The following is a 115,071-nucleotide window of genomic DNA, read 5'->3' as shown; positions in this document are numbered from 1 at the left end:
GGCGTACTTTCGGTAGGGGCTACCAACGGCAAGCTTTGGAACCGCATCGGTTACAGCAGCGTCGGGCCGGAGTTTCTTTCATACGTGAAACCGAATGTCTCGTGTTTCTCTTTATACGGAACATCACTTTCTGCCCCGGTGATTACCGGCTTTGCAGCCTGCTTGCTGCAAGCCAATCCGCAGCTTTCGAACAAAGAACTGATCTCGCTGATCGAGAAATCGTCGCATTTATATCCTTACGGCAATAACTACGTAGGTTATGGCGTACCGCAGGCCTCCCGCGCGCTGGCGCTGGCGAAGGCCCCTTATTTGCCTAACAACTCCAAGTTGGTAACCGCCAAGGGCCGTACTTGTGAGGTAGATGTTACCAGCCAGGAACCAATGGTCGCTATTTACCGCAAGAAAAACGAAAAAGACGTGATCGCGCAGCAAGTAGCGAAGGTTCAGAACGGCAAAGTATCACTCAAACGCCAGAATAACGAGAAATTTACCACCATCGACCTTCGGGATTACGTGGTGGAAGTGGAATGGAACTAGGGCGACCTGCGGAGCCTTGCTTCTTCGAGATCAAGTTCGTGTTCTTTGGTCTTGATGAGCTCGTTGGAGCAAGTTCTTTCCTGCCTTAGTTTCAGGATTTCCTCTCTTTTTACCTCGATGATTTCCAGCAGCATTTTGCGGTATTTCCGCACGTGGCTGACAGACGTGTCATCATCCGAATGCAGCAGCTTGTAGTCAGCCATTTCAATGATCTTTTCATAGCGGTCTTTCAACAGCCTGAATGGCTCGAAATCCTGTATTTCGCCGTCATAATTGGATTTCATATAGTCCAGACTTACCGTGGCCAGGCGCGAATTCATCATCGCATTCTCCTTTTCAAGGCTATCATCGACTTCAATTTTGAGCCATTTGATCAGATAGGGCAGGCTTAGTCCCTGAAATACCAGTGTGAAAAGGATCACTACGAATGTGATAAACAAGAACAGGTCGCGGTGCGGAAATGCCTTACCATTTATCAAAAGCGGAATAGCCAATGCAGATGCCAGCGAAACCACGCCGCGCATCCCGCTCCAGGCCACAATAAATACCGGCTGCCAGCCGGGCCTTACCTCTTTTCTACGGATCGATTTGAAGAGAATACGTGGAATGTAGGTGCTGGGAAAAACCCAGATAATGCGGATCAGAATCGTAACGACGCTGATAATGACCGCATAAGTCACCACTTCGGTAATGGTGTATTCATGCAACCCTTTCATGACCTCGGGTAATTGCAGGCCGATCAGAATGAACACGATCCCATTCAGCAGAAATACCACTGTTTGCCAGACATAGTTGGTCTGCATTCTCGACTGGTAGGTAAACAGTTCGTGCGCGCGGAAGCTTAGGAAGAGCCCGCCGCTTACCACCGCCAATACACCCGAATAATGAAAGTGCTCGGCTGCGATGTACATTAAATAGGGTGAAATGAATGTAAGCGCCGTATCGATGCTGGGTGTGGTCGGGAAAAAGCGATGTACCACGTACAGCACATGTGCGATCGCAAGCCCGATGAGGATACCCATAATGGCCACCATCAGGAAGTCCGCACCCGCTTTCCAGAGTACGAAATTGCCGGTCTCGATCGTCGCCAGCGCCACACGGAATACGATCAGTGACGACGCGTCGTTTACAAGGCTCTCGCCCTCGAGAATGGTGACGACTCGTTTAGGTACCTTTAATCCATGTAGAACAGAAGTGGCTGCAACCGCATCGGGAGGGGAGATGATCCCGCCTAGTACAAAACCCATTGCCAACGTAAAACCCGGAATGAGCGCATGGGTAATATAAGCTACGGCCGTTGCGGTAAATACAACCAGTCCGATAGACAGGAGCCCGATCGCCCGCCGGGATGCCCAGAAATCTTTCCAGGACGTATTCCAGGCCGCTTCGTAGAGCAGGGGCGGCAGGAAGATCAGGAAAACCCAGTCCGGTTCGAGTTGGATGTGGGGCATTCCGGGAACGACGCCGATCAGCAAGCCCGCAATGACCAGGAAGATAGGATAGGAAATACCAATTTTTTCGCTCAGCATCGTGAGCATCGAAACCACAAAAAGGAGTGATATAATGAGCAATAAATTCTCAAGGACCATATTCAGGAAACAAACGTTCGGAGATATAAAACTACATAAAATGTCAACTTAACATATCTTAACTTTTGTGTGTGGTCGAGCACGCAAATGGAAATTTTGGTTTATATTAGCAGGAAATATTGAGGTTTTGCATTAACTTTAATGCCTTCAAGATCCTCGATCACTGGCTTAATCAACAGAAAATTCAATAAAAACAGTCATTCCATCACCTAATCCTTAATTGACAATGAGTACTTCTCGGAGAGATGTTTTGAAAATGGCGGGAGTTGCATTGGCAGGCAGCACATTGCCGACCTTCGCAATTCTGAACCCCAATCGCGCCTTTGCAGGCGTAAATGCCGACACCCTCAAAATAGGTTTGATCGGTTGCGGTGGCCGCGGCTCCGGTGCGGCTAACCAGGCTTTGAAAGCCGATCCGAACGTAGTGTTGTGGGCAATGGGCGACATTTTCAAGGACAAAATGGACGCGTCGCTTGAAAACCTTACCAAAGTGCACGGCCCGAAAGTGAAAGTGGACGAAGGACGTAAGTTCATTGGTTTCGATGCTTTCAAAAAAGTATTGGATTCAGGAGTGGATGTAGTACTGCTCGCCACACCTCCGCACTTCCGTCCAGAGCACCTTACTGCCGCTATCAATGCAGGTAAGCACGTTTTCTGCGAAAAACCTGTGGCGGTGGATGCTCCCGGTGTCCGCAAAGTGCTGGACGCAGCGAAATTGGCGAAACAAAAGAACGTATCCCTGATGTCGGGCTTCTGCTGGCGTTACCATGAGCCGAAACGTGCGAGTTTTGCACGCATCCTCGATGGTGCAGTGGGCGACATTACGGCTATCTATAACACTTACGACACCGGTACGCTGTGGTCGTTCCCACGCGTTTCGGGCTGGACGGATGCGGAATACGTACTTCGCAACTGGACTTACTACACCTGGCTCGCCGGTGACCACATTGTGGAGCAGGCTGTCCACAGCATCGACATGATGGCATGGGCAATGGGCGGCAAGCTGCCGGTTTCGGCGGTAGGTACTGGTGGCCGTCAGGTTCGTACCGATTCACTGTTCGGTAATATCTTCGACCATTTCTCGGTTGTTTACGATTACGACAATGGCGTGAAAGGTTTCCACCACTCCCGTCAGCAGGCCAATTGCGAAAACAGTTACCTGGTGCAAACACTCGGTACCAAAGGGTCGGCGATGGTGAACTGTGCGCGTAACGTACACGAGATCACCGGCGCCAATCCATGGAAATACGAAGGCGTACAAAACGATATGTACCAGACAGAGCACAACGAACTGTTCGCGTCTATCCGTAGCGGTAAGCTGATCAACGACGGTGAATTCATGGCGCACAGCACATTGACCGCCATTATGGGTAGAATGGCCGCCTACACCGGCAAACGCATTACGTGGAACGAGGCATTGAACTCTACCGAGAAACTGGGCCCTGATACTTACAGCTTTGATATGAAACCACCGGTTGTTGAGGTGGCCAAACCAGGTATCACTGCATTCTCCTGATACCTTATGCAAAGAAGAGATTTCTTGAAAAACACCGCCATGGCAGCATCTGCCGTGGCGGTGGGCTCTTCGGTGCTGGCTGGCACCGAAGCAACTGCTGCTATGTCTGCTGCCGCCGGATCGCCGGCGGCACGTCCGATGGTAAAGAAAAGCCTTAAATGGGGCATGGTGAAAGAGGATTTGTCGATCATGGACAAATTCAAACTCCTGAAAGACCTTGGCTACGACGGCGTCGAACTCGATTCGCCCGACAAGCTGGATATGAAGGAAGTACTGGCCGCCCGCGACAAGACGGGCCTGGAACTGCCGGGAACCGTGAACTCCATGCACTGGAAGCTTCCGTTGTCCGATCCGGATCCCAAAAAGCGCGAAGAATGCGTTAAATCCATTGAAAAAGCATTGTACGACACCAAGCAATACGGCGGAACGACTGTTCTTGTAGTACCGGGCGTCGTGAATGCGAATGTGACCTACGCGGAAGCATACGAGCGCTCGCAGGCGGAGATCCGGAAGTTGTTGCCCGTGTGTGAAAAAACAGGTGTCAAAATCGCGTTCGAAAACGTTTGGAACCAGTTTTTGCTCAGTCCGCTGGAAGCAGCCCGTTATGTGGATGAATTCAAACACCCGATGGTAGGCTGGTATTTCGATGTAGGTAATGTGCTGCGTTACAGCTGGCCTGTTTCGTGGATAGAAGCATTGAATAAGCGCATTCTCAAACTGGACTTGAAGGAATACAGTTTTAAAAAACAAAACGACCTGGGCCTCTGGAAAGGATTCGATGTGGAGTTTATGGAAGGCGATTGCAACTGGGCCGAAGTGAACAAGGCATTGCAGAAGGTTGGCTACTCGGGCTGGGCTTCCGCGGAAGTTTCCGGCGGCGATCGCAAACGTTTATTGACTATCCGTGAGAAGATGGACTTGGTATTTAATGCGTAATTACACTTCTTACAAATGCAGAAAAGGCCCGGGCAACCGGGCTTTTTTTGTGCCTTGTTTGTAGTATAGAAATGTGGTTGAAAATTTTCAACTTGCGATTATATCAACACACTATATCATATGTATTACGAGTTCATATCCTCCCTGAGTGAGATCCTGCCTGTCGAAGACCAAACAAGGGTCCTGTTTCAGCAAAAACTTAAAATTGTGAAAGTTCCGAAAGGACGGGTACTGCTCTCGGACGGTGAAACATGTGATAAACTCTCGTACCTGCAATCCGGCCTTGTGCGTGGCTACCATTTCGCAGCCGAAGGACAGGGCAATTTCCGCGACGTTACCGACTGGTTTGCCAGCGAGGGCGATTTCTTCCACGCCACCGACAGTTTCGTAAAGCAGCTCCCTTCCCGCGAATACATCGAGACGCTGGAACCCTCCGTACTCATTTACATTACCAGGGCTGACCTCTATGAGCTTTATATGAACCATCCCCAGGCCTGCTGCATCGGCCGCATCATCGCCGAGCGCCTGTTGCTGAAACACCAAGATCTGCTTCGCGACATGCGCACGCTTTCCGCACCAGAGAAGCTGGAATCATTCCGGACGCGCTCCCGCGAACTCTTCAATCGCGTGCCCCAGAAGTACATTGCATCTTACCTCGGCATCTCCGAAAACTACGTCAGCAAGCTCCGGGCGAGGCGCTGAATTTCCTTCCTTTTTGTAGGTCAGAACCTTCCTTTTCCCAGAATTGGTGTGGTGGGTTCTCATTTTATTTGTACAAAAAACATAAATAATATGAAAAAACATGTTATCTACTTGTCCTGGCCCTTTTCGGGCTGCTTGTTTCAATGCAAAGTGCTTATTGTCAGGAGCAAAAGAAGCCTCCGGAAGGAATGACTAAGAATCATTCCAGTACGAGTTATAAGTGGGATATCAGTTTGGACGCGTATCGGCTCAAGGGCGCCTCGGGCATGAACCCGTTTTTCACGCTAAGATATGCCCCTAATAAGAGAGGGGCTTTTCGGTGGTCAATTGGGGACATTTCATGGTTAAGTGAAAAAGATGCCAGAGGCGCTGATTCGAGCGGGATTTTGCCCGCCGATGCGGAATTCTGGCTCCACCGACGAGTTTTTAACATCGTTACGTCCTTTGGTTATGAGTTCAGACGAAATCTCAAATTAGGTCAACTGCTCTACGGAGTGGACGCCTGGCTTTATTGGAATAATAACTACCAATATTCGTCTCCGGAGACCTGAACGACAATTGTTGATCTGAGCCTGGGGCCATTCATCGGAGCTCTTCCGGCAACTCCCACTGTACTTGAAGCGAACTCCCAAATACAAATCAAGGTCGTGTGGAACAACGCCAACGGTAATGGAACAGTCAAAGTGACGTCTGACAAGCCAAATGCTGGTATTGCCGAATGCTCACAATGCCCCATAGGACTAACGCAAACCAAAACCATCCCCATCCGCTACCTCGGCACGCCTGGCAATATCAAAATCAACGGTGTTGCGCAGAACGGAAGTTACCAGATCAATTGCGGGACTGCGCCGATCAATGTCGCGGTAGATCCGGTGACGAATGCAACTAATTACGTTTGGATTTATCCTCCGGGTTGGACGCTTTCGGGAAGCGGGAATATCGTTACGCTTACACCGAATGCCGGTTCAGGCGGTGTTATCAAAGTTACGACTTCGAGAAGTGATGTGCCTGGTCTGACAACGTCATCGCAGTTGACGATAACCAGACCGGTGCCGTCTAAACCTGTCATCAATTCGCCTGATTTTTTGCTCTGTAACCCTAAAACAATTACCGCTACTGCAAGCAATGCGACAAGCTATAACTGGGTGGCTACGGGCGGTATTACAGCGAATTCGCCCGGCAATACGAATTCGGCGCAGATTAAACCCTTCAGGCAACAGAAAATATGCAACAGCCGCTTTTGAACAAGACAGAACCATCACAATACCAGTCAGCGATTTACCGAGAGGGACTTACTATTTAATGCTCATCAGCCGCGACGGCTCTTCGGAAAATGTGCGCCTCGTTTTAGAATAGAATAGCGCTTATCGAGTGCTATAACTCTCCGTTCCTTACCTTATACCGCGCGCCAATAATATCTTGAATTTCCTTCCTTTTTGTAGGTCCGATCCTGTTTTATCCCAGAATCGGTGTGGTTTGAACTCCCTTTATTTGTACAAAAAAGTATAGATAAATTTCTAACCATAAAGCGCACTATTATGAGAATAGGTTTTAAGAAAGTAGCATTGATTGTTACGCTGGTTTTGGCCTTTCTGGCTTGCGACAGAGAAAAGGATGTGCCAAACGAGTCACAAAGTTTCCTGCAGAAGAAATTCTTTGTTAGTAAAAGTGAAGCGCTGGCATTGGTTGAAACTTTGCAGCGAAACAGGAGAACCACAGAGACAAGCAGTAAGGAAGTAGGCGACATAGCAACTTTTACTGATCGTGCAGGAATGGCAATTTTTTACGTCATCAATTTTAAAGATGATAAGGGGCATCTACTTCTTTCGGCCGACAAGCGTATGAAACCTGTACTAGCATTTTCGGACGCCGGAATCTTTAATCTGGAAACCGACAATCCGGGAATTCAGTTGTGGAAGGATTTTATCGCCGAACATGCAGCAGGTATTCGAACTAAACCGGAGGCAAACATCGATGTCGTCAATGAATGGAGGCAGTTTGAAGTCGGCCAGGGGCCGGGTTTCAAGACAACCGATCAGCCGGTCTGGACACCAGAGGCAAGTTGTGAGTATTTCGTGACACACCCGATTCCAGCTAACGTAACGATTTCACATTTGACACATAATGTAGCTCAATGGGGGCAGGGGAAGGGTTACAATGCGCATTGCCCGAACGGGATTGCAGTTCCCAATTGTACGAAATCAGGTACATTCCCATGCAGCAAAGCACCAGTTGGATGCGGGCCGCTAGCGATAGGAGAAGTTCTACGATACCATCACCGGGCTGTGTCCATTGAAGGTACCAACTATACGGAGGCCATGTTTAACGGAATGCCTTTAACGCACTCTGGTGACTGCGCACCTGTGGATAACACGGGCAATGGAAACTTATCACACCTGCTTCGAGACATAGGCAAAGCTACCGGCGCCACATACAACACGGTTGTACCAGCTTTGGGTATACCAATGTCGGGTTCTGGTTGCCAGACATGGATGGAGCCTGGAAAGACCGATGATTTCTTTGCGGCGCGTGGCTTCATGTCCTATGATCTGGATTTCTTTAATCCGGCAAATCAAACAACAATTAAAAATCAATTGCTGGCTCAGCGACCAGTCATTGTTTACGGATCGAGTTGCAGCGTTTGCCTGAAAAATATGCATGTCTGGGTAATCGATGGCGTCCAGGATTTGCATGCAATTTTTCAGGATCAGAACGGATATTGCTATGAGTATACCAGCTACTATTATCAAATGAATTGGGGTTGGGGAGGTGGCCAGCAAAATAATACCTGGTTTACCTATGATAACATTGTAGGAGATGGCATTCTTTACAACAGCGCCAATATGAAGGCATACATAATAACACCAAATTGATATCCAGATCGGAAGCCCGGGCAATGCGCCCGGCTTCCCTAAACTCACTTACTCACCTTATATCGCGCCCTCGCGTAGTACTTCAAAGTTGAAATCTTCAACTGCTTGTCTTTCAAAGCAATCAGCTTATACTCCTTAAATTCCCCTTGCTTATCCAAAAATCCGACGATGCAGGATTCCTTTTGAGGACCTTTGCGAATTTCTACTTTAGGCATGATGCCGAAATTGGGGATGGTGAGCGTATCTTCCGCTTCCTGCACCATGTATTCGATCTTCATCAGAAATTTGAAGGTCTCTTTTGTTTCGTAAATATCCACCGCGAGGCGCCAGTCGTTCAGCTCGTCTTTGACCTTCTCACTGTAACTCGCCACCGGGCTGTTTTCTACTTTTTCGCGGGTGAGCGGGATGGTGTCGTTGATGGCTTTAGTGGGTTCACCGTTGTTGGCAGCGGTGTTTTCGCCATTGTTTTTGGGTTTGTTGCAGCACAATAGTGCCAAAAGGAGTAAAAAGCTGTAATGCTTCATGGAAAATCGTTGAGGTTTGTTGATAGGTCTACCTGTTTGCAATATACCTTTGTTATTTGCATTAAAAGAAATATTTTACTCAATGCATTATAAACAAATCATTACTAATCCTGCCTTTTGCACCCCTGACCCGATATGGCTTTAAATTACATTTTCGTAGCTTTTTTCGTCATCGCTTTCGTGATCGCGCTTTTGCAATTTGTTTTCACGGGCGATGTTCAGACTTTCAAAGCCATTACAGAAGGAATGCTCACAATGGCGGAAACGGCGGTGATGGATATTGCATTGCCGCTCACGGGTGTGATGACATTCTTTTTGGGGATTCTTAATGTGGGGGAAAAGGCGGGGATTGTCCACGTCATTGCGCGGTTTATCGGGCCATTTTTTAATAAACTCTTTCCCGAAGTTCCCAAAGACCATCCGGCTAATGGCCAGATGATCATGAACTTCTCCGCGAATTTCCTTGGGCTTGACAATGCCGCGACGCCATTTGGCCTGAAAGCCATGCAAAGTCTCCAGGAATTGAACCCAAGCAAGGACACCGCCTCGAATGCGCAGATCATGTTCCTGGTACTGCATACTTCGGGCTTGCAGATCATACCGCTGTCGATCATCGCCCAGCGGGCCATTCTGGGTGCGGAAAGCCCCTCCGATGTGTTCATCCCGTGCGTGGTAGGTACGTATATAACTACGGTCGTGAGCATGATCATTACGGCAGCGTGGCAGAAGATCAACCTTTTTAACCGGACGATCATGCTGGGGCTCGGCAGTGTTACAGCGATGATCGCATTGATATTGTGGTATTTGTCGGGCTTGCCGAAAGAGCAAATCGAGGCCATTTCGATCCTGGTAGGTAATTCGGTGCTGCTTTTTGTGGTAGCGGCGTTCCTGGGATGGGGGATGTTCAAAAAAGTCAACGTTTTTGAGGCGTTCATCGAGGGCGCAAAAGGCGGATTCACGACTTCGGTCACGGTTATTCCTTACCTGGTAGGTCTGTTGGTGGCCATCAGCGCGTTTCGTAGTTGCGGCGCGATGGACTACGTGATCGACGGTTTGAAATGGGCGTTTGCTTCAACGGGGATGAATACCGACTTCACCGACGCCCTACCGGTAGCGCTCATGAAGCCCCTCAGCGGCAGCGGCGCACGCGCATTGATGATCGACGCCATGAAGGAATTCGGACCCGATTCATTTGTGGGAAGGCTGGTGTGTATTTTCCAGGGATCGGCCGATACGACCCTGTACATTGTCGCACTTTACTTCGGATCTGTCGGGATCAAAAACACGAGATATGCTATTGTGGCGGGCCTCATTGCCGATTTGATAGGCGTCATCGCCGGAATTTGGCTTGGTTACCTGTTTTTCCACTGATTTCGAAAGTATCGCGGATAAATCGCCCTTTACCACGGAAATGCAACCGTCCGTACCAAATGGATGGTCGCATTTTGAGGTAAGCACTAATATTGATCATCTAACTCTAAACCGCTTATGTTTCATTCTTTACGCTATTCCGCACTGGTTTTGGCATTGTTTGGTGGAATGACAGTGTCGCAGGCGCAGCAAAATGTGAGTCAGCCGGCCAATACTTACTCGCTGGAAGATTGCATCCGGATTGCCCTGGAAACCAATCCGCAGGTTAAGCAATCGGAAATTACGGTGCAAACCAATGGCAACACCTACGAGCAGTCGAAATGGCAGCGGTGGCCCAGTATCAGTTTCAGCGCCAGCCAGGGTTTCCGTTCAGGACGTAACATCGATCCGTTTACCAACCAGTTTGTTCAGCAGAACGTTAGCTCCAACAACTACCAGCTTGGCGGGCAGGTGACGCTTTTCAGCGGTTTTCAAATCAGCAATAACATCAAATTTAATAATGCCAACTATCAGGCGAGCGCCAAAGACCTCGAAGCGACGCGCAACGATATTATGCTCAATGTAGCATTGTCGTATTTACAGGTAGTGACCAACGAAGAGCTCATTATGGTAGCGCAACGGCAGGTGGACGCTTCGCAGTTACAGGTAGAACGCACTACCAAGCTCGTGGAAGCAGGTACGCTCGCTGAAAGCAACCTGTTGGACCTGAAATCGCAGTTGGCCAATGACGAACTTTCATTGGTAAATGCCCAAAACAACCTCGAAAGCGCGAAACTGAGCTTGAAACAATATATGAACATGCCGGGCAGCGAAGTGATTAACGTGGTGAAAATACCGGTTAAGGATCCGACGATGCAGGCCTATGATGCGTCTATTCAGGAGATTTATGAAACCGCATTGAACAACCTGCCGCAAATGAAGGCTGCCAATATGCGGATCGAAGCGTCCAAAATTAACATTGATCTGGCAAAAGGGGCAGGAATGCCTACGCTGACGCTGAATGGCGGTGTTTATACAGCCTATTCCAGCGCGGCACCCAAGCAGCGGTTTGTGGGCGATGGAACGGGAAATACAACCGTCGATGTCCCTTCCGCGACGGACTATATTATGCTGGACAACAAGCAAGTGCCGGTTATCCAGCGTGTTACCGCACCAAATGGTTCTATCCAGAACTTCCGGTATTTCAACCAGCTCGATTTTAACCGGAACTCGGCGATCAACCTGAACCTCTCGATCCCGATCTTCAATAATTTCAGGACGAAATACAATGTAGCCAATGCCAAGTTGCAGCAAAAGACCTACGAATACCAGGCGCAGCAGGTGCAATTGACGATCCGCAAGAATGTGGAACAGGCATATATCGACATGACAAATGCGGCCAAACGGTACTCTGCAACCGCCAACCAGGTACGTGCATTGCAGGAGACTTTCCGGGTAGCGCAGGTTCGTTTCGATGTGGGGGCGATCAACTCGGTGGAATATAACATCGCGAAAGCCAACCTCGACAGAGCGAACGGCAACCTCGTCCAGACCAAATACGATTACGTTTTCAGGACTAAAATCCTGGATTTCTATATGAACCGCCCGCTCTCTGATTTCTAGAATTCCCGTACTATCAGCAACTATCTTTAAAAAATTGTAATCAAAAAAATATGGCACGTAAATCTTCGAAACAGATCTGGTGGATAACGGGAGGTGTCGTGGTGCTACTCATCGGTGGTTTGTTTGGAGCCAAGCAGGCAGGCTACATCGGCAAGCCCAAAACCACTCAGGTAGAGTACGCGATCGTCAAAAAATCGGATATCATCGAACGGGTAAGTGCGTCGGGAAAAGTGCAGCCGGAAGTGGAAGTGAAGCTTAGCCCGGACGTTTCTGGTGAGATCATTGCATTGAATGTAGCGGAAGGCGATTCGGTGGTTAAAGGACAGTTGCTTTTGAAAATCCGTCCGGATAACTATGAATCGTTAATGGCCCGGGCCCAGGCCGCCGTCAATTCGAGCAAAGCCAATTATGAGCAAACCAAAGCATTGGTAGCGCAAGCAGAGGCGAGGCTCGTCCAGGCGAAGGCCAATTACGAACGGAATAAAAAGCTATTTGCCGACAAGGTAATTTCTTCCGCGGATTTCGAAGGCTTCGCATCCAGCTATGGCGTGGCCCAGCAGGACGTGGAATCGTCGAAAGCGAATGTGGCGGCAGCACTTTTCAATATTAAGAGTGCGGAAGCCAGTATGCGCGATGCGGCAGAAAACCTTCGCAAAACCAGCATTTTCGCGCCGGTGAGCGGCATTGTATCACTACTGAACGTCGAGGCGGGTGAACGCGTGGTAGGAACTTCGCAAATGGCCGGTACCGAAATGATGCGCATTGCCAACCTGGCCGACATGGAAGTTCGCGTGAATGTGAATGAAAACGATATCGTACGGGTGTCGATTGGTGATACCGCCGAGATCGATGTGGATGCTTACAGCTCGTCGGGTCGTAAGTTCAAAGGGGTAGTGAAGGAAATCGCCAATACCGCTGCGGGGCTGGCATCGCTTTCCTCGTCGTCGACCGCAGCAGCGAGTACTTCGGCGGATGCGGTAACGGAATTCCAGGTGAAAGTGAAAATCCTGAATGAATCGTTCAAAGACCTGATGACTGCCCGTTCGAAAAAGTCTTATCCTTTCAAACCGGGTATGACGGCATCGGTAGAGATTATTACAGAGCGTAAAAATGGCGTAGTATCGGTGCCTATCGCCGCGGTTACCACGCGAGGAGGCACTCCGCAGGTGATCCCGGGTTCCGGCGACGGATCGAATAATAATGCGCAGCCGGTCGAAGAGGACGAGAAGAAACCTAAGAAACAGGAAGTGATTAAGGAAGTGGTATTTATCGACGTGAACGGCAAAGCGGAAATGAAGGAAGTGAAGACGGGTATCAGCGATTTTGAGAATATCGAAATCCTTTCGGGTCTTAAACCGGGCGACAGGATTATCTCCGGACCTTACATAGCAGTATCCAAAAACCTCAATAACGGTGACCTGGTTGAAAAAAAGAAGGAAGACCCGAAAAAAGATGGGAAAAAATCAAATGAAAACCCGAACTGATGCGTTGTAAAAAAGTAATAAGTTCGATTTAGTTTAGGTTAAAAAGGAAAATCCTTGCGGCTTTGCTGCAAGGATTTTTTATTTTCAGCTATTTTGGCCCCATATTTCAGCCAAATTCTGACATTCCAGCCGGATGAGTTTTTTAAATCATACTAAAATTGCCGTGATAGGCGGAGGAAGTTGGGCGACTGCCCTGATCAAGATCCTTTGCGAACAAAATCACGTTCAGATCCGCTGGTGGCTCCGGAACCAGAAGGACATCGACCACATCCGGAAATTCAATCACAATCCGAGCTATCTCAGCGACGTGGTGCTTTCACCCAAGAAAGTGAAGGTTTACGAGAAAACGACGGACGCGGTAAAGGGAGCAGACTATATCATCCTCGCGGTTCCTGCCGCGTTTATACAGGAGTCTTTACAGCATTTATCGGCAAAGCATTTGCAGGGCAAGCGCATTGTGTCGGCCATCAAAGGAATGGTCCCCGGCCAGAATGCCCTCGTTACCGACTGGGCCGCCGAGGCATTTGGTATTGAAATGAAAGATACCTGTGTAATCGCCGGTCCGTGCCACGCAGAGGAAGTGGCGTTGGAAAAGCAATCCTACCTCACGATTGCGTCGACGGAATGCCCGGCTGCGGAAGATTTTGCGGAGTTAATGACCTGCCGTTACGTTACAGCCAATGCGTTGGACGACCTCTATGGCGTCGAGTACGCCGCTGTGATGAAAAACATCGTCGCGCTCGCGTGCGGGATCACGCACGGCCTCGGGTATGGCGACAATTTCCAGGCGGTACTCGTGTCGAATGCAATGCAGGAAATCGGGGCGCTGGTTACCGCCCTCGACCCGCGTGAAAGGAACCTCAGCTCCTCCGCATACCTGGGCGATTTACTGGTAACGGCCTATTCGCAATTCAGCCGCAACCGGTTGTTTGGCAATATGATAGGGCGGGGGTATAGCGTCAAGGCCGCGCAGCTTGAAATGAAGATGATCGCGGAAGGTTATTACGCCACCAGGAGTATCCAGGAACTCAACAAGTCTTATCACGTTAATTTACCCATCACCAATGCGGTTTACGGCATTCTCTACGAGGAACAGACTCCCGCCGCGGTCATGAACGAATTGAAGAAGTTGCTCAAATAATAGCCTCTTTTCCGTTTGGACGGGTATTCAGCAAAACATTTAACCCATCATTTAATCCATGCTACAATACAAAAGGCAATCTAAGTGGCTGGCGGCTACTTTGCTGCTGGGCTCCATTGTGATGACATCCTGCGGTTCGAAACAGACGGAAACGGCAGAAGACAAGAAACTGGATTCGCTCGCTAATGACAAAGAATTCGTATTCGGCGATCAGCGCCCATTCCCGCAATGCCATGCCTCCACGCTCGTGCGGCTCGATGACGGGCAGTTTCTCGTAGCATGGTTTGGCGGTACGGAGGAGAAAAACCCGGATGTAGGTATCTGGCTTTCGAAAGGTCGCCCCGGGCATTGGAGTGCACCGATCGAGGTTGCTAAAATCCGCGAAGATGCGCATTGGAACCCTGTTTTGCAGAAAACAGCCGATGGAAAAGTGATTTTGTATTTCAAAGTAGGGAAGGAAATTGCGCAATGGGAAACCTGGGTGAAAACCTCTTCCGATAATGGTGCGACGTGGTCAGAAGCCTATGAACTCGTGAAAGGTGACAAAGGCGGGCGTGGTCCGGTGAAAGACAAGCTGATCGAGCTTTCGAACGGCGACTGGCTGGCGGGTGCTTCGAATGAAGTGAACCGTTGGGAAGTATTTGTAGACCGCAGCACCGATAAGGGCAAGACCTGGACGGCCAGTCCGTATTTCAAGATCGATACGATGGAAATCAAGGGGAAAGGCGCTATCCAGCCTACATTGTGGGAGTCGAAGCCTGGCGAAGTGCATATGCTCGTGCGCACAACGGGCGGCGTGATCGGCCGTAGCGATTCGAAGGACAATGGTAAGACCTGGTCGACCATCAAAAAGACCTCATTGCCTAATCCGAATAGCGGTATCGACCTTGCCAAACTGGCGGACGGTACCCTCGTACTCGCCTACAACCCCGACGATCACAACTGGGGCTCCCGCTCTCCGCTTTCACTGATATTGTCCTACGACGACGGTCAGAACTGGACCGACAAAATCGACATTGCAACCGGTAAGAAAGAGGACGAATATTCTTATCCGGCTGTAATCAGCTGGGGTGACTCGGTGGCGGTTACCTACACTTATAACCGCCGTAAAATCGCATTCTGGACCGGTAGCAAGAAGGATATTGTCGATCTGGCAACTAAGAAGAAGAAATAATTTCAATAGCCCCGCAGCTCGATATCGTAAGATTCCATCATTTCAACGCGCTTACCCATTTTTTTCTGGATAATTTTGAAATGATGGACGTCTTCGGGGCATATCAGGGAAATGGCCTCTCCGGGATTCTCCGCACGGCCTGTCCGCCCGATGCGGTGTACATAATCCTTTGGCGAACGCGGTAATTCGAAATTGATCACGTAAGGCAAAAACTGAATATCGATCCCGCGTGACGCCAGATCTGTCGCCACGAGCACATTCAACTTGCCGGATTTAAACTTGTTCAAAGCCTCGGTGCGCGCGCCCTGGCTTTTTTTGCTATGCATGGCCATGGCGTCGATGCCATTCTTTTTCAGCTTTTCGACGAGGTTATCCGCCGTCCGCGTGGCCGAAACGAACACCAGCACCTGCTTCATTTGCTGTGATTTGATCAAATATCTCAATAATGGCCCTTTCCGATCGGGGTCGACGAAATAACCTGTCTGTTTGATCAGATCCAGGTTCTGTTCTTCCTCCTCGATTTCAATACGAAGCGGGTTTTTCAGTTGATTTTTATTGATTTTATCGACCTCATCTCCCAAAGTAGCGGAAAACAGAATGCTCTGGCGGTTTTGAGGAAGCAAGAAAAAGATGTCGCGCATTTCATCGGCGAAGCCCATATTAAGCATTTTATCGGCCTCGTCGAGCACCAGAATGCGCGTTTCCGACAAGCTGAGCGCTTTGTAAGAAAGCAATTCCAGCAGCCTGCCAGGTGTAGCGACCAGGATTTCCACGTTTTGCAAGGCGATCATTTGCGGGTTAATGGAGACGCCCCCAAACACCGCCAGTGTTTTCACCTTACGCGGCAGCTTTTCACCGAAAGTCTGAAAAACCACACCTATCTGCACCGCAAGCTCACGCGTCGGGACCAGTACCAATGCAGTAATGTGCCGGTTTTTGGCGGGTGGCCTTTTTTGAAATGATTCCAGAATAGGCAGTACAAAACTTGCCGTTTTCCCGGAACCTGTTTTGGCGATGCCGAGCACATCGTTTCCTTTCAAAATGGCTGGAATTGCGGCCTGCTGGATCGGATACGGTTGAGTATAATTCTGTTCAGCAATGGTTTTTAGTAATGGTTCGGACAATCCAAGCGATTGGAAGGAAGTTGCGTTCTCCGGCATGCGGTCATTTGTTTTGTGATCGGTGCAAAGATAGGACTACCTGCGCAAATGCTACCTGTCTACCCGCGAGCCGGTTCGCCGGTTCGCCAGAAATTTTCGATCACCAGCATTCATACAATCATGTCGTACAACCGCAGGGAATTCCTTCAAAAATTAGGGTTTGGTGCCCTACAACTGGGTGTAATCAGCGCTATTCCGGCGTCGGCCTGGGCGTCGTCGCTCAGCTATGGACAGTTGCCGCGCAGCTCGCCGGAAGCGCAGGGAATGTCGGCCAAAGGCATTCTGGATTTTGCCAACGCCGTCGAAACCGACCGGCTCAACCTGCATAGTTTAATGGTGCTACGGCAAGGGAAGGTCGTTGCCGAGGGCTGGTGGGCACCGTATGCACCGGATTTGAAACATACCTTGTATTCGCTCAGCAAGAGTTTCACATCCAGTGCCATTGGCCTGGCCGTGGCTGAGGGGAAGCTGAAAGTCGATGATAAAGTCATTTCGTTTTTCCCGGAAGATAAGCCGGCGACGGTGAGTGCGAACCTCGCAGCAATGCGCGTACGCGATCTGCTCAGCATGTCGACCGGGCATGACAAGGACACTACGGGCAAGCTGCGTGAATCGGGGAGCGATAATTGGGCGAAGTCATTTCTGGCCCAGCCAGTTGAGCACGAGCCGGGGACTTTCTTCGTATACAACAGCGGAGCAACCTACATGTTGTCGGCGATTATTCAGAAACTGACGGGGCAAACCTTGCTTGAATACCTCAAACCGCGACTTTTCCAGCCACTGGCAATCGACGATGTGGATTGGGAGATCGACCCGAAAGGCATTAACACCGGCGGGTGGGGTTTACGGGTCAAAACGGAGGACATTGCCAAATTCGGGCAGTTGTATCTGCAAAAAGGAGAATATAATGGGAAGCGCATTCTACCTGCTTCCTGGGTCGAGGAGGCTACACGCTCGCATATCATGTCGAAAGGCAGCAACCGCAAACCCGAGGACGACGACTGGCAACAGGGTTATGGCTACCAGTTCTGGCGCTGCCGGAACGGGGCTTACCGCGGCGACGGCGCTTTCGGGCAATATTGTATCGTGATGCCGAAGGAAGACATGGTAGTAGCCATTACCAGTGAAACCAGTGACATGCAGGCCATTCTGAACCACGTCTGGAACCACATCCTGCCGACCGTGAAGGCGACCGGCGTGCCGGCTGATAAAGGCATTCAGGGGGAAATGCAGAAGAAACTTGGCTCGCTCGCGCTACCGCTTACACCCGGGAAGCCGGCCTCCGAACTCGCTGCGAAAATGAATGGGAAGGCATTTAAGTTGGCTGATAATGAGCTAAAAATTAATAAAGTATCCTTCGAATTCGATAAGGGCTGGTGCCTTTTCCGGGTAACCGATGATAAGGGTGAGCACCTTGTGGTAAATGGTTTGGGGAACTGGAAAATTGGCCTGACCGACCTGTCGACTATGCCGCTCAAACTGGTACTAACCCCCGTTCCCGGCGAAAAGAAAACAAAAATCGCTGCCAACGGCGCCTGGATCGATGATAGTACCTTCGAAGTGACTTGGCGCTTCATCGAAACCGCGCATTATGAAACCGTGCGGTGCAAATTTGAAGGCGATGGCTTGCAAATCGAGTTTAAAAGAAGCCTTGCGATCATTGGAAATACGAAGGATCCGCGGCCGGTGCTAACGGGTAAGGTAATCGCGTAGAGCGTGCTGATTGTCAGTTCAGGTTTTAATATTTGTATAACCTAATTTAAATACATCACACTATGAGAATAACGGTTGGTTGGAGTAAACTGAAACTGGCAATGGCTGGTAAAAGCAACGCAGATAAAGTCAAGAGGGAGAAACAGGATACTACGGAATACCTGTTGAGTAGCAAGGAAAACAGGGAAAGGTTGCTCAGAGCGATCGAAGACCTGGAAAATGGTGGAAAAAACTTCCATGAAAGGGCGCTTATTGAAGAATGAAGCCAATCTTTCACGATGAAGGGTGGGAAGACTACCTGCATAGGCAGCAAACAGACAAGAAAATTCTGAAAGGATTAACGAATTGATAAAGGATTGCAAAAGATCTCCTTTTGATGGAATCGGAAAACCCGAGCCGTTGAAGGGAGATCTTTCAGGTTATTGGTCCCGCAGGATAGACGAGGAACACCGCTTGGTATATTTCGTAACACCCGATGCGATCAAGATCTTGAAATGCAGATTTCATTACAAAAAGTGAATCTTGGCAAAGCCTTCAAAATCAAAAACTTTTCCTAACATTAGCATTCAAATTCTTAACAAAAACCACAAATATGAAAAAGAACATTTTCCTGGCCCTTTTGATGATGGTGATCGCATTCGGGGCGAATGCACAGAAATTCAGAGGCCTGGATAAAAGCCCGCGGGATATTGCTTATTTCCCGGATCATTTCGCGCATGACCGCAAGGAAGGCGAGAAAGCACTGGTGAAGGTATCGTATAGCCGCCCGTTTCTGAATGGCCGTGAAATCTTTGGAAAAAAGGAACCGTACGGCAAAGTATGGCGTCTGGGTGCAGATGAATCGACGGAAATCAAATTTTATGAAGACGCCACTTTTGGCGGTAAAAAAGTGAAGGCGGGTACCTATTCCTTGTTTGCGATACCAGGCGAGAAGGAGTGGACGATCATCATCAGCTCCGACGTCGATTACTGGGGTGCATTTAAGTACAAGGAAGCCAACGACGTGCTGCGCGTGACTGCGCCGGTAAAAAATGTGGACGCGCCGATCGAGAATTTCTCCATTGTATTTGAAAAGGTATCCGACAAGCAGGCCAAGATGTACATGGGCTGGGAAAAGACCGTCGTAGAAGTACCTGTTTCGTTCTGAGCGCAGTAGGGTGGCATTATTATTGTAAAAGCTGGTCGGGAATGTCATGTTCCTGACCAGCTTTTTACATTAATATCAACAAACATGAAGAAACACCACCTCACAATAGTTGCGCTGCTGGCTTTGGCATCGCTGGCAGGTTGTGGCAATGAAAAGCAAGAAAAAGAAGAGGCTGCGCAAAGCGGCCCCGACTCCGTGGCAACTGCGACCGACAGCCTCACGCTGCCCGCCCCGTTCGCGACGGAATCCGTGGAAAACCGGCCCGAAGAGGCTGGCTGGCCCGACGGTAAAACACCCGTGGCTCCCGAAGGTTTTGTCGTTACCAAATTCGCGGACAAGCTCGATAGCCCGCGCTGGACCTACATCGCACCGAATGGCGACATTTTTGTGGCGGAATCGGCTACACGTAAAAGTGCCGACAGGATTACGTTGCTTCGGGATGTGAATAAGGACGGGACACCCGAAATGCGGGAGATTTTCCTCGAAAAACTCAATAAGCCGCTCGGTATGCTGGTGTTGAAAGGGTTCTTCTACGTCGCTAATACCGACGGCCTCTACCGTTACCCTTACAAAGACGGTGAAACCAAAATCACTTCCAAAGGCCAGAAAATAGTGGATTTGCCCGCCGGAGGTTATAACAATCACTGGACACGGAACTTGCTGGCGAATGCAAACGGTAGCAAAATTTACATTTCAGTAGGGTCTGCGAGTAACGTGGCTGATCATGGCATCGACGAGGAAAAAAGGAGAGCCAACATCCTGGAAATAAACCCCGATGGTTCGGGCGAACGCATTTACGCAAGCGGGTTACGCAATCCCGTGGGAATGGACTGGGCGCCAGGCTCCAATGTGCTGTGGACAGCAGTGAATGAACGCGATAAACTGGGCGACGAGCTCGTGCCGGATTACATTACCAGTGTTAGGGAGGGAGGGTTTTACGGCTGGCCCTATGCCTATTTCGGCCCAAACGAAGATCCGCGACGCAAAGGCGAGCGACCGGACCTTGTCGCCAAGACCATTGTCCCCGATGTGCCGGTCGGGGCGCATACTGCCTCACTCGGATTGGCATTTTATAACAAAAGCAAGTTCCCGGCTAAATATCGTAATGGCGCGTTCGTGGGCCAACATGGCTCCTGGAACCGCTCGACGCTTTCGGGATACAAAGTAGTTTTTGTACCATTTAAAGACGGCATGCCGTCGGGCAAACCGGAGGACTTTCTTACCGGTTTTGTCGAAAGCGAGAAAAAGGTTTTTGGTCGGCCGGTGGGTGTGACGGTCATGAACGACGGATCGCTACTGGTCAACGACGACTCGGGAAACGTTATTTGGCGTGTGAGTGCGAAGTAAGAAATTATTGGCTATGGGAAATAGAACAGCGGCTTGGCGGATAACCAGGCCGTTTTTTATGGATAGCTTAAAAGTTTTTACGATTTTTCTTGCAAAAATATACCGATCAGTATATTTTTGTCGTGTGAATTCCAATTCACGGAAAGGGCCGGGTAAATGCCGGTTTTAATTTTCTCAAATAAAATACCGATTGGTATATTTTAAACTCGAAAACAATGAAAACTACTGGAAATACAATCCTGATCACTGGCGGAAGTGCCGGTATTGGTCTCGAATTCGCGAAAGCATTTGCCGCAAAAGGAAATCATGTAATCATTACCGGTCGCAATGAAGAACGTTTGCAAAAAGCCGCTGCGCAGCTGACCAATGTGACGCCGATCGTCTACGATGTGGTCGATAAACAAGCTACGGATGCGCTCGTTGCCCGCCTGGAAAATGAGTTTCCTGCATTGAATGTTGTAATTAATAATGCGGGAAAGGCAGCTTATTACCACCTGGATGGTGATGAGGACGCTGCAACACTCGCCGAAGAGGAAATCGCCACCAACTATCTGGCCATTATCCGCCTGAACCAGAAATTGCTGCCGTTGCTTCAAAAGGCTGATGAGGCTGCTATCGTGGCGGTTTCGAGCATCGCAGGGCTTGTTCCCAACCACTTTCTACCCACTTACGCTGCGAGCAAAGCTGCATTGCACTCCTACACCCAGTCGCTGCGCATTGCACTAAGTAAATCCTCCAAAATCAAAGTATTCGAAATCCTGCCTCCGCTGGTCGATACCGAGTTTTCGGCAGAAATCGGTGGCGCTACGAATGGCATTCCTGCCAAACAAGTGGCTGACGAGCTCGTGGAAGCATTTGAAAACAATACCTACGAAATACTGACAGGCCGTACCGCCGATGTATTCAATCTCTTTTTGAGCAACCCGGCTGCCGCTTTGCAGGCGATGAATCCGGGTGTAGAGCTTCAAACTGCCTGAGATAAGCTTTCAGGAAAGTAACCTTTAATACACAAAAAACACGGCCGGTATGAGACAGAAAATCGCATTTGCCATGATCATGGGGATCGTTACAACGGGGATAATTTCCTTTACTTTGATCTCTGTAAATATTGGATTTGTTGCCAATTTTTTGGTGATTTGGCTCAAATCTTGGAGCATGTCGTATCTGATCGTCATCCCGGCAATCCTGCTGATTGGGCCGAAGGTGCAGAAACTGGTCGACGACATCTTTAAAGATACACTGACTCAGGAGGTTGACTAAACGCTCCTGATGTCTTGGATCAAATAATTAAACTGTATGAAAAGAGTAGTAGTAACCGGCCTGGGGGTTATTTCTCCGCTGGGGAATTCTGTGGAGGAATTCTGGCAAAATATTGTAGATGGTAAAAGCGGTGCTGCTACCATTACGAAAATGGATGTTTCCAAATTCAAAACACAGTTCGGCTGTGAAGTGAAGGACTTCCATCCCGAAGACTATATCGAAAAGAAGGAAATCAAGAAATACGATTTGCATACCCAATACGCGATTGCGGCGTCGGACACGGCGATTAAGGACGCAGGGTTGGATTTTGCGAATATCGATCTGGAAGACCGCCACGATATGGGCGTAATCTGGGCGACCGGAAACGGCGGGATGGGCACATTTGAAGACCAGTTGCTGGAATTCCACGCATCGGGCGGTGTACCGCGTTTCAGCCCTTTCTTTATCCCTAAAATGATCGTGGACATTGCAGCGGGCGTCATTTCGATCCGTCATAAATTACATGGGCCGAACTATTGCACGGTTTCGGCTTGCGCTTCCTCGAATACGGCGCTGATCAGCGCTTTCGACACTATCCGCATCGGCAAGGCGAAGCTGATGGTAGCCGGTGGTTCCGAGGCGGCGATTATCTACTCGGCATTGGGCGGTTTCAGCGCGGCACAGGCGCTTTCGAAAAGAAATGACGACCCTGCGACCGCTTCAAGACCATTCGATAAGGACCGTGACGGTTTCGTAATGGGTGAGGGTGCTGCCGCATTGATTCTCGAAGACCTGGAATATGCCAAAGCGAGAGGTGCCAAAATATATGCCGAAATCGTCGGTGGCGGAATGGCTGCGGACGCCTACCACCTCACCGGAACTCCTCCGGACGGTATGGGGGCTGCATTAGGTATGCGGAAAGCCTTGAAAGAAGCAGGTATTACACCGGACAAGATCGATTACGTGAATGCGCACGCTACATCCACGGGATTAGGCGATATGAGCGAGCTGCAAGGTATGAAAACGGTATTTGGAGATCACCCGGTGGCCATTAGTGCTACCAAGTCGATGACCGGCCACTTGCTGGGCGCGGCGGGAGCCTTGGAAAGCATCGTTTGTGCTTTGGCGGTGAAGAACGATATCATCCCGGGTACCATCAATACCGAGAACCTCGACGAGGCGATCCCGGAAGGTATGAATATCGTGCTGGGCAAGTCGTTGAACCAGACAGTGAACTACGCGCTGAACAATACCTTCGGTTTCGGAGGGCATACGGCGACTTCCATATTCAAAAAATATACGGAGTAGGGCATTGCCTTACTCCGTGATTTCCGAAAGGACTTCCACAACCCCGTTTTCATCGTTGCTTTTGGCGATGAAACGGGCTATTTTTTTGATATCCGGGTGTGCATTGGCCATGGCGTACGAGTAATGCGCTTTTTGAAGCATTTCGAGGTCGTTCAGGTAGTCTCCGAACACCATCGTTTGTTCAGCCGTTACCTTGAATTTTTCCTGCAAAACCTCCATTGCACGGCCCTTATTGGCTTTTTTGTGCGAAATATCCAGCCAGATCGGCCCGGACACTTTCACTTGCAGGTCCTGCTCATATTTTTTGTAATGCGGATAGCTGTTTACTTCCGAACCGGCCAGGTCGCATAATGTGAATTTCAAAAACTGATCGTCGGTGATTTCGAGCAGGTCATTTACTACTTCGTATCTTTCAAAATAGAGTTTGAGGTGATTGATAAATTCCTCGTCGTCATCCTCGACGTAAGCCTTTTTCTTCCCGCAAATGATCGGGTAGGTATTTTTAATCTTTCTTGAAATCAGGATCAGCTCGCGGGTAATCTCGGGATCGATAGCCTGAATGTGGATTTCTTCGTCCCTGAAAACGACATAACTGCCATTCTCAGCGGCGAAAATGACTTCGTCCTTCACTGCATCGAGGGTTTTGGCGAGGTTGAAATACTGACGACCGCTGGCTGCGACGAAAATGATTCCGTGGTTTTTAAGTTTTCTGAAAACAGGGAAAAAAGATTCGTGGATTTCGTGTTTGGAGTTCAAAAGCGTACCGTCCATATCGGTAGCCACCAGCCGGATGTCGGAAAATGTCATACTTGATTAAATATTGCCTTACTAATCAAGCCAAATAAGCCGACTATGGTTCCTCTTTTACTGCTTTTTTAGAATATTCGGTACTGTACGCCCACGCGCCAGACGCGCATATGAAGGTCGGTAGGGCCACCCGCCCAGCCGTTGAGCCAATTCCGGGTGCCATGTGCGTAGCTGGCGGTGAAGCCCAGCCGTTTGCCGTCCAGTTTGGCCTGGATCCTTGCACGGTGATCGACTTTCTGCACCAGATTATCCTGGTCGGTGTATAAATTTTCGGAGAAATCCGGGATAGTCGTTCTACTCGAACTTTTTAAGCCAAAACCCAGATCGATCCCGCCGGTAACTGTGAGATTAAGTGTTTCATTCAAACGAAAATTGTATCCTGCACTGGGAAATGCATTGACGAATTGATGCCGGGTAATATTTACGCCGTCTGTCTTTACGATCATGTCATCGAGCTGATATTGATCCACCTTAATGCGGGTACGCAATATTTCATATCCAGCCTCAAGGCTGACCACGAAATGACTCTTAAATTCACGCTGGACAATGGCGGAGGCCCCGACGGTAGCAGCGGGCAGATTGCCTAGTGAACTGGCCGCTTGCGATTCACAGTGACAAAATGAGCCGCCGATGGTCAGGGAAGTGGTGCCGTGCGCGCTCGCGCCCGAGAAGCGTGAAATGCCGCTGTTGAGACCAACAGAAAATGTGGTTCGCTGGGCGAAGCCGATCTGGCAGATTAACAGGAAGGGAAGGATGGAAAAAATTTTCATGGACATGGGTTTTGGCATGGAAACTGTCTGGTTGACACGATACGTCAACCAACGGTTGCATAGCTTAAAGGTTAAATTTCAAAGGTAAATGTCCCTGCCCGGCCACATGGTACGAACCTGGTCGCCTTTTTTGCTGTTTCGGAAATAAGGTCCACACCACATCGACAGCCTGATGAAATTTTCGAAGTACTACCTCACCGCATTTGTTTCGTTTCTGATCTGGGGCTTTTTCAGCCTGGCCCTTAAACCGTTGAAAGGATATCCATCGCTTGACATCCTATTTTACCGCGTCTTTATGTGTGCTGCCGTGATGGCGGTGATCAGCTTGTTTGTGCGCGTGAAAGTGCTGAAAGAGAGCGTCGCGGCGTTCAAAGCGATGCCTGTGGCGCGGAAACGGCAGGTCTCATTCCTGACGTTGATCGGCGGTGTGTTGTTGACCGCCAACTGGTTTTTCTTCATTTACGTGATGAACCACATCAGCGTGAAAGCGGCTTCGTTTGCCTATCTCGTATGCCCGATCATGACCACTGTTATCGCTTTTTTCGTGCTGGATGAAAAGCTCAGTAAATGGCAATGGACGGCAGTGATGCTCAGTGTTTTGAGCTGCATTTTGTTGTCATTCAATAATATAGCCGATATCCTGTACAGTCTGATCGTCGCGGCTTCTTATGCGTTCTATCTCGTAAGTCAGCGCAAGAACGCAGGGATCGATAAATTTCTGGTACTCACTATCCAGATCGTTTTTTCTGCGCTGCTGCTTCTGCCTTTTTATCCCGAATATAGCGCGGCGCTACCCACGGAGGCATCTTTTTACATACTCATCACCCTGATAGCGGTTGTTTTCACCATCATCCCGCTGTTTATGAATTTGTATGCATTGCAGGGAGTGACTTCATCTACAATGGGTATTTTGTTGTATATCAATCCATTGATGAACTTCGCGATCGCCTTGTTCTACTTCCATGAGCCGATCAATTCGATGCAGGTCACTGCCTACTCATTGATCTTGCTATCGATCATTATTTTCAACGAGCGGTTTATTTTTGGCCGTCGCCGCACCGCTGTCGCTTGATTTGCGGTATGCAGCCGAACGGATGAAGCCGGAGAAATGTAAAGTTTGGGAAGTCAGGTAATAGTCATGAGAGTCAAAAAGATCTTGCATGTTAGGCAGTTGACTGGCTTCTACATGACTGATATTTTGAAAGAAAACATACATTAACCGTAGCAATGCTTTTTGCCAGATGCGATGCATGCCTTTGTCGATATGGAAGTCGGTGAAGAGCCATAGTGCACCGGTTTTGAGCAAATTATCCAATTTTTGAAAAACCTCCGAGGCACGGGCAGGACTAAAATTGTCGAAAAGAAACGGTGTCATCACCACGTCATAAACAGCCGGCGTGACGTAATCTTCGATAGCCGCATGTGCGAATGTCACGTGGTTGTCCCCAATATCCCGTTTTCGGGCAAGATCGAGCATCTTGGAAGAGATTTCGACATAATCGATCGACAATCCTGACGGGTGAATCCTGGTCATTTCTTCCAGTATCCAACCGGTTCCCCCGCCCACGATAAGTACGCGTGCGGGAGGCGTTATGAGCGGTAGCAATGCCTGCTGCGCACGCACGATTGCTTTCCCGAATATCAGCCTGCTCAATCTGTCGTAGTTTGAGGCAATGCGGTCATAGTTGTTCAGCATGGCTAATGCAGGTTTTGATGCACAAAAAAGCTGCCTGCGATCCCGCATAATGCCTTGACGAGCAACAACCCGTCGATCACGATGAGGTAAAACAAAATGCTTTGCCGCCTCTGCAGCGAAAATGCCACGACCAGCAGGCACACGAACGGCACGATGTTGAAAAGGATCGCCGGAATGCCGAAATGCCTGTAAATGGCAAATGCGAGGAAGGAAACGAGACCAACCAGCAAAAGCGGTACCAGCACGGCGTAAATGGTTTTCTGAAGTCCCATTCGCACGGCAAATGTTTTCAATTCGATATTCGCGTCATCCTCATAATCTTTCATGTCGAACATAATGGCATTGACGGTGCAGAACATCCAGTTTTTGGTAAAAAGCCAGAGCATCAGCAAAGGTTCGGCAACAGTAACGCCCCGCTCGATCCGCAGGGCAGCTACGGGAAAAAGATTGACACATCCTGCCCAAACAAACCCGATCACGAATGCTTTCAGCCAGCCGGTACGCCGCAGATTGAATGAAATGAGCGATTTGGGAAGTAAACCGTAATACAGGATCGCGGCAAGAGGAACAACCGATAAGATCAGCCAGTAGTAGAGCGGCAAATGCATGATCGCATGGAAGTTTTCTACCAGATACCACACTCCCAACAGCCCGCAGATACTGAACAGGAACACCTGGCTTACCCGCACAAACCGGTAATGCAGCCGGTACCATTCCGTCCGGGGATTGGCCGAAACTTTCGGGATAACCGGTCCTGAATACGCGATCGTGTAATAGAATACGGTAGTGCAGAAAAGGAGAATGTAATAGACCGGCGAATTGAGCGGAACGTTAAGCTGGAAGGCAGTTTCCAGCGATAATGCTACCGCCAGCAGTCCGACGAAATAGTTGGCAAAAAATACAAATGCGATAATCCGGTTTAACATATCTGCCTGTGAACCAGCACGCCATTAATGCCTGGTGCCGGAATAATATAATTAAAATATCAATTTAGAATTTTTTAAGAGCGTACGGAAAGCGTCATAGTGATTTCCTACATTGGGTAACGATATTTCTTAAACCACCAATTCCATGAAAAAAATCTATTTGCTCCTGACCCTTTGCCTTTCGAGCCAGGCCGGTTTTGTTTTTGCGCAAAGTAAAGAATCGGTCGGGAAAGATCCTGTTGTTGAAAGCATCGTAAAGGAGGCTAGCGAAAATTCACAACTGGAAAAACTAGGGCATGAACTGATGGACGTGATCGGTCCCCGGCTTGTAGGATCGCCGCAGATGCAGCAGGCACACGACTGGGCGGTGGCCAAATACAAAGGCTGGGGTATCAGCGCCAAAAATGAAAAATGGGGTGAATGGCGTGGCTGGGAACGTGGCGTGTCGCACATCGACATGGTGGCGCCGCGCGTGAAATCGCTCGAAGGCATGCAGCTCGCGTGGAGCCCCGGCACCAACGGCAAAACGGTAACCGCCGACGTGGTAATCCTGCCCGACGTGGCCGATTCGGTGGCATTTCAGAAATGGCTGCCATCGGCGAAAGGCAAGTTTGTGCTCATTAGCATGAACCAGCCCACTGGCCGGCCGGATTATAACTGGCAGGAGTTCGCGACGAAGGAGTCGTTTGAAAAAATGAAAAAGGATCGCGACGCAGAGACCGACGCGTGGGCGAACCGCCTGAAAAAGACGGGTTATACTTCCCGTGCATTGCCGTTGGCATTGGAGAAAGCGGGCGCTGCGGGTGTGGTCATGTCTTATTGGTCAAAAGGTTTTGGGGCTAATAAAATTTTCGGTGCTTATACCAAGACCATTCCGACGGTGGATATTTCACTCGAAGACTATGGATTGCTTTATCGCCTCGCCGAATCGGGGCACACGCCGAAAATCAGCGTGCGCGCAGATGCGAAGGAGACAGGTATAAGCCAGACATTCAATACGGTGGGAGAGATTAAAGGCACCGAGAAGCCGAACGAATATGTGATCCTTTCTGCGCATTTCGACTCCTGGGACGGCGGCAGCGGCGCTACCGACAATGGTGCCGGTACGCTGGTGATGATGGAAGCCATGAGGATCTTGAAAAAAGTGTATCCTAATCCTAAACGGACGATTCTGGTCGGCCACTGGGGAAGCGAAGAGCAGGGGCTGAATGGCTCCCGCGCATTTGTGGAGGACCATCCGGAGATCGTGCAGAATATTCAGGCTGTATTTAATCAGGACAATGGCACAGGCAGGGTGGTTAATTTATCCGGGCAGGGCTTTTTGAATGCCTATGAATACCTCACCCGCTGGCTTTCCAAGGTTCCCGATCCGATCCGTACGCCTATCGAGACTAAGTTTCCCGGCGCTCCCGGGACCGGCGGTTCTGACTTTGCATCGTTTGTAGCGGTGGGTGCACCGGCATTCTCATTGAGTTCGCTGAACTGGTCGTACGGCACCTACACGTGGCATACCAACCGCGATACTTATGATAAGATTGTATTCGACGACGTGCGCAGCAATGCGATATTGGCGGCAATTCTGGCTTATCAGGCGAGCGAAGACCCTGCGAAAACTTCCCGTGACAAGAGCATTTTGCCCCTGGGTGCCAAAGGCGTACCGGGAGCATGGCCTGAACCGCGCAAGCCCACACGTCGCGGCGGACTGGATTAATGCCTGCATAACCCATTTTTTAAGAGCAAAGGCATATATTGTCTTTGCTTTTTTATTAACCCGAATTTCGAATACAATGCAAATAGAGATCATACAAGAGCCTATCGAGGATGTACTGCTCGTCCGCCCGTTCGAACAAGGAGCCGAACCCGCTAACCAGGAAATGTTCAAAGCGGAAAAGGGGGAAATGTGGTGGTATTCTTCAAAGGAGCTATGGTTAGGGCTGGGAAAAAAACCGAAACTCCCGGCTGTTACCAGAATTTTCCGCTCGCTTTTTTTCAAAAGAAAAGATCGCTGGCCCGTGCACATCACGCTCGACGCACGCGGGCGAGAGGGGGAGTGGGTCGGTAATGCGGTAAACGGTATTGCTTTGGGAGGTTACGACCTGCAACTCTACAAAACGGAGCCGAAAGCGGTGAGTGCATTCTTTCAATCAGGTACATTGTCGATTTTGGTAGATGAAGGTTCGGATGTGGAAGAATCGGCGAGGATTGCATTGACGACAGCTTTGGTACAAATCCGGATAATGGATTTGATGAATGCGCCGTCCAACTATAAGAAGCCGGCAACGCTGGCTGAATGGGCCCGGAAATCGGGTGCGGAGCATGGGTATTCGGTTGAAATATTGGAGAAGGCTGCGTTGGAATTACAGGGAATGCACGCATTGTTGGCTGTCAACAAAGGAAGTGATGAGCCGCCGGTGATGATCGTTTCGGACTATCAACCAGCGCATTACGCTAAAACGGTGGCGCTGGTGGGTAAGGGCGTTACCTTCGACACGGGCGGTATCTCGATCAAGCCATCGGCCAATATGCATTTGATGAAAAGCGATATGGGTGGAGCGGCGGCCGTTTTGGGTACTATCGAACTGGCGGCACGGCTGAAACTGCCCGTCCGCATTGTCGGCGTGATTCCTTCCACTGAGAATTCAGTCGACGGTTCGGCTATGAAACCCGGGGACGTAATTAGTTCCTACGCGGGTAAAACGATTGAGGTAATCGATACCGACGCTGAGGGCAGGCTGATTCTTGCCGATGGCCTGCATTATGCCGTCAAACAGTTTGAACCCGACGTGCTCATCGACCTCGCAACGCTTACGGGCAGCATTATCCAGACACTCGGCTATGAAGCGGCAGGACTTTTCACACCTAATGACGAGCTCGCAACGGAGCTCATTCATGCAGCCGACGAAACCGGCGAACGGTTGTGGCGACTGCCGGTTTGGGATGAATACAAAGAAGAGATCAGCTCCGACATCGCGGATGTGAAGAACTATCATGGTAAACCACTGGCTGGCGCTATTGTCGCGGCCAAATTTCTGGAAGTATTTACTGCCGGACATTCCGCCTGGGCGCACCTCGACATCGCCGGAATGGCATTCGGTGACACCGAGTTTGCTCCTGGTCGCGCTGGAACGGCCTACGGCGTGCGGTTACTGATCGCTTACCTGTCGAAACTCGCAGGTTAGCGACAAAGCCCCGGTATAACGGAAATTTAACCGGGGCTTTTCTTGCCAAAATGGTTCTTTTTGCTAGATTTGAGAATATATGCTTTGCGGCATGCCTCGTCCGCAAATGCCGCTACCGTTCACCAAATCACATTTTATGACCCGAACTCTGACTTTTCTCTGCATTTCCACCTATTTCAAGGGCAATGATTTTTTGCAGGCGCTGAAAGACGCTGGTAACAAGGTTTTTTTGATCACCGCGAAAAAACTGGAAGATAAACCTTGGGTCAGGGATGCCGTGGATGAGTTTTTTTATGTGGAAGAGGGGGAGGATGGTACGTATAATATGAACGAGATCATTACCGGCCTTGCGTACGTGATGCGCACGCGCCCGATCGACCGCGTGGTTGCGCTTGATGATTTCGATGTGGAGAAGGCGGCGCATATCCGCGAGTATTTCCGGATTCCCGGCATGGGCCAAACCACCGGCCGCTATTTTCGCGACAAGCTCGCTATGCGTACAAAAGCGTTGGAATCAGGCATTCTTGTCCCGGGCTTTTCGGCGCTTTTTAACGATGATCAGATCAATCGTTTCATCGAAAAATATCCTGGCCCGTGGATGATCAAACCTCGCTCGGAGGCTTCGGCTTCGGGTATTCAGAAGTTAAGCACGGCCGAGGAACTCTGGAACACCATTCATGAACTGGGAGATAAGCGTCACGCCTATTTGGTGGAGCAATACAAGCCGGGTGATGTCTATCATGTCGATTCGATTTCCTACAACGGTATTGTTATATTTTCCTGGAACAGCAAATACCTTGCACCGCCTTTCGACGTAGCGCATGGGGGCGGTATATTCCGCTCCGTTACGGTGCCGCTCGACTCTTCCGAGGAGCATGCATTGCAGACACTCGCCGTGGATTTGCTTAAAGCTTTTGGATTGAAACATAGCGCGTCACATACCGAAGTGATCCGTTGCTATGACGATGGTAAATATTATTTCCTCGAAACGTCGTCCCGCGTTGGCGGCGCGCATCTTTCCGAGATGGTCGAAGCCTCGTCGGGCATTAACCTGTGGAAAGAATGGGCTCGGATGGAAACCGCGGAGGCCAAGGGTGAAAATTACAAATTACCCCCAGTGCGAAAAGAGTATTCAGGCATTATTATCTCGCTGGCACGCCAGGAGTGGCCTGACCTGTCGGTTTTCAACGATCCGGAAGTGGTATGGCGCATGAACGAGCCGCACCACGTGGGACTGGTGGTGAGGTCCAAATCCCGCGACAAGGTGTTGGAGCTGATGGATAAGTATGCCGCCATTGTTCAGAAAAAATACCATGCTTCTGCGCCGGCCCCGAAGAAACCGGCGCATTGATGGTTACTTTTTAGGGGTTGGTACATTGGCAGCCAGGTAATTTTCCAGGCTTTTGAATTGTGTCGTCCAGTATTCCTCGAACATATTGATCCATTGCTGTACTTCGCTGAAGCCATTCTGGTTCAGTACGCAATATCGTTCACGACCTTTCTCCTCGATATTTATAAATCCCGCATTTTGAAGGATTTTGATATGTTTGGAAACTGCCGGTCGGCTAATGTCGAAGTTCTCCGCGATCGCATTGATCGAGCGTTTTTCTTTAGCAACCATCATTAATATCTCCCTCCTTCCCCGATCCGCCAGGGCCTGGAAGGCATCCGCTGTTTCGGGACTCATTGGAAATGTGCTTCGAAAGCCTTTTTGAGTGATTTATTAACGATTTTTTTCCACCCCATTTCCATAATGAAGCTCGTGAGCATGTTTTTCGGGCCTGCAAATCCGGTATGCTCCAGACGGAGTTCGGTGCCGCCGTCTTTCGGCTCCAGAATCCATGTTACAACGGTATCGAGCGTGGTGACACCCGGCTTCGGCCCGCCTTTGAAGCTGTAAGAAAGCCTTTTCAACGGCTCGATTTCCAGGATTTTGTGGTACATAATCCCGTCCCAATTCTGTGCCGGCCGTGGCTTTTGCTGCGTTTGGCATTCAAAGCCTATTTCCGGCTTGAAATCCTTCATAGGGCTCCATTTAGTGAGGATTTCCGGATTAGTAAGGCATTCCCAAATCATCTCGGGTGGATAAGGGTAAAACCATTTGAGTTTGATATCGCGCTTCATGATGTGTAACTTTTTAGTTACGTAAACTTATATGTAGCTTTTTTGTTACGCAATTTTTTGGATGAAAAACTTTGTAGAAGTGTGTGACCGAAATAGAAGGTGAGCGTCTAAATGGGTAGACTTAAACTCATTCGCTATGGACACGATCACGAATAACACGCTATTCAACACCGTAAAAAACCTAATACAGGCTAGTAGGCAGTATATTGCCGTTTCTGTCAATGCGGAAATGAGTCTGTTGTATTGGAAAATCGGAACGGTCATCCGACAGGAAATTTTGAAAGAAGAGCGCGCAGAATATGGAAAACAGATTGTCGCGACACTGTCGCGACAATTGGAGGGTGAGTATGGAAAGTCATTTTCAGAAAAAAGTCTGAGGAGAATGATCCAGTTTGCGGAGCTTTTCCCAGAGGAACAAATTGTCGTATCGCTGATACTACAATTGAGTTGGTCACATTTTATGGAGATCCTACCAATTCTGGACGCAATAAAACGCGAATTCTACATCCAAATGTGCATCCACGAAAAATGGAGTGTGCGGACGTTCCGGGAACGGATTCAATCCATGCTCTACGAACGCACCGCCATCAGCAAAAAGCCTGAGGATGTCATTATCAACGATCTCCAACTACTAAAAACCGAACAAAAACTCAACCCTGATCTTGTTTTCAAAGACCCGTATTTTCTCGATTTTCTGGGCTTAAAAGACGCCTAATCGGAAAAGGACCTCGAAGCGTCGATCATTGTAGAGTTGCAACGCTTCATCATTGAAATGGGCACCGATTTCGCATTCATGGCGCGCATATCGAGCTCATGCAGCTGGGGCAAAGTAACATTCGCGTGGCCGATTACCTGACGGCGTTGCCTTCGCAACAGGTTTTACAGGAAAAGCTGCACAAAGCGGTTGAAATTGCACGGCACAAAATGGAGCAACGCGACTTTTTGAATACAAAAACGGGCCTGCCAAGTGACTAGCAGACCCGTTTGAATGTATTTTGAAGAAGGTTAAACCAGCTTGAATGCCTGACGGCCGAGCAACACCCAGTTTCCTTTCACTTTTTGAAATACCATTAATACGCCGAGCTTCACTTGCGCCGGATCTTTTCCCTTATTATGCGTGTCGCCAAACAGCTTGTGACGAACCAAAGCGACGTCGCCGGAAATGGAAATTGTTTGGTCACTCAAATCGATTTTGGTGAATTTCGATTCTTCGCTCACGAGGGCACGGATGAATTCTTTCTGATCTTCCAAAAGGCCGTTGGAATGACCGTAAGACAGCGATGGTGAAGTCAGTTTTTTCAAATCAGCCTCATTGGCGCTGATGATCGCGGTTTTAAGTTTTTCAACGGTCGCGGCAACGGCTTTTTCATCGGCACTTTGGGCGAATACGAATGCATTACCTATCAAAAGGAACGCAAGGAGCAAAAATGTTTTTTTCATCGATTAATAAGGAATTAGGATAAAACTTCGGCTGTCGGGCTTCAGCAATCGGCTGTCGGACTTCAGCTATGGACTCTCATAAAACGATCAGGTATGATAGCCGACGGCCGAAAGCCGAAGTACTACATATCCACCCTCTCCATTTTTGGCGAGAAAACGTGCATTACTCCCCACGCGAGCAGGTATGCGCACCCGCAGATGATGAAAATGACGTTGTATCCTCCGCCTATGTTTCCGGCAGCTTTGTAGTTGTCGAGAATGATCCCTACCAAAAGAGGAAAGAGGATACCTCCTACTGATCCGGCCATACCACCGATACCGACAACCGAACTTACAGCCTTTTTAGGAAACATATCCGACGCCGTCGTGAAAATATTTGCACTCCAGGCCTGGTGCGCCGCCGCTGCGAGACTAATCAACACGACCGCCTGCCAAATGTTAGTGGTGTACTGAGCCGCCATAATAGGCATTACCAGGAACGCGAAAATGAGCATCGAGGTTTTTCTGGCGCGGAACACCGGCCAGCCTTTTTTGATAAAATAGCCCGACAAATACCCGCCGCCAATACTCCCCACGGTGGTTGCCGTGTATACGATCACCAGTTCCGGACTGGGTTTGGAAAGGTTCAATTTAAATGCTTCCGCAAAATAGGAGGGTAGCCAGTAGAGAAAGAACCACCAGATCGGGTCGGTGAGCATTTTGCCAAACACAAATGCCCAGGTTTGCCGGATTTTGAAAAGTTGGAGCCACTTAACGGGTGCTTCCTTGCTGGTATCGGCTTCGTTGTCACTGTGGATGTAGTCATACTCGGCCTGATTGACGCGTGTTTGCTTGGCGGGAAGCTCGTAATAGCGCCACCAGAATATGAGCCATACAAATCCTAATGCACCCGTGATCAGAAATGCTTCCTGCCAGCCATATGCGCCCAGAATCCAGGGGACCATAATAGGGGCCACAACCGCGCCGATGTTAGCTCCGGAATTGAAAATACCCGTTGCCAATGCCCGCTCTTTCTTGGGAAACCATTCGGCGGTCGCTTTGATCGCCACGGGAAAGTTGCCCGCCTCACCAAGCCCGAGAATGGCCCGCATGAAACCGAAACTGAATGTGCCTGTCGCGACGGCATGCAGCATGGCCGCGATACTCCACACGACCACCGAGATCACGTAGCCTATTTTGGTGCCGATTTTATCAATAATAGCCCCGAAACCGATCAGCGAAAATGCATAGGCTGCCTGAAATGCCATTACAATGTGGCTGAAATCAGATTCCGTCCATCCGAAATCGGCTTCCAGCGTCGGTTTAAGCAACCCGAGCACCTGGCGGTCGAGGTAGTTGATGGTCGTTGCGCAGAACAGGAGCGCTACTACGCGCCAGCGATAGCTGGTCTTTTTGGTCTCCACTTGGAGTTCTGTAGGTTCAGGATTGTGAGAGCGCATATTCCGTTCTTTCTAAAAGCGTTTTAAGTGTTTCAATAATGCCGTTTTGCGCAATGGATTGAAGATGTCCGACAATGGAACTGTGTACAGAATCGATTTTATTCAGGTCACGGCCCCAGATCGACTGTTCTTTTAATATCGCCAGCACCATGTCGGGCAAAGATGCCATTTGCCATTTCTGGTAAAAGAATGGGGCTTTGGGGTCCTGGATCAGGTAAGGAACGCCGTCGAGGCGGCCGTAATAACTGTCGCCTTCCTTTTTCACGGCTTTCATAAAGTGAATGAAAACCGCAAGCCCGAAAGTCATGTATTCGGGCAGATAACTATTTTTTGCCTCATAGTTAAGAAAGGTCGGAATGACCCGGGAAAGAATCTTGGCGGAATAATTTTGGTTGATATTAAACCACTTGTGTAAAATATGCGGGTTGCGGAAACGGTCGGCGACTTGCCGGCTGAATGCCAGCGCAACTTCGGGGCGGACGTCGTATGGAATGGCGGGCGCAATTTCGCTTTCCATCAAATGCGTAATGAATGCGGAAAAAAACGGGTCGTTCATGGCTTCCACCACGGTTTTGAAACCACATAAATGTGCTAACCCGCCCCCGAGTGTGTGGGCGCCGTTAAGCAGGCGGAGTTTGAGCTCGCGGTATTGTTCGATATCCGGCTCGATGACGAGCCCCTCGTCGATGCCGTAAAAGCCGATTTTCTGGCGGATGCGCTCGTCTCCTTCGATGGCCCACAAATGGTAATGCTCGGTGGTGATGAGCAGCTCATCGCGGTAGCCGAGCTCTTCTTCGAGCTCTTTCAGCCGCGCTTCGTCGGGTTTGCCGGGTACAATGCGGTCGACAAGGGAGTTACAAAAGAAATTGCATTGTTCGATCCAGTCGATGAACGCGCCTTCCAGGCCGTTGCGGTGGGCGAGTTCGAGGATAATGGATTCGAGTTTTTTACCATTGTCGGCAATCAGCTCTGTTGGGATAATCACTACTCCAAAATCGGAATTGCCACTGAATGCGACATAGCGCGCGTAAAGAAAGGCCAGCAGTTTCCCGGGAAAGGACACGGGAGGCCATTGGTAAATGTCATCCTGAACGAGTTGAATGCCGGTTTCGGTCGTATTGGAGATGACGAGGGTGACGGCCGGATTTTTGGCCAGGTCCAGTACCAGCGACCATTGTGTTTTGGCTGAAAGCACCCGGCTGATAGCCGAAGAAATGACGTTTTCCTCCTTCGGTTCGCCGTCCTGAATGCCACGCGAACAAATGGTGTAAAGGTTATCCTGTCGCTCAAATGCCTTGGTATCGCCCTGGTCCGTCGATTTAACGACCACGATCCGGCCATTGAAGACACCTTGCCGGTTGGCTTTGTCTATAAAATAATCGGCCAGACCGCGCAGGAACGCGCCCGTGCCGAATTGCAGCACTTTTTCCGGCAGTTGGAATACGGAATCATCGGCCACGACCACGGCGGGTTGGCTCCTGAGCTGGCGAAGGTTTTCCCGGAAGAGATGCCCCATAGCGTTAAGATTTACTTTTTGACAACCTGTTTCAACAACCAACCGGCGAGGTCCTTGCCTGCCTCGAAATTCTCGAAGCTGGTGTCGATCCTCCTGCCGTCAACATATTCATTGTAAAGCCAGGGATCGCCGACGGCGAACACGGTACCCTTACCATATCTGGAAATTCCGAAAATGACGTCGCCCTGGTCGGTCAGCAAGGATTTGGCGGGCGGCGTGATACTCAGTGGCGAAAGCTCTTTGATGTAAATTTTTTCTGTGTGAGGAAAAACAGCCTTCGCCTCGGCGGGGATCATTAGTTTACCCTGCTCGAACTGCGTGCCTTGTACCATATTCCGGTTCTTATTCGTGAACTGCATGCCGAACCGCGCGGCGAGCTTGTTGAAATGCGGGATCTCGCAATTGGCGGTGTCGTTGGCCATCAGCACCAGTACACCGCCTGATTTTACCCATTTTTCAATTTCAGTAATGGCCTTATCGTCGATGAAATGCGGCTCCGAAGTTTCCTTTTTGGTGTCGGGGTCGACCACAATGTAAATGTCGACGTTATTCAAACTGGCAGCTGTCGGTGCAGTGGGCAGTGATATGGTTTTGGCACCCAATTCCCGGAAAGTATTACCCCAAAGCCAGAAACCCGAATGCATCCGGTCTTCCCAGGTATAGTGGAATTGCTCCTGCGCGCCGGTAAGGTCTTTTCGGTTTTCGTGATTGAAATAGTAATCCAGACCGATCGTCTTACCCTTTCCTATGGCATTCTCGGCGGCAATCTCCATTTCAATACTCGCAAAAATGAACGGCCCGATACCTTTCAAATCGTTCTTGCGAATGGGTTCGCTGAGGTAGTATTCGTACGAACCATCACGGTAAGGCGTTCCGCCAAGGCCGCCGACGCTCACGGTTTTATGAAGGCTTAAAGTGCCATTGGCCTCCTTTTCTACAAAATTTCGCAATATTCCCTGATAACCTTTTTGGGCATTTGCCGCAAATTTTTCAGGAATGTAGCCCAGTCTCGCACCCTTCGCGAGCGCATATACGAACATGCACGAGGCCGACGCTTCGAGGTAGTTTCCGGCTCGCTTGCCCTGGTCGATCACCTGGTACCATGCACCGGATTCCGGGTCCTGGTATTTGGCCAAAACAGGGGCCAGTCTTTGCAGATAGCCTATCAGTTGCGGTCTCCCCGGATGTTGCGCGGGCAGGTAATCGAGTACATCCACAAGCGCGATGGCGTACCAGCCAATCGCCCGCGCCCAGAAGCTGGGGGAACGACCGGTTTTTTTGTCGGCCCATGGCTGTTCGCGGCTTTCGTCATAGGCATGGTAAACGAGCCCCGTTTTTTCATCCACGGCATATTTTTCAATCAAAGCGAATTGTTTGACGATATCGTTGAAATGTTCGGGGTGATGAAAAATGAGGCTGTATTCCGCTGCGAACGGCTCGCCCATGAACAGGCCGTCGAGCCACATTTGGTTGGGATAGCGCTTTTTGTGCCAGTAACCGCCTTCTTTGGTCCGAGGTTGCTCTTCCAATTGCTTCCAGAGCAGATCGGCCGCTTTTTTGTATTTCTCTTTATCCGGTAATGATTGCTGGTACAGGGTGAGTAAGACGCGGCCGGGCGGGATGTTGTCAATATTGAATTCGTCGGCGCGGTAGGTGCGAATGCTACCATCGGGGCGAACGTACTGGTCGATGTCCTTCCGGATGTATTCGAAATATTTGCCTTCGCCGGTCCGGTACCATACTTTTTCGATGGCTTTCAGCATTAACCCCTGCTCGTAGTCCCATTTCGTGGCGGTGTTTTTTCCCACCAATATTGAATCCTTATGGTTAGCTATAAAGGAATCCGCCATCCGGCGCGACATCGGCAGCTCCTGCGCAAACACACAGGTAGTCGCGAAGCAGGCGATCCAGAGTGTGAAAGAGCGGAAACGGGGTAGAGAAATGGCCATCAGCAAGGGGTTATACCTTTGGAATACTTACAAAATCTTCCCGCATGGGAGTGAAAATATCGACCAGCATGCCGGCCGAAAGGCACAATGCACCATGCACCACATGTGGCGGGATGTAGTAAACATCGCCCTGTCGTAAAACTTGCTTCCGTTCCCCGATCGTAATCTCGAACTCGCCGCTCTCGACGTAGCTCATCTGCGTGTGGAAATGGCTATGCAACGTGCCGATCCCACCTGTCTCAAATGCGACCTTGACCATCATCAGATTAGCATCGTAGGCCATGATCTTGCGTTTAAGGCCGCCTCCGAGGTCTTCCCAGGCGATTTCGCTATCGGCGATGAATTCCTTTTCTTTGAGTGCTTCCATTATCTGAGATCGCTGATCAGTACCGGGTCCATGTCTGTATAATCCTTGTTTTCACCGGCCATTCCCCAAATGAACGCGTAATTGGACGTGCCGCATCCCGAGTGGATCGACCAGGGAGGCGAAATCACGGCCTGCCGGTTGGCCACCCACAAGTGCCTGGTTTCCGAAGGTTCGCCCATTAAATGTAACACCCTTTGATTTTCAGGGACATCGAAATAGCAGTAGGCCTCCATGCGCCTGTCATGCACATGTGAAGGCATGGTATTCCAAACGCTGCCCGTTTGCAGTACCGTAAGTCCCATCACGAGCTGGCAACTTTGGATGCCGTCCAAATGAATGTATTTGTAAATAGTACGATGGTTCGAAGTTTCCATGCTGCCGACAGTGGCCGGCGTTGCGTCTTCCTTGGTAAAAAGGCGCGTCGGGTGGGTTTGATGCGCAGGCGAGGAAAGCAGGTAGTATGCGGCTGGTTCCGAAGGATTTTTGCTCGTTAGCAACACTTCTTTTGTCCCCTTTCCAACATACACGCAACCCAACTTGCTGATCGGGAAATGTTCGCCATCGGCAATCACTTCGCCGTCGCCGCCGATATTGATAATGCCTATTTCGCGTCTTTCGAGAAAATAGGAGGCTTTTAATGCTTCGAATGTCGGGAGGACTAGCGGTGTCGCCAGCGGAATGGCGCCGCCGATGATCACGCGGTCGTAATGGCTGTATACGAAATGGATCTCGTCATCCCGGAAGATATCTTTCACAAGGAAATTGTCGCGCAGGGTATCGGTATCCATTTGCGCTACTTCTTTCCGGCTGCTTTCAAATCTGATTTGCATGTATGCGGCTACTTTTGAAGTTCTCTGTATAAAATAGGGTATTGATTAACGGCCCATCCATCCGCCATCGACGGTCAGTATGGTGCCATGCACGTAATTCGATGCTTCCGAAGCCAGGAAGAGTGTCGGGCCTTTGAAATCTTCCGGCAAGCCCCAGCGTCCGGCCGGAATGCGGTCTAGGATCGACTTGCTGCGTACGGGGTCGTTACGTAACGCCTCGGTATTGTCGGTATTGATGTAACCCGGCGCGATAGCGTTCACATTCACGCCTTTGCCGGCCCATTCGTTGGCCAATGCCTTCACCAGGCCGCCGATAGCGCTCTTGGAGGCCGTGTAACCGGGTACATTGATGCCTCCCTGGAATGTGAGCAGCGAAGCCGTAAAAATGATCTTGCCTGACCCGCGCCCGATCATTTCCCTGCCTAGTTCGCGGGCGAGTATGAAAGGGGCGTCCAGGTTGATATGCAGTACTTTGTCCCAGTACTCGTCGGGATGACCGGCCGCTGGTTCACGCAGAATAATCCCTGCATTATTTACAAGAATGTCGATGACCGGGTGATCCTTTTTAACCTGAAGAATAAACTGATAAAGCTTTTCACGGTCGCCCAGATCGGCCTGATAAGGGTGGAATTTCCGTCCTGTTTGCCGGATAACACGTTCTGTTTCGTTGTCCGCTTTAAATTCTGAAGAGGCGACGCCGATAATGTCCGCACCGGCTTCCGCAAGCGCTTCGGCCATGGCTTTCCCGATGCCACGATTGCAGCCGGTTACTAATGCTGTCTTTCCGGTCAGATCAAATAGATTAACGGTATTCATTAATGGGTTTATGATTTGTCTTTTTCGGGGTATCCGATAATTTTAGCGTCGGTAGTAAATAGACCCGAACCAAACGATGTTAGACTGAATAATCAGAAAAATCAAATAACGAATTGTCTTTTTTTGTGCAATCGTTATCGGGAACGTTGTCAGTTGGGCCGGATGATTGTAAATTTTAGGATAAATTGGCAGTCCGGCAGAGTGGGGAAGAGGTTGAGAGGATGTTTTGAAACGAATAATAAGTTGGAATAAACCAATTTTTCCATTGGAAACCATCACCATCAAGGATATTGCAAAGGCACTGAATCTGTCGACCTCGACAGTTTCGCGTGCATTGAGAAATAGCTACGAGATTAACCCTGAAACCAAAAAGCTGGTGATGGAGTACGCCGAGCGGATGAACTACCGCCCGAATCCCATTGCGCTGAGCTTGAAGGATAGCAAAAGCAAGTCGATAGGCGTCATTATCCCCGAAATCGCCAATCATTTTTTCTCCCAGCTTATCAACGGTATCGAGTCCATTGCTTATAACCTGGGCTACCATGTGGTGATCTTCCAGAGTCATGATTCTTACGAAAGGGAGGTGGCGAATACCAACTACCTGGTTTCCAGGCGTGTGGATGGGCTGCTGGTGTCACTGGCCAGCCTTACCACCAATCTTGTACACTTTCAGGAATTGATGGAAAAAGGACTGCCAATCGTGTTTCTCGATCGTGTACCTAATGATATCGAGACGCATAAGGTTGTGGCCGACAATTTTACGGGAAGTTACGAGGCTACCGAGCACCTGATCCTGTCGGGGCGGAGGCGTATTGCGCATCTCACGAGCCCTATTTATTTGTCGATTACCACCGAGCGGCTTGCGGGATATAAAAAAGCATTGGAAGACTATGGCATCCCATTCGATGAGTCGTATGTCAAATATTGCCTGTATGGGGGCAAAATAGAGGCCGAAAACGAGGCTGCCATAGAAGAACTGCTCTCACTGCCCGAGCCGCCGGATGCCATTTTCACAGCCAGCGACCGGCTTACGACCGGGTGTATGTCGGTATTTCAAAGGAAAGGCATCCGGGTGCCTGATGAAATTGCGATTGTCGGCTTTACCAATATCAGCGTGGCCAATTTGCTCAACCCGCCGTTGACGACTGTTATGCAGCCTGCGATGGAAATGGGCCAGCAGGCTGTTGAGCTGTTGATCCGGTTGATCGAGCATCCTCAAAAAGACGAGAAATTCGAAACGCGTTCGCTCAAAACTGCTCTGACAATACGGGAGTCTTCTGTGGGAAAAACAGTAGTTTAGTGGAAAAACCGCATTACGGATGATCAGCCTGCGCATCGATGGAGCATTGTTCAATTACAGGGTCGCCGGCGTGGCGGTACTGAATGGCAAGGTGCTTCTGCATAAAACTCCTTCCGACAATTTCTGGACGCTTCCTGGTGGGCGCTGCGAGCTGTTCGAATTTTCAAAAGACACCTTGCAGCGTGAAATGCAGGAAGAAACCGGACTCGACGCCGAGGCCGGCGAAATGCTGTGGGTCTCGGAGAATTTCTTCCTCTATAATGGAGATCAATACCACGAGATAGGCTTCTACTTTGAAATGGAGATTCAAGACCTGCCCTCCCAGGACGATTTTCTCGGTGTGGAAGGGCAGGATGAATTACTGTTTCACTGGCATGATGTGACGGATTTGTATTCGATCCGTGTCTATCCGGAGTTTTTGGCGGATGCTTTGGCTAAAAAGCCACTCGAAAGAGGACACTTCACCGCCGCCTTCCGGGATCTCGACGCCGGATAATTACTTATTTCGTCATAAAGCGCCAGGTCACACGGCCGATGGTATCAGGCTTGCCATTTTCAGGCGCTGAAATGCTGCCTTTCAATTGCCCTCCCTGCCGCTCGACCTTAACGGTACGCCAGGAAAATGCGCCTTTTTCGTAAGCAAATGTCTCACCATCATCGTCGTAGAGATTGTAGCTGGCATTCTTTTCGCCATAATGCCGGATTTCGATGTCCGTTTTTGCTCCTGAACGCGGCGCGTGGAGCAGGGCAGGCATCATGGGAATAATGCCTCCGTCTTTAACAAAAACAGGGATTTGGTCCATTCCCGGGTTAACGGTAATTACCTCCCCGTCGCCTGCCAGTTTGCCGGTGTAGAAGTCGTACCATTTTCCTTTGGGTAAAATCACTTTTCGCGAAGTCTGGCCGGTAAAGAGCGGTGCCACCAGCAGATATTCGCCGGCCATATACTGGTCTTTTACCTCGCGTGTGACAGCTTCCTCGTAAGGGTTTTCATGCAGGTTAGTCGCGGTTTTTTCCTTTTCCATATTTATCCCAAAACCTTCTTCGAGGTTCATTCCGCGGAATGGCGGCGTGCCGTTGTAATGGTATTTGGCGAATTCGGAGTACCAATAGGGCATCATGCGCATCCGCAGTTCCGCCAATGCCTTGATTTGCGGCGCCACCTCAGGGAATGTCCACGGCTGCATGCTGCTCGACCACGCATTGATCATCGCCATGGGGGAGAAACATACCGTCTGGAAGCGCCGGAGCCATTCTTCGGCGGTTTTCGATGCGCGCACCTCGGGTGTCCACAGCACGCCCGCGTAGCCGCTGTTGATGAGCGCGGTAATGAAGTCTTCGTGGCTGTAATTGTCATTATAAATCACATAGGGAAATGATGCGCCGCCTGCGTTGGACGCGCGCACGAGCCCGTACGTCCGCATATTGTTGCGGCGGAACACTTCAAAACTGTGCTTCTGCACGAGTAGTCCGTACGTCTGGCGGATTTGCTCGGATGAGCGGCCCGATGGAAATGTGGCTACATCCGGCCAGAGGTAGGAGTCGAAACCATCCACCTCATCGATCTTGTAGCCGCTGACACCGATTTTGACATGCTCCTTTTCAAACTGGTCAAAGAGAATCTTGCGGGCTTGCGGCATCGAAAGGTCAGGAACGATACCGTTCCAGACAGTATGAGAACCGGTGTAGGGGCTTATCGCCTTGTAAATAGAGGCATCGGGCGAGACATACGGGTTTGTCCAAAGATTGATTTTAACACCCATTTGATCCATATCCTTCACAAAGCCCGCCGGATCGGGGAAACGCGAGCGGTCCCATTCGAACGTGCACGGATAGGACTTGGTTTGCCAGCCGGGTTCAAGACCAATGAAGTCGAGCGGGAAGCCTTTTTCTTCAAATGCTTTGGCTTCCTGCTTGACCTGATCGGCCGTGTAGAGCCGGTGGACGCGCTGTGTAAAGCCCAGCCCCCAGCGCGGCGGCAGGCAACCTCCTCCGCTCAGCAGGTTGAAGCGTTCGATTGCATTGACGGGTTTGGGCCCGGCGAAAACATATATTTCAATGCCCTCGGCAGGTATCAGCATTTCAACGGCGTCGGAATAGGGATGGGCTTCCCAGTTTTTATCGGTGTTGCGGTCCATCACTTTGGGCGGATTTTTGCTGTCCTTGCGTACGCCCGAGCCTGCGTACACGTCGATGTACTTGGCGGAATTGACGAAGACGCCGTAGCCCAGTGACGATACATAAAATGGAACCGGTGCGTGTGTGCGGCCATTGTCCGATTTACCGTAGTGGTCGGCGTGGAGTTGCATAATGCGGCCGCGTTGGTGGATGGTCTGGAAATTCAGTCCGAAGCCATAAAGCTGCTCATTTCTCTGTAACGGTAACCGCAGGTAGGATTTCCCATTGTTCAATTGAAATGCAATAGCCGATTTATCCAGCGGAAAGTCCTGTCTGGACAGTTTCGCAAGTGCGGGCGAGGCGGTAGCTTCTGCCGCTTTGAGCAGGTCGTAGGCATCCGGTTTGCCTGCGGTACCCTTCCAGACACCCGGGTGGATCTCTTTCCAGGTGATAATCTGCCCGAAAAGCAGGGAGGGGAGGAGGATTGAAAACAGGGTCGAAAGGACTAGGTTAAGGTAGCGCATGGGGTTTAGAGGCTCTTGGATCGATGTTATAAGTGGTTATTGATTTTTTATACTAAGAAATAATGGTGGTAAAATAAGTCTATTAAATTTGTAGGATAAATAGGATAATTCTAAATTTGAGCTTCGAACTCAGAAGACCCCTGGCATTATGTACTACGAAATGGAAGACGAACTGGGCAACGTGTCCACCTTACAACTCAAACAAAGGATTGCGGAAGAGCCGATTGAGCCACCCAAAATAGGAGAACTGGCACCGCTGTTTTATCTCCGGAACGAGGAAGGGTTTCCGGTGACGTCGCTGACGGGCACTTCGCCGGACAGCGACCTGAGATCAGTCCTCGATCTGGTCCGTTTCAAGCCGCTTGTTCTCAGTTTTTATTGCAATTGCTGGGGAAGTTACGCGCCCAGGCACCTGGAAGCCTTGAAGGCGCTCGCTCCGCAGACCGAAGCTTTGGGCGGGCAGCTGTTGGTATTGACGAACGAATCTCAAAAGGAAATCGGCCGCATTGCCAGAAAACTGGACACCGGGGCGTTGATTTACCACGATAAAAATTACAATGTAGCACGTTCCTACGGTGTGTTTTCTGAAACTTCCCCGATCTGGGATCGCATTGCAGGGATTTCGGAAGAGGTTTTTACGCCTTCGCTGTTTGTGCTCGGTCGCGACCGCCGGATTGGATACGCATTCGTAGACGAAAATTTTGACAATACGCCAGAGATTAAAACTGTTTTGAAAGCAGTTTACGACGGCAGGCAATAGAAATTACATATTTGGCGCTCATACCGTGTCAGCCAGGCAACCATGCATTATCTTTGGTTTTGCCGCTGACACGGTATTTGTTTAACACCATTTTTGAATATGTTATTGAAAAACAGGTTGCAATCGAAACTTCCCAACATCGGGACTACCATTTTTACCAGAATGTCGGCGCTGGCCGAAGAGCACAAGGCGCTGAACCTGGCGCAGGGTTTCCCGGAATTCGATTGCTCGCCTGACTTGCAGCGGTTGGTGGATAAATATGTGCGGTCCGGCAAAAACCAGTACGCGCCTATGCCGGGTGCATTACCCCTGCGGGAAGCGATTGCCAGGAAGACTTTTGAGGCCTCTGGCCGGGAATACCATCCTGTAACAGAAATTACCATTACCAGCGGGGCTACCGAGGCATTATTTGTGGCAATCAGTACGGTAGTGCATCCGGGCGACGAGGTGATCGTATTCGAGCCCGCCTACGACAGTTACGTCCCGGCGATCGAGCTCAGCGGCGGCATTCCGGTTTTCGTAACGCTCGACCCACAGTACGATTCAATCGATTGGGAGGCCGTAAAAGCATCTGTTACGGACAAAACACGTGCGATTGTGATCAACACCCCGCACAACCCTACCGGCAAAGTATGGGCGGCTTCGGATTTGCAGGCACTGGCTTCCCTCGCGGAGGAGCACGACCTGGTGGTGATCAGTGACGAGGTTTATGAATACATTGTTTTCGATGGACGCACGCATATTTCGGTGGCTTCTATCCCTTCGCTTGCCGGGCGGAGCTTTGTCTGTGGATCGTTTGGGAAAACATTTCATACGACGGGCTGGAAGCTCGGTTATTGCCTGGCACCTCCTCACCTTACCGCCGAGTTTAGGAAAATCCATCAATTCCTGGTATTCAGCGTCGTGACGCCATTTCAATTTGCGGTGGCCGAATACCTCAGTGAACCCGAGCATTACCTGTCACTTTCCGCATTTTACGAGCGCAAACGGGACCTGTTCAACAACGCGATCAAGGATATTGGTTTTGCCCTTAAACCATCCGAAGGCAGCTTTTTTCAGAATGTCTCCTACGCCAACCTTTCCGAAGAAAGCGACCTCGCACTCGCCGAGCGACTGACCAGGGAAATTGGTGTCGCTTCGATACCGGTATCTGCATTCTATGGAAGGGAAACGGACTTCAAGACGCTTAGATTTTGCTTTGCCAAACATGATGGAACCTTGCTGAAAGCCGCAGGATTGTTGAACGCCGCACGTTGGTAAAAAGATTGTTGAAGACTGGATTGACGTTTATAAATTCGAAAAAAGTCGTAACTTAATATGACAAATTTCGGATACATGAAAACGATACAATATCAAAAGTACGATGAAGTAGCTCCGTTGCGGATAGCCCAGGAGCCCGAAGTGTTGTATGTTGCCCGGAAAACGGTCGATATGTTTCCTGTTGAGCGTTTTCAGGTGCTTTCTACGAAGCTGCTTTTTACCCAACAGGAATGGTCAGAGATATTGCATGTCAGCGACAGAACTTTGCACCGGTACCTGAAAGAAGATAAACCTTTCGAGGGGCTGTATGCCGAGCATCTATATCAGCTTGAAAATATGGCGGATCTTGGCCTGGAAATATTCGGCGATGCGAAGACTTTTGAGAAATGGCTTCGCACACCGCGGGAAGTTCTGGGAGAAACACAGGATTTTTCCACACTTCGCTCATTTTGGGGCGTAAAGCTGATATGCAATGAACTCGGGCGCATGGAACATGGCGTGTACATATGATCGCGTACCGCCTGGCTGCGAAGGCCTACATCGATGATTTGTCGGGTTCAGGGGCCAAGTTATTTGGCGGACGGTGGAATCCGGCGGGTTGCCCGTGCATTTATGCCAGCCAAAATCTTTCGCTCGCATTACTGGAAAAATACGTCCATGCGGAATTCCGGGAATCCATGGAACGCCTTGCATTGCTCCGCATCGACATTCCTGATGATGATAACCTGGTATTTCACGTTGATGACCAGCAGTTGAAGAAGAACTGGATAAATGATATTTCCTATTCTCAGTGGATTGGTGAACAGATACTGAGTGACCCGGAAATCATTGCTTTTACTGCACCGTCGGCGATAGTACCCTCGGAAAGAAATGTGATACTGAATCCTTCCGCCCATAAAATCGGCGATATCCGGTTTTTGCCACCTGCTGATTTTTCGACCGACTTGCGGTTGCTTACCAGGCTTTTAGCCAGAAAACCTATTTCTTAAACAGTAATGCCTTGATCGGCTGGATCCGGGTGATGATGAGTGTGGGAATGAGCAGGATGGCGGCTGTGATAACGACTGCGACCACATTGACCATCGCGAAAATACCCCAGTCGAATACGATCGGAACAGTGTCCATATAATAATTGACGGGGTCGAGCGGGATCAGCTTGAACTGGTATTGCAGCCAGCATAGCAGCAGGGCGGCTACGTTGCCGATAATGATGCCCTTACGGAGCATGTCGAGGCCGACCTGGAAAAAGATCATCCGGATTTGCCGGTTAGGGCTTCCGAGCGTTTTGAGCAAGCCGATCAGCGGTGTTCTTTCCATAATGATCACCAGCAGTATCGAAATCATATTAAAGCAGGCCACAAAAAGGATAAGTACCAGAAAAACGGCGGTGTTGCGGTCGAGCAGGACGAGCCAGTCGAAGATTTGCGGAAATAGGCTGGTGACCTTTTGTAGGAATAGCCCCGGTGGAAGCTCGCGACGAAGCTTGTGGGTTACCATGTCGAGATTATGGAAGTCTTTGAGATAAATTTCATAAGTGCCGACGGAGTCTGCACCCCAGCCATTCAGTCGCTGTACGAGGCCGATGTCCCCAATAATCAGGTTATTGTCAAATTCCTCCATTTCGGTTTCATATATACCGACAACGACCAGCTTACGAGGCCTGGGTGGATTTTGAAGCGAATACATGATCACATCATCGCCGGTTTTCAGGCGCATTTGACTCGCTATTTTCCGGCTAATCAGAATTTGGGAAGAGTACCCATATTTAATCGAGGAAGAATCGGTGCGGCTGATCAGCTGGCCTTCCCTGAGGTTGGGTTTGAAAGTTTGCCAATCGTAATCATTTCCTACTCCTTTGAGTATCACCCCCTTAATTTCATCCGGTGTTTTCAGGATACCCGATTTGTGCGCGACAGCCTGCCAGCGTTTGATTTCCGGAATGGTCGGTAATACTTCAGACACTGCATTTTTCGCCGGGAGCGGTGCTTCTTCGTAAGTATTGCCCTGTGAAAAGGCATTTACGTTAATATGTGCACTGAAAAGGAATATCTTCTGCTGGATAGTTTGCTTGAAACCCAGCAGCACCGCAAATGCGATGATCCCTACTGCAATACCAATAGCGATACTGGCCACGCCGATCCGCGAAACCGTAGCAGAAAATGATCCCGCTTCGTTATGGCGTATGCGTTTGGCGATGAATGAGGGGAATTGCAAGAGGAATCTGTTCTTTAAATTAGTTGTTGACAAAAATAGGAAAAAACCTTAGCGGTTCGAGAAAGGCATTTTTTTATTAAGTTTCCTGTCTTGATTTAGCACAACGAAATACCGAATCGAAAAACATACCATCGTCCATGCCATTAATCAAAGTTGCTTCCGGAGTTGTAAACCAGACACCCATGGCCTGGGAGGCCAATACCCGAAATATCGTCGATGCGATCAGGGAAGCGCGGAAACAGGATGTAAGCCTGCTGTGCCTGCCCGAACTGTGTATTTCGGGTTACGGCTGTGACGACTACTTTTTCGCTCCCGATATGGTGGAACAAGCCCAGCATTGCCTGCTCGAAATAGTTGCGGAAACGGCCGGCATGATCGTGGCGGTGGGCCTGCCGTTGCGGCACAACGGAAGTTTGTACAATGCAGCCTGCCTGATTTCCAACAAGCAGATCGCCGGTTTTTACTGCAAACAAAACCTGGCCAACAACGGCATTCACTACGAAGCGCGGTGGTTCAGACCGTGGCAGCCGGGCGTGGTGGAAAGTATCGAGGTTAACCAGATGTTTTACCCGATCGGCGACTTGATTTTTGACGTTGCCTCCGGCCCGATCCTGGGTGGATCGCACGGCGTGAAGATCGCATTCGAGATTTGCGAAGATGGCTGGGTAGCTAACCGTCCCGCCCGCAGGCATTACGAGCGGGGAGTGGATATTATCCTGAACCCCAGCGCAAGCCATTTTGCATTCAATAAGTTTATGGTGCGTGAAAAGCTGGTTGTTGATGCATCCAGATCGTTTTCATGTAGTTATATTTATACCAATCTCCTTGGGAATGAGGCGGGGAGGGCTATTTACGACGGCGATGCAATGATCGCCTCGAATGGGGACTTGCTTGCGTCCAGCCCGCGGTTCAGCTATGAGGATTTCGTGATCACGACTGCGGTGATCGATACGGAATATACCCGGTTAAGTCAGGTGCAAAGCAAAATTGCCCTTCCTGCCAAGGAACGCACGTGGCGTATACCGGCCCGTTTCGACTTCCCCGATATTGAACCGGTGTTACCACAAATCCCGGAAATCGAGCCATTTGAAAGAGGGGGGGCGTTAAAGGAAGAAGAATTCGCGAGAGCAGAATGTCTTGCATTGTTTGACTACCTGAGAAAGAGCCGTTCCAACGGTTTCACCATATCACTTTCGGGTGGGGCCGATTCCTGCGCTTGTACCGCATTATGCGGGTTGATGATCCGTCTGGCTGACGAAAGTATCGGTATGGACCGCTTCAAGCAAAAGTTGTCTTACATTAAGGACATTCAGTCAGCCAAAACGGAGGAAGATCTTGCCAAAGTGTTGATCCACAATATTTACCAGGGAACCGAAAACAGCTCTTCCGATACGTTGGAATCGGCACGATCACTGGCAGAATCGATCGGATCTACTTTTTACAATGTGAATATCAACGGGCTTGTTGAAACATATAAAGGCCTTATCGAGGGCCAGATCGGCCGTAAGCTGACATGGGAACACGATGATATCGCGTTACAGAACATTCAGGCGCGGGTCCGTGCTCCGGGAGTATGGTTGCTGACCAACCTGTCGAACCACCTGCTGCTCGCTACATCCAACCGCTCGGAAGCGGCCGTCGGGTATGCGACTATGGATGGCGACACTTCCGGCAGTATTAGCCCGCTGGCGGGAATCGACAAGCATTACCTGCGCCAATGGCTCCGTTGGCTCGAAACAGTGGGATGTGAAGTGAAAGGCAAGCATATCCGGATTGAGGGTTTGAAGAAAGTCAATAGCCTGCAACCTACCGCGGAATTGCGACCACTCGCACAGACGCAGACGGACGAGGCGGATTTGATGCCGTATGCATTTTTGAATGACCTGGAAGGGCTTGCGATCCGGGACAAAAAGTCGCCTTTGGAATCGTATAGAAATCTTTACGTTCGCTACAAAGGTATTTACAGCGTCGAGCAGCTGCTTGGCTGGACAGAACGTTTCTTCAAGCTATGGAGCCGCAACCAATGGAAGCGTGAGCGTTACGCGCCATCTTTCCATCTCGACGACCGTAACCTCGACCCACGTTCCTGGTGCCGTTTCCCGATCCTGTCCGGAGGGTTTGAAAAAGAACTGACAGAGCTACGAGCGTATGTACAAGGCACAACTGTGCAGAACGGGCGCAAGCGGATTGGGTTTTGATGGAAGTGAGGTAGAATTTAGCTATATTTATTAAAATTAACATTGACGCTATGGCTACGCTAACGGTCGAAGTAGAGGATAATGAGCTCAATTTTTTGCGTGATCTATTAAAGAGGTTTCCCTTTGTTAAGGTAAGTGAAGAAGTCCGCGAGGATTCGGATGAAGAGGTTCGCGCAAATATCAGAGAAGGGATCAGACAGATGACCCTCGTAGAAGAAGGCAATTTACAAACTCGTCCAGCAAGGGAGTTCTTGAAGGAATTATGAGTTTCGAAGTCGAGACCCTCCCGAATTTTGAAAATGAGGCGAAGAGGCTCAGGAAGAAATTTGCATCACTGGGTGACGAACTTCTCGATCTAATTGAACAACTTGAACATAATCCATTTATCGGGACGGCACTTCCCAAAGGCTTTTATAAAATTCGACTCTCCATTAAATCGAAAGGCAAAGGCAAAAGGGGAGGTGCAAGAGTGATTACTCATGTCAAAGTGGCTCGGAACAAAGTGTTTCTGATTTCGATTTATGATAAATCAGAACAATCGGACATTTCTGTCGATGAACTGAACCGGCTTCTTTTGGAAATTCCTGAGAAATAATCTCAAATTTTATTCAAAAACCGGATTCCTGCCTGGAAGCCGATCCAGCCGTAGACTTTGCTGGAACCATCCGGCTTTTGCCCTACCCAAACAGGTGAAAGCCCTTTTTTGCCTTCCGGGTTGATCAAACCGGAGTGCTTCGCGAAGAATGTGTTGACCGACGGGCCTACAAATAATGCGAACCTTGAACCGATTTTTTTCTCTATTCCCAATGCAAATTTGACCAGTCCCTGGCTAATGTCATCCTCGATGTTATTTTCCAGCAGTACGAGGCTTCCTGTGAGGTCCGCATTCGCGCTCCAACCTCTGCCCAGTTTTTGGGCCGTTCCAAAGCCGTAACCGATGGTAAACAGCGGCTTTTCTTTGACCAAACCGCTGAAACCGAGGTTGAAAATGTTATAGAAACGGCTGACCCCGGTTTTAAATGCCGTATTGAAATAATTGAACTCGTCGGTGGAGAATTCGTAGCGGCGGTAGCCGTTACTATGCACCCAGCTGAAAAGCCCGAACGGAACGGTCGCCGTGGAGTCGGCGTAGTTGACGGCCCCGATCTGGTGGCCTTTCTTGACCGTGTGAGCATAGTTATAACCCGTCGAAAACTGATAACCGTGCAGCTCGCCTACCACTACGTTACCCACGCCTGCTACCTGAAAGCCGGTGAAGTTGCGACCGATATAGTTCAGCAAATGTGTTCCCTGAAAACCCGTGAAGTTACCCAGGGTCATGTTCAGCGCATTGGCATATTGAAAGCCGACTACGTCATTACCGACAATATTGCTTACCCCTGCGAATTGAAAACCCGTGACATTACCCCTCACGACATTGATCAAACCACCGAGTTCGAGTTTGGATACGCCCAACGAATACCCTGCGATAAGGTTAATCGAATATTCATTCACAATATTCCCGCTTAGCCCGTGGTTGGTGCCCAAAAATGGCAAAACCGACGCCTGGAAGGGCGCATACAGTGTGTCCTCGATGTTGCGGGTGTGTATGGCTTGCTTTGCCGATGCGAATGCACTGACAAACTTATTCTGAACGCGCCGGTATTTCTTGCGGAGTGCGTTGTAGTCGGCCCAGGTGATGGCTTTGCCGCTTGTGGAGCTGTCGATAAATATGGTATCGCGCGGCAGCTCCGTTTTGGCCACTTCAAATTGCGGAATGGCCACCTTGGTGCGTAGCGAATCCACCTGCACGGGCGTGTGCGTAGCGACCTTCCCGGAAATCGGCTTCAGGGTGTCGGGGTTGAGAGAAATTTGTAAATATGTATCCTTACGCGTGGGAATGGGGATGGATTTGCCGATATAGTCCTCTTTTCTGATCTCCAACCGGAGTGAAGAGCGGGCCGCAGGAAGGCGGATTTTGTAATAACCATATTGGTTACTCACTGCGGATGCCAGTGTCACCGACTCGTAAATACTGGCATTAGCCAGTTTTTTGCCGGTTTTATTGTCGATAATGTAGCCGTTGAGGTCGAAGTTCTCAGGCTTCTCCGGTTTTTCGGTTTCCGGTTTTTTTTGAAGGATAATATAATGGCGACGCTCCTTGAATGTGACCTTGTCTTTAAAGATTGCCACCAGTATTTCCCGGACACTCCGATTCTCGGCCTGGATCGACACACGGCTTTTGACGTCGATCATATCGGGGCTGTACGAGAAACTGAAACCGCCGGCATTCCCGATTTTTCGTAAAGTTTCGTCGAGCGGTTGGTTGGTTACTTTCAAATTAATGCGCTTTTCCAGCAATTCCTGGGCTGAAAGGAGGCCGGGGAACAGGCAAATGCAGGCACAGCAGAAAGTAATTCTGTAAAGTAGTTTCAAAGCAGGATAACATGATGTTTCTATTGGCAACCGTTCCCGTCGAGCCAGTACACCTGTCCTTCTTTCCGAAGATTAAGATCGAGGGTTTCGGCAATGACGGACAATGTGGCGTCTACCGGTTCTTTTTCGAAGCGGATCGTGAGCCGGCATTGCGCGATCTTTTCATTGGACAGCCGGACATCCACATGGTAGCCGTCGCGGATCGAGCTGACGACATCTTGCAGGTCTGCCGCGTTGAATTCGTAAATCTGCGTGCGGTAACTCATCAGGTTCATATTGGCTTGCAGGCTGCGGATCGAATCTTTCAGTACTTCCGCACCTTGCCCTTTCACCAGTTCAACGCGGTGCGAATCTTTGCTCACGCGTACCTTCCCGGTCGCGACATCTACCCGTACAGGAGCTTCATTGTAGGCCTTTACATTAAAAGACGTTCCCAAAACGCGGATCTCCGTGCCGTTTGCCTGGATCACAAACGGGTGCGCGGCATCCGGTTTTACATCAAAAAACGCTTCTCCCTGCAAAGAGACAGTCCGCAGGTCGCCTGTGAAGTTTTCGGGGTAGGTTAGTTTGGAATTATAATTGAGAAAAACCTTGGTGCCGTCGGGGAGGCGTTGCTCGACGGTATTATTGTTTGTTGCGACTTGCAGTGATTCAGGCGCTTTGTCGGAAATCAGGAAGAACCAGCCGAAAGCCATTACCAGAATGGCGATCATCGCGGCCGCCCAGACTATCACCGGTAATCTGCGTTGGCGTACTTCAGGTCGGAATTCGATTGTCCGGGCTTCTTTTGTCCCGGATACAGCTGCCGGTGCCTTGCCGGCTGCCATTTTGCCCTTCATTTTATTCCAGGCAGCATCCGTATCGACTTTGACGCTGCTTTTTTTCATAGCAGCCGTGTGGTCCCAGATCAGCCGGTAAGTTGCCAATTCCCGTGCATGGGCTTCCGATTCGGCCAGCCAGGCCTCCACATTATTTCTTTCAGCCTCCGAGGCGGTATCGGCAAGGTAACGTGCGAGCAGTTCCTCCGATATGTTGGCATGAGATGAGTTCATGTTTACGATCCGATTAACTGTTCAACAATGCTACCACACAACCAAAGCGTAACCGGCAGGTAATCCGCCAGTTCCGCGCGCAGAATTTTCAATGCTTTCCCTATCTGATTTTCCACCGTTTTAATGGATATTCCCAACTGATCTGCTATTTCCTGATATTTCAATTCCTCAAAACGGCTCAGTCTGAATGCTTTCTGACATTGTTCCGGCAAGGTGCTTACGGCTTTTTCAATACGTTCTTCCAGCTCCCCGGCGTGGATCACCTCTGTCACAGAGTCGTACGACCCGCTCGAAACATACATGGTATAATCCCTATGCGCTTCCCGTACATTGGCGTGCTTGAAGCGGTTGAGGCAATGGTTATGCACAGCCCGGTATAAATAGGATTTTAATGAAAGCGTGATTTCAAGCTCCTCCCGCTTCTCCCAGATCGTCAGAAATACCGTCTGTACGACTTCTTCCGACTCTTCTTCATCTTTGAGCATCGTACATGCATAATTGCACAGCCTGGGATAATAGGTCCGGAAGGTCTGCTCAAAGGCCTGTTCATCGCCCCGCCTTATTGCGCTGACTATTTCTGGGTCGGAAGAGTGCACCGTTATCTGTTTTTGATTTTCGGTCAAAAATAGATAATCTCTTTCGATTAGCGGTTCCTGATATAGAAGAGCGGTCATTATAGATGTCCTTTGGAATGTGACAACTTAGCTACCGTACACCCCTATGAAGAAAAAAGATTTTTTTGAATAGGGGGAAAAAGCGGGACACTTGTCCTAGCGTAAACATCATCTTTTAGCCATGAAACAAACTTTTCTAACACTTTCGGTTGCCGCCACCATCGCTTTTGTTTTTCAATCCTGTGTTTACATTAACAAAGATGACGATATCCCGCCGCGCGGCGAGGCCACACGCACTTATGATTTCCGGAATTTCGATGAGCTGGAAGTAAGCGATGCAATCCGCGTCCACGTCGCAGCCGGGACTTCATTTAAAGTGTCCGCCACCGGTGAGCGGAACGACCTCGACGACCTCAATGTATTCGTACAGGACGGCAAGCTGACTGCCCGCTACAACAATTCATGGAGGAAGCGCCAACGAATGGATATCGACATTACCATGCCCGATCTGGCCGAAGTGGATTTTTCGGGCGCTGTTAATGCGGAGATTCATGATTTTGAAAACCTGCCTAGCATAGAAATAGATCTTTCCGGCGCTTCCCAGTGCGATTTTGACGGTAGCGGCACCACATTAAAATTCGATATTAACGGGGCTTCCCGATTAAATGCTTTGGGTAAAATGAAATTTCTCGACGGAGAAGCCTCCGGCGCGTCACAGCTTAATGCGTTCGATCTCGAAACCGAGGAATCAGATCTGGATGTTTCGGGAGCCAGCAATGCGAAGGTTTGGGTGACACGCCTGCTGGATGTTAAGGCTTCGGGAGCGAGCAATGTGCGTTACCGCGGCAACCCGAAAGTGGAAAAGGAAGTAACTGGTGGGAGTAGTGTCCGTGCTGATTAGAATTTTCAGGGGATCATTCCATATTTAGCCCGGGCCTGCGCTTTCGACATGCCGTCGAAATGCCACCATTCCGTGGTATTGACCTTGAATCCCACCTGGGTCATGACTTTACGCAAAAGCTGGCGGTTTGCAACTTGTTTGGCCGTCAGCTTTCCTTTTTGCAGCATTTCCTGTTCCGAACGCGGATAGGCTAGGGGCCCGAAAAAGTCGAATTTGGTGCCCATATCGAGCGGTTTCCCGTCCTCGTTGACCACTGTAAGATCAACAGCGCATCCGAAATTATGGTTTGAACCGATTTTGGGATCGGCGACATATTGGGTTTTGCTTCTCGCGGGGATTTTCAAATGATCCAGTGCATTCCAAAGGTCATACTGGGCCGAATTGGGACGCGCGGCATCGTACACCAACAAGTGGTAGCCTGGCTTCTCCTTTTTTAATAATGCATTCGCTTTGGCAAGTCTTTTGGCCATTTCGGGTTGCAGGTAGGCGCGGGTAAGCTCGCCGTAAACATCACGTCCGATGAAGTTGTCGGTGGTCGAATATTTGAGTTCAACCAGAATTTCGGGGTCAACCTTTTGAATATCGACCAATCCTCTATCGACCATTTTTTGCTCGATGGCGGGAAGGGATTTCGGGGACTGGGCAAAAGTTAGAGAGGCAACGAAACCTGTTACCAGCAGACAAAAAGCAGTTTTAAGCATAAAAAAATATCCTTGCAAAGGCTGCAAAGATATTCTTTTTGCTGAATTCGGGAGGGTCGACTAGTACCGTTTGATATTGATGCTGGTGAGCCCGCCTTCGTAATGTACTATCACTTTCTTGGCTGCGGTGTCGAAGTTCGAGGTGCGGTAAAGCCCGTCGCCGATTTTACTTAACCCGTCCATGTTTTTGGCATTCAAGGCGCCGTCCATGCGCATTTCGCAGCCGATGGATTCGGGGATTTCAAGTGTTACCGAAGCTACGCCTGCCTCAATATCAACATTGGCAGTCGGCATTTTATCACCGAGGCGAATGTCCATATCGGCAACACCGGTACTTACTTTCAGCTTTTCAACTTTGTAGTTACTGAAATCAAAATCACCTTTTCCGGCGCCGATACCCAGATCGATGTTCCAGACCGGCTTTTCATTCAGCTGAATTTTAGCCTGGTTGGATATTTCTCCGTTTTTGATCTTCACATTACCTTCTTCCATTTTCAAAGTAACGGAGGCAGAGTTGTTTAGCTTGTTGACGGACGTGTTGGACCGGAAACCGACCACTGTACTCGTAGTGGCTGCTTCGAACAACTTGGCGGTATTGCCATTCAATGAAAACGAGCCTGCACCACCTTCCAGGTTAAAGTTGGCTTTTTGGATGAAATCTTCCATTTCGTAATTGTAGGTGCTGTTGACAGGCTTGTCGCCTTCTTTCCAATGCTCTCTCTGGTAATCGCTGTCTTTTTCGTCCCCATCGTCGTCATTATCGTCGTCGTGGTGGTAGCCGTATTCATGATCGCCGTCATCGTCGTCGTCGTCCCAGCCGAAATGCCAGTTATTGCCGTGGTCGTCAAACGCCTCGTGCGTTTTATTCACTACACCTCCCAAAACGGCCAGGGTAATGAGCAATGCCACAATGCCACCCGAGCCGCGCTCCCGGCCGGCTGCCATCAAAATGGCACCAGCGATGATCAGCAGCACCGGCCAGTAAGGTAACACCAGATCCCAATCGATATTCAGCAAATTCATGCTTCGAAGCAGCCAGATCACCCCGAGAATGACCAGCAAGCCGCCCCAAACAATGCCACGTGAGTTTTTCATGATCTTATATGTTTGATCGGTTAGTACTGTCGGTATTCAGGAAGTTGCGTAACAGCAGCAACCCGCCGGTCACGATCAGGATAATGGGCCAGAAGAAACGCCCGAAGTCGAATGCGGTGAGCTCCTCCACGAGGAACAGCGAACCGATGACGATGAGGATAACACCCCAGAAAATGTTTTTGAAATTCATGGCTTTATGGTTTATGGTACGATTCAGGAAGGTTAGTTGACTTTGATGACGTCGTCGTCACCATTGTCCGGCTTTTTCAATTCAGGATCTTCGGGGAAATGTGTTTCCGGCGAAGCGCTTGGTGAAAATGGCGTGTAAGGTTGCGGATCGGGGCCCGGGTCTACCGGCTCCACGGGCGGAGGCGTCGTAGGGTATACGGTCGATTTGTTTTCAGTCTCCTTATCGCGCTGGCGCAAGATCAGGAAAGCACCCACGGCAATCAGGACGATCGGCCAGAAGTATTTTTTAAACGACCACCAGATCGGCAGATCGTCTATCAGCATCAACCCACCGAAAAAGATCAGCACGCCACCGAGGATCATCATCGTCTGGTCGGACCTTTTTTTGTCGGATACCGGATCAGATGGTTTGGAAGGCTCGGACCCGAACACATTGTGGGTAGTGTAGACCTCGCCGGCAGGGCCGGTTGGCAGCACTGCCCACAGGATAATATAAAGCAGTCCGGTCATTCCAAATCCGGGAGGCAATATCGGCAGCGCCATGACGACGAAGATCACGCGGACAATTACGACGTCAATTTGCAGATACTGAGCGATTCCCGCACAAACTCCTCCGAAAACTGCCTGGTCAGGTATGCGATGCAATTTCTTTTCCATGATTAGTTTAGTATTTATTTGTAATCAAAGGTAGTAGGTAATGCAAGATACTGTAAACCGGAAAATTATTATCGGCGAAAGGGCGTGTTAAGCGGATATTTTTAGTGAGAATATGTTTTGATTGGGTGAAAAACGGTCTTATTGCTCTTCGAGCGCTTCCAGAATATCCATCATCGAGCCAAAATCCTTATAGCCGGGACGGATTTCCTCGCTTCCGCGCAATGCAATGCCGATATTCGGGAGCAGTTCGGTGAGTGCGCTCACCGTAAACTCGTTGTCAAGCCCGAAGCCTACCAGCACGGGGTAGTCGGCTTCTACGGTACTCAACACCTGCATCCACGACTCGGACAGTTCTGCCTCACTATCGCTTTCCAGCAGGAAATGGGTTACTTCGCCTTCGTAGCGGCTCAGAATGGGAACGATTTCGCCTGCTTCGTAGAGATCGACGCTCACGCGCAAGAGCAGCGGCAATCCCAGTTCGGTACGCAGGTAATTGAGCAAGCCCGGGTCATTCACTTGCACCGCGTGCACGGGATAGTCATTCAGCGCGCTCACGATCGCGTCCGGATCGGTTTTGGAAGTCTCGGCGACGAGCGTCACGCCTGCGAGCCAGGAACAGATATCTTCGAATTTTTTGGGAGAAATATAATTGGGAGAATCTTCGTCAATAGAAAAACCAAGCATTTCAACGCCCATTCCTGCACAATAACGCGCGTCGGAGAGGTTGGTAACATTGCTGATTTTTACGGTTTTAGTAAGCATTGAAACAGTACTGTATATTAAATTATTTGATTAAAACCTTCTCTTCCTGCAATAGCCCGCGAAGACTGATGTCCACGTCGAGATCAGGCCAATGGATGCCGGTTTCTGAGACAATATATTGATCCAGATCATAGTCTTCTGCATTTGCCAGATATGGAAGAGACGACAATGTCCTGGTGATTACACGCTTGTCATTCAAGATGAAAAGTGCCAAGTCAAGATCTCTCGCGAAGCCAAAATGGCGAATTTGCAATCCTTTATCCAGAATCATCTGATCAAGATCATCTGCAATGTCGATGACATCATCGTCACCAGCCTCACTAAGAAGAGTTTGAAGCTGTTTACTTATCAAAGGAGTTATGCCAGGCTTGAATGATTTTTTCATAGTTGCAGACGATTATATCCTTAATCACTCTCATTTCATTTTTCTTGAAACCATGGTTGTAGGAAACCTCTATTTCCGGAACCAGGACAATCCTCGCATTACATTTGCCCTTTTCAACGTGAATGTGAATCGGTTCGTGCTCGTTCATCCAGAAGAAAAACCGAAAGCCATTAATATATAACACGGTTAGCATACCAAAATTAGCTAAAAAGTGGCAGAAAAGAACAAAGGCGAAGACTGGTCGCTGATGCGGCCTGTTCTTCGCCAAGGTTGTAATGAGGAATGTTGAGTCTGCTACTTACTGCGCCGAAAACTTATACTTCGTAGTAGTCTTATACGTCTCTACCGGGTTCAGCGTCGTAGTCGGGAACTGAGGCTGGTTCGGGGAATCCGGGTAATGCTCGGTTTCGAGGCAGAGGCCGAAGCGTTTTGAAAAGGTTGCGCCTTTGCCGGTGAGTTTGCCGTCGAGGAAGTTACCGGTGTAGAACTGCACGCCAGGTTCGGTCGTGAAAACTTCCATCACGCGGCCGCTTTGAGGATCTTTTACGGTGGCAAATTTTTCCAGGCCATCACCGCTGCGTTTCAGCACCCAGCAGTGGTCGTAGCCGCCGCCGGCTTTAATCTGCTCGTCTTCTACCTTGTCGATACCGGCGCCCACTTTGGTAGCCTTGCGGAAATCGAATGGCGTTCCTTCCACGGCGCGGAGTTTACCGGTCGGGATGAGCGTGGTGTCCACGGGCACGATGCTATCCGAGGCGATGGTTACTTCATGGTCGAGAATGTCGCGTTTCAGGCCGGTGAGGTTGAAATACGAATGGTTGGTTAGGTTCACGACGGTCGGCTTGTCGGTGGTCGCGGTGTAGTCGATCGTCAATGCATTCTCGTTGTCGAGCGTGTAAACCACTTTCACCGTCAGGTTACCCGGGTAGCCTTCTTCCATATCCTTACTGGTATATTCCAGTTGCAATCCTACCACCGAATCCTGCTTGATTTCGGTTGCTTTCCAGATCACTTTATCGAAGCCTTTTGTCCCGCCATGCAATGCATTTGGTCCGTTGTTGATCGCCAGCGAGTACTCCTGGCCATTCAGCTTGAATTTTCCTTTCGCAATGCGGTTGCCATAGCGGCCAACCAATGCGCCAAAGAACGGGTGGCCGCTCAGATAAGGTGCGAGTGAGTCGAAGCCAAGCACCACATCCGCCCACTGGCCATCTTTGTCCGGTGCGGTGAGCTTGGTGATGATCCCGCCATAGTTGGTGATGTTGACGGTCATGCCGTTCGCATTGGTCAGTGTGTACAGGTCGGCCTGCTGGCCGTCGGGAAGCTGGCCGAAAGCCTCTTTGGAAATAGTACTGATCATTTTTTCTTCATTCTTGGTTTTTGAGCAACTGAAAATGGCCAGGCCAACCAGCGCAGTGAGTAAAAAAGGGATTCTTCTCATGGTCAAAGGTTAAGAGTTTGTGTAAATGGTCAGATTTATCCGAGGGCAACTTCCTCCGTGCCGTCGGTGATTTTCACGCGGTAGCAAGGCAGGTCGATTTTGTATTTTTCAAGATAGGCTTGCTTCATTTTGTCCTCAAAAGCGTCCACACCTTCTTTTTTCACCAGATTAATGGTACAACCTCCGAAACCGCCGCCCATCATCCGCGCGCCGAGTACCGAATCATCGTCGAGTGTCTGCGCCACCAGAAAGTCCAGTTCCGGGCAGCTTACCTCGTATTCATTTTGCAATCCGAAATGGGTCGCATACATTTTTTTGCCAAAATCGGGGAGATTACCTTGCACAAGCAGGTCGCAGGCGTCCTGCACGCGCTGGATTTCCTCGGTCATGAACTTGGCACGGCGATAAACCACGTCACCCATCTCCTCCTTATGTGCCTCTACCAAGGCTGGCGTCGCGTCGCGGAGGCTAAGGACTTTGGAGTCATGTTGCTGTAAAATGGCGGTGGCTTTCTCGCATTCCTGCCGGCGGGTATTGTATTCCGAACTGGCTAGGGAGTGTTTCACCATTGTGTCACAAAGCACGATCAGGTAATCGTCCATCGGGAAAGGGAAGTACTCATATTCCAGCGAGCGGCAGTCGAGGCGGATCACCGATTCCTCTTTGCCAAATGCCGAAGCAAACTGGTCCATAATGCCGCATTGTACGCCTACATATTCATTCTCCGCTTTCTGCGACATTTTTACAATGCTGAAACGGTCGAGGTTAAGCCCATAGATTTCATTCAATGCAAATAAAAGGCAGCATTCCAATGCCGCCGACGACGATAGCCCGGCACCTACCGGCACATTACCGCCGAATGCCGCTTGGAAACCTCCGATCTTCAAGCCCTTCTTCTGGATTTGCTCTACAATGCCAATCTGGTAATGCGGCCACGACTTTTCCGGTTTGGAAAGATCATCCAGTGAAAAAGAATAAGTCTGGTCGAGGTCCGCGGCGTAGAGGATCACCTGGTCGTCTTCGCGCGGCGCGATCACGAAATACACGGCCTTGTCCACACTCGCGGGGAGTACGAAGCCATTATTATAATCGGTGTGCTCACCGATGAGGTTAATGCGGCCCGGGGAGCGGAACACGCGCACAACTTCGCGCGTGGCGGGGCCAAATTTTAAGAAATATTTATCCTGGATACCTTCTGCGATATCGGTTTCTGTCAGTAGCATTTTCGTTTCGGTCGGTTTAATATCCTTTTACAAGGGTCACTTCATTGGCGATTGCGGCGCCGCTTTGTATTGCAAAAATGTTGTTCAGAAATAAATCTACTTTACCCATATGCTCATTTTTGTGCCCGCCACCGGTATGCTGGGTCAGGATCACATTGTCCATTTGCCATAGCAGACTATCGGCAGGTAATGGTTCGATTTCTGTAACGTCCAGCACCGCACCGTCCAGTTTGCCTGACTTCAATGCGTCGATCAACGCATTTTCATCGGTAGTACTGCCGCGTCCAACGCTTGCATAAACGCTCTGGTCCTTCATGGCCGAGATAAACTCTGCGTTCACGAAATGCTGCGCGGTTCCGGGTAATGTGTTGATCACCAGATCGGCATGCGGCAGTGCATTGAAAAGATCTTCTTTGCTGCGTAGATCGGCCTCCTGCGACGTACGCGCCATTAAATGCGTGGTACAGCCAAGTCCTTTCAATATCGCATTCACCGATTGCCCTATCGTTCCTGCGCCCAGCACGATCACCGTCTGTTTGTATAAAATCTTTAACTCAGCGCGGAGCGGCGTTCCGATCCATTCTGTTTTCTGCTTCAAAAGCGTCAGCTTATCGATACCGCGATACAATGCGAGCACGCCACCGACGATCGATTCGGCACACGGACGTGCGAACCAGTCGCCCATATTGGCCGTTCTGACGTGATCGGGAATGGCTATGGACGAGTATTGATCGAACCCGGCTGAATCGAGCTGCCAGAATTTCAGATTGGTAGGAATACTTTCGAACCACGCTACCGGCGGGTTGCCCAGGATGTAATCTGCGCTGGCAAACCAGGATTTAAGCTCCTCATTACTGGCCGATTCGGTGCGGAAATGGATCTGATGCTGCGGGGTAAGCGCTTCGCTCAGTTTGGCATTGAGCGAGCCGTCGAGTAATGCGTGGCAGTATATGATCATCTATTGTTTTTGTTTTAAAGAAGCAAGGTAAAATGATTTACCTGTAATATCTGTTTATCAGACGGTGAAATAGGCCTTTATCCTCCACAATGGAGTACTTTCAAATCTTTTTTAGGATTTTCCGGGCCCGGGACTGGAATGCCGCCGGCTCATATTCGACCGACTCTTCCAGGAACACACGAAGTTCTTTTTGGATCTCCGGGTAAATTTTCGACAGGTTAAAAAGAATGGTCAGGCAAAATGTGCGGATTGCAATGGCTAGCTGGCGGTTCGCGATAATGCTGAATGCCGCATCCATTAACTCACCGTGAAATTCATCGGGGATACTGATGTCCTGCAAAATGCGGGCACTGTTACGGATCACCGCATCATGAATGTCGGTGCGTTTCAGCTGGCTTATGAGCACGCCTATGTACGGGCGGATGAGCTCCGGGCGCTCGTGCGTGGCAATGCTCACGCTGTACGCCGCGCGTTGCGCGAGACGGTACTCGTCGGACTCGAAGCAATGCATCAGGTGCCTGAATGCGTCCTCCGAAGTGCAGGCGTACATGGCTACTTCCGTAGCTTTCCGCTTGGATTGATAGGGATCGGCCAGTAATTCTTCCTTGATGTTCATGATATTGAGCGATCTAAAGGCAAATGCCCCACGTTTCGGCAGGGCATTCGCAGACATTACTTCAAGTAGGACCAATTACTTGATCTCACCCACCATGTCTTCGGGTTTTACCCATGCGTCGAACTCTTCGGGCGTCAGGTAGCCCAGCGCAACGGCTGTTTCTTTTAGCGTAGAACCATTTTTGTGAGCGGTCTGCGCGATTTCAGCAGCTTTATAGTAACCGATTTTGGTATTCAAAGCAGTTACCAGCATCAGTGAGTTGTTCACGTGTTTTTTGATATTCTCGTGCAGTGGCTCGATACCTACTGCGCAATTGTCGTTGAACGACACGCACACATCACCGATCAAACGGGCTGAATGCAGGAAGTTGTAGGCCATCAATGGTTTGAAAACGTTCAGCTCGAAATGGCCGTTAGAACCGCCGATGCCGATAGCGACGTCGTTCCCCATTACCTGTGCCGCTACCATGGTCATGGCTTCGCATTGGGTAGGGTTCACTTTGCCCGGCATAATGGAGCTTCCCGGTTCGTTATCAGGAATGTGGATCTCGCCGATACCTGAGCGCGGGCCCGACGACAACATACGGATGTCGTTACCGATCTTCATCAGGCTTACCGCCACGGTTTTCAATGCGCCGTGCGCTTCCACGATCGCGTCGTGTGCTGCTAATGCTTCGAATTTGTTTTCAGCAGTAATAAAAGGCAGGCCTGTCAATGCAGCGATGTGCCGCGCTACATTTTCCGAATAGCCGGCAGGCGTGTTGATGCCGGTTCCCACAGCCGTACCGCCCAGCGCAAGTTCCGAAAGGTGCGCCAATGTGTTGTGAATCGCTCTCAAACCGTGGTCGAGCTGCGAAACGTAGCCTGAAAACTCCTGACCCAAAGTCAGCGGCGTAGCGTCCATGAAGTGCGTACGGCCGATTTTAACTACATTTTTAAATGCTTCGGATTTTGCTTTCAACGTATCGCGGAGCTTCGTAATGCCCGGAATGGTCACGTCCACCAGGATTTTGTAAGCCGCAATGTGCATCGCGGTAGGGTAGGTATCGTTCGACGACTGCGACTTGTTTACGTCGTCGTTCGGATGCAAAAACTTGGTTTTATCTGCCAGGTCGCCGCCTTGCAGTACGTGTCCACGGTAGGCGATCACCTCGTTGCAGTTCATGTTCGACTGCGTCCCGGAGCCTGTTTGCCACACCACCAATGGAAACTGGTCGTCGAGCTGGTCGGTCAGGATTTCGTCGCAAACTCTGCCGATCAGGTCGCTTTTTTCTTTTGGAAGAATGCCCGCCTCGAAGTTGGTGATCGCGGCTGCTTTTTTCAGGTATGCAAAGGCTTTGATGATTTCCTTCGGCATTTTATTAATATCCTGTGCGATAGGAAAGTTCTGGATCGAGCGTTGCGTCTGGGCGCCCCAATATACGTGGGCAGGGACCTGCACTTCGCCCATCGTGTCTTTTTCTATACGGTATTCCATTTTTGAAGTAGAATGATAATGTAATTGAACAATGTGCGGTAAAGTTAGGATCGGGTTTGCAGTTTCTGGAGTTTTTTATGGATAAATGTTCATGTCTGAAAAAAGAATGTTTAGATTGACCGCCCGGGATCCTAAACACCGCTTTTCATGACACCCAAAATCAGTATTTATCCTGACTATGCACATATGAGCTCTGCTGCTGCCGAGCGCGTGATCGACCTGATGAACCATAAGCCGACGTCGGTGATCTGCTTCCCGTCGGGCAGCTCGCCGAAAGGCATGTTCGACGCATTGGTAACCGCCAATCAGAACGGCCGCGTCGATTTTTCGAAATGCATTTTCATCGGCCTCGATGAATGGATAGGCCTTGGCGCCGGCGATGATGGCAGCTGCCGCGACCTGTTAGACCGCGATTTTCTGAAACCTATCGGCCTCCGTCCCGACCAGATTGTCTTTTTCGATGGCAAGGCCTTCGACCCGCAGGCAGAATGCGACCGTGTCAATAAAGTAGTGGAAAGCCTCGGCGGTCTCGACCTTATTATATTAGGTGTCGGCATGAACGGCCACCTCGCGCTCAATGAGCCCGGCACGCCCTGGGACGCCTATGCCCACATTTCCGAACTCGATCTGGTAACCGTGGAGGTAGGTCAAAAGTATTTCAAACAGCCCACCGCCCTCACACGTGGCATTACCGTGGGCATCCGGCATATTCTGGAAGCCCGTTCGGCGATTCTGCTCGCTTCCGGGCGCGCAAAAGCCCCGGTGATCCAGCGCGCGCTCGCATTTCCAGTCTCCAAGGATTTCCCGGCGACCGTTTTGCAGAATCATATGAATGCGGAGTTTATATTGGATGCGGACGCCGCGGAGTTGGTTTCGTAGTCGGTTGCATAGACATATATATGACTGTTTATTGAATTTGCTTATGAAGACTGTCAATACAAATAAAAGTGTTGATACTTCGGTCGAAGAAGAGCAAGAGGACATTGCGTTGATGGATGCATTGCAGAGTGGTTTAGCAACGGAGGACGAAAAGCGTGATTTTGAATCCTGGCTCTTTACTATCGAAAGATAACTATTCATAAAATCACTTTTCAAGCCATCATTTCAGACCCAATTCAGATATTTTATCCTGCACAAAGGCGAATTTCGATTCACTTCACTGAAATTGGCAAGTCATTTACAGCCGAATGCCCGTCACGCCTAAATTTGACGCAGTTCTTTGTGAACGCCCGTCAATCGGGGTGGTGGTTTTTGCTTTTGGCCCCCTCAGCCAAAACACAGCAAAACAAAAAAGGAACCGTGTGCAATTCACGGGCAGTCGTGCTACTGTAAGTATCCGCCCTGAGTATACAGGGCCTGTTTTTACCCTCGCGTCCCATTGCAGCGCCCCGGCGCGGCGAGAAGGGCGGTAAAAATGATACAAGCCAGGAGACTTGCCATCATCCTCAATGGCTTTTCCCTCACGGGTGGGGAGCAGTCAAGTATTGATTTACCACATTTTATTGCAGTACCACAGGCTTCCCGGCTGGCTCGGGGGACTGTTCGTTTCGCAGGGTAGCCGCGTGTTGCCGCATTGGAATGAAGTACCGGCTAGCGTCCGCAACAGGCGTTTGCAGGGATGGGAGGGTGTTTTCACAGGGTTTTTATTAACTCTTTAAACACAAAAGTATGTTGTCACACAACCTCGGCTACCCGCGCGTGGGAAGCCTCCGCGAACTCAAAAAGGCCAACGAGCAATTTTGGGCCGGTACCATCGATCGGGATGCTTTACAGAAGATCGCCCGGAAGATCCGCCACCAGAACTGGGAAACACAGCAGCAGGCAGGCATAGGCCTCGTTCCTTCCAATGATTTTTCGCTCTACGACCATGTTCTCGACACTTCTTTGATGGTAGGCGCCATTCCAGAACGTTACCACCAATTACTCGACGGGAAGTCCAACAAGGAACTCGAGCTGTATTTTGCGATGGCGCGTGGATACCAGAAGAACGGACTGGATATCAATGCGATGGAAATGACAAAATGGTTTGATACCAACTATCATTACCTCGTTCCCGAGTTTGTAAAAAACCAAAAATTCAAACGGTATTCGGAGAAGGTTTTGCTGGAATTTGAAGATGCATTGCAAAAAGGCATTCTCACCAAACCTGTTCTGCTTGGTCCGGTTACGTATTTGCTTTTGGGTAAGGAAAAAGAAGGTGGTTTCGAGCGGATTGATCTGCTGGATAGTCTTTTGCCTGTTTATATATCAATACTTAAAGAGCTCTCGGCAAGAGGCGTCGAATGGGTTCAACTCGACGAACCGGGATTGGTGCTGGATTTAAATGAAAAGGAAAAGCTCGCTTTTCTGAGCGCATACAGCCAGATCCGGGAGGCACTTCCGAAGCTGCGTATTCTGGTAACCACCTATTTCGGCCCGCTGGAAGATAATCTGTCGACCGCGACGGCATTGCCGGTGGATGCATTGCATATAGACCTGACGCGCGGCGTGGAAACGCTGCCGCAAATCCTGGCCGAGGAAGCATTCGTGTCTTCTTCGAAAAAGCTTTCGCTGGGCGTCGTGGATGGACGCAATATCTGGAAGAACGACTATCGGAAGTCGCTGGAATGGATTCAAACGGCGATTGGCATGCTGGGAGCAGAACGTGTTTTAGTGGCGCCATCGTCGTCTTTGCTGCACAGCCCTTATGACCTGGATCTTGAAAAGAACGAGGCGGTTTTGACGCCGGAAATCAAAAACTGGCTGGCATTTGCCAAACAGAAACTGAATGAGGTGACTACACTGGCAAGGCTCGCAGCGATGGATTATTCGATTGATAGCGCATTTCTGGATAACCAAAAGGCGATTGAAAGCCGCCGTACATCCATATTGATCCATAAGCCGGCCGTTAAAGCACGGGTTAGCCAGGTACAGGAATCCGATTTTGACCGGCAGAATAGCTTTGCGATCCGGCAGGCCATTCAGTTGGATAAACTGAAATTACCCCTGTTTCCCTCGACAACCATCGGCTCCTTTCCACAAACCGACGAGGTAAGGCAGCTCCGGGCGCAGTTCAAAAAAGGGGCATTGACGGTCGACGAGTATGAAACCCACATTAGGGAGGAAATCGTGGACTCGCTGCGCTGGCAGGAGGAGCTCGGGATCGATGTGCTGGTGCACGGAGAGTTCGAGCGAAACGATATGGTGGAGTATTTCGGCGAGCAGCTTTCAGGTTTTGTTTTTACCCAAAATGGCTGGGTACAGAGCTACGGCAGCCGCTGCGTAAAGCCACCGATTATTTACGGTGATGTAGAGCGTGAAGAGCCGATGACCGTGAAATGGTCGGCTTTTGCACAGGCCAATTCCGAAAAACTGGTAAAGGGTATGTTGACAGGGCCGGTGACTATCCTGCAATGGTCGTTCGTGCGCGATGACCAGCCCAGAAAAGACACTACTTTCCAGATTGCATTGGCTATCCGCGACGAGGTGGTCGATCTGGAAAAGGCGGGAATCAAGGTGATACAAATAGACGAGCCGGCGATTCGGGAAGGGCTGCCGCTGCGGAAACATGCCTGGCAAAGCTATTTGAAATGGGCTGTGGACGCATTCCGGCTGAGCGCGGCGGGTGTGGCCGATCAGACGCAGATCCACACGCACATGTGCTACTCGGAGTTTAACGACATTATCGATTCCATCGCGGCGATGGACGCTGACGTGATAACCATTGAAACATCGCGCTCGCAAATGGAGCTGCTCGACGCATTCGCGCAATTCAATTACCCGAACGAGATCGGTCCTGGCGTGTATGACATCCACTCGCCCCGCGTGCCGACCGTGGACGAAATGATTGTGTTGCTCGAAAAGGCATTAAAGGTAATCCCGGCGCGGAATCTGTGGGTGAACCCGGATTGCGGACTGAAGACCCGTAAATGGCCGGAAACCGAAGCCGCTTTGCGTAACATGATTTCTGCCGCTAACTTGCTGCGCGAATCGGTCGCGGTCATAGGCTAGCGGAGAGGTGGAATGGTCAGGAGTGGTCAAGTGTGGCCATTTGTAGTCATGTGTTGTCAGGAATGGTCAAATGTGGTCATTTGTAGTAAGGAGTAGTAAGACGTATTTGCGAATTTATAGGAAGGAGAAATTGTGTCAAGTTGTCACCAGACAATCTCGGCCGCTCCGATTATGCATGACTTGACTACACTTGACTATTCTTGACAACACATGACAACACCTGACTATTCTTGACCAAACCTGACCACTCCTGACTATTCTTGATCACACCTGACCACCCCAACCGATATCAATACAATTAACACGTTTTCATTTTGACATTAGAAGAAAAAATCACCGCCTCGGAAACCCGTGTATTTAAAACGGTTTTCCCTAATAACACCAATCATTATGATACGCTTTTCGGCGGCACGGCGCTGTCGATGATGGACGAGGTCGCTTTTATTGCCGCCACGCGGTTTTCCAGGTTGCGGTGCGTGACTGTATCGTCCGACCGTATCGATTTTACACACCCCATTCCTGCGGGAACCATTATCGAGCTGGTAGGTCGGGTAGAGACCGTCGGGAATACCAGCATGAAGGTTCGTGTCGATATTTTCGTCGAAAAGATGTACGAGATAAGCCGTGAAAAGGCCGTGACGGGGATTTTTACATTTGTGGCGCTGGACGAGCATCATAAGCCTACCAAAATTCTGTAAATACAGCCGCATCAGCCAATCCCGAAGCCCGAAGGGTCGTTTACGAAATTGTACAATTTATCATACGGCACCGAATTGTGTAGCAAATAGGTCACACATTCGAAGTGGTTCATAATTAATCAATTAAATGCGGGTCGGCGGGGGGATCTGTTATCATTTCATTATCCGGGCCATTTATTTGGTTGATTCCGAACCGTTTAATAACATTATGACGGTAATTAGCCTCTGGCGCCGGGTTGCAGCCTTGCTCAAAATGCTTATCTTGCACGCCTTTTGAACGGTGTAGAAGAAAACTGTACACATTATTCTAATCACGCTTTAATGAAAATTTTAGGTATCTCGGCTTTCTATCATGATTCGGCCGCGGCTCTTATAGATAATGGCGAAATTGTTGCCGCAGCACAGGAAGAGCGTTTTACACGCAAAAAGCACGACCCCGGTTTTCCCTCCAACGCAGTTGCGTTTTGCCTTGAATACGGCGGTTTGTCCATTAACGAGCTCGATGCGATTGTTTTTTACGACAAACCATTATTGAAATTTGAAAGACTGCTCGAAACCTACTACGCATTTGCGCCCAAAGGCGTCCGCTCGTTCCTGACCGCGATGCCGGTGTGGATCAAGGAAAAGATGTTCCTGAAACGGCTTATCAACGAAGAGCTGGAAAAACTGGGTTACGATAAAAAGAAGAAAAAGGTGAAAATGCTCTTCCCGGAGCACCACCTCTCGCACGCAGCCAGTGCATATTATCCTTCCCCGTACGAAAAATCGGCTATCCTTACCATCGATGGTGTAGGTGAATGGGCTACCGCATCGATCTGTCTCGGTGAAGGAAAAGATATCAGCATTCTCAAAGAACTTCGCTTCCCGCATTCGCTCGGGTTGCTTTATTCTGCGTTCACTTACTTCCTGGGTTTCCGTGTAAACTCGGGCGAGTACAAGCTGATGGGCCTCGCGCCGTATGGTGACCCGTCGTCGCCGGACATCAAGCGCTATGAAGATATTATCCTGAAAGAACTCATCGATCTGAAAGAGGATGGTTCGGTGTGGCTCAACCAGGAGTATTTCGACTATGCTACCGGCCTGAAAATGGTGAATGAGCATAAATGGGAAGCATTGTTCGGCTTTAAAACCCGTCGGCCGGAAGATGCGCTCGAGGCGGTGCATTGTAACCTCGGCCTCGCGATCCAGAACATTACCGAGGAAGCTGTGGTGCGCATGGCGAAAGAAGCCAAACGCCTTACCGGTGCCGATTACCTGTGTATGGCCGGAGGGGTCGCGTTGAACTGCGTGTCTAACGGTAAGCTGCAAAAAGCGAATATTTTCAAAGATATTTTCATCCAACCTGCTGCCGGTGACGCCGGAGGTGCGCTGGGTGCGGCGCAAGCGGCTTATCATATTTATTTTGGCCAGGAAAGAAAGATCACCTGGAAGGCCGACGCCATGCGCGGGTCTTACCTGGGGCCTACTTTTTCCGACCTCGATGTTGCATTGACGGCGAAGAAGTACAAGGCGGTTTATACGCATTACGAGAATTTCAAAGACCTGACGCAGGAAGCAGCAAGGCTATTGTCGGAAGGTAATGTGGTAGGCTGGGTACAGGGCCGTATGGAATTCGGGCCGCGTGCATTGGGTGGCCGCAGCATCCTGGGCGATCCACGGAATGCCGAAATGCAGAAAAAATTGAATTTGAAGATCAAGTACCGCGAATCGTTCCGGCCTTTTGCGCCTTCCGTGCTGGCGGAGGATTGTCAGGACTATTTCGATTACGACGGGATCTCGCCGTATATGTTATTGGTACACCCGGTTGCGGAAAGCCGCCGGAAGCCGGTACCGGCGAACTACGGCTCGCTGGATTTGCGTGAAAAGCTCTATTTCGAACGCTCCGACCTGCCTTCGATCACGCACATCGATTACTCGGCACGTATTCAAACGGTACACAAGGAAACCAACCCCCGCTACTACGATCTGATCGATTCCTTCAAGGCGCTGACAGGCTACGCGGTGATTGTGAATACGAGCTTCAACGTACGCGGAGAGCCTATCGTGTGTACGCCGAACGACGCGTACCGGTGCTTCATGCGCACGGAAATGGACTACCTGGTAGTGGGTAACTATATTTTTGATAAAAAGCAGCAGCCCGAATGGCTGGAAAAAGATAACTGGAAAGAAGAGTTCGTTCTTGACTAATCCCGTATCATTGAGCACCCAAAATAATGGCATCTAAAATCGTTACCAGTGTTATCCGCATCCTGTTCCTGGGATTGCTCTTTGTGTTCCTGTTCTATCCGGACAAGTTCCACATCAAATTCGATTACCCGGGATATCCTCAGAGCGATAGCTGGCATGTGCGGCTCGCCAAATTTGCATTCTGGTTTTTGCTGATCATCGAGATCTTGCGCGTCTTCTATTATGGGGTGGTAAAAAGCAAGGCCAAAGGGCTTGTTGCCAATGTCGTAACGATCATTACGCCGCTGATTGTCGTTTTGATTTTCCTTGAAATCGTGTTCATGTACGTACCGCAAAGCCATGAGGGCGTGCTTTCGAAAGCGTCGCAGATCTGGTGGGAAAAATACTGGCATCCGGTGAATGCGCTGGGTTACCACGATAAGGAGGTACAGAATGAGCCCGGAAAGAAAAAAGTCCTTGTGATCGGCGATTCATTTGCGGCAGGGCACGGTTTGAAGGATGTTAATGAGCGCTTTTCCAATATGCTCGAAGCCAAGCTCGGGCCGGATAAATATACTGTCTATAACCTGGGAATGTCGGGGGCCGACACCCGCGACGAGGTGAAACGCTTGCAGGATTTTCCTGTAAAACCGGACATTATCATTCTGGAGTATTTCCCGAATGATATCGAGAAAGTAGGCCGCGAAAAAGGCCTTACCCTCACGGGAGCGGAACCTTATGCCGATCTCAAAGGGCCGATGGCGACGATTGTGAAGCGCTTTTATTTGCCGAATTTTATTTACTGGCAACTACCACACACCGGTTTCAGTACGTTTGAGAAATTTGTCCAAACTGCATATACCGACACCACGGTTCTGAATGCGCATTTGCGAGACCTTTCCGGGATGATTGCCTATCGCGACAGTACGAAAGCACAGATGTACGCCGTTTTCATTCCGTTCCTGTTCCAGGTGGATAAAAGTGCCGGGTATACCCAACCGGTGGAAGATTACCTGAAAGCGAACAATGTGACGGTAGTGGGGATCAACGACGGTGTGGTTAAAATTCCGGAAAAAGAGCGTGTTGTGGGTAAGAACGACGGCCATGGCAGTGCAACGCTCAACCAGTTGATTGCCGACAGGCTCTACCAGGCAATGGGCAAACGATAACTCAGAATTAACGGGTTAGAAGTGTGCAGAAAAGTAATTAAGTTCTAAATTTGAATTTTTAAACACTATATAAGATGGATTTCTTAACTGATTTATTTGCCTTTATGAAGGAGCGTAAGAAATGGTGGCTCGCTCCTGTGATCATCGTTCTGCTTCTGATTGGTGTACTTATCGTGATCGGTGGTGGTTCGGCTGTTGCGCCTTTCATCTACACTTTGTTCTGATTTCTTTCAGCACAACGCAGATCAATCCGGTTCTTGTCTGAAACTTCGTCTGGCAGCAATGCACAACGCATTGCTGCCAATAACATACTACTTTATTAAAATGAGTGAATCAGAAAAAGTCAAAGCGCAGCTGGTGATCGTCACCGGGCTGGTGGTGCTATACTTTATTTTTAAATCTCAATATCCCTATTTCCTGATCGCCGCTGCTGTGATAGGCGTTTGCAGTCTGGCCATTCCGGTTTTTGGGGACCTGATAGTGAAAGGCTGGTATAAAATCGCGGAAGTGCTGGGCGCAATTAACGGGAAAATCCTTTTGTCGTTGGTATTCTTCGTTGTCTTGTTCCCGGTTGCGCTCATTGCGAAGCTGACCAAGAAAAACCCGCTTCATTTGAAGAAAGAGGACACCGATAGCGTGTTTACGGAAAGAAACCACAAATACTCGGCAAAGGACCTGGAACAGGTCTGGTAATGCCGGAGAGCAAAATACTTAAATGCAAAAAAAGGCCTGGTATCAGGCCTTTTTTTTGCGGCATGCGCGTTCGTAGAGCAATTGGAGCATACCGTCTTTCAAGCCCAGATCGGGCACGTGAATGACGTCCGCGCCCGCCCAACGCATGGCGGAAGTATAGATGTCGCCCGCCGGGACGATTACGTCCGCACGGTCGGGGTTGAGTTGCAGTTTGTTAATGCGGTCGGCGAGGGAGAATTGATCGATATAGTCGCGCATCCGCTGAATTTCTTCGAGACTGGTGGAGCTTTCGGTGAGTTTGGAGGACAAATCGAAAAGCTTATTGATATTACCACCCGTGCCTACGGCTTGAATGGGCTGGCTGTAATCTACATTCTGATTGATCCATTCCTTGATCTTCAACCAGGCATTTTTGGATTCTTTTCCTTCCAGGAGGCGTACCGAACCCAGTTTGAATGATTTAGCCTTGATTTTCTGTCTGTCCTGGTACAGATTTAACTCGGTACTGCCGCCACCTACATCGATGTGGATATATTGGCCGTCGCCCAGCGATTGTACCACTACATTGTTGACCAATTCGGCTTCTTTTTGCCCGTCGATAATCTGGATATGGATGCCGGTACGGTTCTCGATGTGGTCACGAACCTCCTGCCCGTTGGATGCTTCGCGCATAGCTGATGTAGAGCAAGCCATAAAGTCATCGACCTCATGGAGTTCCATCAGCAACTGGTAAGCCAGCATGAGCTTCATCATGCGGTCCTCGCTTTGCGGGGTAATGCGTCCCTGGGTAAAAACGTCGTGTCCGAGGCGAAGCGGGAACCGGACATATTCGACCTTCTTGAAACGGGAAATGCCTTCGTCATGCAAGACGGATGAGATCTGCATACGGGCACCATTGGAACCGATATCTATGGCTGCGAATTTCAAAAGCTCGTCAGGTAGGGGAGTTAATAAAGGCCAAAAATAGAATTTCGCGGACAAGTTTCAATATCCTGCCCGCGAAACTTCGTAGGGAAAAGCTACATTTGACGGCCTATTTGATACAATAGCTTTACTTTCACGCCGGGACCGGCACTCTGCCTGAGCGGCGAAAGCGGTTTGAAATAATTGACCCAGTAACCTTCTGCCTGCACCACAATCGGGTGCCACGATTTCTCGATCCCCACCGCGAAGTTCATTGAAGTAATGGGGGAAACGTCTCCTTTTTTGGTGAAGCTCTGGCTGAAAAACTCATTTTTGGGCCCGCGGCAATCATAGGAAATAGTCTCTTTGGACGATACCTTGAAGTTTGTCCCGACGCTTGCATAGTAAGCCCAGTCGCCCTTTATCGTGTTACGGAATGCCAGAGTAAGCGGTATCTGAACCACATTCTGGTCAATTTTAATATTATATAGCTCGAAAATCAGCGGTACCTGGCCCGGATGTGTTTCCTTGAAATCGGCTCGGGCCCTGGTCCTGAAAACTGTTTCGGTGAAGAACTCAGCTGGTTTTACTTTCAGCCATGTAATACCTGCCGCGATGGAGAATTTCTTTTTGACAATGACTTCCCCCAACACTGTTTTGCCCTGGCCGTTGCCTTCCACCAGATATCCTGCGCCGAAGCGGTAAGGCGTTTTCAATGGCAATCTCGGGATTACATTTTCTGTCTGAGCTACCTGCTCGGCCTTTTTGCTGCTCATAGGTACCTTTGCGATCTGCATATTGTTGGCGACAAGCGCTTTTTGCACTTGCCGCGCCGAAAGCTTGCTGGCGAGTTCGTAATGCATTTTCCGTTGCAGGGAAATACCGGTATGCATTTCAACCGGGCTGTTGATAGCGGCAATGCGGAATTCGCTACCGAAAGTTCTGCTGCCGGTCAAATTGGAGGATGCCCCTGGTAATTGATCAGCTTCTGGTTTTGTCGTATTTGCCTCACCTGCCACACCCGATTCCGACGGAACCGTTTCATTGGAAGGCTGAACCGCGGAAAGCGTTTCGCCCGGTTTTGCAAGGATCTGACGCGCAGCCTTCGGGTCAGCCGGAATTGCTGTATCGTGAGCGCTAGCAATCGTTTCCCGCTCTTGTACGGACGTCTCACGCGCAGGTTCCGTGCTCGCGAGTTCTTCCCGACCCAAATCCTGTGGCTGTACATCGGCCCGTGACGAAATGTTGCCATAATCGCGCTGTTGCAGGCTGGCCTGAAGATTCTGGCCGTCAGGCGCGGTTTGCAGCACGTAAACCGTATCGGTTTTCGCTATTTGCGCAGGCTGGTTGCGGATTACCTCGATCTGGCTTTGCAGTTTTCGGACATCCTGCACCAGATGATCGTTTTGGGAGAGCTGGTTGACGTACATATACGCCATCACCGACGTTACCGAGGCGGCGGCGGCGTACCCGATCCAGGAACCGTATTGTTGCAGGAATGACGGAGGTGTGTGTGCCTGCATATAATTTTGCATACGGGCCCAGTCCTGCTCTTGAAAGTCCGGTTCAATACTCTCTAATTTTCGGCGTATAGTATTTTCAAATCTATTAGTTTTCATTGCCTCTGAATGACTTGACAGCCCAATCACTTGGGAAGAGATGTGGGTAATATTGTTTGATCAAATGCTGCAACCGGGCCCGGGCACGCACATAATGCGATCTTACGGTTGCCTCGTTGATTTGCAGCAGGTCTGCTATCTCACGATGATTGTAGCCATCCACCACGTATAACAAAAATACATTCTTATAAACCGGTTTGATCTGTTGGATCAGTTCCAGTATTTCCTCAGCAGTGATCTGGCCTATTACATCTTCATCAAATTTGGGATAAGGGGCGTCTTCCAGGGCGATCACATCTTCCGTGTGCTTCTTGTGCTTGCGGTAATAGCTGATCGCCGTATTCACCATGATGGTACGCAGCCATGCCTTGAAGGGGTGGTTGGCGTCGTACTTCCCCAGATTGTTAAACACTTTTAAAAAACCTTCATTCAATACCTCCTCTGCCTCTTCCGTCGACGATGTGTACCGCAGGCAAATGCTTTTTGAATAGCCGAAGAACTGTTTATACAAATATCTCTGCGCCTGGTTATCCCCGGCAATACATGCCGCTACCACCGACTCAAAGTCGTTTTCGTTAAAAGATATTTTTCTTCTAAAAAGCAAAGTCAGGGTATCAAATTGTCAGGGATAGAATTTCTCACATTCGAATACGTCCCTGGTGTCCATTCTGTTGCAAAAAAATACGAAAAGTTTTCCTGGTTAGGAAATAGGAGATGTCATGAAAAAAATCACAAAAAAATGCGTCAGGTATGCAACACGGGCATTAGAGGGGGCGTAAAGGCAGAAAACAGTTTGATACTTTCACAAAAACCCGTGGGTATATCATGAAAAAAGTTTCTCTTTTACTGGTGATGCTGGCAGGTATCTGGTTCACAGCCTGTCAGAAGAATAGCGAGTCGTTGAGCCCTGAAACTGAGGCGAGTGATTTTGATAACGTGGTGGAATCGGCCGCGAGACTTGCGGTGGAGACGGACTCTGTGACGTTGGGCAGGTGTAAAGGAAAACTTACAGAAGTGGCAACGGCAGATTTGCCCGCGACGGCGACAGCTTACATTGACAGTGCCTATGCGGGCTCCGAAATCAAATACGCTGCAAAAGATCAATCTGGAAAAATCGTAGTAGCCATCACGCTGGCCGACGGATCGGTGAAAGGATTGCTTTTCGATGCAAACGGGACATTTAAAGCGGAACTGAAACAGCACGTCCAAAAGGCTAAGCTGACCAGGATCGAAGTGAGCGCGCTACCTGCGAATGTGACGTCCTACATTACTTCAAATTACTCCGGCGCTGAGATCAAACTCGCCGCAACCAATGATGCGGGGGAATACTATGTGGGCATTCTGGTGGACAGCAAAGTGAAAATACTGCTATTCAATGCCGACGGATCATTTAACAAGGAATTGGAAAAACCTGCATTTGGGCGTCCACATAAAAGACATTAACCGATCATACCGATCGTAACGATATTTTGTTAGGGGTGAGTTGGAATACGGTGCTGGATTTTCCGGGGCCGTATTTATTTTTTAGAGGGTAGCATTTCCAGTGCCGACGAGTTTTTGATCTCACCCATGACAAACAAGCTGTGTGTGCTGCCGATGTTTTCCAGCGAACCCAGCTTTTGCATTAAAAACTGCTGGTACTGCGACATATCATTCACGACTACTTTCAGCAGAAAATCATAGTCGCCGGAGATATTGAAGCATTCCATTACCTCGCCCATCGCCGAAACGGCCTTTACGAATTTTTCGCCCATCACCTTCGAATGCTCTTTTAAGGCGATGTTACAGAAGGCCATCAGTTTCTTACCTACTTTCTCGCGGTCGACCAGCGCGACGTATTTCTTGATGATTCCTTCCTTTTCGAGCCTTCGCACGCGTTCGTACACGGGCGTGTAGGAGAGGTTCAACTTTTCCGACAGCTCACGTGTTTTCAAAGTGGCGTCCTGTTGCAGCAAATGCAGGATTTTGGCGTCAATATCGTCCAGATTATGCATAGATAGAATATCTTTATTCACTCCGAGATGGCTTCGAATATAGATAAATAATTTAGGTTAGGTGAAACTGCCAGACTTTTAGTCTGAATTTTTTGATTTTATTGAACAAAACATCTATTGACTTAAATTTGTCAATTCAAAAAGCATGTGCTTTTCCGGCGAAATGATAATCAGACATTTAAAACACTTATGGTAGCAACTCAAAAAGCAGATATCCGCGAAATTCTTAAAAACCGTATTCTGGTACTGGATGGCGCTATGGGTACGATGATCCAGCGGTATAAATTGGAGGATCACGACTACCGGGGAGAGCGGTTTGCAAGCTGGCCGCACGATGTGAAAGGGAACAATGACCTGCTTTCACTGACGCGCCCGGACATTATTAAAGAAATTCACGCCGCTTATTTCGCGGCAGGGGCGGATATCGCCGAAACCAATACATTTTCAGGCACGACCATCGCCATGGCCGATTACGGCATGGAGGAGATCGTGTACGAACTCAACTACGAATCAGCACGGCTGGCGCGGGAAGTAGCCGATGATTTTACTGCGCGGGAACCACACAAGCCGCGTTTTGTGGCAGGTTCGATAGGTCCTACCAACCGTACCGCATCGCTTTCACCGGATGTGAATAACCCTGGCTTTCGTGCGATCAGTTTCGATCAATTGGTGGAAGCCTATTACGAGCAGGTAAAAGGCCTTACGGATGGCGGTTGTGACGTGCTGCTCGTGGAAACAATTTTTGACACTTTGAATGCGAAGGCAGCGCTTTTCGCGATCGATCAGTTTTTTGTAGACGCGAAAGCGGGTAAGGTACCGCATCTGGAATCATGGCGGATCGAGCCGGGCCAGGCGTTGCCGATCATGATTTCAGGAACGATTACCGATGCGTCGGGACGCACGCTTTCAGGACAAACGACCGAGGCATTCCTGACCTCCGTATCGCATTTACCATTATTATCAGTGGGTCTGAACTGTGCATTGGGAGCCGATTTAATGCGTCCTTACGTGCAGATCATGGCCAAGGAATCCCCTTTTTATACTTCTGCACACCCTAATGCGGGTTTGCCGAACGAAATGGGCGAATACGACCAGACGCCGGAGCAAATGGGCGAGATCATCGACGGGTTTTTGAGGGACAACCTGGTCAATATCATCGGAGGTTGCTGCGGTACCACGCCTGACCACATTCGTGTGATCGCGGACATCGCCGGGAAGCACAGCCCGCGTACACTACCGGCTTCGGAGACGGTGATGAAGCTCTCGGGGCTGGAACCGGTGAAAATCAATGCGCTGACCAATTTTGTGAACATCGGCGAGCGTTGTAACGTGACAGGCTCAAAGAAATTTGCCCGCCTGATCCGGGAAAGCAAATACGACGAAGCGCTGACCATCGCACGCGAACAGGTGGAGAGCGGCGCGCAGGTGATCGATATTAACCTCGATGAAGGTATGATCGACGGCGTAGAGGCCATGAAGACTTTCGTGAACCTGATTGCATCCGAGCCAGATATTTCCAGAGTGCCTTTGATGATCGACTCATCCAAATGGGAAGTAATCGAATCGGGTTTGAAATGCGTACAGGGAAAATCGATCGTGAATTCGATTTCGCTCAAAGAGGGTGAAGAGAAATTCAAGGAATCGGCGCGGACCGTGCTTCGCTATGGTGCGGCAACCGTGGTAATGGCTTTTGATGAAAAAGGACAGGCCGACAATTACGAACGCCGGATCGAAATCTGCGAACGCGCATACCGTATTCTGGTTGATGAAGTAGGTTTTCCAGCCGAGGATATCATTTTTGACCCGAATATCCTGACCGTTGCGACGGGAATGGAAGAACATAATAACTACGCCGTCGACTTCATTAAAAGCGTAGCGTGGATCAAGGAAAACCTTCCGCATGCGAAAGTGTCAGGTGGCGTTTCCAATGTTTCGTTCAGCTTCCGGGGTAACGAGCCGGTGCGCGAGGCAATTCACACCGCATTTCTTTACCATGCGATCAAGGCGGGAATGGACATGGGGATCGTGAATGCCGGCCAGATCGGTATTTATGACGAAATTCCGAAGGATGTCCTCGAACTCGTAGAGGATGTGTTGCTCAACCGTCGTTCGGACGCAACCGAGCGTTTGGTAAGTTATGCGGAAACCGTAAAAGATAAAGGTAAAACGCAAACCGGTCCTGACCTGTCGTGGAGACAGCTTCCCGTGAAGGAGCGCATTTCCCATGCATTGGTAAAAGGTATTGCGGATTACGTAGATGAAGATACCGAAGAATGCCGCCAGCTCTTCGACCGCCCGCTGGAAGTGATCGAGGGGCCTTTGATGGATGGTATGAGCATCGTCGGCGACTTGTTTGGTGAAGGTAAAATGTTCCTTCCGCAGGTCGTGAAATCGGCACGCGTCATGAAGAAGGCCGTGGCCTATTTGCAGCCCTTTATTGAAGCTGAAAAACAGGAAGGCGGTTCATCCGCAGGTAAGATATTGCTCGCTACTGTAAAGGGCGATGTGCACGACATTGGTAAAAACATTGTGGGTGTGGTACTGGGCTGTAACAACTACGAGATCATCGACCTGGGTGTGATGGTGCCTACGGACAAAATTCTCGCCGCTGCGCAGGAGCATAATGTAGATATCATCGGTCTTTCGGGACTTATCACGCCATCGCTGGACGAAATGGTGGGTGTTGCCAAGGAAATGGAGCGCCGCAGCATGAAAATGCCGCTACTGATTGGTGGCGCGACTACATCCCGCATTCACACGGCTGTGAAAATCGATCCGAACTATTCGGGGCCGGTTATTCACGTACTCGACGCATCGCGTTCCGTGCCCGTGGCCGGAAAACTGATCCAGAGCGAGCAGAGCCAGGCGGAAGTTTTAGCAGATATTAAAGCGGAATATGCGAAGTTGCGAGACGACCATTCGAAACGCGGCGGTGAAAAAGCACACGTGGCCATTGGTAATGCAAGGGATAATAAGGCCAAAATCGATTGGAGCAACTTTAAAGCCGTGAAACCACAATTCCTGGGTACGCGCGTATACGACGATTACGATCTGGCCGATATCGCCAAATACATCGACTGGACGCCGTTCTTCCAGACCTGGCAACTACACGGGAAATATCCGAAAATCTTCGATGACGCAGTCGTAGGTAAGGAAGCGATGAAGCTGTACGAAGACGCTGCGGTACTGCTGGGCGAAATTATTCGTGATAAAACCCTGAAAGCACGTGCTGTGGTGGGTTTCTGGCCGGCCAACTCAATCCAGGATGATATCGTACTGCATCATTTCGAGGAAGAAACGAAGGAAGTGCCTTGCGAACGCCATGGATCGCATCAGCATATCGAATACAAAATCAGCCAGCAAGGTATCGAGAACCTCAATGCGGGAGAGCTGGTAGCGGATACGGCGGTGGTATTGCACCATTTGCGTCAGCAAAGCCAGAAGGCGGCCAATCTGCCCAACTATTGCTTGTCTGATTTCGTGGCCCCGCTGGAATCTGGTCACACGGATTACATCGGCGGTTTCGCAGTGACGGCTGGCGTGGGTATCGAAGCATTGCTGGAAAAATATGAAAAAGATCATGATGACTACAACAGCATTATGATCAAGGCTTTGGCTGACCGTCTGGTGGAAGCCCTGGCGGAATTGATGCACGAGAAAGTACGCAAAGAGTTGTGGGGGTATGCCAAAGCGGAAAGCTTTACGAATGAAGAGCTGATCAAAGAGGAATATAGCGGCATCCGTCCGGCTCCGGGCTATCCGGCCTGCCCGGACCACACCGAAAAGCGTCATTTGTTCGACTTGCTTGGGGCAGAAGAACTCGGCATCACGCTTACGGAAAGCTTCGCAATGTACCCGGCGAGCAGCGTAAGCGGCTGGTATTTCTCGCATCCCGACAGCCGTTATTTCCCGGTTGGAAAGATATACAAAGACCAGGTCGAGGATTACGCGCGGCGTAAGAACATGCCAGTAGAGGAGATAGAGAAATGGCTTTCGCCGGTGCTCGGATATTAAGACAGTATTATTTAAAAAGTGCAAAAGGAGAATAGTTCGTTACTATTCTCCTTTTTTTGTGCCCAAAACATACTATTTTTTAAAAAAGGGCGTAATTAGGTGGTATACCGCATTTTAATCAGGTATTTATACGCTATTTTTTGAAGTTTGGACGCCTGATATTTGCATTACTTAAGTGAGAACTTAATAGTTTATTAGCCATGAAAAGAAATATCTCTGTTTTCATCTTGCTGATCCTGCTGGCATCGTCCTTCAAATACAGAAGCATGACGAGAGAGAACACCCAGCCAGTCATTACCGCCGGTTACGACGGCAAACAATCACCCAAGGCCTTTGCAGTGTCCTCTCTGGACGCTGCAATCGCCGACCTTCATAAAGCCAATCTTGAAATGGCGAAAGGCAATCCGGCATTTTTTAAATCATTATGGTCGCATCAGGATGACGTTACCTTATTTGGAGGTGTCGAAAACCTGGACGCAAAAGGCTGGAATGCGGTGGAAGCAAGTCTGAACAATACCTTGTCGGTTTCTGCTAAAAATGCGGCGTATACTTATGAAAAAGTCGCGAGCCAGGAAGGTAGTACACAAGGTTACCTCATTCAAAAAGAGCATTACCGCTTCGCAGACGGCCGCAAGACCGACTTGCATGTCACAGTCCTGTTCCGGAAAGAAAATAATGTCTGGAAAATCGCACACCGCCAGGCCGACACCCTTTCCACTGACGTAAAATCAGACAAAACGTCTAAATAATTGCCTCTCTTCCCGATATTTTGAGTTAGTTGCGACCATGCGACTAATTTGTTGTTATTTTGCACCTTTGGTTAAAAAGTGACAACAAACTACGAATGGAGAGATTTACAGGATTGCTGGGTATCATATTGATCCTGGGCATTGCATTTGCGATGTCGAACAACAGAAAGGCCATTAATTACCGCACAGTTGCCGTTGGCCTGGGCCTGCAATTCGGGCTCGCAGTCTTTATCCTCCGTACCGACATAGGTCAGTCGATCTTCCAGTGGCTGGGCGAGAAAGTCCAGAAACTGCTCTCTTTCTCCGATAAAGGTGCCGATTTCGTTTTCGGTACATTGGTGCGGCCTGAGCTAATGCAGCGTGCGTTCGGACCCGGCAACGATTTCGTTTTCTTCTTCAAGGTTATCCCGACGATCATTTTTGTGGCTGTGCTTGTGAATATGCTCTACCATTTGGGCATTATGCAGCGTGTCGTGTCGGTCATTGCGCGGGCCGTGTACTGGCTCATGGGCGTGAGCGGAGCGGAAGCGCTGTCGAACGTGGCGAGTACGTTTGTAGGGCAGGTTGAAGCGCAGATTATGATCAAGCCCTATCTGAAAAACATGACCAACTCCGAGCTCATGGCCTCCATGACCGGAAGTTTTGCCTGTATCGCCGGGGGGGTAATGGCGGTGTACATTTCATTGGGAGTGCCGGCGCCTTACCTGATCGCCGCGAGCCTGATGGCCGCGCCGGGCGCGTTGGTTATCGCTAAAATCGTATTTCCGGAAACTGATAAGTCGGATACGAAGGGAATGGTGAAGCTGGAAATTCAAAAAACGCACGCCAACCTGCTGGACGCGATCGCTGCGGGCGCGGGAGAAGGGCTCAAGGTAGGCTTCAATGTGATTGCCATGCTCATCGGCTTTATTGCGCTCGTTGCGTTGCTTGACTACCTACTTGGCTATATCGGAGGCATTTTCGCTTTCCCACAACTGAGCTTCAACTTTATCCTCGGCAAGATATTCTCCATTTTTGCGTGGGCTATGGGGGTTCCTGGAAAGGATATCGAAGCTGCCGGTTCGTTGATGGGCACCAAAATGGTGATTAACGAATTTGTAGCCTATCTCGACATGGTGAAAATGAAAGATACGCTGGACCATAAAACCATCGTCATTACAAGTTTCGCATTGTGTGGTTTCGCGAATTTCAGCTCTATTGCCATTCAGGTGGGTGGGATCGGTGAGCTCGCCCCTTCGCGCCGGGCCGATCTGGCACGACTGGGTTTCAAAGCATTGATTTCAGGTACTTTGGCTTCCTATATGTCGGCTACCCTGGCCGGATTGCTTTTGTAAGAGAGGTTATAAATAATATTCAAATGAACATGAAAAGAGCACATTGGTTGCTCTTTTCTGTTTTGGGAGGTCTCCCGTTCGGGACTTGCAGTTTTGGTTGGCATAAAAGTTTTTACCAGCAAGCTATCAGCATTCGAAGAACCATATCAATACATTGTATGATGAGACGTATCAAACTCTTCTGGTCTTTACTTCAAGACAGTTTCAATGAATTTCTGAACGACAATGGCATGAAGCTGAGTGCCGCGCTTTCGTATTACACCATATTCTCCCTGGCACCGATGTTGCTCGTAATCATTTCGGTGTTTAGTATTTTTTTCGGAAGAGATGCCATACAGGGTGAGTTATTCGGGCAAATCAGCGGGCTGGTTGGGGCTTCCGCCGCTTCGCAATTGCAGGAAATCCTGAAAAATGCGGAGCTGTCGAATAAATCCGGCATGGCCGCGGCGATAGGTATCGGTACATTGCTGGTGGGTGCTACGGGAGTGTTCGCGGAAATGCAGGATTCAATCAATTTTATCTGGGCCATCAAAGCCAAGCCAAAAAAGGGCTGGCTGCAATACCTGAAAAACAGGCTGATATCCTTTTCTCTGATCCTTACGCTGGGTTTTTTGCTGGTAGTTTCGCTGGGAGCGAGCGCCCTGGTTGATCTGCTAAGCTCGCGGCTGGAAGCGTTGTTTTCGGAGGCCTCCGTAGTCGTTTTCTATATTGTTAACCTCGCATTGGTACTTTCGATTATTACCGCACTGTTTACGGTGATATTCAAAGTATTGCCGGACGGCGACCTGCGGTGGAAAGAGTGCCTTGTAGGAGCAGCATTTACGGCTGTTTTGTTCCTCATCGGAAAATTCGTCATCAGTTTTTACCTCGGGCAATCTGATCTCGGGGCGGCATACGGTACGTCGGCATCGATCGTGATCCTGCTGACCTGGATCTATTACTCGTCGATCATTCTCTATTTCGGGGCCGAGTTTACGAAGGTTTATGCACGCCTGGATGGCATTGCAATAGCGCCAAACAAGCACGCCGTATTGATTGTAAGGAAGGAGCTTGATAAGAAAACCGGTGCCGATGTGACGGACTAAAAAAAAGGCTGGCCGTTCGCGGCCAACCTTTAATGCAGGGCTTTAACTTTGATAATATAAACCGAGAGCTTAGCGGATCACCAGTTCGAAAGGCATCCGGGTTTGCATACCGCCCATATTCATCAGTTTTTGATACATTTTGACATATGGGGCGAGGTCTCCTAGCGCTTTGTTCGTGGCTTTCTCCTCGTTGCTGCCCAGGAACTTGTCAATCATTTCATCCAATGGGCGTTTTTTCTCCGGATAGTAGCGTACACGATAATCGCCTTCGTCGAGTTTGGCTGCTTTCGCCGCAATTTTAATCGCGTCGTCTACACCGCCCAACACGTCCACAAGCCCATTCTGTTTTGCTTCCACGCCCGACCATACCCGGCCTTGTGCGAGGCTTTTTAACTTTTCGACCGGCATTTTACGACCTTCGGCCGCTTTGCGAGTGAATGTCTCGTAACCTTCATTTACGCTTTTCTGGATCATCGACTTTTCAAATTCGGTCATTTCGCGGGTAGCGGTTGGCCAATCGGCGTGCGGGCTGGTACCGACACCGTCGAAAGTGATACCCAGTTTGTTGTTCATGAAGTCGGTTACATTAAAGATCAGCCCGAAAATACCGATGGAGCCGGTAATCGTGTTAGGCTGGGCTACAATGGTATCACAACCCATGGCCATATAATAACCACCGGAAGCCGCCACGTCGGACATTGATGCAATGACAGGCTTCTTTTTAGCAGTAATTTGTATCTCGCGCCACATCACATCCGAGGCTAATGCGCTGCCGCCCGGTGAGTTAATGCGGATCACCACTGCCTTGATTTTGTCGTTTTCACGGATTTCTTTCAGCTCCTTGACGAACTTGTCGGAGCCGATGTTCTCGTCGCCCCCGTCGCCACTCGTAATTTCACCTTCCGCTACCAATACGCCCACACGTTTGTTGAAATCACCTTTTTCAGTTGAGCTGGCGCCGTCGAGGTACTTGCTCACACCGAGGTAGGAGATAGGCTTATCGGCATCGACTTTCAATTCCTTTTTCAATGCAGTTTCCAGTTCATCCTGGTAGCCGAGGTGTGTGACAAATTTGTATTTCAATGCGGATTTCGGATTCTCAACGGCCAGGGAGTCGGCAAGGTTTTTAAGCTCGTCCACAGCGATATGGCGGGACGTCGAAATGTTTTTCAGGAAGTTGTTATTGATAGCGCCAATCAGTTCGATGGACTGTTTCTTGCTGGCCTCACTCATGTCCTGGCGCGAGAACATTTCAATTGCACTTTTGAATTCACCTACCCTGAATACCAACGGTTTGATTTCAAGTTTATCGAATGTGCCTTTAAAAAAGCTGTACTCTGCCGAGAGCCCGTTCCATTCAATGCCGCCCGCCGGGTTGAGGTAAATCTTGTCGGCTACGGAAGCGATGTAGTAACCCTTTTCTGAATAGCTTTCGCCGTAGGTTACGATAAATTTCTTCGATTTTTTGAATTCCAAAAGCTGGTTCCGGATTTCTTCCAATGTCGCCCACCCGGCTTCCGGGCCTTCTGTTTTCAGGTAAATTCCCTTGATCTTGTCGTCATTCTGCGCGCTTTTCAATGCATCGAGGATGTCCTTCAACCCCACAACGGTTTCTTCGCCGGTGAAGGGTAACCCAAATTCCGAGAGCGGGTTGTCGACACCCACTTCTCTGATGGGCTGGTTCAGGTCGAGTTTGAGTACGGATTTCTCTGAAATCGTCACTTTTTCATCCGAAGAAAACGCCGCACCGATGGCGCCCAGGATAAAAAAGGAGAGGAACACGAAGAGGATAATGCCCACGAAAGTTGCCAGGACATATTTAAGGAACTGTAACATAATCTATTGCAAATGGATTTCTTCTCTATAAGTTGATCAAGGAACAAAATTACGTATTAATTGTCGCGGTTTGTGGAGGAAATAATGTCAAAAGGTAGTTTATCGGTATTAAGTGGTTGAAAATAACGGTTCCAATTTTTCGACGCGAACCGGCAGTTTTACAAAAGCAGATTATTTACTTTTGGAGAAAAAACCAGCACATGAAAAAGACCCTCATTTTAGTCCGGCACGCGACTGCCGAAGACCAGAGTTTCAGAATCAAGGATTTTGACAGAAATCTGAACAGTAAGGGGTTGTCGGAGTCGCTCGCGATGGGGAAATGGCTGGTGCAGGAGGGCGTAAAACCGGACGTTTTTGTGTCGAGCCCGGCGTCACGTGCATTTAAGACAGCCGAAATCATTGCGGGGCAATATAAAGTATCAGTCGACGCGATCCAGCAACAGGAAGGGATCTACGATGGTGGCCCCAGGGCATACCTGCAAGCGGTCACCAGTGCTTCGGAAGAGCATTCCACGCTGATGTTGTTCGGGCATAACCCTGACATCACCTATTTCGCGGAATACTTGTCCGGTGCGAGCATCGGTTCCATGAAGAAGGGTAGCGCAGCGTTCATCGAGTTTAAGGATCAGAAATGGGAAGAGATATCTGCCAAAACGGGTGATCTGGTGGTTTACAAGACACCCAAGCAGGTAAGAGAAGAAGAGGAGTAATATGGAACAGCCAAATCGTAACAGAAAGATATTCATTTTCGTATTTATCGCTTTCGTCGCGTTGTTTGCCTACATTTCATACGATATGTCGAGCCGTACAATAGCGCCATGGAACAAACCGAAGCAGCTGAAACGGGCATTGCCCGGAGCGACGCCCGATGCCGATTCGCTGAAACTGGATTCGCTGCTGAAAGAAGTGGAAGAATAACCGCTCAACTTCTGGGATGAAACTCGGTGATGATCTGCCGGAGGTAATCCCGGTCGAGGTGGGTGTAAATTTCGGTAGTGGTAATCGACTCGTGTCCAAGCATTTCCTGCACCGCGCGCAGGCTCGCGCCGCCTTCGATCAGGTGGGTTGCGAATGAATGCCGGAACGTATGCGGACTAACGTTTTTGTGGATACCGGCTTTTTCGGCGGTGTCCTTGATCATCAGGAAGATCATCACCCGAGAAAGCTGTCCGCCACGCCGGTTCAGAAAGACAATATCCTCGCTCCCTTTTTGCGGCGCAATGTCACCTCGTACATGGTCGAGGTAAATTTGTGTGTATTTAATGGCCTCCCGGCCGATCGGGACGAGCCGCATTTTGTCGCCTTTCCCGATAATGCGCAGGAAACCGATATCGAAATGGCAATTAGTCAATTGCAGGTCCGTGAGTTCGGAAACGCGTAATCCCGAACTATACAATACCTCCATGATCGCACGGTTCCGTGTACCTTCGGGCGTGGAATGGTCGATGGCGCTGAGCATTGTTTCAATTTCTTCATAGGAAAGCACGTCGGGTAGCTTGCGCGGCAGGCGAGGGGATTCGAGCAATTCCGTCGGGTCTTCCGTGATCTCGTTTTCCAGCAACAAATATTTGAAAAATGCCTTGATTCCCGAGAGCATACGCGCTTGCGAATGAGGGGCAAGGCCGAGCTCAGCGATGTATCTAAGGAATGCGGAAAGATGTACTTCCTGTACGCGTGCAGGCGAAACATCGATTTTGCTCAATTCGAGAAACTCTTCCAGTTTTTCCACATCCCGCACATAGGCTTCCACCGAGTTACCGGAAAGCGAGCGTTCGAGGCGGAGATAATTTTTAAAATGTTTGATGTAGCTTTGCCACATAGTGAAAGAAGAATTAATGAATGCTACAAAGCAAATGAAAAAGATATTGATCCTGAACGGCCCGAACCTGAATCTTTTGGGCAAAAGAGAGCCCGGTGTGTACGGAAATCAGTCATTCGAAGACTATTTCGAAACACTGAAATCTATTTTTTCGGACGTGGAGCTGCATTATTTCCAATCGAACCATGAGGGAGCCATGATCGATAAAATCCATGAAGTGGGCTTTTCGTTCGATGGGATCGTTATCAATGCGGGCGGTTATACTCATACATCCATTGCCCTGGCGGATGCGCTTTCGTCTGTTACCACACCCGCTGTTGAGGTCCATATCTCAAATATCCACGCACGGGAATCATTCCGGCACCATAGTTACCTTACGTCGCGCTGCAAGGGCATTATTGCGGGATTGGGGCTGAAGGGATATGAGCTGGCGGTTCGGTATTTTCAATGAGTGAATGACAGAATGAGTGAATGAGTGAATGAGTGAATATGCGAATGAGTCGATATATGCGCATTCACTCATTCGCACATTCAAAATTACCTAAACACCGCATTCCCGAACAACACTTTGCCTTTTTCCAGCATCGCGCGGAAGACGGGGTCGTCCATTAGGTAGATCACTTGCCCGCGGCCCATTTCCTGGGTGCCGATAATGAGCGTGTTTTTCAGCCGGCCAGCCATTTTGGTGCCCACAAATCCGGCTTTGTAATTATCTTCCTTCAAATACCCCACATTCCAGCCATCTTTGAGGTAGTCGCGCTCATACGCATCACGGACGATCGTGAAATAGGCGTCCCCGCAGCCAAAAGCGAGCGGATGCGTGCGATCCATCGTGATCTGAAACATACTGCCCGGCGAAGAGTCGCTCGCGTCTTCACGCTGCTGTTCGCCGTATTTTTTAAAAGTGTCGTCGTCCTTCTTTTTTTCAGAGAACTTTTTGGTTAAACCAAAGCCCGTTTTATTGACGAATGCATCAGTCGCATGCTCCATGGCGATCAGCTTTCCCCCGTTTTTGATCCAGCCTTGTATGGCCTCGAGCTGTTTGTCCTGGATGATGTCGCCGTAGCGGCCATCCGGCAGGATCAGCACGTCGATTTCGTTCCATGGCAGGCTTGCCAGTTTAGCGGCATTGACAATCGTTACCGGGTATTTGATCTGCTGTTCGAAATAATGCCAGACAGCCCCGAATGCGGTTGCGGAAACACCGTCGCCAGCCAAAGCCACGACTTTGGGAGCTTTGAGCGCAACAACATTATCATTTCCGAAATCAGGACCGGTGCTCACGAAACCGGTTTTGACGGGCGTGAGCTTCACGAAATGTTTGTTCGCGAGCGATGTGACAATGTTATCGAACAAAATGCGCTCATTGCCTTTTCGGGTAATGATCAATGTGCCGGCCGGGTAACTGTTTTTGTCCATTTCAAACGGCGTATTGGAAGTTTTAACCAGTACACCATGTTTCAGAAGCTCGGCCAGGAACGCAGCGTCTCCGGCATTTGACCAACTCGCCAGATATGCATAAGGCGCAGAGGTAGGTATGGTGTTTTCAGCGGTGGTTACCGGAATGGCAGCAGGCGTCAGTTTTTCTTTCAAACCATAAGCCTTTAACCCAAAAATGTATGCGAGGCCCCAGCTGGTAACGTCGTACGTCACCGAATCTTCCAGGGCGGGCTTAGGATCAAACAGGATACGCAGCAAATTGGATTTGGACTGATAGGCGCTGATCAACAGGTCACTATCGTCTATTTTGATTGTCTGCTCGGTTGCGGTAGTGAGTTCTACGCCTTTCACAGACGACGATTTACCGGCAATGCCATAGTTAAACCCCTGCCGGTCGAGCCACTTGCCGAATGCCCTTGTATTTTCACCATTACCTGCTTTGATCACATAGCTTTTGAAGTTTCCGGCGGGCGCATTGGCTGCATCCTGATGAAACCGGATAAATTCCGCTACCACTTTATCCTTTTGTGACATGACAGCTTCCAGTGTAGCCAGACTTGTGGCGTAATGATGCGCAATGCGGTTATTAAGGGTAAGGGTATCGTGTTCGTTCACGCGTTCGAGCGCGAGGCCTGCGCGCCCGCCTCCGCCTTGCTCGTACGTGACGCCGATGGCGCCATTGGCGGTGGGCCAGGTGTCGCCGTAGCTGGGATAAAACAGGTCGTAGTCGTTACGGGTGAAGTACGCCCAGTTGTTTTGATCGAAATACTTGCGGCAATATTCTCCGACGAGCTCGTTGAACTGCCGCTGCCAGGCCGTCACATCCTTATTGTAGGGTTTCGCGGCCGGCGGGAAGTAATAGCTACGTGCAGCACCCATTTCGTGAAAATCAGCGTGGAAATGCGGCATCCATTGGTTGTACAATGCGATGCGCTCCTGGGTTTCTTTTTGTGTTTGCCAGGCCCAGTCGCGGTTGAGATCGAATAAGTAGTGGTTGAAACGTCCGCCGGGCCACGGTTCGTCGTGTTCGAGCGCAAATGGCGTAACGTCGGGCGTTGCATTCTGGACCCGGTTGTACCATTGCGTGTAGCGCTCGTAGCCATCGGGATTAATGCACGGGTCGATGAGGATCACCATGTTTTTGAGAAAGTCCTGCGTAAGCGCATTGTCTTTGTTGAGCAGCTCGTAGAGCACTTTCATGCTCGTGTTGGCCGACACCGACTCGTTGCCATGCACATTGTAGCTCAACCAAACGATCGGCGGAACGCTGGCGTCAGGCTTTCCCGGCAGCAAACCGATACTTTTCAGGTGATTGGTGCGGATCGTTTCGAGCTTCGCGATGTTTTCCGGTGAAGACACGAACGCGAGCATCAGCGGGCGCCCTTCGTTGGTGGTACCATACTGGACGAGTTTCATCCTGTCGGTATTTTGCGACTGAACGGATTTGAAATAGTCGACGATCACATGGTGGTACGCAAATCGGGAACCGAGCGGGAAGCCCAGGAATTGATCCGGCGTATTGTTTTGGGCAAATGCAGTTTGAATCGAAAGTAAAATAAAGAGGAAGCGGATCAGTCTGGTCATAGGAAGTGAAACGGCGTAAGTAGGTAAACCCAAAGTTAAAAAGTTACCGGAATTACAACCATGGGGAAAGTGAGAAAAAAAACTTTGTGTTAAATGTTGTTGAGAATGAGTTAACTAAAAATTAATTCATCTTTATTTGTGGCCGGCACTTGCTTTTTAAAATCCGACCCTGCATCTTTGCACCACGTTACGGAAACGCAAACGGAAAAAGTGAAAGAAAGTGTTGAAAAAACGCACGAAGTAGGAGACCAGTCGGCCCATTCGTCTAGCGGTTAGGACACGACCCTTTCACGGTTGAAACAGGGGTTCGATTCCCCTATGGGTCACAAAACCGTGCAACGGCACTTTTAAGTAACTATCTAAAAGCCAGTCAGATATAACACTCTGATTGGCTTTTTTCTTTTCGCCTAGTGAAACATAGGTGAAACAAATCCCAAATTCTTCATGAGTGAGCCGGCTCAATGCCAAAACTTGTGGAGCGCATAGGATTTTTCTAGGTTTTTATGCCACCGCTTTCACGTTTAATGCGTTGTAGATTGCATAGGATGTGTGATTTACCCTTAACACATGACATCAAAAACAGCCCCGGCCCTTTCAAGCCCCTGAAATAATGATCGTGCCCGGCATTTGCTTCTCGTGTTGTCCGCAATAACTTCTGTACACTCCAACCGGTGCCAAAGCCTAACGATCAAGGCAGTCGCGACCGGTACCAAATTGCTGGTGAGAGAAGGAGGTAGAATGGTATTGATTGGGTATGTGTATAGTGCTGGTTATCATAAGGAAGTAATGTCTGAAAACGTTGAGTTGCGAGGAGCGACACTTCCAAAAGAGTCGTTAGGTGCTTCAATATTGATAAGTATTTCTAGTTAATACAATAATTTATTCGTCGAAATAATTTGTGATTCATCACATATTTTGTGACCGATAGTGTGGTTAAGAGATCTTGCGCTAGCTGACGGGCGGGCCGTTTCGTGGCTTCGCGCAGGCGTGGTGGCCGTGGTTTCCGATGTGAAGAATTCGTTAAATCTGCATTGAGCAGGTATATCCAATCGGGGCAATGGGTATCTTTCTCTATGAAAGTATTGGTAACCGGCAGCGCGGGGTTTATCGGGTTTCATACTGTGATGAAGCTGCTTCAAGAGGGTTTCGAAGTGGTAGGCCTCGATAATATCAACGACTATTATTCCCCCCAGCTCAAATACGCAAGGCTAAAAGAAACGGGTATCCGGCAGGAGCTGATTAAATGGTACCAGCTCGTGCAAAGTTCGGTCAGTACCCGCTACCGCTTCGTGCGCATGAACCTGGAAGACAAGCAGCAGCTTTTTAGCCTGTTCCAGGCGGAGCGGTTCGACTACGTGATCAACCTCGCCGCGCAGGCGGGTGTACGCTACTCGATCGAGAATCCGGACGTTTACGTACAGTCCAATATCATCGGGTTTCATTATGTCCTTGAAGCCTGCCGCTATTTCCCTCCCAAACATCTCGTGCATGCTTCGTCGTCGTCGGTGTATGGGGCGAATGCCAAAATTCCTTTCATGGAAGACGACAAAGCCGATTCGCCAATGAGCCTTTACGCAGCGACAAAGAAAGGCAACGAGCTGATGGCACACGCATATAGTCACCTTTATAAAATACCTGTCACCTGCCTGCGGTTCTTTACGGTGTACGGCCCCTGGGGGCGCCCCGACATGGCACCGATGCTTTTCGCCCGCGCGATTCAGGAAGGGGAGCCGATTCAGGTATTCAACAATGGAGAAATGGAGCGCGACTTTACATTCGTCGGAGACGTTGTCGAAGGTGTGGCGCAGACTATGGTGGCCAATTTTGCAGAGGAGCCTCCGTACCGCGTATTGAATATCGGTAACGGTTCGCCTGTCAACCTGATGCAATTTATCGAAGAACTTGAATGGAGTATGGGCGCAAAAGCGATCAAACATTTTCTACCTATGCAGGCAGGCGATGTTCCCAGAACCTGGGCAAGCGGCGAGAATTTGGAAAAAGTAACGCATTACAAACCCCAGGTATCGCTTAGCCGGGGAATCGCAGAATTTGCCCGGTGGTACCTCGAATATAGCAGCCGGCTAATGGCCTTTCACAGCTGAACACTTCCCAAAATTGCTTCTGGTTTCATATGAATTCGCTAACTAGTTCAATAAGTTATAGAGCTAGTTCTCGCTTAGGTTCAGCTATTTGCGGATTTTGCATTTTTTTAACTTTTAATTTTCTCATTAAATTTCAGGAGTGCTTGTCACAAAAATTGTGTCTGAAAATACACCAGAGGCGATTTTGTCGATTTTTCGTTTATCGAGCGAGGCATTTCAATGATTTAGCGAGCAATATTATTCTACAAGTATAAAATCTTTTCTAGGTCTTTGTAGTATATTTGGAACGAACGAAAATGTCGGTTTCAAATTGTATTACATTCGATTATTCCGTTCGCATCGCCCACTTATTTTTTACGCTCTATGAAATTTTTACTGAAACTTGTTTTTGCGGGAGGAGTGATAAGCTCAGTGGCAGCGGCTCCTAACAACGACGCTGGAAGCATGGCAATGCCTGCGGACAGTGTAAATCTGGAAAGCAGTATTGCAAGTGACCTGAACGGCTCTTACGAAATCAGGAACCCCTATGCAGAGTCTGCGGACGAATCATTTACCATTGCGGCCAAAACGGCTGCGCCATTGGCTACCAGGGTTTCCTGCGGCGGCCGGACATGGACACACGGAGAATATCTGGGAAAAACGGGGGATGGTCAACCCGTGTATACGCAGATTACCGATAACAGGGTTTATCTCAACTGGAATGGTCGTGTGCCTGATAACATCTGGATCCTTTATCACCTTCAGGAGGGTACTTTTCCGGTCAACTCCGCCAACGACGCATTGATCAACGGCTGTGTGAACCCGGTTGACCCCAGCACTGCACCGGTAAACTTATTGGGTAGCAGTGGTGGACAGATCACCTGTAATGGCGTGATAATGCCGGATGGTAACAGATTGGGCGTTTTCGTGGGTAGCACAGGTAATACTTATCAGTTTATCAAATATGTGAACGGCCTTCTGCGCGTGATGATCAAGCAGGGTGAGAACGATACCCGTACCGACAACTATTACATGGGACTCCTCGTGGAAACAATCCAGGGTAGCGGCGGAAGTTATCTGGATCCGCAATGGAGAGGGGTATTGACTCCCGAAATGGTGAATGGCTGTTTCTGGCCTACGGCTCCTAAAACTGCCACTCCGCTACCTGATAATAACTGTGCGTCTGGCCCGGCCATCAGCAACGTGAGCAATATCAGCCAGACTGCCCTGACGGTTTCTTTTACCGGTTCAGGCGTTACAAGTCTGAAATGGCGGATCAAATCAAGCGGTACCGAGGTTAGATCAGGCACGACCAACGATTTCGGCAGCGCCACTTCTACCAGTATATCGTACTCTTCGCTGGCTCCGGGTAACTATACATTGGAAATCGAAGGCAACAACTGCTCTTCGGCAGTGAGCAGCCGCGCATTTACGATCAACGAACCTGTGGTGGTGGTTCCTGATTGCCAGAACGGACCGTCGGTAACGAGCATCACCTCCATTACACCAAGTAGCGCGACGATCAACTACGGTGGTACCAACCTGCACGTGTTTTCATGGAGAATCCTGGATGGCAGCAATTTTGCCGTCGGAAGTGGTAAAACTGGTACACTTACTTCCAATACAGCTAACCTGACATTCAGCTACCTGCAAAATGGTACTTATACTTTCGAGCTGAAAGCCGAGGATTGCAAAGCAGCATCGGTGGTTACAAAGAGTTTCAGTATCTCGTCAACCGACACACGTACTGCATGTACACGTGGACCGAGTTTGCAGTCGATCGTGTCTTCTGGTGAAACAGGCCTGCAATTCCTTTTCGATGGCGATAATGTATTTGCGATCGACTGGAAGGTTAAAAAAGACGGCGTTCTCCTGCGCCAGAACCGCGTTGCGCCAACAAGCAATACACCGACGATCGGTTACAATACGTTGGCAACTGGTGCATATACCCTCGAAATTCAGGGTGGAAACTGCAAATCGCCTACTTCGACCATCGCATTTGGCGTGAACGTTCCGCTTCCTATCTACATTTCGAATTTTGAAGGAAAAAGCGTTGAGAAAGGTGTGGAGCTGACCTGGAATGTGGTGGAGGAAAAAGATGGAAAAGAGTTTGAGGTGCTGCGTTTCGACGATCGTATGCAGAACGAAGAAGTACTAGGTAAAGTGGCCCTCACCGACCAGCGTATCGGCAAATACAGCTTCCTGGATAAAAATCCGTTGCTGGGCACCAATTACTACCAATTGAAGCAGATCGATATCGACGGTACTTACACCAGGAGTAAGATCGTGGCGGTTAAACCGGCCCTCATTTCTGGTACAGTAATTGCGCCAAACCCCGCTCAGGAGTATGTGAACGTTCAATTCTCATCGCGTACTGCCGGGACTTCGGAAGTAACGATCTACAACATCGCCGGCCAACCGGTAGGTAGCTCAACGATCGCCATCTCGGAAGGTAGCAACAACCATCGCATTAACGTGAAAAAGCTTGGCAGCGGACATTACTTTATGAAGATCAATCACGGCGGCGAAGCGACGAAACTGCGCTTTATCAAAGCTGAGTGATCCATCAGATAGCATTCAAATGCCAAACGGCCGGGTTATTGAAGCCCGGCCGTTTTTTATTGAAATGATGTTTTAAATAGGGACCGATCTGATTCCGGCAATTCTTTCCAGCGCCAGTGTCACACGCTCGATGCGGTCGACGTGCCCGCGTTTCGCGTCCGAATATGCCTGCGCGACCGAGCGCATATACGCCTCGCCTGTACGCGTATCGAAAAACGGGTCGTTCAACGCCAGCTTTTCGCGCCATTTGGGCCCAACGATTTCCTTGGCTTTTGCGAAGCGTTGTAACAACCGTTGTTTGATCGGCAATACCGCCGGATCGGTCAAACTTGTTTCGATGTGCATAATGTGTAATTTGCGGTTAACAGATTGTGTTTTATCAAATTTAATTCATTTCAAATTAACAGCAATTCAAAATGAATTAAATTTGCTACTTTTTTACTGATGTTTGACTATCAAAGAGTTCGAATACTTCGCGAGCATTTGCAACTTAGTGAGACCCAGTTTGCTAAGAAGATTGGTGTTGCTCAAAGTACCTATCATAGATTTGAAAAGGGCGCAGCAAGTTTGACAGCGGAGGCGATCGGTGAAATCGTCACGCTATTCGATGTGAATCCGTATTGGCTACTACTTGGACGTGGCGGCAATGACCCTGAGTTTGTCAACAATGCCGATGTTATCACGATAAGTAAAGACGAATACATTGATTTGCAGCGAAAGGCATTGCAAAACCAGGATGAGCGGATCGCGGCTTTGGAGCGGGAATTGGGGAGGAAATAAAACAGTGCTTGATATTTGCATAAAGGTCGCATTTTTGCGACCTTTATTTTTATACACACTATAACAAGATGGATGCAAAGGAATTGATCAAACTGCTTGAACAAAATGGCTGGCGAGAGGCGAGATGCCGGGGTAGTCATCGGATTTTCAAGCATCCCGACATGCCAAATGCAATTCCTGTCGCGTACCACGGGAGCAAAGATATCCCTGTGGGAACATTAAATAGAATTCTAAAAGAAGCAGGTCTTAAATAGTGTCATCATGAAACTGACTATAATAATTGAGAAAAATGAAGGGGAACTTTGGGGGCGCATAGAAAATGTGCCGGACTATCTGCCTGTGACATCCGGATCAACTATCGAAGAAATCGAGCAGAATTTGCGTGAATTGCTTGAAGACTATATTGAAAATGAAGGTAGTGCTTACAATGAATGGAGGTTGGTAAAGGCTTCCGATATTGATTTTGATCATGTATATGATCTAAGTGCATTCTTTGAAGTCTTCGACGATGTAAAGGTCGCTGGTATCGCCCGGCGCGCAGGTATTAATCCCTCGTTGGTAAGGCACTATGTCGCCGGTTCAAAATATCCCTCACCGCAACAAGCCAAGAAGCTGGAAATCGCGATCCATGAGTTGGGAGAGAAGTTAAGAGAGGTTGTTTTAGCATGACGATAGTCGATTGGGATTGAAGGACTGCGCTCGGTCAGAAAAGCCCGTACTTTGTCAACCAGTTCCTGTGTCATTTTTATAGTGTGTTAAGATTCCACTCACAGAGAGGCTTCTAGTGCACGTAAATATGCGCCTCGGCTAAATGACTTGCCAACTCTTTAATTACGCTCTCAATCTTCGCGGCTTGCTTGGCAGACGGATACTTTTTTCCGGTAGCATATTGCCTGAGGAGGCTGCCATTGATCCCAGAAAGCTCGGCTACCTTTGTGATTTTAAGAAAATCAAATTTTTCAAAAAATACCGTAAGGTCATATTCGATCCTGAAGTCGTATGACTTTGGGTCTAAATCATGAAAGTCCAAAAGAAGCGTTCTCATTTTGGATTGTAATTCCTCGACGGTCGCTGCTTCGTCTACTATTAGGTTGTCGTCATAATGAATGCGCCCCCAAAGTGAAGCTTTGCCGGTCTCCACAATCAATGTGATTACTTCCTTTTCTGGTGTTTTGAAGGTGTCCATAACTGTCTCAATCTTTTAACCCTGCCTGTTTTAAGATACTATTCAATGTAGCGGGATTCAAATCACCGCCATGCATCGGAACGGTTACTTTTCCTTTCTTAAAATCATGGATTAGCTGTAAGTGGCTGCCTTTCTGTGCCTTTTCATACCAGCCATCCTGTCTTAAAACTTCTTTTGAAGTCATAAACCAGGAATGATAGTGTGTGAATAATAAAGGTAACAAATTTGTTACCTTTTGTCAAGTAATATCTTTTCCTACCCCTCCGGCTGCAACCTTGCTTCCTTCCACCATTGCGTAAATGTCTGATCTCCTTTTAATTCCACCTTTTGTCCGATGAGCGGGGTTACGAGCGGCATGCCTTGCTTTTGGGCTTCGGCGCTGGCGCGGAGGATGGGCTCGTTCCAGTCGTGGATGGAGAGGGCGAATTTGGCCCAGTGGACCGGCATGAGCTTTTTCGCGCCAAGTTCGCGGGCTGCGGTTACGGTTTCTTCGGGCATCATGTGGATGTATTTCCAGGCTTCGTTGTACTGGCCGCATTCCAGCAAAGCGAGGTCGAATGGCCCAAATTCGGCTCCGATCCTTTTGAAATGATTGTCATAGCCCGAATCTCCGCCGATGAAAATCTTTAACGTAGGCGTCTGCAAAACAAATGATACCCACAATGCGCGGTTGCGTTTGAAATCGCGGCCTGAAAAATGCCTTCCGGGCGTTACATTCACTTTGAAACCGTCGCCGAGGTCGGCGCTTTCATTCCAGTCTTTTTCAATGATATTGGCCACGTCGTAACCCCAATATTCCAGGTGCTCGCCCGTACCGAGGCCGGTTATGACCTTGCCGACCTTCGTTTTGAGTTTCAGGATAGTTTCATAATCGAGGTGGTCCCAGTGATCGTGGGAAATGAAGAGGTAGTCGATGGCCGGTAAATCTTCTACTTTATACACATCACTCCCTCTGAAACTGGGGGTTGTGAATTTAATGGGCGACGCGCTGCCGCTGAAAACCGGGTCTACAAGGATGGTTTTGCCGTCGATCTGCATAAAATAGGACGAATGCCCGAACCACACCAGCACATTTTCTTCCGGTTTTAAATGCAGCAGATCTGTTTTTTGGGAGGGGATCAATGCTCCGGGAATATTGTATTTGCTTTTGCCGAAAAAAAACTTCGTGAACACTTTCAGGTAACTGTTGCCTTCAGCGAGGTCGGGGGTGAAGCTTTCGTTTTGGAACTGTCCGTCGCGGTAGTGGGGCGATTTTTGGATTCGTTCGAGCCGTGCGCCCGAGGGGTGTCTTCCGAATAATGGTTGCTGCATGAATGCATACACGCCAAGGGCGATCAATGCCAGAAAAATGAAGAATATCATGAAGGAAAATTTAATGATCCGTTTACGCATAGCATGTGGAGGAGTGGTGAAAGTTTAAACTGGACGAATGTACGGTTTCTTACGTATTTTTGAATTTACTAAAACAAACAAAACCAAAGCGTCATGAAGAGAAGTGTATTGTTCTATTTGCTATGCCTTTTATCATGGGCGGCTATCGCTCAAAATTCAGTCCAGGATACAAGCTGGGTCAAAGCCAATTACACCAAAACAGAGCATTACATTTCCATGCGGGATGGTGTGAAACTATTCACGGCCATTTACACTCCCAAAGACGATTCGCAGGCCTACCCGATCATCATGCAGCGCACGCCGTATTCCGTGAGGCCCTACGGGGAGAACAGCTACCGCCGCACGCTGGGGCCTAATGGTTACCTGATGCGCGAAAAATACATTTTTGTGTACCAGGATGCACGCGGCCGCTACAAAAGCGAAGGTAATTTCCGCGAAATGACGCCCGCGATCGAAAACAAGAAGAGTAACAAAGATGTGGACGAGTCGAGCGATACTTATGACACCATCGAATGGCTTTTGAAGAATACCAAAAACAATGGAAAGGTGGGCCAATGGGGTATTTCGTTTCCGGGCTACTATTCTTCTGCGGGATTGCCGAATGCGCACCCTGCCATGGCGGCCGTTTCGCCGCAGGCGCCCATGTCCGATGAGTTTATCGGCGACGACTGCTACCATAACGGGGCGTTCTTTTTGATGGATAATTTTGGTTTTTACAGCGGCTTCGACGGTCCCAAAAGCAATGATGGGACGAATTATAAGAGCCATTTCAATGCGGAGTATAATGACGCTTACAAGTATTTCCTTGATTTCGGCCCGTTGAAAAAGAGCAATGCGGCCCCGTATTTCGCCGATCCGAATTGTATTTGGCGACAGACCACCGCACATCCGGTGTACGACGAATTCTGGCAGTCGCGGAATATCAAGAACCATTTGAAAAACATCAAGCCGGCGGTGCTGGTAGTAGGCGGTTGGTTCGACGCGGAGGACTTGTACGGCGCATTGAAAACTTACGCGGCGATCGAAAAGCAAAGTCCGGGCAACAACAACCGGCTGGTAATGGGCCCCTGGACGCACGGTGGCTGGGCAGCACGGGCCTGGAAGCGCTTTGCGCAATACCAGTTTGGTACCGATGTAAACAGGTATTATCAGGAAGAAATAGAGACCCGATTTTTTAATTTTTACCTCAAAGGCAAAGGGGCCTTTGATCAACCGGAGGTAACTGTTTTCGAAACCGGCTCCAATCAATGGCGACACTATGAGGTCTGGCCGCCGAAGAATAGTGCGCCTGTTTCCTACTATTTTGGGGAGAAAGGGAGTTTGTCGTCACAAAAGCAAGGCAATGCAAGTGGCTCCACGACTTACGAAAGCGACCCCGCGAAGCCGGTACCTTACACGAACGTCATCAGCGGGCACCGAAACAATGAGTACATGGCCGAAGACCAGCGGTTTGCCTCGCGCCGTCCTGACGTGGTAAGTTTCCAGACCGACACATTGATGGAAGATTTGACGTTAACCGGTGAAATCGTGGCCAACCTGATGGTGTCTATGACCGGCTCGGACGCGGATTTCATCGTGAAGGTGATCGACGTATGGCCCGCCGGATCGACGGTGCCGGCCCCGAATGAAGGCGATAAGCCGATCGTCATGGATGGTTACCAGCAAATGGTACGGGCCGAAGTGTTGCGTGGGAAATTCCGGAACAGCTTCTCGAAACCGGAGCCTTTTGTAAAAGACAAAATCGAAAAGGTCACTATGAAACTGAACGAAGTAGCGCATACATTTAAAAAAGGTCACCGTGTAATGGTACAAATACAAAGCAGCTGGTTCCCATTGGTAGACCGTAACCCACAGAAATTCGTGAACATCTTCGAAGCATCCGAGTCGGATTTTCAAAAATCGCGGATCACGATCCATCACGATGCGAAGAACCCCAGTAGCATTACATTGCCGGTAATGCGCTGATAATAGGAATGCCCTTTAAATCCTAAATCCCTTAATCTTAAATCCAATGAAAAGAGTATTCCGGAAAATCCCGGTTTGTTACGTCGCGCTGTGGCTGCTCGCCGGCACGGCGGCCGCCTGGGCACAAACGAAGCCCAGGTTTCGCGCGCTGGCCATGGCCGAGCCAGGCGGGCACCACATCGCATATTCCAAAGCCGCCCGCCCGTGGCTGGATTCCCTGGCTGCCAAAGAGCATTTCAGTATCGACTATATTGATAAAACGGATCCGGTCAACGAGGCATTTCTGGCCCAATATCAGCTCATTATCCAGCTAGACTATGTGCCTTATGCTTGGAAACCGGAAGCGGCTGCGGCATTTGAAAAGTATATCGACGAAGGGCGGGGCGGCTGGATCGGTTTTCACCACGCTACCTTGCTGGGAGAGTTTGACGGCTACAAAATATGGCCGTGGTTCTCGGATTTTATGGGCGGTATTCGCTACAAAAACTACATTGCCGATTTCGCTGCGGCGACGGTGAAAGTGGAAAATAGCAAGCACCCGATTATGAGAGGCGTACCGGCGTCGTTTCCGGTCCAAAAAGAAGAGTGGTATATCTACGATAAAAGTCCACGTGCCAGCGTGAATGTGATCGCGAGTGTCGACGAATCGACTTACCAGCCTGATTCGAAGATCAAAATGGGCGACCATCCGGTCGTATGGTCGAACCCGAGAAAGAAGGCGAAGAATGTGTACATTTTTATGGGCCATTCGCCGGTACTGTTCGAAAGCGCCGTGTATAAAACCATTTTCAAAAACGCCATTCTCTGGGCCGCCCAAAAATAGACGGATATGCTGAACAGAATATTAATGCTCGCGCTGATGATTTTGGCGCAGCAAATCGGCTTTACGCAAAAGAAAAAGTCGAAAACTAACCCGGTGCCTGAAAGCAAATCGTTTTATCAGACACGGCTGGACGACGGGGACGCCACTTATTTTACCCCTGAAAATTTCAAAATCACCAATGATGGCCAAACGGACGTTTCTGCTGAACTGCAACGGGCTATCAATGAGGTGAAAATCAATTACAATTTCGGTATTGTCTTTATTCCGGAAGGCACTTACAAGATCAGTAAGACGATTTACATTCCCACAGCCGTACGTGTGATCGGTTATGGAAAGAGGCGGCCGCTGATCGTGCTCGCAGATAACGCACCCGGCTTCCAGGAGGAATATCCGCAGGACAAAGGCAATGCCAAATATATGTTCTGGTTCACGTCCTCGATCCCGAAGGAAGGGCAGCCGGTGCCGGATGCCGGCGCAAGTACGTTTTATAGTGCGATGTCGAACGTGGATCTGCGAATTGGCGTGGGTAACCCGTCGGCCGTGGCATTGCGGACGCATTTCGCGCAGCACAGCTTTATTTCGCACGTCGATATCCACGCGGGCACAGGCAAAGCGGGGATGTTCGATGTGGGTAACGAAATGGAAGATGTACGCTTTTTCGGGGGCGACTACGGCATTTATACTTTCAAACCGTCGCCGGGTTGGCAGTTTATGATGGTCGACACCTGGTTCGAAGGGCAGCGGAAAGCGGCGATCCGTTCGCAGGAATCCGGGCTGACGATCGTGCGGATGACTGTAAAGAATGTACCGACGGTGCTCGAAGTCAATCCCAATTTTTATGAAAAGCTGTTTATGGAAGACAGCCGCTTTGAAAACGTAAGCGGCCCGGCATTGGTGATCAGCAATGAGAATAATGCGTATACCCAGGTCAGTTTGCGGAATGTCAATTGCAAAAAAGTACCTGTGCTGGTACATTTTCGCATGAGCGGAAAACAAATTACGGGGCAGGGGGAGATGTACCGGGTGAAGAGCCTGAATCACGGTTTGCAAATGGCGGCGATCAATGCAAAGCCGGTGCATATGACCACAAAGGACATCGAAACGCTCAAAACCGAATCAGCGGCGGCGGCAAAGGACATTCCGGCTTTCCCCGATATCAATACCTGGGTAAACCTTAAAACACTGGGCGCAAAAGGCGATGGCGTTACCGACGATACCAGGGCTATTCAAGCAGCTATCGACCTGCATGAGGCGATCTACGTTCCACAAGGGTGGTACCGCATTACCGAAACGCTGAAATTGCGAGAAAAGACGGTGTTGATCGGTCTCAACCCGGTTTCTACCCAGTTCATTTTGCAGGATAACACGGAGGCATTCGGAAGCTTCGGGCCACCAAAACCGATGGTGGAATCGTCGCAAGGCGGAAACAATATCCTTACGGGCATAGGCATTTCAACGGCAGCGAGCAATACGCGGGCAGTAGGGTTGAAATGGATGGCAGGCGCCAGTTCCTATGTGAATGATGTGAAGTTCCTGGGTGGGCATGGTAACATTGCACGGCAACGACCGGGGCAGGAGGTTTTGAACAACTCGTCGCATGTGGGTAATGAACAGCATTGGGACACGCAGTATTGGAGCCTTTGGATAACTAATGGCGGCGGTGGCACATTTAAGAACATCTGGACTGCGAATACCTTCGCATCTGCGGGCACATATGTGTCGAACACGTCCACGCCGGGGCGCGTGTATGCGATGTCGGTAGAGCACCATGTGCGTAATGAGGTGCGGTTTAAAAATGTGTCAAACTGGAAGGTTTATGCATTGCAGCTCGAAGAGGAGAGCAAGGAAAGTTCGGGTTGCCAGCCGCTGGAAATCGAATCTTGCGATAACATGCTGTTTGCCAACCTCTATATGTTCCGTGTAATCCGCGTGAGTACGCCTTATCCGCATTCAATCCGCTCCTGGAACAACAGGAAGCTGGAATTTTTGAATGTGCATAATTACAGTCAGACTAAATACCCGTCGACAGTGCCATTATACGATGTGAATACAGATATGGAGGTGCGCCCGTGGGAATTCAACAGGTTGGTCATGGATAATCCCCAATCGCGTGCTATTGATTTACAGATCGGTAAAGCTATGCAACTGGCCAAAGGCTTCGAGTTTGCGGACGGCATTTGTCATGATAGCAAGGGGAATGTGTATTTCAGCGAATCGCGGGCGCGGAGGATTTATAAATGGTCGGCCGAAACGAATAAGTTAAGCCTCGTGGCCGATTTTCCATGGGAACCGCTTTCGCTGGGTGTCGATACGAAGGATAATCTGATCGTGGTGTTTAAATATGCCCCTAAACCAGGTTACCTCATCGCCGGGCAACCTGAGGCATTCCCGAATCCGCCCGATGCTGCCGGTACGTCGTTCAGCGGCTGGGGAAACAGCGGTTTCGGGACATTGGTGTACGCCATGAATCCTGATCAGCCTGAGGAATCCATGCATTTGCTTCAAAAAATACCTGTTGAAAAAGTGACGGGCATTGTCAAAACACTTAATCCTTCGAATCGTCGCCGAGATTCGGGCGATTTTTTGAAAGTGAGCACCAACCAGTTCAAAGAATGCTGGCTGGCACCGGATGGCGTGACGATCGTGCCGGTAGTTTACGACCTGGCACGGTCGAATGCATTGGTGGAGGGCTATCCGGGAAAAGTGCTGTACGGTGCCGACGAGTATTTGAAAAGAACTGTCCGGTTCAATGTAGGATCGCAAGGGCATTTGTCAGAACCTCAGTTGTTCGCTGAAAAAGGGGAATTCAGCGCTGCGGTGGATAGCCGGGGTAACGTTTATATCGCGGATGGCCAGGTGTATGTGTTCGATCCTTCCGGGAGGGAAATCAATATGATTGAAACACCGGAAAGGCCCTCGACGGTGACGGTAGCAGGCGATACGCTTTTCATTACCGGTCGTAATACATTGTATGCAGTGAAGTTGAAGTAGTAAAAAGGCTGGCATTTCAGTGCGAATGCCAGCCTTTTATTGCTTGGTTATCCTACTTAATACCTTTGCGTTTTTTATACTCCTGGTAACGCAGGTTGTATTCTTTCAACTCTTCTTCCTTGAAAGTTTTCAGGTAATGTTCCGGCAGATCGAGCCGTTCTTTCATTTTCAGGGTGTTTGAAAGCTCAACCAGCGTATTGACGCCATTTTTATCCTTGTTCAAATCAAATGCGTCGTACAAATCGCCGTTGACGGTAAATGCCTTGAAGGCAAGTTTGTCGTGGTCAACCGTGATAGCCTGATACAGTTGCGTATTCGAAGCGGCCCGGTCCATCCAGTTTTGCAAGCCAATGTCATACATTTTAGGGCCGCTCACCGATACCACATAAATGGGTCCATCGGGTTTTTTACGGCTCTGGCCTACCGGAATGTTCAGCCCGCGTCCGTAAGTGTGGTCATGGCCTTGCAGCACGATGTCCACCTTGTGCTTTTTGTATAACGGCTCCATGGTAGCCCGCCATTCGTCGTTATCACGGCCATTTTTGGTGGAGTAAATAGGATGGTGATGCACCACGATCGTCCAGCGGTTCGGATTGTTGGTTGTGACCTGCTCGAACCATGCAGCCTGCTTCTTCATGGTCGTCGAATCAAGTATGGCCGCCTGCGAATCGAGTGAAATGAAGCGGACGCCCTGGTAATCGATGTAATATGTGGTTTCCGAAAGGCCATCCGGGCCGTTTTCAGGTAGTGCGAACTGTGGTTTCCAGTGTTTTGAAACGAAAAGGTTACGTTTTTCGTCGCGGTAATATTCATGGTTGCCGGGCGTGGCCAGGTTTGGTACCATGCCGTTGATCCAGCCGCCGGCCTCGAACCATTCACCCCATTGGTAATCCACATTGGAATTGTTGATCAGGTCACCCGCGTGGATCATGAGGTTGGCTTTGGGCATATTCGCGAACGCCCCGCGAACGGCCCGGGACCATAGCGAACGAATATCGTTTTGCGCGTCCCCAAAATAGAGGAATGAAACCGGTTCCGGCTTGTCGGACGCCGTTTTGAAATGGAACCATTCACTCCATGACTTGCCATCGCCGACCCGGTAAACGTACTGCGTGGCGGGTTTCAGGTCCGCGAAATTCGCTTCGTGGTAATGGACCGTTTTGCCGTCGATCACAACCTGGTGTGTAGCTGCCTGCACCGTACGCGCCTTGGACGGAAAATCAGGTGACGGATCTGCCTCATGAATTGCGGCAATGGCGGTCGTCACGGTCGAATCGGTGCGCCAGTTTACAGCCTGGGACACAGCCGGGTTTCCCTTGTAGCCCAATATGATACGGTCGGGAAAGGCGGAAGGTGGGTATATTTTATTCTGCTGTGCGTAACCGGTTGCAGCCCCGGCAGTTAGTAGAATTCCCGCGATAAGGAATTTGGAGTATAAATGATTGAAAGATTGCATGTTAGTCTATGGCAAATTTGGTCACAATATTACCCGTTTGGAAAGCAATCGGACTAGTTGCTATCTTCATTTTACATTTTGATAATATTGAACGCCATGAAGCTACATCTACGACTGATTTACATCTCCTGCCTTTTCATCGCAACTGTTGTCGCCTGTAAGAAGGACAAGGCCCCGGACCCGGTACCAGAGGAAGAGTCCGCCATGAAATTTGTTAAAATCCTCGACGATTCGCTGAAAGGAAAGGGTTTCGGTTACAGCTTTGCGGTGTACCAAAAGGACCGGATGATCGGCACTGGCGTGGGCGGTTTTTACGCCAGAAAAGCTGAAATACAGGAGGATAAACTCATAACGGCCGATACCAAAATGCAGATCGCGAGTATGACGAAGACTATCACTTCCGCTGCTTTCCTCAAATTGGCGAAACAAAAAGGGATCAAAACCACCGACAAAATCATCGATTATCTGCCCAAAACCTGGGTTAAAGGGCCGAATATCGAACTCATTACATTTGAAGATTTGCTCACGCACACGAGCGGGATTGTGGGCATGAGCGAAAATTGCAAAAATGGTGCATTCACCGAGAATGTCTGGTACGGCTTGAAATTGCTTATTGAGAGTGGTATCAAAAAAGAAAACCATGGATCGAGCTGCTACCAGAATGCAAATTTCGGACTTTTCAGGGTGCTGATACCGGCGATCAACGGGCTGGAATTTACAGGTAACGATAACAACGATGCGGTGTCCGCAGTGGATGGATATGAGGAATATGTCCGGAAAAACATTTTCGAAAAGGCAGGAGTGGTGCTGGACACGCCCTTTTCAAATGGTCTGCCTACGCCTACATTCGGCTATGACTTCCCGTACTCGGGAGAATATGGTTTCGATCCGGGGGATTTCAGCTCTACGACCGGCGGTTATGGTATTTATCTTACGGCCAATGAGGGTGTAAAGCTGTACGCGGCGCTTTTTTCGCCCGAAAACAATGCTGTCATCACACAAGACATTCGTGACGAAATTGTGAACAACGGTTTGGGTAGTTACAGCGCCGTGATGCCGGAAGGGAAATTCAGCTATCATGACGGCTGGTGGTTTTCGAGTCTTGGACCTATCAATCCGAAAGGTTTCAGGAGCGTATGGATGCATTGCCCGGAAGATATTACCGTCGTCCTTTTTACCAATGCACTACGCAATGGCGACGGCCTGTTCCCGATCCGCTCGGGTTTTTACGAAGATATTACCTCCTATGTGCTCTGGGCGTTCTCAAAATACAAGGATCCCGGAAGGGGTAAGCGGATGCGGCAGGTTGACTTTCATCAGTATCTGGAACATCCGGAGCCGCATTAATTAGCGCGAGGAAGCAACCGCTTTTTTATCGGGTTTACCCTTTGATGCGGCAGCCTTCTCCATTTTTTGTTGCTCGATCCACCGGCTGATACGATTGAAATCGCTGTCGGAAGGTTGCCTGCCGGTTGTGGCGAGGTCGATATGTTTGGCATCGTTTTGCATAGTATAAATATACAAAATTTATGGGAAATATTGCCTGACTAACTTCGACGCTGCCGGAGTATCAATGGCCATCACATTGCCAAAAAGCAATTGGGCTCCAAGATGTGTTTGATAATGTGCTATCAACTTGGTTTTGCTTTCAAAAGAAATATAACCGTCGTATCCGCAGTCAAAAGAAAGCTTGCATGCGAATGCAATAAGGTTACCGGCAACACCGATGTACCGTTTGGCTGCCGCCTTGTTAGCTTGACTGTTTTCTATCAGGTGCATATAAAATATGATCGCCCTTATCCTGCAAGCATACAAGCCCTTGAATTACTTTTGGATCGCTCCGAAGAACCAATTTGAAGACTTTCTTCTCCTTTTTTGAAAATTCCTTGGGCCAATCGAAAAGCCATTCCGCTTTTTTCAGAGCAAGCATGTCTTGAGACGAGACCAGGACTACTTCCGTTGGCAGGCTTTCTCCAGTCGAAGCATTTTCGATGGAACGGGTCAGTTTGTCAATTTTGACCCCTATTCTGTGAGAGGGCATTTGAGAAGGGTTATAGTGTGTAAAATTGATTGAATCGGAAGAAAGTTAGCAGTATTCTTGCAATTCAACAACATTTAGTTAACCTGGTCCTGTCCTCTCAATACCTCCCGCAGCATCATCAAAAATGGTTCAGCTTTTGTGAAATCAAGCTGCTCGTAGAACATACCTAGTCGGTTTAGATTTAAGTAGTATTCCGCGACATGCTGGTAATAATACTGCTCCGATTGAATGTACCAGGCCATTGGCCCCAGTTTATCTGAAAGAAACCACTTTTCAAGCAGCCGCCCGGCCCGGCCATTTCCGTCGTTGAAAGGATGGATACAGACAAACAATAGATGGATGAAGGATGCATAATAGAAGATTTCTTCCATCGAGAGCTCGCGTCGCAGGAGTTCGTCAATATCTTCCCACAACTTATCCATTTCCTCTTGTACCAAATGGGCTGATGCCGCTTCAAATTGAATACGGCCGGATTTGTGTTCCAAAACCACCATGGGATTCTGCCTGTAAATGCCGCGCGAATGTTCCGGTAGCAGATGCTCGGCAAGAAGTCGATGGGATTGGGAAAAATGGCTGCTGGACAATCTGTTTTCCTTCGCATAAATATAAGCGCGGAAAAGGTCGTTGGGCTTATGGGTAAGCTCCGGGAGGTATTCTATCTGCTGAATTTTGTGTTTGACATAACTGTCGATCTCCATCGGTTCTCCTTCGATTTTGGAGGAAGTAATGACGGCAACGGAGGTATAAAAGTTAAAAGAGTCGGATCTGACAAATGTTTCATCCAGTTGCCGTAACGCGGATTGAAAGTCGATACCCGGTTGGTTTCGATAACTTTCCAGTAAAATATCGGACAGGATTTTCATGAGCGAAACAGCGTGGGTTCGGCAACCAACCAAGTTACCAGTATTCTTTCAATTCCAAAACCTCTACCTTTGCACCTTAGAAAACGTGCATCCGTGAAAAAGAAGACACTCCTGGTCACCCCGCCATTTACCCAGCTCAATACGCCTTATCCTGCTACCGCTTACCTGAAAGGGTTTCTGAACACTTTGGGAAGAGAGTCGTATCAGGCTGACCTGGGGATCGATGTGATCCTGGAATTGTTTTCTTCCAAAGGATTGAAAAAGCTGTTTGCCATGCTGGAAGCGTCAGATATCGAGCTGACAGACAATAGTTTCCGCATTTACGCGCTTAGGGACGAGTACATTTCGACGATCGATCCGGTAATCCGTTTTCTTAAAAACAGCAATCCCACGCTCGCCCACAGCATTTGCGACCGTTCCTATTTGCCGGAAGCAAGCCGTTTCCAACAGCTCGAAGACCTCGATTGGGCGTTCGGGACGATGGGTATCCACGACAAGGCCAGGCACCTTGCAACTTTGTACCTCGAAGACCTGGGGGACCTGATCCAGGAAGCGGTAGACCGGCATTTCGGTTTCAGCCGGTATGCCGAGCGCCTGGGCCGTTCGGCGACAAGTTTCGACGAAATGGAAGCCGCGCTCGAAGCGCCGGATACCTTACTTTCTCAGACATTGAAGGACGTTCTGGAACGGAAGGTTAAGCAATACCGGCCTGATATTGTGTGTATTTCAGTGCCTTTCCCGGGAAATTTGTATGGCGGCTTTAAATGCGGGCAGTATCTGAAAACGCATTATCCGCATATTAGGATCATAATGGGCGGAGGCTTTGCCAATACGGAATTGCGTTCGCTGGAAGAGCCGAGAGTTTTCAATTATATCGATTTTGTGTGCCTTGATGACGGCGAGGCACCGCTGCAATCACTTTTGGAACACCTGGATGGCGAGCGCGACCTGGCGAGCTTAAAACGCGTGTATTCACGGGTCGGAGGGAAAGTGGTGTACCACAATGGCGCAAAGGAAAAGGATGTGCCGCAACGCGAAACAGGCACGCCGGATTATAGCGATTTGCCTTTACACGATTACCTCTCGGTGATCGAAATTGTAAATCCGATGCATCGTTTGTGGAGCGATGGCCGCTGGAACAAGCTGACGCTCGCGCATGGTTGCTATTGGGGCAAATGCTCTTTCTGCGATATTTCGCTGGACTATATTCGCCGGTATGAGCCGATGACGGCCTCGTTACTCTGTGACCGCATTGAGGAAATCATCGCGCAGACGCAGCAGAACGGTTTCCATTTTGTAGACGAAGCTGCGCCGCCAGCATTGTTGCGCGATCTGGCGCTGGAAATTATCCGACGCAAACTAACCGTCGTGTGGTGGACCAATATCCGTTTTGAAAAGAATTTCACACACGACCTTTGCCTGTTATTGAAAGCGTCGGGTTGCATTGCCATTTCCGGCGGGCTCGAAGTGGCGTCCGATCGTTTGCTCGATCGGATGAAAAAGGGCGTTACAGTGGCGCAGGTTGCGCGGGTGGCGGACGCCTTCACGCAGGCGGGCATCATGGTGCACGCGTACCTGATGTACGGGTTCCCGACGCAAACGGCGCAGGAAACCATCGATTCGTTGGAAATGGTCCGTCAAATGTTTCAGTTGGGTATTGTACAATCGGGTTTCTGGCACCGGTTTGCGATGACGGCGCACAGTCCCGTGGGCTTGCATCCCGAAGAGTTCGACGTGATGCGGTTAGGCCCTGATACAGGTAAGTTTGCTAATAACGACCTGGAACACGACGATCCCCTGGGTGCCGATCACGATCGGTTCGCGGAAGGCCTGCGCAAGTCGCTTTTCAATTATATGCACGGCGTATGCCTCGATTTTCCATTGTCCAAATGGTTTGAATTCAAAACGCCGCCGACTTCCATTCCACCGAATTATATTGAAAAAAGCATCCACGAGCCGGCGGAACTGGCCGTGCGCCCGAACGCGGTGATCGTCTGGACGGGCAGCTTACCCGAAATGGCGGTTTTCGAAGAGAAAAGAGGCAAGAAGGTCAGGGAAATTGCTGAACTCGTGTTTTACAACAAGAAAAAAGAATGGGCCGTGGAAGCGGAGGTGGAAGTAGGAGAGTGGCTTACTGAAATGCTTCCAAAACTGCTCATCACCAATCCGGAAGTATACGCTTTTGAGCAATTCAAAAATGATTTCGAAGTTGCAGGAATGGGCGTTTTTGAAACATTTCTCAACTCCCGCACGTGGCAGGAGTTGAAAAATGGTGGTATGCTGGTGTTGTAAGCCTTAGTAACGCAGCACTTCAAAAGTTTCGAGGTTATCATCGAATGTTGTGAAAACGGCCGGGTAACCCGGTGCGATGCTGCCGATCTTGTCTTGAATTCCCAATGCGGTTGCCGGACGAATGGTAGCCATTTCAATCGCTTCCTGAACGGGTATTCCGATGATCTCAACGGCGTTACGTACAGCATTGCCAAGTGAAATGGTTGCGCCCGCAAGGTTGCCATCTGAATTAATGTATTTCCCGTCTTTCAGACTTGCATCAAATTCCCCCCATTTGAACTGGGTCACTTTCTGCCCTAAAAACAAAGCATCTGAAATCAGGAAAAGCTTGTCGCGTTTGATTTTGTAGGCCACACTGGCCGCACCGAAATCGCAATGGGTGCCGTCGATGATCACCGGTGCGTACACCGATTCGGTGTCGAAAGTAGCCCCTACGAGCCCGGGAGCGCGATGGCCGAATGCCGACATGGCATTGTACAAATGCGTCACCAGCTGAATGCCCTGGTCGAATGCGGTCATAGCTTCGGCGTAAGTAGCATTGGAATGTCCTGCCGAAACGGTGATGCCGGATTCGAGCAGCATTTGTAGCTGATCCTCGGTAAACATTTCGGGTGCGATGGTGATCAGGCGGATCACGTCTTTGCCGTAACGGATAATTTCTTCCAGTTCCGGGTTCGTCGGTTTGCGCACAAACGACGCCAAATGCGCGCCCCGTTTAATGGGATTTAAAAATGGGCCCTCCAAATGCATTCCCAGTACGCCGGAATCCGGGTTTTTGGTCATGTAGCTGCGCGTAGCCTCGATGCCTTTCAGGATGTTGTCGTGCGGGGAGGTAATGAGGGTCGGGAGGACGTAAGCGGCTCCGGTTTTCACGCTCGCCTGGTAAATGTCGTCGATCGTTTCCTCGTCGGCGCGTTCGGTGAAATAGAACTGCTCACCGCCATTGATATGGCTGTCGAAAAGCCCGGGAGCAAGGTTAGTCACCTGTGGCATGCCGGTTTTGGGCGTGCCGCTTTCTACACTTCGGATACGGCCATTTTCGACGACGATAATCTGGTTAAATAGGAGCTCTTTTCCTGTAAAGACTTTCTCTGCAAAAAATTGGGTGGACATAATCAAAGGCTTGGTTTAGAAGCGCCCAAGAAACAAAAAACGTAGAGCCGTTCAAAGCACTATTTGATAATTATGTCAAACTTGGTCAGGAGACCTGCCAGGTCGGACGAGAGAAATTTAGCCTTGCGGATATTGTTAGCAGTCGGATCGATCGTGAAGTTTTTGCTGGTCGAAAAATCGACACCACCGAGGTTGGTACCGTCGAAAACCGCGTCCCAGAAGTCGCAGTTATGCACTTTGCATTTCGACAGGTCCGTTTGGGTAAAATCGGCGTTGTGAATTTTGCAGCTGCTGAAAACGGTTTTATTCAGCTTCTTACGCTCGAATATCGCGTAATCGAGAATGCAGTTCT

At 49.5% G+C, this 115,071-nt stretch carries 110 protein-coding genes, 1 tRNA gene, 1 pseudogene and 1 riboswitch (2 of these 113 running past the window's edge); of the genes and pseudogenes, 62 read left to right on the top strand and 50 right to left on the bottom strand.

What is annotated here, in order from left to right; translation table 11 throughout:
• Positions 1-537: the final stretch of a S8 family serine peptidase gene (locus tag J7619_RS06755; RefSeq protein ID WP_409012709.1), read on the top strand. The gene continues 990 nt to the left of window position 1, outside the view; 537 of the gene's 1,527 nt are visible here — the last part of the coding sequence; the start codon falls outside the window, past its left edge; its stop codon occupies positions 535-537.
• On the opposite strand, the gene J7619_RS06750 is transcribed toward J7619_RS06755, so the two are convergent.
• Positions 534-2,126 (bottom strand): Na+/H+ antiporter, encoded by a 1,593-nt coding sequence (locus tag J7619_RS06750; protein ID WP_291195927.1) that lies wholly within the window; start codon positions 2,124-2,126, stop codon positions 534-536. The genes J7619_RS06755 and J7619_RS06750 overlap by 4 nt on opposite strands.
• A gap of 256 nt (positions 2,127-2,382) precedes the next feature.
• On the opposite strand from J7619_RS06750, the gene J7619_RS06745 reads away from it, so the two are divergent.
• From J7619_RS06745 to J7619_RS06725, 5 genes are all read left to right on the top strand, one after another.
• Entirely contained in the window at positions 2,383-3,642 is a 1,260-nt protein-coding gene (locus tag J7619_RS06745) for a Gfo/Idh/MocA family protein (RefSeq protein WP_409012714.1), read from the top strand.
• Between the two features lie 39 nt (positions 3,643-3,681).
• Entirely contained in the window at positions 3,682-4,578 is an 897-nt protein-coding gene (locus J7619_RS06740; protein WP_291195921.1) for a sugar phosphate isomerase/epimerase, read from the top strand.
• A 120-nt stretch (positions 4,579-4,698) separates the two neighbouring features.
• Positions 4,699-5,280, top strand: a complete 582-nt coding sequence (locus J7619_RS06735; RefSeq protein WP_291195918.1) for a Crp/Fnr family transcriptional regulator — start codon at positions 4,699-4,701, stop codon at positions 5,278-5,280.
• Positions 5,281-5,927: 647 nt separating this feature from the next.
• Complete coding sequence (locus J7619_RS06730) at positions 5,928-6,524, top strand: hypothetical protein (RefSeq protein ID WP_291195915.1); 597 nt, start codon at positions 5,928-5,930, stop codon at positions 6,522-6,524.
• A gap of 294 nt (positions 6,525-6,818) precedes the next feature.
• Positions 6,819-8,153, top strand: coding sequence for a C10 family peptidase (locus tag J7619_RS06725; RefSeq protein ID WP_291195912.1), 1,335 nt, complete (start codon positions 6,819-6,821; stop codon positions 8,151-8,153).
• 44 nt (positions 8,154-8,197) lie between these two features.
• Here the strand turns inward: J7619_RS06725 and J7619_RS06720 are convergent, their stop codons facing one another.
• Positions 8,198-8,677 carry a hypothetical protein gene (locus tag J7619_RS06720; RefSeq protein WP_291195909.1) on the bottom strand — a complete coding sequence of 160 codons (480 nt, stop codon included), beginning with the start codon at positions 8,675-8,677 and terminating at the stop codon, positions 8,198-8,200.
• 135 nt (positions 8,678-8,812) lie between these two features.
• On the opposite strand from J7619_RS06720, the gene J7619_RS06715 reads away from it, so the two are divergent.
• From J7619_RS06715 to J7619_RS06695, 5 genes are all read left to right on the top strand, one after another.
• Positions 8,813-10,048 carry a nucleoside recognition domain-containing protein gene (locus tag J7619_RS06715; RefSeq protein WP_291195905.1) on the top strand — a complete coding sequence of 412 codons (1,236 nt, stop codon included), beginning with the start codon at positions 8,813-8,815 and terminating at the stop codon, positions 10,046-10,048.
• A 117-nt stretch (positions 10,049-10,165) separates the two neighbouring features.
• Complete coding sequence (locus J7619_RS06710) at positions 10,166-11,650, top strand: TolC family protein (RefSeq protein ID WP_291195902.1); 1,485 nt, start codon at positions 10,166-10,168, stop codon at positions 11,648-11,650.
• 50 nt (positions 11,651-11,700) lie between these two features.
• Positions 11,701-13,134 (top strand): efflux RND transporter periplasmic adaptor subunit, encoded by a 1,434-nt coding sequence (locus J7619_RS06705; RefSeq protein WP_291195899.1) that lies wholly within the window; start codon positions 11,701-11,703, stop codon positions 13,132-13,134.
• Positions 13,135-13,267: 133 nt separating this feature from the next.
• On the top strand, positions 13,268-14,275 hold the full coding sequence (locus tag J7619_RS06700) for an NAD(P)H-dependent glycerol-3-phosphate dehydrogenase (protein WP_291195896.1): 1,008 nt from the start codon (positions 13,268-13,270) through the stop codon (positions 14,273-14,275).
• Between the two features lie 58 nt (positions 14,276-14,333).
• Entirely contained in the window at positions 14,334-15,449 is a 1,116-nt protein-coding gene (locus J7619_RS06695; RefSeq protein WP_291195893.1) for an exo-alpha-sialidase, read from the top strand.
• A 2-nt stretch (positions 15,450-15,451) separates the two neighbouring features.
• On the opposite strand, the gene J7619_RS06690 is transcribed toward J7619_RS06695, so the two are convergent.
• Positions 15,452-16,609, bottom strand: coding sequence for a DEAD/DEAH box helicase (locus tag J7619_RS06690; RefSeq protein ID WP_291195890.1), 1,158 nt, complete (start codon positions 16,607-16,609; stop codon positions 15,452-15,454).
• Between the two features lie 48 nt (positions 16,610-16,657).
• Between J7619_RS06690 and J7619_RS06685 the strand changes: the two genes are divergently transcribed.
• From J7619_RS06685 to fabF, 8 genes and pseudogenes are all read left to right on the top strand, one after another.
• Positions 16,658-18,322 carry a serine hydrolase domain-containing protein gene (locus J7619_RS06685; protein ID WP_409012708.1) on the top strand — a complete coding sequence of 555 codons (1,665 nt, stop codon included), beginning with the start codon at positions 16,658-16,660 and terminating at the stop codon, positions 18,320-18,322.
• Between the two features lie 62 nt (positions 18,323-18,384).
• Positions 18,385-18,585 (top strand): hypothetical protein, encoded by a 201-nt coding sequence (locus J7619_RS06680; RefSeq protein WP_291195887.1) that lies wholly within the window; start codon positions 18,385-18,387, stop codon positions 18,583-18,585.
• Positions 18,582-18,841 (top strand): annotated as a pseudogene (locus J7619_RS06675) (Txe/YoeB family addiction module toxin). Before J7619_RS06680 ends, J7619_RS06675 begins: the two are co-directional and overlap by 4 nt.
• 73 nt (positions 18,842-18,914) lie before the next feature.
• On the top strand, positions 18,915-19,469 hold the full coding sequence (locus J7619_RS06670) for a DUF2911 domain-containing protein (RefSeq protein ID WP_291195884.1): 555 nt from the start codon (positions 18,915-18,917) through the stop codon (positions 19,467-19,469).
• A gap of 84 nt (positions 19,470-19,553) precedes the next feature.
• Positions 19,554-20,816 carry a sorbosone dehydrogenase family protein gene (locus tag J7619_RS06665; protein ID WP_291195881.1) on the top strand — a complete coding sequence of 421 codons (1,263 nt, stop codon included), beginning with the start codon at positions 19,554-19,556 and terminating at the stop codon, positions 20,814-20,816.
• Positions 20,817-21,031: 215 nt separating this feature from the next.
• Positions 21,032-21,793: an SDR family oxidoreductase gene (locus J7619_RS06660; RefSeq protein WP_291195878.1), complete on the top strand. Its 762-nt coding sequence runs from the start codon at positions 21,032-21,034 to the stop codon at positions 21,791-21,793.
• Positions 21,794-21,842: 49 nt separating this feature from the next.
• Positions 21,843-22,076 (top strand): DUF2798 domain-containing protein, encoded by a 234-nt coding sequence (locus J7619_RS06655; protein ID WP_106597063.1) that lies wholly within the window; start codon positions 21,843-21,845, stop codon positions 22,074-22,076.
• Between the two features lie 36 nt (positions 22,077-22,112).
• Positions 22,113-23,363, top strand: coding sequence for a beta-ketoacyl-ACP synthase II (fabF, locus tag J7619_RS06650; protein ID WP_291195874.1), 1,251 nt, complete (start codon positions 22,113-22,115; stop codon positions 23,361-23,363).
• 9 nt (positions 23,364-23,372) lie between these two features.
• Here fabF and J7619_RS06645 read toward each other — a convergent pair whose 3' ends face one another.
• Together J7619_RS06645 and J7619_RS06640 are read right to left on the bottom strand one after the other, a co-directional pair.
• Positions 23,373-24,170: an HAD family hydrolase gene (locus tag J7619_RS06645; protein WP_291195871.1), complete on the bottom strand. Its 798-nt coding sequence runs from the start codon at positions 24,168-24,170 to the stop codon at positions 23,373-23,375.
• A gap of 68 nt (positions 24,171-24,238) precedes the next feature.
• Positions 24,239-24,940 carry an outer membrane beta-barrel protein gene (locus tag J7619_RS06640; protein ID WP_291195868.1) on the bottom strand — a complete coding sequence of 234 codons (702 nt, stop codon included), beginning with the start codon at positions 24,938-24,940 and terminating at the stop codon, positions 24,239-24,241.
• Positions 24,941-25,112: 172 nt separating this feature from the next.
• Here J7619_RS06640 and J7619_RS06635 point away from each other — a divergent pair, with 172 nt between their 5' ends.
• A complete protein-coding gene (locus tag J7619_RS06635; RefSeq protein WP_291195865.1) occupies positions 25,113-26,012 on the top strand; it encodes an EamA family transporter in 900 nt (299 codons plus the stop codon).
• Here the strand turns inward: J7619_RS06635 and J7619_RS06630 are convergent.
• Positions 25,950-26,636, bottom strand: coding sequence for a class I SAM-dependent methyltransferase (locus tag J7619_RS06630; protein WP_291195862.1), 687 nt, complete (start codon positions 26,634-26,636; stop codon positions 25,950-25,952). The genes J7619_RS06635 and J7619_RS06630 overlap by 63 nt on opposite strands.
• A gap of 2 nt (positions 26,637-26,638) precedes the next feature.
• Positions 26,639-27,562, bottom strand: coding sequence for a UbiA family prenyltransferase (locus J7619_RS06625; protein WP_291195859.1), 924 nt, complete (start codon positions 27,560-27,562; stop codon positions 26,639-26,641).
• Positions 27,563-27,707: 145 nt separating this feature from the next.
• Between J7619_RS06625 and J7619_RS06620 the strand changes: the two genes are divergently transcribed.
• From J7619_RS06620 to J7619_RS06610, 3 genes are all read left to right on the top strand, one after another.
• Entirely contained in the window at positions 27,708-29,273 is a 1,566-nt protein-coding gene (locus tag J7619_RS06620) for a M20/M25/M40 family metallo-hydrolase (protein ID WP_291195856.1), read from the top strand.
• A 76-nt stretch (positions 29,274-29,349) separates the two neighbouring features.
• Complete coding sequence (locus tag J7619_RS06615; protein ID WP_291195853.1) at positions 29,350-30,741, top strand: M17 family metallopeptidase; 1,392 nt, start codon at positions 29,350-29,352, stop codon at positions 30,739-30,741.
• A gap of 136 nt (positions 30,742-30,877) precedes the next feature.
• A complete protein-coding gene (locus tag J7619_RS06610) occupies positions 30,878-32,092 on the top strand; it encodes an acetyl-CoA carboxylase biotin carboxylase subunit family protein (protein ID WP_291195850.1) in 1,215 nt (404 codons plus the stop codon).
• A 3-nt stretch (positions 32,093-32,095) separates the two neighbouring features.
• Here the strand turns inward: J7619_RS06610 and J7619_RS06605 are convergent, their stop codons facing one another.
• Positions 32,096-32,428, bottom strand: coding sequence for a helix-turn-helix transcriptional regulator (locus tag J7619_RS06605; protein ID WP_291195848.1), 333 nt, complete (start codon positions 32,426-32,428; stop codon positions 32,096-32,098).
• On the bottom strand, positions 32,425-32,865 hold the full coding sequence (locus tag J7619_RS06600; protein ID WP_291195845.1) for an SRPBCC domain-containing protein: 441 nt from the start codon (positions 32,863-32,865) through the stop codon (positions 32,425-32,427). Before J7619_RS06600 ends, J7619_RS06605 begins: the two co-directional genes overlap by 4 nt.
• 136 nt (positions 32,866-33,001) lie before the next feature.
• On the opposite strand from J7619_RS06600, the gene J7619_RS06595 reads away from it, so the two are divergent.
• Together J7619_RS06595 and J7619_RS06590 are read left to right on the top strand one after the other, a co-directional pair.
• Positions 33,002-33,580 (top strand): DUF1016 N-terminal domain-containing protein, encoded by a 579-nt coding sequence (locus tag J7619_RS06595; protein ID WP_291195842.1) that lies wholly within the window; start codon positions 33,002-33,004, stop codon positions 33,578-33,580.
• A 98-nt stretch (positions 33,581-33,678) separates the two neighbouring features.
• On the top strand, positions 33,679-33,840 hold the full coding sequence (locus J7619_RS06590; protein WP_291195836.1) for a hypothetical protein: 162 nt from the start codon (positions 33,679-33,681) through the stop codon (positions 33,838-33,840).
• Between the two features lie 30 nt (positions 33,841-33,870).
• On the opposite strand, the gene J7619_RS06585 is transcribed toward J7619_RS06590, so the two are convergent.
• The 7 genes from J7619_RS06585 to J7619_RS06555 all read right to left on the bottom strand — a co-directional run bounded on the left by J7619_RS06585 (position 33,871) and on the right by J7619_RS06555 (position 41,222).
• Positions 33,871-34,305: a nuclear transport factor 2 family protein gene (locus J7619_RS06585; RefSeq protein ID WP_291195833.1), complete on the bottom strand. Its 435-nt coding sequence runs from the start codon at positions 34,303-34,305 to the stop codon at positions 33,871-33,873.
• Between the two features lie 122 nt (positions 34,306-34,427).
• The gene (locus tag J7619_RS06580; protein WP_291195830.1) at positions 34,428-35,744 is read right to left on the bottom strand and encodes an MFS transporter; all 1,317 of its coding nucleotides are present in this window, start codon (positions 35,742-35,744) and stop codon (positions 34,428-34,430) included.
• Positions 35,725-37,260 carry a tagaturonate reductase gene (locus J7619_RS06575; RefSeq protein WP_291195827.1) on the bottom strand — a complete coding sequence of 512 codons (1,536 nt, stop codon included), beginning with the start codon at positions 37,258-37,260 and terminating at the stop codon, positions 35,725-35,727. Before J7619_RS06575 ends, J7619_RS06580 begins: the two co-directional genes overlap by 20 nt.
• An 11-nt stretch (positions 37,261-37,271) precedes the next feature.
• Positions 37,272-39,209 (bottom strand): glycoside hydrolase family 88 protein, encoded by a 1,938-nt coding sequence (locus J7619_RS06570; RefSeq protein ID WP_409012707.1) that lies wholly within the window; start codon positions 39,207-39,209, stop codon positions 37,272-37,274.
• Positions 39,210-39,219: 10 nt separating this feature from the next.
• A complete protein-coding gene (locus tag J7619_RS06565) occupies positions 39,220-39,576 on the bottom strand; it encodes a cupin domain-containing protein (protein WP_291195824.1) in 357 nt (118 codons plus the stop codon).
• Positions 39,576-40,406, bottom strand: a complete 831-nt coding sequence (gene kduI, locus J7619_RS06560) for a 5-dehydro-4-deoxy-D-glucuronate isomerase (protein WP_291195821.1) — start codon at positions 40,404-40,406, stop codon at positions 39,576-39,578. The genes J7619_RS06565 and kduI overlap by 1 nt, the downstream gene beginning before the upstream one ends.
• 45 nt (positions 40,407-40,451) lie before the next feature.
• Positions 40,452-41,222 carry an SDR family NAD(P)-dependent oxidoreductase gene (locus tag J7619_RS06555; protein WP_291195818.1) on the bottom strand — a complete coding sequence of 257 codons (771 nt, stop codon included), beginning with the start codon at positions 41,220-41,222 and terminating at the stop codon, positions 40,452-40,454.
• Positions 41,223-41,487: 265 nt separating this feature from the next.
• Here J7619_RS06555 and J7619_RS06550 point away from each other — a divergent pair, with 265 nt between their 5' ends.
• Both J7619_RS06550 and J7619_RS06545 read left to right on the top strand, forming a co-directional pair.
• A complete protein-coding gene (locus J7619_RS06550) occupies positions 41,488-42,522 on the top strand; it encodes a LacI family DNA-binding transcriptional regulator (RefSeq protein ID WP_291195816.1) in 1,035 nt (344 codons plus the stop codon).
• 19 nt (positions 42,523-42,541) lie between these two features.
• Complete coding sequence (locus J7619_RS06545) at positions 42,542-43,018, top strand: NUDIX hydrolase (protein ID WP_291195813.1); 477 nt, start codon at positions 42,542-42,544, stop codon at positions 43,016-43,018.
• 4 nt (positions 43,019-43,022) lie between these two features.
• Here the strand turns inward: J7619_RS06545 and J7619_RS06540 are convergent, their stop codons facing one another.
• On the bottom strand, positions 43,023-45,164 hold the full coding sequence (locus tag J7619_RS06540; RefSeq protein WP_291195809.1) for a TIM-barrel domain-containing protein: 2,142 nt from the start codon (positions 45,162-45,164) through the stop codon (positions 43,023-43,025).
• Positions 45,165-45,312: 148 nt separating this feature from the next.
• Between J7619_RS06540 and J7619_RS06535 the strand changes: the two genes are divergently transcribed.
• The 4 genes from J7619_RS06535 (at position 45,313) to J7619_RS06520 (ending at position 48,173) form a co-directional block, all read left to right on the top strand.
• Complete coding sequence (locus J7619_RS06535) at positions 45,313-45,924, top strand: peroxiredoxin (protein WP_291195807.1); 612 nt, start codon at positions 45,313-45,315, stop codon at positions 45,922-45,924.
• 99 nt (positions 45,925-46,023) lie between these two features.
• Positions 46,024-47,184: a methionine aminotransferase gene (locus J7619_RS06530; protein WP_291195804.1), complete on the top strand. Its 1,161-nt coding sequence runs from the start codon at positions 46,024-46,026 to the stop codon at positions 47,182-47,184.
• A gap of 75 nt (positions 47,185-47,259) precedes the next feature.
• Positions 47,260-47,694 (top strand): antitoxin Xre-like helix-turn-helix domain-containing protein, encoded by a 435-nt coding sequence (locus J7619_RS06525; protein ID WP_291195801.1) that lies wholly within the window; start codon positions 47,260-47,262, stop codon positions 47,692-47,694.
• Entirely contained in the window at positions 47,691-48,173 is a 483-nt protein-coding gene (locus J7619_RS06520; protein ID WP_291195798.1) for an RES family NAD+ phosphorylase, read from the top strand. The genes J7619_RS06525 and J7619_RS06520 overlap by 4 nt, the downstream gene beginning before the upstream one ends.
• Here J7619_RS06520 and J7619_RS06515 read toward each other — a convergent pair.
• A complete protein-coding gene (locus J7619_RS06515) occupies positions 48,163-49,398 on the bottom strand; it encodes an ABC transporter permease (RefSeq protein WP_291195795.1) in 1,236 nt (411 codons plus the stop codon). The genes J7619_RS06520 and J7619_RS06515 overlap by 11 nt on opposite strands.
• A gap of 137 nt (positions 49,399-49,535) precedes the next feature.
• Here J7619_RS06515 and nadE point away from each other — a divergent pair, with 137 nt between their 5' ends.
• From nadE to J7619_RS06500, 3 genes are read left to right on the top strand one after another with little or no spacing between them, the layout of a single operon-like run.
• Positions 49,536-51,596 (top strand): NAD(+) synthase, encoded by a 2,061-nt coding sequence (gene nadE / locus J7619_RS06510; RefSeq protein WP_291195793.1) that lies wholly within the window; start codon positions 49,536-49,538, stop codon positions 51,594-51,596.
• A 50-nt stretch (positions 51,597-51,646) separates the two neighbouring features.
• Positions 51,647-51,862, top strand: coding sequence for a hypothetical protein (locus J7619_RS06505; protein ID WP_291195791.1), 216 nt, complete (start codon positions 51,647-51,649; stop codon positions 51,860-51,862).
• Entirely contained in the window at positions 51,859-52,191 is a 333-nt protein-coding gene (locus J7619_RS06500; RefSeq protein ID WP_291195789.1) for a type II toxin-antitoxin system RelE/ParE family toxin, read from the top strand. The genes J7619_RS06505 and J7619_RS06500 overlap by 4 nt, the downstream gene beginning before the upstream one ends.
• Before the next feature lie 2 nt (positions 52,192-52,193).
• On the opposite strand, the gene J7619_RS06495 is transcribed toward J7619_RS06500, so the two are convergent.
• The 3 genes from J7619_RS06495 to J7619_RS06485 are packed head-to-tail and all read right to left on the bottom strand — an operon-like array spanning position 52,194 to position 55,686.
• Positions 52,194-54,011, bottom strand: coding sequence for a hypothetical protein (locus J7619_RS06495; protein WP_291195787.1), 1,818 nt, complete (start codon positions 54,009-54,011; stop codon positions 52,194-52,196).
• Positions 54,012-54,031: 20 nt separating this feature from the next.
• Entirely contained in the window at positions 54,032-55,063 is a 1,032-nt protein-coding gene (locus tag J7619_RS06490) for a FecR domain-containing protein (protein WP_291195785.1), read from the bottom strand.
• A gap of 2 nt (positions 55,064-55,065) precedes the next feature.
• On the bottom strand, positions 55,066-55,686 hold the full coding sequence (locus tag J7619_RS06485) for an RNA polymerase sigma-70 factor (protein WP_291196513.1): 621 nt from the start codon (positions 55,684-55,686) through the stop codon (positions 55,066-55,068).
• Positions 55,687-55,858: 172 nt separating this feature from the next.
• On the opposite strand from J7619_RS06485, the gene J7619_RS06480 reads away from it, so the two are divergent.
• Positions 55,859-56,578 (top strand): head GIN domain-containing protein, encoded by a 720-nt coding sequence (locus J7619_RS06480; RefSeq protein WP_291195783.1) that lies wholly within the window; start codon positions 55,859-55,861, stop codon positions 56,576-56,578.
• A 5-nt stretch (positions 56,579-56,583) separates the two neighbouring features.
• Here the strand turns inward: J7619_RS06480 and J7619_RS06475 are convergent, their stop codons facing one another.
• The 12 genes from J7619_RS06475 to fumC form a co-directional block, all read right to left on the bottom strand.
• Positions 56,584-57,279, bottom strand: coding sequence for a M15 family metallopeptidase (locus J7619_RS06475; RefSeq protein WP_291195781.1), 696 nt, complete (start codon positions 57,277-57,279; stop codon positions 56,584-56,586).
• Positions 57,280-57,339: 60 nt separating this feature from the next.
• The gene (locus J7619_RS06470) at positions 57,340-58,374 is read right to left on the bottom strand and encodes a LiaF transmembrane domain-containing protein (protein ID WP_291195779.1); all 1,035 of its coding nucleotides are present in this window, start codon (positions 58,372-58,374) and stop codon (positions 57,340-57,342) included.
• Between the two features lie 4 nt (positions 58,375-58,378).
• The gene (locus J7619_RS06465; RefSeq protein ID WP_291195777.1) at positions 58,379-58,564 is read right to left on the bottom strand and encodes a LiaI-LiaF-like domain-containing protein; all 186 of its coding nucleotides are present in this window, start codon (positions 58,562-58,564) and stop codon (positions 58,379-58,381) included.
• A gap of 32 nt (positions 58,565-58,596) precedes the next feature.
• Positions 58,597-59,220 (bottom strand): PspC domain-containing protein, encoded by a 624-nt coding sequence (locus tag J7619_RS06460; RefSeq protein WP_291195775.1) that lies wholly within the window; start codon positions 59,218-59,220, stop codon positions 58,597-58,599.
• Between the two features lie 138 nt (positions 59,221-59,358).
• Positions 59,359-59,982 (bottom strand): hypothetical protein, encoded by a 624-nt coding sequence (locus J7619_RS06455; RefSeq protein ID WP_291195773.1) that lies wholly within the window; start codon positions 59,980-59,982, stop codon positions 59,359-59,361.
• Positions 59,983-60,004: 22 nt separating this feature from the next.
• On the bottom strand, positions 60,005-60,367 hold the full coding sequence (locus J7619_RS06450; RefSeq protein ID WP_291195771.1) for a DUF2442 domain-containing protein: 363 nt from the start codon (positions 60,365-60,367) through the stop codon (positions 60,005-60,007).
• Positions 60,324-60,515 (bottom strand): DUF4160 domain-containing protein, encoded by a 192-nt coding sequence (locus J7619_RS06445; protein WP_291196510.1) that lies wholly within the window; start codon positions 60,513-60,515, stop codon positions 60,324-60,326. Before J7619_RS06445 ends, J7619_RS06450 begins: the two co-directional genes overlap by 44 nt.
• Positions 60,516-60,665: 150 nt before the next feature.
• A complete protein-coding gene (locus J7619_RS06440) occupies positions 60,666-61,808 on the bottom strand; it encodes an aldose epimerase family protein (protein WP_291195769.1) in 1,143 nt (380 codons plus the stop codon).
• Positions 61,809-61,843: 35 nt separating this feature from the next.
• Complete coding sequence (locus J7619_RS06435; RefSeq protein WP_291195767.1) at positions 61,844-63,031, bottom strand: galactokinase; 1,188 nt, start codon at positions 63,029-63,031, stop codon at positions 61,844-61,846.
• 16 nt (positions 63,032-63,047) lie between these two features.
• On the bottom strand, positions 63,048-63,989 hold the full coding sequence (locus J7619_RS06430) for a D-2-hydroxyacid dehydrogenase (RefSeq protein WP_291195765.1): 942 nt from the start codon (positions 63,987-63,989) through the stop codon (positions 63,048-63,050).
• 100 nt (positions 63,990-64,089) lie between these two features.
• Complete coding sequence (locus tag J7619_RS06425) at positions 64,090-64,605, bottom strand: hypothetical protein (RefSeq protein ID WP_291195763.1); 516 nt, start codon at positions 64,603-64,605, stop codon at positions 64,090-64,092.
• Between the two features lie 75 nt (positions 64,606-64,680).
• Positions 64,681-66,081 carry a class II fumarate hydratase gene (gene fumC / locus J7619_RS06420; protein ID WP_291195761.1) on the bottom strand — a complete coding sequence of 467 codons (1,401 nt, stop codon included), beginning with the start codon at positions 66,079-66,081 and terminating at the stop codon, positions 64,681-64,683.
• 147 nt (positions 66,082-66,228) lie between these two features.
• Between fumC and J7619_RS06415 the strand changes: the two genes are divergently transcribed.
• The 8 genes from J7619_RS06415 to J7619_RS06380 all read left to right on the top strand — a co-directional run bounded on the left by J7619_RS06415 (position 66,229) and on the right by J7619_RS06380 (position 74,797).
• A complete protein-coding gene (locus tag J7619_RS06415) occupies positions 66,229-66,960 on the top strand; it encodes a 6-phosphogluconolactonase (protein WP_291195759.1) in 732 nt (243 codons plus the stop codon).
• A gap of 43 nt (positions 66,961-67,003) precedes the next feature.
• Positions 67,004-67,153, top strand: a complete 150-nt coding sequence (locus tag J7619_RS06410; RefSeq protein WP_291195758.1) for a hypothetical protein — start codon at positions 67,004-67,006, stop codon at positions 67,151-67,153.
• 156 nt (positions 67,154-67,309) lie between these two features.
• A riboswitch (cobalamin riboswitch) is annotated at positions 67,310-67,537 on the top strand.
• 212 nt (positions 67,538-67,749) lie between these two features.
• Positions 67,750-70,071 (top strand): 5-methyltetrahydropteroyltriglutamate--homocysteine S-methyltransferase, encoded by a 2,322-nt coding sequence (metE, locus tag J7619_RS06405; protein ID WP_291195756.1) that lies wholly within the window; start codon positions 67,750-67,752, stop codon positions 70,069-70,071.
• A 314-nt stretch (positions 70,072-70,385) separates the two neighbouring features.
• A complete protein-coding gene (locus tag J7619_RS06400; RefSeq protein ID WP_291195754.1) occupies positions 70,386-70,769 on the top strand; it encodes an acyl-CoA thioesterase in 384 nt (127 codons plus the stop codon).
• 321 nt (positions 70,770-71,090) lie between these two features.
• The gene (locus J7619_RS06395; protein WP_291195752.1) at positions 71,091-72,956 is read left to right on the top strand and encodes a carbamoyltransferase; all 1,866 of its coding nucleotides are present in this window, start codon (positions 71,091-71,093) and stop codon (positions 72,954-72,956) included.
• Positions 72,957-72,982: 26 nt separating this feature from the next.
• Positions 72,983-74,104: an SGNH/GDSL hydrolase family protein gene (locus J7619_RS06390; protein WP_291195750.1), complete on the top strand. Its 1,122-nt coding sequence runs from the start codon at positions 72,983-72,985 to the stop codon at positions 74,102-74,104.
• 74 nt (positions 74,105-74,178) lie between these two features.
• The gene (locus tag J7619_RS06385; protein WP_015812275.1) at positions 74,179-74,328 is read left to right on the top strand and encodes a DUF5989 family protein; all 150 of its coding nucleotides are present in this window, start codon (positions 74,179-74,181) and stop codon (positions 74,326-74,328) included.
• Between the two features lie 100 nt (positions 74,329-74,428).
• Positions 74,429-74,797 (top strand): SxtJ family membrane protein, encoded by a 369-nt coding sequence (locus tag J7619_RS06380; protein WP_291195747.1) that lies wholly within the window; start codon positions 74,429-74,431, stop codon positions 74,795-74,797.
• Positions 74,798-74,839: 42 nt separating this feature from the next.
• Here the strand turns inward: J7619_RS06380 and J7619_RS06375 are convergent, their stop codons facing one another.
• From J7619_RS06375 to J7619_RS06365, 3 genes are all read right to left on the bottom strand, one after another.
• Positions 74,840-75,724, bottom strand: a complete 885-nt coding sequence (locus J7619_RS06375; RefSeq protein WP_291195744.1) for a Ppx/GppA phosphatase family protein — start codon at positions 75,722-75,724, stop codon at positions 74,840-74,842.
• Between the two features lie 92 nt (positions 75,725-75,816).
• A complete protein-coding gene (locus tag J7619_RS06370; RefSeq protein ID WP_291195741.1) occupies positions 75,817-77,223 on the bottom strand; it encodes a hypothetical protein in 1,407 nt (468 codons plus the stop codon).
• 85 nt (positions 77,224-77,308) lie between these two features.
• The gene (locus tag J7619_RS06365) at positions 77,309-77,923 is read right to left on the bottom strand and encodes an RNA polymerase sigma factor (protein WP_106597108.1); all 615 of its coding nucleotides are present in this window, start codon (positions 77,921-77,923) and stop codon (positions 77,309-77,311) included.
• 221 nt (positions 77,924-78,144) lie between these two features.
• On the opposite strand from J7619_RS06365, the gene J7619_RS06360 reads away from it, so the two are divergent.
• Positions 78,145-78,762 (top strand): hypothetical protein, encoded by a 618-nt coding sequence (locus tag J7619_RS06360; RefSeq protein ID WP_291195737.1) that lies wholly within the window; start codon positions 78,145-78,147, stop codon positions 78,760-78,762.
• 74 nt (positions 78,763-78,836) lie between these two features.
• Here the strand turns inward: J7619_RS06360 and J7619_RS06355 are convergent, their stop codons facing one another.
• Complete coding sequence (locus J7619_RS06355; protein WP_291195734.1) at positions 78,837-79,313, bottom strand: Lrp/AsnC family transcriptional regulator; 477 nt, start codon at positions 79,311-79,313, stop codon at positions 78,837-78,839.
• Positions 79,314-79,502: 189 nt separating this feature from the next.
• Here J7619_RS06355 and metH point away from each other — a divergent pair, with 189 nt between their 5' ends.
• The 4 genes from metH to J7619_RS06335 all read left to right on the top strand — a co-directional run bounded on the left by metH (position 79,503) and on the right by J7619_RS06335 (position 86,495).
• Positions 79,503-83,327, top strand: coding sequence for a methionine synthase (metH, locus tag J7619_RS06350; protein ID WP_291195731.1), 3,825 nt, complete (start codon positions 79,503-79,505; stop codon positions 83,325-83,327).
• Between the two features lie 200 nt (positions 83,328-83,527).
• Complete coding sequence (locus J7619_RS06345) at positions 83,528-84,076, top strand: nuclear transport factor 2 family protein (RefSeq protein WP_291195727.1); 549 nt, start codon at positions 83,528-83,530, stop codon at positions 84,074-84,076.
• A gap of 95 nt (positions 84,077-84,171) precedes the next feature.
• Positions 84,172-85,410, top strand: a complete 1,239-nt coding sequence (locus J7619_RS06340; protein WP_291195724.1) for a NupC/NupG family nucleoside CNT transporter — start codon at positions 84,172-84,174, stop codon at positions 85,408-85,410.
• A 158-nt stretch (positions 85,411-85,568) separates the two neighbouring features.
• Complete coding sequence (locus J7619_RS06335) at positions 85,569-86,495, top strand: YihY/virulence factor BrkB family protein (protein ID WP_291195721.1); 927 nt, start codon at positions 85,569-85,571, stop codon at positions 86,493-86,495.
• Positions 86,496-86,564: 69 nt separating this feature from the next.
• On the opposite strand, the gene sppA is transcribed toward J7619_RS06335, so the two are convergent.
• Positions 86,565-88,331 (bottom strand): signal peptide peptidase SppA, encoded by a 1,767-nt coding sequence (sppA, locus tag J7619_RS06330; protein WP_291195717.1) that lies wholly within the window; start codon positions 88,329-88,331, stop codon positions 86,565-86,567.
• Positions 88,332-88,531: 200 nt separating this feature from the next.
• On the opposite strand from sppA, the gene J7619_RS06325 reads away from it, so the two are divergent.
• The gene (locus tag J7619_RS06325; protein WP_291195714.1) at positions 88,532-89,041 is read left to right on the top strand and encodes a histidine phosphatase family protein; all 510 of its coding nucleotides are present in this window, start codon (positions 88,532-88,534) and stop codon (positions 89,039-89,041) included.
• A 1-nt stretch (position 89,042) separates the two neighbouring features.
• Complete coding sequence (locus J7619_RS06320) at positions 89,043-89,249, top strand: hypothetical protein (protein WP_291195711.1); 207 nt, start codon at positions 89,043-89,045, stop codon at positions 89,247-89,249.
• A 4-nt stretch (positions 89,250-89,253) separates the two neighbouring features.
• On the opposite strand, the gene xerD is transcribed toward J7619_RS06320, so the two are convergent.
• Positions 89,254-90,150, bottom strand: coding sequence for a site-specific tyrosine recombinase XerD (gene xerD, locus J7619_RS06315; protein WP_291195708.1), 897 nt, complete (start codon positions 90,148-90,150; stop codon positions 89,254-89,256).
• Positions 90,151-90,184: 34 nt separating this feature from the next.
• Between xerD and aroQ the strand changes: the two genes are divergently transcribed.
• Positions 90,185-90,601: a type II 3-dehydroquinate dehydratase gene (gene aroQ, locus J7619_RS06310; RefSeq protein ID WP_291195705.1), complete on the top strand. Its 417-nt coding sequence runs from the start codon at positions 90,185-90,187 to the stop codon at positions 90,599-90,601.
• A gap of 86 nt (positions 90,602-90,687) precedes the next feature.
• Here the strand turns inward: aroQ and J7619_RS06305 are convergent, their stop codons facing one another.
• Positions 90,688-93,174, bottom strand: coding sequence for a M14 family zinc carboxypeptidase (locus tag J7619_RS06305; RefSeq protein ID WP_291195702.1), 2,487 nt, complete (start codon positions 93,172-93,174; stop codon positions 90,688-90,690).
• Between the two features lie 254 nt (positions 93,175-93,428).
• Here J7619_RS06305 and J7619_RS06300 point away from each other — a divergent pair.
• From J7619_RS06300 to J7619_RS06290, 3 genes are all read left to right on the top strand, one after another.
• Positions 93,429-93,500: transfer RNA gene (locus tag J7619_RS06300), tRNA-Glu, on the top strand.
• 747 nt (positions 93,501-94,247) lie between these two features.
• Positions 94,248-95,276: an NAD-dependent epimerase/dehydratase family protein gene (locus J7619_RS06295; protein ID WP_291195700.1), complete on the top strand. Its 1,029-nt coding sequence runs from the start codon at positions 94,248-94,250 to the stop codon at positions 95,274-95,276.
• Positions 95,277-95,639: 363 nt separating this feature from the next.
• Complete coding sequence (locus J7619_RS06290) at positions 95,640-97,817, top strand: T9SS type A sorting domain-containing protein (protein WP_291195697.1); 2,178 nt, start codon at positions 95,640-95,642, stop codon at positions 97,815-97,817.
• A 72-nt stretch (positions 97,818-97,889) separates the two neighbouring features.
• Here J7619_RS06290 and J7619_RS06285 read toward each other — a convergent pair whose 3' ends face one another.
• The gene (locus J7619_RS06285) at positions 97,890-98,162 is read right to left on the bottom strand and encodes a hypothetical protein (RefSeq protein ID WP_291195694.1); all 273 of its coding nucleotides are present in this window, start codon (positions 98,160-98,162) and stop codon (positions 97,890-97,892) included.
• 99 nt (positions 98,163-98,261) lie between these two features.
• On the opposite strand from J7619_RS06285, the gene J7619_RS06280 reads away from it, so the two are divergent.
• The 3 genes from J7619_RS06280 to J7619_RS06275 all read left to right on the top strand — a co-directional run bounded on the left by J7619_RS06280 (position 98,262) and on the right by J7619_RS06275 (position 99,266).
• Positions 98,262-98,597, top strand: coding sequence for a helix-turn-helix domain-containing protein (locus tag J7619_RS06280; RefSeq protein ID WP_291195691.1), 336 nt, complete (start codon positions 98,262-98,264; stop codon positions 98,595-98,597).
• Positions 98,598-98,665: 68 nt separating this feature from the next.
• Positions 98,666-98,851 (top strand): type II toxin-antitoxin system HicA family toxin, encoded by a 186-nt coding sequence (locus J7619_RS32225; protein ID WP_409012706.1) that lies wholly within the window; start codon positions 98,666-98,668, stop codon positions 98,849-98,851.
• A 7-nt stretch (positions 98,852-98,858) separates the two neighbouring features.
• Complete coding sequence (locus J7619_RS06275) at positions 98,859-99,266, top strand: hypothetical protein (protein WP_291195688.1); 408 nt, start codon at positions 98,859-98,861, stop codon at positions 99,264-99,266.
• Between the two features lie 112 nt (positions 99,267-99,378).
• Here the strand turns inward: J7619_RS06275 and J7619_RS06270 are convergent, their stop codons facing one another.
• The 3 genes from J7619_RS06270 to J7619_RS06260 form a co-directional block, all read right to left on the bottom strand.
• Entirely contained in the window at positions 99,379-99,783 is a 405-nt protein-coding gene (locus J7619_RS06270) for a hypothetical protein (protein ID WP_291195685.1), read from the bottom strand.
• Positions 99,784-99,790: 7 nt separating this feature from the next.
• A complete protein-coding gene (locus J7619_RS06265) occupies positions 99,791-99,967 on the bottom strand; it encodes a type II toxin-antitoxin system HicA family toxin (RefSeq protein WP_291195682.1) in 177 nt (58 codons plus the stop codon).
• 71 nt (positions 99,968-100,038) lie between these two features.
• Positions 100,039-101,145 (bottom strand): MBL fold metallo-hydrolase, encoded by a 1,107-nt coding sequence (locus J7619_RS06260; protein WP_291195679.1) that lies wholly within the window; start codon positions 101,143-101,145, stop codon positions 100,039-100,041.
• A gap of 123 nt (positions 101,146-101,268) precedes the next feature.
• Here J7619_RS06260 and J7619_RS06255 point away from each other — a divergent pair, with 123 nt between their 5' ends.
• The 3 genes from J7619_RS06255 to J7619_RS06245 are packed head-to-tail and all read left to right on the top strand — an operon-like array spanning position 101,269 to position 106,954.
• Positions 101,269-103,140: a CocE/NonD family hydrolase gene (locus J7619_RS06255; protein WP_291195676.1), complete on the top strand. Its 1,872-nt coding sequence runs from the start codon at positions 101,269-101,271 to the stop codon at positions 103,138-103,140.
• Positions 103,141-103,186: 46 nt separating this feature from the next.
• A complete protein-coding gene (locus J7619_RS06250; protein WP_291195673.1) occupies positions 103,187-103,963 on the top strand; it encodes a ThuA domain-containing protein in 777 nt (258 codons plus the stop codon).
• 6 nt (positions 103,964-103,969) lie between these two features.
• A complete protein-coding gene (locus J7619_RS06245) occupies positions 103,970-106,954 on the top strand; it encodes a glycosyl hydrolase family 28-related protein (RefSeq protein ID WP_291195670.1) in 2,985 nt (994 codons plus the stop codon).
• Positions 106,955-107,006: 52 nt separating this feature from the next.
• On the opposite strand, the gene J7619_RS06240 is transcribed toward J7619_RS06245, so the two are convergent.
• Positions 107,007-108,410 carry a metallophosphoesterase family protein gene (locus tag J7619_RS06240; protein WP_291195667.1) on the bottom strand — a complete coding sequence of 468 codons (1,404 nt, stop codon included), beginning with the start codon at positions 108,408-108,410 and terminating at the stop codon, positions 107,007-107,009.
• Between the two features lie 96 nt (positions 108,411-108,506).
• Here J7619_RS06240 and J7619_RS06235 point away from each other — a divergent pair, with 96 nt between their 5' ends.
• Positions 108,507-109,757 carry a serine hydrolase gene (locus tag J7619_RS06235; RefSeq protein ID WP_291195665.1) on the top strand — a complete coding sequence of 417 codons (1,251 nt, stop codon included), beginning with the start codon at positions 108,507-108,509 and terminating at the stop codon, positions 109,755-109,757.
• Here J7619_RS06235 and J7619_RS06230 read toward each other — a convergent pair whose 3' ends face one another.
• From J7619_RS06230 to J7619_RS06220, 3 genes are all read right to left on the bottom strand, one after another.
• A complete protein-coding gene (locus J7619_RS06230; RefSeq protein WP_291195661.1) occupies positions 109,758-109,919 on the bottom strand; it encodes a hypothetical protein in 162 nt (53 codons plus the stop codon).
• Between the two features lie 241 nt (positions 109,920-110,160).
• Positions 110,161-110,451 (bottom strand): hypothetical protein, encoded by a 291-nt coding sequence (locus J7619_RS06225; RefSeq protein WP_291195658.1) that lies wholly within the window; start codon positions 110,449-110,451, stop codon positions 110,161-110,163.
• Positions 110,452-110,525: 74 nt separating this feature from the next.
• The gene (locus J7619_RS06220) at positions 110,526-111,314 is read right to left on the bottom strand and encodes a Fic family protein (RefSeq protein ID WP_291195655.1); all 789 of its coding nucleotides are present in this window, start codon (positions 111,312-111,314) and stop codon (positions 110,526-110,528) included.
• Positions 111,315-111,407: 93 nt separating this feature from the next.
• Between J7619_RS06220 and J7619_RS06215 the strand changes: the two genes are divergently transcribed.
• Positions 111,408-113,606 (top strand): radical SAM protein, encoded by a 2,199-nt coding sequence (locus J7619_RS06215; protein ID WP_291195651.1) that lies wholly within the window; start codon positions 111,408-111,410, stop codon positions 113,604-113,606.
• A gap of 3 nt (positions 113,607-113,609) precedes the next feature.
• On the opposite strand, the gene nagA is transcribed toward J7619_RS06215, so the two are convergent.
• Together nagA and J7619_RS06205 are read right to left on the bottom strand one after the other, a co-directional pair.
• Positions 113,610-114,719 (bottom strand): N-acetylglucosamine-6-phosphate deacetylase, encoded by a 1,110-nt coding sequence (nagA, locus tag J7619_RS06210; RefSeq protein ID WP_291195648.1) that lies wholly within the window; start codon positions 114,717-114,719, stop codon positions 113,610-113,612.
• A 59-nt stretch (positions 114,720-114,778) separates the two neighbouring features.
• On the bottom strand, positions 114,779-115,071 hold the 3' portion of the coding sequence (locus tag J7619_RS06205; protein ID WP_291195646.1) for a pentapeptide repeat-containing protein. 271 nt of this gene lie beyond the right edge of the window; the window shows 293 of its 564 coding nt (coding positions 272-564); the start codon falls outside the window, past its right edge — the gene reads right to left on this strand; the stop codon is at positions 114,779-114,781.

The organism is Dyadobacter sp. (genome assembly GCF_017744695.1).
Lineage (GTDB): Bacteria > Bacteroidota > Bacteroidia > Cytophagales > Spirosomataceae > Dyadobacter.
Note: the sequence above shows the minus strand (reverse complement) of the source record. Positions and strands in the feature narration are given on the sequence as shown.

Excerpts from the sequence above, each read along its gene's own strand:
- J7619_RS06715 (WP_291195905.1), top strand. The coding sequence starts at position 8,813 with ATGGCTTTAAATTACATTTTCGTAGCTTTTTTCGTCATCGCTTTCGTG.
- J7619_RS06750 (WP_291195927.1), bottom strand. The coding sequence starts at position 2,126 with ATGGTCCTTGAGAATTTATTGCTCATTATATCACTCCTTTTTGTGGTT.
- J7619_RS06600 (WP_291195845.1), bottom strand. The coding sequence starts at position 32,865 with ATGAAGCGCGATATCAAACTCAAATGGTTTTACCCTTATCCACCCGAG.
- J7619_RS06440 (WP_291195769.1), bottom strand. The coding sequence starts at position 61,808 with ATGAGAAGAATCCCTTTTTTACTCACTGCGCTGGTTGGCCTGGCCATT.
- J7619_RS06555 (WP_291195818.1), bottom strand. The coding sequence starts at position 41,222 with ATGAATACCGTTAATCTATTTGATCTGACCGGAAAGACAGCATTAGTA.
- J7619_RS06220 (WP_291195655.1), bottom strand. The coding sequence starts at position 111,314 with ATGAAAATCCTGTCCGATATTTTACTGGAAAGTTATCGAAACCAACCG.
- J7619_RS06535 (WP_291195807.1), top strand. The coding sequence starts at position 45,313 with ATGTACTACGAAATGGAAGACGAACTGGGCAACGTGTCCACCTTACAA.
- J7619_RS06475 (WP_291195781.1), bottom strand. The coding sequence starts at position 57,279 with ATGCTTAAAACTGCTTTTTGTCTGCTGGTAACAGGTTTCGTTGCCTCT.
- J7619_RS06295 (WP_291195700.1), top strand. The coding sequence starts at position 94,248 with ATGAAAGTATTGGTAACCGGCAGCGCGGGGTTTATCGGGTTTCATACT.
- J7619_RS06270 (WP_291195685.1), bottom strand. The coding sequence starts at position 99,783 with ATGGACACCTTCAAAACACCAGAAAAGGAAGTAATCACATTGATTGTG.
- J7619_RS06460 (WP_291195775.1), bottom strand. The coding sequence starts at position 59,220 with ATGGAAAAGAAATTGCATCGCATACCTGACCAGGCAGTTTTCGGAGGA.
- J7619_RS06660 (WP_291195878.1), top strand. The coding sequence starts at position 21,032 with ATGAAAACTACTGGAAATACAATCCTGATCACTGGCGGAAGTGCCGGT.
- J7619_RS06685 (WP_409012708.1), top strand. The coding sequence starts at position 16,658 with ATGCTACCTGTCTACCCGCGAGCCGGTTCGCCGGTTCGCCAGAAATTT.
- J7619_RS06335 (WP_291195721.1), top strand. The coding sequence starts at position 85,569 with ATGATGAGACGTATCAAACTCTTCTGGTCTTTACTTCAAGACAGTTTC.
- J7619_RS06695 (WP_291195893.1), top strand. The coding sequence starts at position 14,334 with ATGCTACAATACAAAAGGCAATCTAAGTGGCTGGCGGCTACTTTGCTG.
- J7619_RS06580 (WP_291195830.1), bottom strand. The coding sequence starts at position 35,744 with ATGCGCTCTCACAATCCTGAACCTACAGAACTCCAAGTGGAGACCAAA.
- J7619_RS06565 (WP_291195824.1), bottom strand. The coding sequence starts at position 39,576 with ATGGAAGCACTCAAAGAAAAGGAATTCATCGCCGATAGCGAAATCGCC.
- J7619_RS06640 (WP_291195868.1), bottom strand. The coding sequence starts at position 24,940 with ATGAAAATTTTTTCCATCCTTCCCTTCCTGTTAATCTGCCAGATCGGC.
- J7619_RS06235 (WP_291195665.1), top strand. The coding sequence starts at position 108,507 with ATGAAGCTACATCTACGACTGATTTACATCTCCTGCCTTTTCATCGCA.
- J7619_RS06720 (WP_291195909.1), bottom strand. The coding sequence starts at position 8,677 with ATGAAGCATTACAGCTTTTTACTCCTTTTGGCACTATTGTGCTGCAAC.
- J7619_RS06630 (WP_291195862.1), bottom strand. The coding sequence starts at position 26,636 with ATGCTGAACAACTATGACCGCATTGCCTCAAACTACGACAGATTGAGC.
- J7619_RS06450 (WP_291195771.1), bottom strand. The coding sequence starts at position 60,367 with ATGAAAAAATCATTCAAGCCTGGCATAACTCCTTTGATAAGTAAACAG.
- J7619_RS06690 (WP_291195890.1), bottom strand. The coding sequence starts at position 16,609 with ATGCCGGAGAACGCAACTTCCTTCCAATCGCTTGGATTGTCCGAACCA.
- J7619_RS06430 (WP_291195765.1), bottom strand. The coding sequence starts at position 63,989 with ATGATCATATACTGCCACGCATTACTCGACGGCTCGCTCAATGCCAAA.
- metE (WP_291195756.1), top strand. The coding sequence starts at position 67,750 with ATGTTGTCACACAACCTCGGCTACCCGCGCGTGGGAAGCCTCCGCGAA.
- J7619_RS06470 (WP_291195779.1), bottom strand. The coding sequence starts at position 58,374 with ATGAAAAACTCACGTGGCATTGTTTGGGGCGGCTTGCTGGTCATTCTC.
- J7619_RS06575 (WP_291195827.1), bottom strand. The coding sequence starts at position 37,260 with ATGGGGCATCTCTTCCGGGAAAACCTTCGCCAGCTCAGGAGCCAACCC.
- J7619_RS06250 (WP_291195673.1), top strand. The coding sequence starts at position 103,187 with ATGAAAAGAGTATTCCGGAAAATCCCGGTTTGTTACGTCGCGCTGTGG.
- J7619_RS06260 (WP_291195679.1), bottom strand. The coding sequence starts at position 101,145 with ATGATATTCTTCATTTTTCTGGCATTGATCGCCCTTGGCGTGTATGCA.
- J7619_RS06665 (WP_291195881.1), top strand. The coding sequence starts at position 19,554 with ATGAAGAAACACCACCTCACAATAGTTGCGCTGCTGGCTTTGGCATCG.
- J7619_RS06370 (WP_291195741.1), bottom strand. The coding sequence starts at position 77,223 with ATGCAGGCACACACACCTCCGTCATTCCTGCAACAATACGGTTCCTGG.
- J7619_RS06415 (WP_291195759.1), top strand. The coding sequence starts at position 66,229 with ATGACACCCAAAATCAGTATTTATCCTGACTATGCACATATGAGCTCT.
- J7619_RS06305 (WP_291195702.1), bottom strand. The coding sequence starts at position 93,174 with ATGACCAGACTGATCCGCTTCCTCTTTATTTTACTTTCGATTCAAACT.
- nagA (WP_291195648.1), bottom strand. The coding sequence starts at position 114,719 with ATGTCCACCCAATTTTTTGCAGAGAAAGTCTTTACAGGAAAAGAGCTC.
- J7619_RS06520 (WP_291195798.1), top strand. The coding sequence starts at position 47,691 with ATGATCGCGTACCGCCTGGCTGCGAAGGCCTACATCGATGATTTGTCG.
- J7619_RS06745 (WP_409012714.1), top strand. The coding sequence starts at position 2,383 with ATGGCGGGAGTTGCATTGGCAGGCAGCACATTGCCGACCTTCGCAATT.
- J7619_RS06445 (WP_291196510.1), bottom strand. The coding sequence starts at position 60,515 with ATGAACGAGCACGAACCGATTCACATTCACGTTGAAAAGGGCAAATGT.
- J7619_RS06620 (WP_291195856.1), top strand. The coding sequence starts at position 27,708 with ATGAAAAAAATCTATTTGCTCCTGACCCTTTGCCTTTCGAGCCAGGCC.
- J7619_RS06455 (WP_291195773.1), bottom strand. The coding sequence starts at position 59,982 with ATGCTTACTAAAACCGTAAAAATCAGCAATGTTACCAACCTCTCCGAC.
- J7619_RS06265 (WP_291195682.1), bottom strand. The coding sequence starts at position 99,967 with ATGACTTCAAAAGAAGTTTTAAGACAGGATGGCTGGTATGAAAAGGCA.
- J7619_RS06425 (WP_291195763.1), bottom strand. The coding sequence starts at position 64,605 with ATGAACATCAAGGAAGAATTACTGGCCGATCCCTATCAATCCAAGCGG.
- J7619_RS06435 (WP_291195767.1), bottom strand. The coding sequence starts at position 63,031 with ATGCTACTGACAGAAACCGATATCGCAGAAGGTATCCAGGATAAATAT.
- J7619_RS32225 (WP_409012706.1), top strand. The coding sequence starts at position 98,666 with ATGGATGCAAAGGAATTGATCAAACTGCTTGAACAAAATGGCTGGCGA.
- fabF (WP_291195874.1), top strand. The coding sequence starts at position 22,113 with ATGAAAAGAGTAGTAGTAACCGGCCTGGGGGTTATTTCTCCGCTGGGG.
- J7619_RS06500 (WP_291195789.1), top strand. The coding sequence starts at position 51,859 with ATGAGTTTCGAAGTCGAGACCCTCCCGAATTTTGAAAATGAGGCGAAG.
- J7619_RS06530 (WP_291195804.1), top strand. The coding sequence starts at position 46,024 with ATGTTATTGAAAAACAGGTTGCAATCGAAACTTCCCAACATCGGGACT.
- J7619_RS06245 (WP_291195670.1), top strand. The coding sequence starts at position 103,970 with ATGCTGAACAGAATATTAATGCTCGCGCTGATGATTTTGGCGCAGCAA.
- J7619_RS06670 (WP_291195884.1), top strand. The coding sequence starts at position 18,915 with ATGAAAAAGAACATTTTCCTGGCCCTTTTGATGATGGTGATCGCATTC.
- J7619_RS06545 (WP_291195813.1), top strand. The coding sequence starts at position 42,542 with ATGATCAGCCTGCGCATCGATGGAGCATTGTTCAATTACAGGGTCGCC.
- J7619_RS06280 (WP_291195691.1), top strand. The coding sequence starts at position 98,262 with ATGTTTGACTATCAAAGAGTTCGAATACTTCGCGAGCATTTGCAACTT.
- J7619_RS06590 (WP_291195836.1), top strand. The coding sequence starts at position 33,679 with ATGCAGCTGGGGCAAAGTAACATTCGCGTGGCCGATTACCTGACGGCG.
- J7619_RS06290 (WP_291195697.1), top strand. The coding sequence starts at position 95,640 with ATGAAATTTTTACTGAAACTTGTTTTTGCGGGAGGAGTGATAAGCTCA.
- J7619_RS06610 (WP_291195850.1), top strand. The coding sequence starts at position 30,878 with ATGACCCGAACTCTGACTTTTCTCTGCATTTCCACCTATTTCAAGGGC.
- xerD (WP_291195708.1), bottom strand. The coding sequence starts at position 90,150 with ATGTGGCAAAGCTACATCAAACATTTTAAAAATTATCTCCGCCTCGAA.
- J7619_RS06625 (WP_291195859.1), bottom strand. The coding sequence starts at position 27,562 with ATGTTAAACCGGATTATCGCATTTGTATTTTTTGCCAACTATTTCGTC.
- J7619_RS06705 (WP_291195899.1), top strand. The coding sequence starts at position 11,701 with ATGGCACGTAAATCTTCGAAACAGATCTGGTGGATAACGGGAGGTGTC.
- sppA (WP_291195717.1), bottom strand. The coding sequence starts at position 88,331 with ATGTTACAGTTCCTTAAATATGTCCTGGCAACTTTCGTGGGCATTATC.
- J7619_RS06490 (WP_291195785.1), bottom strand. The coding sequence starts at position 55,063 with ATGAACTCATCTCATGCCAACATATCGGAGGAACTGCTCGCACGTTAC.
- J7619_RS06275 (WP_291195688.1), top strand. The coding sequence starts at position 98,859 with ATGAAACTGACTATAATAATTGAGAAAAATGAAGGGGAACTTTGGGGG.
- J7619_RS06240 (WP_291195667.1), bottom strand. The coding sequence starts at position 108,410 with ATGCAATCTTTCAATCATTTATACTCCAAATTCCTTATCGCGGGAATT.
- J7619_RS06655 (WP_106597063.1), top strand. The coding sequence starts at position 21,843 with ATGAGACAGAAAATCGCATTTGCCATGATCATGGGGATCGTTACAACG.
- J7619_RS06465 (WP_291195777.1), bottom strand. The coding sequence starts at position 58,564 with ATGAATTTCAAAAACATTTTCTGGGGTGTTATCCTCATCGTCATCGGT.
- J7619_RS06395 (WP_291195752.1), top strand. The coding sequence starts at position 71,091 with ATGAAAATTTTAGGTATCTCGGCTTTCTATCATGATTCGGCCGCGGCT.
- J7619_RS06540 (WP_291195809.1), bottom strand. The coding sequence starts at position 45,164 with ATGCGCTACCTTAACCTAGTCCTTTCGACCCTGTTTTCAATCCTCCTC.
- J7619_RS06355 (WP_291195734.1), bottom strand. The coding sequence starts at position 79,313 with ATGCATAATCTGGACGATATTGACGCCAAAATCCTGCATTTGCTGCAA.
- J7619_RS06710 (WP_291195902.1), top strand. The coding sequence starts at position 10,166 with ATGTTTCATTCTTTACGCTATTCCGCACTGGTTTTGGCATTGTTTGGT.
- J7619_RS06615 (WP_291195853.1), top strand. The coding sequence starts at position 29,350 with ATGCAAATAGAGATCATACAAGAGCCTATCGAGGATGTACTGCTCGTC.
- metH (WP_291195731.1), top strand. The coding sequence starts at position 79,503 with ATGGTAGCAACTCAAAAAGCAGATATCCGCGAAATTCTTAAAAACCGT.
- J7619_RS06605 (WP_291195848.1), bottom strand. The coding sequence starts at position 32,428 with ATGAGTCCCGAAACAGCGGATGCCTTCCAGGCCCTGGCGGATCGGGGA.
- J7619_RS06740 (WP_291195921.1), top strand. The coding sequence starts at position 3,682 with ATGGCAGCATCTGCCGTGGCGGTGGGCTCTTCGGTGCTGGCTGGCACC.
- J7619_RS06325 (WP_291195714.1), top strand. The coding sequence starts at position 88,532 with ATGAAAAAGACCCTCATTTTAGTCCGGCACGCGACTGCCGAAGACCAG.
- J7619_RS06680 (WP_291195887.1), top strand. The coding sequence starts at position 18,385 with ATGAGAATAACGGTTGGTTGGAGTAAACTGAAACTGGCAATGGCTGGT.
- J7619_RS06735 (WP_291195918.1), top strand. The coding sequence starts at position 4,699 with ATGTATTACGAGTTCATATCCTCCCTGAGTGAGATCCTGCCTGTCGAA.
- J7619_RS06320 (WP_291195711.1), top strand. The coding sequence starts at position 89,043 with ATGGAACAGCCAAATCGTAACAGAAAGATATTCATTTTCGTATTTATC.
- J7619_RS06480 (WP_291195783.1), top strand. The coding sequence starts at position 55,859 with ATGAAACAAACTTTTCTAACACTTTCGGTTGCCGCCACCATCGCTTTT.
- J7619_RS06635 (WP_291195865.1), top strand. The coding sequence starts at position 25,113 with ATGAAATTTTCGAAGTACTACCTCACCGCATTTGTTTCGTTTCTGATC.
- J7619_RS06380 (WP_291195747.1), top strand. The coding sequence starts at position 74,429 with ATGAGTGAATCAGAAAAAGTCAAAGCGCAGCTGGTGATCGTCACCGGG.
- J7619_RS06525 (WP_291195801.1), top strand. The coding sequence starts at position 47,260 with ATGAAAACGATACAATATCAAAAGTACGATGAAGTAGCTCCGTTGCGG.
- J7619_RS06340 (WP_291195724.1), top strand. The coding sequence starts at position 84,172 with ATGGAGAGATTTACAGGATTGCTGGGTATCATATTGATCCTGGGCATT.
- J7619_RS06595 (WP_291195842.1), top strand. The coding sequence starts at position 33,002 with ATGGACACGATCACGAATAACACGCTATTCAACACCGTAAAAAACCTA.
- J7619_RS06285 (WP_291195694.1), bottom strand. The coding sequence starts at position 98,162 with ATGCACATCGAAACAAGTTTGACCGATCCGGCGGTATTGCCGATCAAA.
- J7619_RS06725 (WP_291195912.1), top strand. The coding sequence starts at position 6,819 with ATGAGAATAGGTTTTAAGAAAGTAGCATTGATTGTTACGCTGGTTTTG.
- J7619_RS06645 (WP_291195871.1), bottom strand. The coding sequence starts at position 24,170 with ATGACATTTTCCGACATCCGGCTGGTGGCTACCGATATGGACGGTACG.
- J7619_RS06410 (WP_291195758.1), top strand. The coding sequence starts at position 67,004 with ATGAAGACTGTCAATACAAATAAAAGTGTTGATACTTCGGTCGAAGAA.
- J7619_RS06225 (WP_291195658.1), bottom strand. The coding sequence starts at position 110,451 with ATGCCCTCTCACAGAATAGGGGTCAAAATTGACAAACTGACCCGTTCC.
- fumC (WP_291195761.1), bottom strand. The coding sequence starts at position 66,081 with ATGGAATACCGTATAGAAAAAGACACGATGGGCGAAGTGCAGGTCCCT.
- J7619_RS06390 (WP_291195750.1), top strand. The coding sequence starts at position 72,983 with ATGGCATCTAAAATCGTTACCAGTGTTATCCGCATCCTGTTCCTGGGA.
- J7619_RS06230 (WP_291195661.1), bottom strand. The coding sequence starts at position 109,919 with ATGCAAAACGATGCCAAACATATCGACCTCGCCACAACCGGCAGGCAA.
- J7619_RS06345 (WP_291195727.1), top strand. The coding sequence starts at position 83,528 with ATGAAAAGAAATATCTCTGTTTTCATCTTGCTGATCCTGCTGGCATCG.
- J7619_RS06570 (WP_409012707.1), bottom strand. The coding sequence starts at position 39,209 with ATGGCCATTTCTCTACCCCGTTTCCGCTCTTTCACACTCTGGATCGCC.
- nadE (WP_291195793.1), top strand. The coding sequence starts at position 49,536 with ATGCCATTAATCAAAGTTGCTTCCGGAGTTGTAAACCAGACACCCATG.
- J7619_RS06505 (WP_291195791.1), top strand. The coding sequence starts at position 51,647 with ATGGCTACGCTAACGGTCGAAGTAGAGGATAATGAGCTCAATTTTTTG.
- kduI (WP_291195821.1), bottom strand. The coding sequence starts at position 40,406 with ATGCAAATCAGATTTGAAAGCAGCCGGAAAGAAGTAGCGCAAATGGAT.
- J7619_RS06385 (WP_015812275.1), top strand. The coding sequence starts at position 74,179 with ATGGATTTCTTAACTGATTTATTTGCCTTTATGAAGGAGCGTAAGAAA.
- J7619_RS06585 (WP_291195833.1), bottom strand. The coding sequence starts at position 34,305 with ATGAAAAAAACATTTTTGCTCCTTGCGTTCCTTTTGATAGGTAATGCA.
- J7619_RS06700 (WP_291195896.1), top strand. The coding sequence starts at position 13,268 with ATGAGTTTTTTAAATCATACTAAAATTGCCGTGATAGGCGGAGGAAGT.
- J7619_RS06360 (WP_291195737.1), top strand. The coding sequence starts at position 78,145 with ATGAAAAAAGTTTCTCTTTTACTGGTGATGCTGGCAGGTATCTGGTTC.
- J7619_RS06255 (WP_291195676.1), top strand. The coding sequence starts at position 101,269 with ATGAAGAGAAGTGTATTGTTCTATTTGCTATGCCTTTTATCATGGGCG.
- aroQ (WP_291195705.1), top strand. The coding sequence starts at position 90,185 with ATGAAAAAGATATTGATCCTGAACGGCCCGAACCTGAATCTTTTGGGC.